Source organism: Paenibacillus contaminans, from assembly GCF_003285015.1.
GTDB lineage: Bacteria > Bacillota > Bacilli > Paenibacillales > NBRC-103111 > Paenibacillus_V > Paenibacillus_V contaminans.
Genome location: NZ_QMFB01000003.1, coordinates 173,015 through 288,357, shown reverse-complemented (window position 1 = coordinate 288,357; position 115,343 = coordinate 173,015). Strand labels below are relative to the sequence as shown.

The window sequence follows — 115,343 nt, the reverse complement described above, 5'->3', positions numbered from 1 at the left end:
AATCCGCGTATCGATACGGTCATCAATCAAGACACGGCGGTCATTACGGGGCGCTTTACGTTCGAAGAAGCGAACAATCTCGCCAACACGATCAACCTGGGCGCGCTGCCGCTTAACCTGACCGAGAAATATACGCAAAGCGTAGGCGCTTCGCTGGGACAATTGTCGCTCGATCAGACGGTTAAAGCGGGGATCATCGCTTCGGTCATTATTTTGGCGTTCATGCTTATTTTCTATAGATTGCCGGGGGTAGTCGCCAGCATTACGATCGTTACGTACGTATGGCTTCTGCTGCTCGCGTTCTACCTGATGAAAGCGACGCTTACCCTGCCGGGTATTGCCGCCTTCGTTCTGGGGGTCGGAATGGCGGTCGACGCGAACATCATCATGTACGAGCGGATTAAAGAGGAAATTCGAAGCGGCAAAAGCTTGCTTTCGTCGCTGCGCGCCGGCTCCAAGCACTCGTTCCGGACGATCATGGATGCCAACATTACGAACATCATCGCGAGCGGCGTTTTGTACACGTTCGGCAACGGGGGTATTCGCGGCTTTGCATTGACGGCGATCATGAGTACGATCATCAGTATCATTACGAACATCTTTTTCTCAAGATTGCTTATCCATTTGCTAATTCGCAGCAATTTGTTTACGAAACCGGCGTATTATGGAGTAAAGGAGGCAGAAATTCGTGAACTCTAAAATTCACTTTGACTTCGTCAAACACCGCAATAAATTTTTTGCCTTCTCCATTCTGGTCACGATCGTAGGCATCATTACGCTGATTGCGGCGGGCATGCATTTCGGGGTTGACTTTAAAGCAGGTACGACAATAGACGCGAGCCTCGGCCAATCTACCGAAAAACAGCAGGTGGAGAAGCTGGTGTCGGACGAAGGCTTCGAAGGATACGTCGTGACGATGGGCGCAAACAACGAACGTACTTCCGTTCGCTTCGATGAAATTCTTGGCGATGCCGATATCAAAAAGATCCAAACCGCTCTGACGGCAAAATACGGCGATAAAGTATCCACCGAGGTCAATACGGTGTCGGCGGATATGGCGACCGAAATGGGCGTCAAGGCCATTTACGCGGTTCTTATCGCAGCCGCAGCGATTTGCATATACGTGACGATCCGTTTCGAATGGCGCTTCGCGATTGCGGCAATCATTGCGATCTTATACGATGCATTTTTCGTCGTGGCGATGTTCGCGATTTTCCGGTTTGAAGTCGATTTGCCGTTTCTGGCTGCGGTACTCACAACGATCGGTTATTCGATCAACGATAAAATCGTTATTTTCGACCGTGTCCGTGAAAACATGCGCTTTGCGAAGCTGCGGACGGATAACGATCTGGCCGATTTAATCAACCACAGTATTTGGCAAACGATGGCACGGAACGTTTATACCGTCCTTACGGTATTGATCGCTGCCGTATGTTTGATGATTTTCGGCAGCGAATCGATCAAACTATTTGCTCTTGCCAAAGTATTCGGTCTTACGAGCGGCGCGTATTCTTCCGTATGTATCGCGACCGCGCTTTGGTTCCTGCTTAGAAGAAACAAACTCGGCGCAACCAAGAAGGTTGCCGCCGCCAAGTAGCGGAACTTCCCGCATCCATTTCCGTGCGCCGCGAAAGGCAAGTTTTCGCGGCGTTTGTTTCATCACCTTTTTGAAATGAGGAGTGGCCTAGTTGTCTGAACAGCGTTTTGTCAAAGCGGAGTTTGCCGCATGGGTCGGCATCGTTGCCAACCTGCTGTTGGCGATAATGAAGGGGGTCGTCGGCTGGCTGGCGAACAGTAAAGCGCTATTGGCCGATGCGGCCAATTCGGCGACCGACGTCGTCGGCTCCGTCGCCGTTTTGTTCGGCTTTCGCGCAGCGAAGCTACCTCCGGATGAAGATCATCCTTACGGGCATGGCAAAGCGGAAACGATCGCTGCGATTGTCGTCTCCGTATTGGTGCTGCTGGTCGGCTTTGAAATCGGCATCAGCTCGATAAAGACGATGATTTCGGGTATCGAGAGCCCTCCGGAATGGTTCGCGCTTGCCGCGATAATAGCGGCGATCGTCGTGAAGGAGCTGTTGTACCGTTACAATTACCGGCTCGGGAAGCAGCTTAACAGCCAAGCGCTAATTGCAAGCGCATGGGACCATCGTACGGACGTTTATTCGTCGCTGGCCGTATTTGCAGGCGTATTCGGCGCCCGCATGGGCAGCGCATTTGAGATGCCGATCCTTTACTATATGGATCCGCTGGCAGGACTTTTCGTCGCCTTCCTCGTGCTTCGTACCGGCTACAAGTTAATAAGGGAATCGATTCATGCGACGATGGATCACGTTCTTCACAAAGAAGATGCGGAAGAGCTCGTGAAGACCGTCCAACGTGTCAAAGGGGTCATTGCAGTCGATAATCTGCGTGCCCGGGAGCACGGCCATTATGTTGTCGTAGATGTGAAAATAAGCGTCAATCCGCGAATATCGGTTATGGAAGGACATGATATCGGGAAAGCGGTTAAGCAGCAGCTAATGAAACGATTTATTCATGTGTCCGACGTTTTCATCCATGTCAATCCTTACGACCCGGGCTATCCGTACAAAGCGAACGTGGATCCCGATCATGACGATTTTCCGTCGCTGTTGCACTAATAAAACAATGTTGTCCTTAGGGCATGTCTGAAAACCCACTCAGGGTCATCTTTCACCGCCTTTTCGCCCCCTGCTTCGTTCCGTTTGCGAAGGCCGACCCCCGGTACGCCTTCCCAAACGCGCCTTGCATGGAACGAAAATTCGGCAAAATCTGGTCCCCTCGGAGTCATCAGACATGCCCTAATCGGATACCGCTTGAAAAGGAATCCTCCTTCGTTAAGAATGTCTCATTTTTAACGAAGGGGGATTTAGGAGGTTTGGTTACCATATGCTTCATGCAAAAGCCAGATGGCAAATCAGCGAGAACGACGAAAGTACGGCAGGGCAATTGGCGGAAGCTCTAAAGCTTGAGCCGCTCATCGCCAAGCTGCTGGTCGTACGCGGAATCGATACCGTAGAACAGGCGAAGCTTTTTCTGCAGGCAAGCGCGGATCATGTACATGATCCTTTTCTTTTGGACGGAATGGAGGCTGCGATAGCCCGAATCCGGGCGGCGATTGCCGCAGGGGAGAAAATTCGCGTTTACGGCGATTACGATGCCGACGGTGTCAGCAGCACATCGCTCATGGTGTGGCTGCTGCGGCAGGCGGGGGCGATTCACGACTCGTACATACCGCATCGCGTTCAAGAAGGGTACGGCTTGAACAAAGCTGCGCTTGCGCTTGCCAAGGAGCAGGGGATTTCCCTGCTTATTACGGTTGACACCGGCATCAGCGCAAGAGAGGAAATCGCATTCGCATCGGAAATCGGTCTCGATGTTATCGTGACGGATCATCATGAGCCGCCTGAGCTTCTGCCGTCATGCATCGCGGTCATCAACCCGAAAAAGCCGGGCTGCCCCTATCCGTTCAAGCAGCTGGCCGGAGTAGGCGTCGCTTTCAAGCTCGCGCATGCGCTGTTGGGCCGTTTTCCCGAGGAATTGCTGGAGATGGCTGCGATCGGCACGATAGCGGATTTGATGCCCCTTGTCGACGAGAACAGGATTATCGTCAAGCTCGGGCTAGCCCGCATGCAGGATTCCGCATACGCCGGCATCCGGGCGCTTCTGGCTACGGCTGGAATCGACCCTGCCCAGGTAAACGCCACCCATGTCGGTTTTTCCATGGCACCGAGAATAAACGCCGGAGGGAGACTGGAGAGTGCGGACGAAGCCGTCCGATTGCTGGTCTCGACCGATGAGCATGAGGCGCAGCTGCTGGCGGACGGTCTTGACGTGCTTAACAAAGAGCGGCAGCGCATCGTCGAGGAAATGGTGAAAGAAGCATTGGAGCTTTTGGAGGAAAGTTCGGCTGATAATCCGAACGTGATCGTGCTTGCGAAAGAAGGTTGGAATGTCGGGGTCATCGGCATCGTCGCTTCGAAGGTGCTGGAAAAATGGTATAGGCCGACGATTATACTCGGCATCGATCCCGAGACCGGCATAGCCAAAGGCTCGGCTCGCTCCATCGCCGGCTTCGATATTTACCGGGCGTTGTCGCAGTGCGCCGACTTGTTCGATCATTTCGGCGGCCATCAAGCAGCCGCAGGCATGTCGCTGAGCGGCGGCAAGATCGCCGAACTGCGGCATAGACTGCAGGCTATCGCAGCGGAGCGGCTGACTGCAGAAGACTATTCGCCGATCATTCAGGCGGATGCCGCATGCACGATAGCGGAAATGCCGCTCGAAACGATACGCCAGTTGAACCGGCTAGCGCCGTTCGGCATGGGCAATCCGACGCCAAAATTCGTCTTCACGGGGCTTTCGGTCGGCGATAAGAAGAAGATGGGCAGGGAGCAGCAGCATTTGAAGCTCCAATTGCATCAGACGATTGAGGAAACCGCCTGTTCCGTTGAAGCGATCAGCTTCGGCCGCGGTGCGTTTGCGGAATTGATTTCTTCTGCAGCCCGGCTCGATGTCGTAGGGGAGCTGTCGATCAATGAATGGAACGGCGTGCGTAAGCCGCAGATCGTCGTGCAGGATATCCGGATTTTGGAGAAGCAGTTGTTCGATTGGCGCGGCGGCGATCTGAAACGAAAGGTTGCCGATCTGAGCAGCGCTTTGCAGGCGCTGCCCAGAAGCGGAAGCAGCCGTAAACTCGGCATCGTTCTGTTCGGCGATTCCGCCATTCCCGCCGGCTTGGCGCCGGATGCGTCGGTTTGGCGAGTATCCCGCGGCGGGACGTTGACTTACGCCTCAGGAAGCGATTCGAACTCCGGTGCTTACGAGGAGATGACGGATCTGATTTTGTTCGACATGCCGAAGCGTATCGAACAGCTGCGCCTCTCGCTTGCAGCTGCCGAGCAAGCGGAAAGGATTTTTGCCGTATTCCGGGATCCCGAGCCTGACGCGGTTTCGACCCTTCCGTCACGCGATATGTTCAAGCAGGTGTATGGCGTCATCCAGCGTCAGGGAGGATTCGAATCGTACGATGCCCAGCTGCTTGCCGCGTTCAGCAAAAGGTCGGGACTGCCGGTGCCGGCGATACGATTTATCGTGGACGTTTTCACGGAGCTTGGTTTTATTGAACGGACGGATAAGGGCATTCGCATGGTCGCGTCTCCCGGCAAAAAAGATTTGTCGGAATCGGCCGTTTATCAGGATAAGATACACCGCGAGCAAATCGATCAGGCGCTTCTGTATTCGTCGTCCCAGGAAATGAGCGATTGGGTGCGGGAGCTTCTCATACCGAATACGAACCCATTGGAGGAAGTTATATGAATTTCAAAGACTATATTCGCGTAGTCCCGGATTTTCCGCAGCCGGGCATCCGTTTTAAGGACATCACGACACTGTTGAAGAACGGGGAAGCCTACCGGGCCGCCATCGACGCGCTTCGCGATATGGTGAAGGAAAAAGAGATCGATCTTATCGCAGGCCCTGAAGCGCGCGGCTTCGTTATCGGCGCTCCGCTTGCTCTTGCTCTGGGCGTCGGGTTCGTGCCGATCCGCAAAAGCGGCAAACTGCCGGGCGATTGCATCGAGGCCTCGTATTCGCTCGAGTACGGCAAAGACAAACTGGCGATGCATCGCGATGCGATCCAGCCTGGCCAAAAGGTGCTGATCGCCGACGATCTGCTCGCGACCGGCGGCACGATCGCGACCTCGATCAACCTGATCAACCAGCTTGGCGGCGAAATCGTCGGCGCTTCGTTCCTGATCGAGTTGTCGTACTTGAACGGCCGGGAGAAGCTGAACGGACTTGATGTCGTATCGCTGGTGACGTACTAGGGGCTTCCCCTAGTACGTCATCCCCTTTACAAATCTCTTTACAATCTTAAAAGGATTTCCGACCCCTCCTAAATCCTCCCCTTCCAAGGGGAGGACCCCAAAGGGCTGCCGCCCTTTGGATACCCGCAAACAAACACGAGTAAATACTCAACGCCAGCTCCTTGATGTTTCTACCCACCGTCTCCCCGCTTTTCGTCCTTCGGACACGCTCCACTTCTGTGATTAAAAATACATGCTCGACCTTGTCGATCAGACCCAGCCCCTGGATTCACAAGTTAACCCTCGAAGATTCATTGTGGACATGCCGTGTTGAATTTGAGAGTCAAAGGACGGTTACTTTGAGCTCAAGGAACCAGGGGCGAGGCCCCTGGTTTGTTTTGGTTGAGTGAAAGTAAGCGTATCCATTATGATGCGGTAGGCAGCATGAAGAGGAAAAGAGGTACAAATGGAGTAGTAACATCGAAGAACCACAATAGTGGGCATGCACGTGTTGAGTTCGGGAGTCCAGAGGGCAGGCCCTATGGGGTCCTCCCCTTAGCGCATCGACTAGGTTGACTCGTATCGAAGCGCTGTGGAAGGGGAGTATTTAGGAGGGGGCGGAAAGCCCTTTAGGGTTTGGGGATGCTTCTAGAAGGGGTAGGAAATCTTTAAAAGCCCCTTTGAAGTGGACAAGGCTAGGGAGTCCTTGGGAAGACCTGTCAGGTCGAATTAACCCGATTCTTGACGTAGCGGCGCTAGAGCGGCATAATGGATTCAATATCGTTAGAACGGAAAGGACCGGGCAATGAGCATCGAGCAATTAATGGAGAAAGCGTCAACTTACATGAAGGAAAGCGACCTTGAGAAAATCAGGGAAGCATACGAGTTTGCCGATAAGGCGCATCTCGGCCAGGTGCGGAAGTCCGGGGAGCCGTATATTTTGCATCCGCTTGCGGTTGCCGACATATTGGTGAACATGCAAATGGACGTGACGTCGATTATGGCGGCTCTGCTTCACGATGTCGTGGAAGATACGACCGTGTCGCTGGAAGTTGTGCTGCAGCATTTCGGCGAAACGTGCGCGATGCTCGTTGACGGCCTGACGAAGCTGGAGAAGATCCGGTTCAAGACCAAGGAAGAACAGCAGAACGAAAATTATCGTAAAATGTTCGTCGCCATGGCGCAGGATATTCGCGTCATTTTGATCAAGCTGGCGGATCGCCTTCACAATATGCGCACGCTCAAATATCAGTCGGAAGAAAGCCAGCGCCGCATCGCCGACGAAACGCTCGAAATATTTTGCCCGATTGCCCATAGGCTCGGGATTTCCGCGATCAAATGGGAGATGGAAGACATCGCCCTCCGCTATTTGAATCCGCAGCAATATTATCGTATCGTAAACCTCATGCAGAAAAAACGCGCCGAGCGCGAGCAGTTTATTCAGGACGTCATTTCGAGCATCAACGAAAAAATGTCGGAAATGGGCATCGACGGGGATATTTCCGGGCGGCCCAAGCATATATACAGCATTTATAAGAAAATGACGGCGCGCAACAAGCAGTTCAACGAGATTTACGACCTGCTGGCGATCCGCGTCATCGTCGACAATATTAAGGATTGCTACGCGACGCTGGGCATTATTCATACGTTATGGAAGCCGATGCCGGGCCGTTTCAAAGACTATATCGCCATGCCGAAGGCAAACATGTACCAGTCGCTTCATACGACGGTGATCGGGCCTAACGGAGAGCCGCTCGAGGTGCAAATCCGGACGTGGGAAATGCACAAAACGTCCGAATACGGGATCGCCGCCCACTGGGCGTATAAGGAAGGCCTGGTCGTTCCGGGTGGGAAATTCGAGAACAAGATGTCGCTCTTCCGCGAAATTTTGGAGCTTCAGCACGAAGCCCGCGACGCCTCCGAATTCGTAGAATCGCTCAAAATGGATTTCTTTACGGACCTCGTTTTCGTCTTTACGCCGAAGGGCGAAGTCATCGAGCTGCCTGCAGGCTCCGTCCCGCTGGATTTTGCATACCGAATCCATACCGAGGTCGGCAACCGGACGATCGGCGCCAAGGTGAACGGGCGTATCGTACCGCTCGACTATAAGCTCAAAACAGGCGATATCGTCGAAATTTTAACGTCCAAGCACTCTTACGGACCGAGCCAGGACTGGATTAAGCTGGCTCAATCGTCGCACGCGCGGACCAAAATCAAGCAGTGGTTCAAAAAGGAACGCCGCGAGGAAAATGTAGCCAAAGGCAAGGACTCGATCGAGCGCGAGCTGAGGCGTCTTGCCATCGAGCCGTCCGCCGTTATGACCGATGAGAATATGCTTGAGGTGGCAGGCAAATTCAATTTCAACGACATTGAAGATATGCTCTCGGCTGTCGGTTTCGGCGGTATAACGGCCGCACAGATTTGCACGCGCTTGACCGACAAGCTGCGTAAAGAGCAGGCGGAGTACCCTCTCGAGCTGACGAGCGAAGTGAAAGATTTGAAGTCCGCTCCCGAGAAGGAAAGAAAAAGCCGTCCTACCCACGGCGTGCAGGTCAAAGGCGTTGAAAATTTGCTCGTTCGGTTCGCACGCTGCTGCAATCCCGTGCCTGGAGACAACATCACCGGATATATTACAAGAGGCCGCGGCGTATCGATCCACAGGCAGGATTGCACGAACATTCCGCTCATGAGCGAGGGCGAAGAAGGGAACCGCGTCATCGAGGTCGAATGGGTCGACTCCGTGGAAGCGAACTACAGCGTCGAGATCGAAATTACCGGGCATGACCGGCGCGGGCTTCTGAACGAGGTGCTGCAGGTCGTATCCGAAAGCAAGACGGTTATTTCCGCCGTTTCCGGCCGTTCGGACAAAAACAAAATGGCGATGATTCATATGACGATTTTGATCCGCAACATCGATCATTTGCAATCGGTCGTCGATAAAATCAAGCGGCTGAAGGACGTGTATTCCGTTCAGCGCATCATGCAAACTTAATTCCGGCGGCGGGGCGGGCGTTCAAGCTCCGCTGCGAGAACGTTCTAGGCAGAAACGAGGTTCGCACAGGTGAAGGTTGTCGTACAACGAAGCAAAAAAGCTCAAGTTGCCGTAAACGGCGAAATTGTGGGGCGTATCGAACGAGGTTTGGTACTGCTGGTCGGCGTCACGCACGAGGATACGGAGCAAGATACCAAATTTCTCGCAGAGAAAATTGCGGGATTGCGGATTTTTGAAGATGAAGAAGGCAAAATGAATCTTTCCGTTCTTGAAACGGGCGGTCAAATTCTTTCCATATCCCAGTTTACGCTGTATGGAGACTGCCGAAAGGGCAGACGTCCGAATTTTATGGCAGCGGCTAAGCCGGACCTTGCGGAACCCTTGTACGAGAAGTTCAACATGCTTCTTCGCGAGCAGGGGCTAGTGGTTGAAACAGGGAAATTCGGCGCGATGATGGACGTTTCGTTTACGAACTGGGGTCCGGTTACCTTGATCGTCGAAAGTAAGGCGTGATTTATATGGCGATGCTGCGGTTAAAGCGGGCGGAATGAGGCAAAACTATTGGCAAAAACCTGTTGTCGAAAGGGAGTTTGCCCGAACGATGCGCCAATCCGTCAAGCAAAAAGTCGTCATCGACTGCGCGAACCGTCTGCAATCAAGCGGATTTCATGAAGCGATCGCTTCCGTGCCGCTAACGGCGGATACGGAATTCGCCGCCTTCAGTCCGCTTCATGCCGATCAGCAGCGCTATGTGCCGCGCAAGACGCCGCGCTAACCGATAAGCGCAGGCAAATGTTTTAAAGAAGATAATCAAACGTATAGCGAGCTTTCCTTAGGGAAAGCTCTTTTTCATTCAGCTCTATTCGTGTATTTTGAAAACAAGGAAGCCGTTTACGCTAGTTTCCTGCGCCGGCAAATGTGACCGAATGGGCGGGTTTTCACCGGTGCCGGAAAGAGGCCGCACGTCGCAGCCATTCCTTTCTGCTTCGCAAATGTGGTAAACTAAGGGATAGCGGCCGGCAGGTTGCTGCAAAACCGGCTTGATCCGATTGCTTTCAAGAGGTAGAAGTTTACAAGACGGAGCAGCCCTATCCGGAGCATAGGGATTATGCGCTGAATCTGGAAGTCGTGAAGGAGAATGGCGAAGCGACCGTTAACGGAGCGTTTTTCGCAGCTCACAGCGGGTGAATATGGCTGGATCGCACCGCCGGACGCTCGAATAGGGCGGAGGGGAATCCGAACGGTACGTCGTCAAGCGAACCGTAGGTTATGCGATGCTCAAGATGCTGCAGGAGGCAAAGGGCATCGAACAGTCCTGGGGACCGATGACCTCGTTAGTCCGACGAAACTTGTGCACTATTTGCTGCGTAAACAAAGCGCAGGGGAAACAAGGATGGCATTGCGAGAGCCATATTTGGTCAACGGCGCCAAAGTTCGGCTCGTGACGGAAATAGCCGAACGCCAGCTGGAGGTCATTCCGGATTTGTTTCATTTGGACAAGGAAGTCGTACGATCACACCGGATAAAATCGAAGTTTTGAAGAAATGAAAGGTCGACAGGTACATCATCAATCTGCAAAGCTCTACCCAGGCAACACCGGACGCGATCGGCCGCCATCATACGGTGACCGAAACGGTCGAGAATTCAAGAAGGAATCTATCCGCAAAAAACAGAAGCTGCTGGACGAAGCGTACAGGAACGCCGTCCTGAAGTAAAGGAGAGTAATGGAAGAATGCTGCGCAACAAATGGGTCATACTTGCATTATCGTTCATCATTCTGCTAGGGGCGGGAGCCCCGGTGCTCTACTATAAAGAGAAGTATGGAGGGGGCCTCGTCAACGAGACGCCGGATCCCCAGGCGCTTAACCCGATTAAGACCGTATCGAAGCCCAAAGACAGCTACGATACGATTGTCGTCGGAACCGATCCGGAAGGCGTCGCTGCGGCCGTTTCCGCGGCCCGTAACGGACTTAAGACGCTGCTGGTCGACGGGCGGGACCGTGAAATATTAGGCGGACTTATGACGCTAGGCTGGTTGAATACAATCGATTTAAATCAGGATACCGAGCAAAGCTATATTCCGGGCACTAAGGTGCCGCTGCTGAATAAGGGTATTTTTCAGGAATTTTACGATATGCTTGAAGGAACGTCCTTCGATGTAACGACGGCCACGAACGCTTTTCATAAGCTGGTAGGCAACGAGCCGAATATCGATGTGCTGCTTCAAACGAAGTCGATGGCGCCGATCGTCAAGAAAGGCACGGATTCCGACCTTGTAGAGGGCATTTCGCTGACTACGGAGGATGGAAAAGCTTACGAAGTGAAGGCTCCTACAGTGATAGACGCCACGCAAGATGCGGATATCGCCGCTGCGGCAGGTGTTCCTTTTACGATCGGGCGCGAGGATTTAGGGGATAAGGAAACGAAAATGGCCGTAACGGTCGTATTCCGCATGAAAAACGTCGATGCCGACGTATGGCAAAAAATCCGCAAGTATTTGGATAATGACGGCCTTCCGGGTACGGGCTCGGACGAACGCTCCGCTTGGGGCTATGTCGACTTCAACAGCAAATACGAGCCGGTAAACAAAGAAAGAGTGCGCGTCCGCGGTCCGAATATCGGGCGCCAGAACGACGATACGGCCTTGCTCAATATGATTCAAATTTTCGGCATTGACGGCGCGGACCCGAAATCCCGCACGGAAGCGTACGAGCTTGCCAAAAGCGAGCTGCCGAACATTATCGATTTCTTCAAAAAGAACTACCCGGAATTCGCGAATGTCGAGGTCGACATTCACGATCTGGCGCCGGAGCTGTATGTTCGCGAAACACGCCATATGCAGGGCATGTACAGGCTGACCATGATCGATGTTCTGGACAACCGCGATCAATGGGACCGGATCGGCTTCGGCTCGTACACGGTCGACATTCAGCGTACAGGTCCGAAGGATAACGGACAAGAAGTGATGAAGCCGATCAAATATGCGATACCTTTCCGCAGCATAGTGCCGCAGCAGGTAGACGGCCTGCTTGTCGTAGGCAGAAGCGCGAGCTACGATACGCTTCCGCACGGCTCGGCGCGCGTCATTCCGACGGGAATGGCCGAAGGCGAGGCTGCAGGCGCAGCTTCGAAGCTTGCGATTGACAACAAGCTTACATTCCGTAAGCTGGCGGAGTCGAAAGAACTTATCGCAAAGCTTCAAGACGCGCTCAACAAGCAAGGAATGGATATTAAGCCGTACACGCTGAAGCAAAATCCGCCATATATGTCGCATAAGACGTATCCGGGGCTGAAAATGGCCATCTACTTCAATCTCGCAGCGGGTCGGGGCGAGAAAGGGATCGATTTCGAGCTCGATAAAGAGGCCAATCCGCAGCGGATCGTCAATCAATTGAATGCGATCAAGAAGATTGTTACGGCTAAAGGCACGAACTATATGAAAGGCAATCCGAACGATGCGCTTGCCGTAGTTAAAGGAGACGCCAAAACGGAGCCGTTAACCTTGACGCAGGCCGCCTATTCGATTACCAAAGCGGTCGGACTCAACGTAGCTGCGGATAAGGCGGTTGCCGAGCTGCAGACCAAAAAGCTGCTTTCGAAGGAAACGATCGCTATGATCGCGGACCAGAAAAAACTGACCTATGGGGAAGTTTATATGCTGCTGAAGGATACGATGGAAAGCTTCGGTTACCGGTTCTAGCCATACGCAAAAGCCATTCTTAAGGAGGGATTCTCTTTAAGGATGGCTTTTGTTTACTCGATAAGAGGATTAGGGATGAAACCTGTTCGATGCCGATAAGCGTCATTTAGAAACTCGCAGTTTAAAGTTTCCGGTTGCGATACGGTTCGTAAGCTTTGTTACGGCAAGAGGAGAAAAGGGGGAATCCAAAACTGGAAGCGATTTTGCTGACTGCTTGAATTCGATGCGTCATACCGGACTTTATGCGTCTTGGTCGTCGCTTTCGCCGGCGTCGTCGGTTTGCTCTGCCTCGGAAGCTTGCTCGTCATCTGCTTCTGCAGCTTCTTCTTCGGCTGCTTCATCCACGGCTTCTTCAGCGGAATCCTCGCTTTCGGATGTTTCTCCGTCTTCCTCGGCGGAATCCTCGCTGCTTTCGTCAGCGGGGCTGTCTTCGTCATCGGAATCGCTATCCGGACGAATGAAAAGTACCTCCTCGCCGGCAGCTGCGTTTTCGCTCGTTTCTTCAAACAGGTCGTCATGAATCATGTCGATCACTCCGTTTCTAGTTTTCAAGGGATTGTCCCTTGTGCTAAAACTATATGCGCGGTATGAAAGATTAGAAGATGCGTTACGTAGGATAAAGCGCTTTATTTTTTGTAATGAAACTGTAATCTGTTTATCATCATTCATTAATGTTACTTGCCTATAATAAAAGTCGACCCCCTTTTAAAATATATAACTTTTAGAGCCTACAAGCTTATTTGTAGGCTTTTTTTCTTTATAAGGTCATCAACGCTTGTAAGATGTTTGTAAGATCCCCTGTGGTAATGTAAGTGATGCGTTCTTCGATGAGCGAATGCATGCACTTATAGGATGATTGGGGAGAAACCGGAATGACAAAAAAAATTTTGGCGGCAGCGATATTCAGCTTGATCTTCCTACTGGTCGGTGTAGCTTCAGCCGGAGCCAAAACCGAAGAAATTACATGGGGAGAAGTGAAGACGGGAACGTATTCGGAATTGACGTACGGCGCGCTCATCATCAATGATCCGATGTCGAAAGGCGGATATTCGTTTAGTGAAGGAGCGTTTACGGAGGACCCGGATACGGCCGATTTTGTCATCAATACGTTCAACGATATCGGGGCAAACGGTATTTCCGAGCTTAAAGAAGAGCTTGATAAAAAAACGACCGCCGTTCCTCTGAAACTGAGCGATCATGCGCCGGTCAAGCAAGGCTCCGTCTACTTCTTATCTTTGCATGACGGTTCTTATGCCAAACTGCGGATCGACCGGATTAATACGAAAATGGCGACATTTTCTTATGTGCTTGAAACGAAAGCAGCACCGGCGCCGACGCCGGCCACAACGCCTAAGCAGACTGCAGCTCCGACACCGAAGCCTTCTCCTACAAGCGGAAGCCGAGGCGGCGGAACGGCCGGAGAATGGAAGCCCCCTGTCCCAATCTCGGATTCCTATAAGATTTATCGGATGGAATACGATCCGGAAGGCGCGCTGCTGACAATCCTACAGGAGGAAGGCGATGTCGCCTGGGATTTGTACCGTTCCGAGAACGGCGGCTCTTGGGTGAAAGTGAACGATTTTAAGCTGACGAAGCCGGAGCATTTGGATACGTTCGTCCAGCCAGGACATACTTACTCGTATTATTGGCATGCTTACAATGCGGCAGGAAAAGTGATAGGAAAATCGGTTCCGTTTATCGTCGAAATCTCGCATTCCGGAACGGATAATAAAATCGTCCTGCAGCTCGATAATAAAAAAGCGTTCGTCAACGGGAAGCCGGTCGAGCTTGACGTGGCTCCTATGCTGCTGGGAGGCAGTACGGTCGTCCCGATCCGCTTCATCTCCGATTCGCTCGGCTCGACGCTCGACTGGGACGGAACGGAATGGAAAATTACGTTGAAGCTAGGCGGACGGAAGATCGAAATGTGGATAGACAACACGACCGCCAAGGTCGACGGAAAAGACGCATCGCTGGCCGTACCGCCGACGATCGTAGGCGAGCGAACGATGGTTCCTCTCCGGTTCATCAATGAAAACTTCGGCTTGCATGTCGATTTTGACGATTCGACCAAGACGATCACGATTACGGGAGGCCAGCCGCCGCAATCGGATAACGGAAATGTTTCGGGGAGCGAATCGTCCGAGCCTGGCGTACAATTTTTCCTGAACAAAATTTTCGAGCTGCGCATTCCGGGTGCGGTCGATTACGAAAAGGGCACGGCTACGCCGGGCTATAATCTCGAGAGCTACCTCTTGCTTAATGAGGACGGGACCTATAAATGGGCTAGCAATTGGGACAAAAAGCTGTATGAAGGGAAATGGGAGCTTACTTACGATGAAAGCTACCCGATTCGGATTCTAGACGGCGAGGAAGGCAAAAGCTGGCTTGTAGGACAGGCGAATGAGCATACATGGGGCGGCGGCGACATCGTTTTATGGGATAAAATCGCATACTCCTATAACGGATTTGAAACCGAATAACCCGTATATGACGGAGGCCGCTTGACTTTAGCGGGCAGTGATATTACAATCAATAATAATTTATACCATTTATGATCCGTTGATGGGACAAAGTAATCCGAATTCGCTTCTCCAGAGAAGGAAGCCTTAGGCTGCAAGCTTCCCGAATGCCGACCGGATGAACAGACCTCCCGGAGGACATACCGCGAACCTGGGGCCCTTGCAAGCGCAAAGGGCGGTCACGAACTAGCGGCAATGCGCAGGCGGGCGTTAACCGCATCGAGTGCGGATACACGGACGGTTTTTTCCTCCATGCATCCGAATGTGGGTGGTACCACGGGTGATTGCTGATACGATCTCTCGTCCCTGTTTTACAGGGGCGGGAGATTTTTTGCGTCTACAGGATGCGTTCAGGGAACGAAATGAAAGGAGCAAAACGCATGAGTTTTCAAAAGCCGAAGGGCACGCAGGACATACTGCCCGGTGTCGTCGAAAGCTGGCAGTACATCGAGGCCAAGGCGCGCGATTTGTGCCGCCGCTACAATTACAAGGAAATTCGCACCCCTATTTTCGAGCATACGGAGCTGTTTCAGCGCGGGGTAGGAGAAACGACGGATATTGTCGAGAAAGAGATGTACACCTTCCTGGACAAAGGAGACCGCAGTATTTCGCTCCGGCCGGAAGGGACGGCGGGGGTCGTGCGCTCTTACGCGGAAAACAAGCTGTACGGGGAACCGGAGGTTGCCAAGCTTTATTATATCGGGCCGATGTTCCGCTACGAGCAGCCGCAAGCCGGCAGATACCGCCAGCTTCACCAGTTCGGCGTCGAAGCGATCGGTTCCGTCGATCCGAGCATCGATGCCGAAGTTATCGCGCTTGGTTATTCGTTCTACACGGAGCTCGGCTTGCGGGATGTGACAGTCGAAATCAACTCGGTCGGCAATCCGGCTTCCCGTGCGGCATACCGCGAGCAGCTGCTTGCGTTCTTGATGCCGATGAAGGAAACGCTTTGCAAGGATTGCCAATCCCGGATCGAGCGCAATCCGCTGCGCGTTCTCGATTGCAAGGTCGACCAGCATCGTTTTGAAGGGGCGCCGACGCTGCTCGAGCACCTCGACGAGGAATGTGTCACGCATTTCGAGAAAGTGATGCAAATTTTAACGGCGATGCACATTCCGTTCGCGATCAATACGAAGCTTGTACGCGGATTGGATTATTACACGCATACTGTGTTCGAATACAAAGCGGCAGGGATCGGCGCGATCGATACGATCGGGGCAGGCGGGCGTTATAACGGTCTCGTCGGGCAAATCGGCGGACAGGATAAGCCGGGCATCGGCCTCGGTCTCGGACTGGAGCGTACCCTTCTCATTCTGCAAGCGCAGAACGTGGAGCTGCCTGTCAAAACGCCGCTTGATTTGTACATGATCGCGCTAGGCGAGCAGGCGGAGCAAGTCGTTGCGCCGCTCCTGTATGAGCTGCGGCGTGAGGGCGTGCTGGCGGAGAAGGATTATCTCGGCCGCAAAATGAAAACGCAAATGAAGGCGGCGGACCGCTTCGAGGCTTCATTCGTGGCTATTTTGGGAGACGACGAATTGGCTCGCGGCGAAATTACGGTCAAGACGATGGCTACCGGCGAGCAAACGACGGTTCCGCTTAATGAACTGCCTGCGTTTATCCGCAGCGCCAAGTCGGCTCAAATTCAATAATTATACTTTTCACTATACGAAGGAGGAGCTTGAAAATGACATTGTTAAAAACGCATCATTGCGGCCAATTGAGCAAGTCGCAAATCGGAGAAACGGTAACGCTGAACGGGTGGGTGCAAAGAAGACGCGACTTCGGCGGCGTATTGTTCGTCGATCTCCGCGACCGCAGCGGCATTGTTCAAATCGTATTCAACCCGGATTTTTCACAGGAAGCGCTGGAGATTGCGGACCGCGCGCGTAACGAATATGTGCTTTCGGTAACGGGGAAAGTGGTCGAGCGTTCAGCGGATACGATCAATCCGAACCTGGAAACGGGCGAGATTGAGGTGCGCGTAACGCAAATCGAAATTTTGAACGCAGCCAAGACGCCTCCGTTCTTTATCGAAGACGGCATCGAAATCGACGAGCAGCTCCGTCTGAAATACCGTTATCTCGACCTGCGCCGTCCGGAAATGCAAAAGACGCTGATGCTTCGCTCCAAGGCGGCCAAAATATTCCGCGATTTCTTGGACGAAAACGAATTTGTAGAGGTTGAGACGCCGATCTTGACCAAAAGCACGCCGGAAGGCGCACGTGATTACCTCGTGCCAAGCCGCGTTCACCCAGGCGAATTTTTCGCGCTTCCGCAATCACCGCAAATTTTCAAGCAGCTGCTTATGGTCGGCGGCATGGAACGCTACTACCAAATCGCCCGCTGCTTCCGCGACGAAGATTTGCGTGCGGACCGTCAGCCGGAATTTACGCAAGTGGACATTGAAACCTCTTTCCTGTCGCAGGATCAGCTTCTTGACTTGATGGAAGAGCTTACTGTTCGTTTGTTCAAGCAGACGGCTAACGTCGATATTCCGCGTCCATTCCAGCGTATTACGTATGCCGACGCTATGGGCAAATACGGCTCCGACAAGCCGGACCTGCGTTTCGGGCTTGAGCTGGTTGAGATTACGGATATCGTAGCGGGCAGCGATGTAAAAGTATTTGCGAACGTAGCGGCGGCCGGTGGGCAAGTTAAAGTGCTCAACGCCAAAGGCTGCGCGAACTGGAGCCGCAAGGAGCTCGACGACCTGCAGCCGTTCGCGGCCCGCTACGGCGGCAAAGGGCTTGCGTGGGTTACGGTGAAGGAAGGCGAATGGCGCGGTCCGATCGTCAAGTTTTTCAAGCCGGAGGAAATTGCGGCTCTGACCGAGCGTCTCAACGTCGTCGAAGGCGACTTGCTGCTGTTCTCCGCCGACAACAAGAAGGTTGTAGCCGACGTGCTTGGCAACCTGCGTCTCAAGGTCGGACGCGAGCTTGGGCTTATCGACGAGTCGCAGTTCAAGTTCGCTTGGGTCGTCGATTTCCCGATGCTCGGCTGGGACGAAGAAGAGAAGCGTTTTGTAGCGGAGCACCATCCGTTTACCCGCCCGAAAGACGAAGACGTGCATTATTTCGACACGGATCCGGGCAAAATACGGGCACAAGCATATGACCTCGTACTGAACGGATATGAGGTAGGCGGCGGCTCGATGCGTATTTACAAACGCGATATGCAGGAGCAAATGTTCAAGGCGCTTGGCTTCTCCAAGGAAGAAGCGAACGAGAAGTTCGGCTTCCTGCTCGAAGCGTTCGAGTACGGCACGCCTCCGCATGGCGGTATCGCTTTCGGCTTCGACCGTCTGGTTATGCTGATCACGAAGCGCAACAACTTGCGCGAAACGATCGCGTTCCCTAAAACGGCAAGCGCGACGTGCTTGCTGACGGACGCTCCTGGAACCGTAGACGACAAACAGCTCGAGCAGCTGTCGATTCGCGTGGCGCTGAAGGAGCCGGCAGCAAAATAAGCCATTCCGTGTTGCGATCGTACGGAGCCGTATAGGAAGGATTGAGCTTGCCGCTTAGGCAAGCTCGATTGCTTGCTCGGTTTATCAGAAAGTATATCGTGGGAGCGGCTCTAAACCTCGGTAAACGCGCTTATCCTTAAAGGACGGCGAAGCCGTTTATCCTTGGCAAGATTTCGATACATAAACGCCTTTATACGTTCATGCAGGAAAGGCGAGGAGGGAGAAATCGCAGTATGCTGCATCAATTTTCGCGCAATGAACTGGCGATCGGCCAGGAAGGTCTTGACGCCTTGAAAAACAGCACGGTGGCGGTATTGGGGATCGGCGGCGTCGGCTCCTTCGCGGCCGAGGCGCTTGCCCGTTCGGGGGTTGGCCGTATCGTCATGATCGACAAGGATGTCGTCGACATAACGAACGTGAACCGCCAAATTCATGCGCTTCTGTCGACCGTCGGCCAGCCGAAGGCCGAGCTGATGCGTGACCGGATCCAACAGATTAATCCGGAATGCGAAGCGATAGCGTTACGGATGTTTTATACGGAAGAAACTTACATGAAGCTGTTCGAATACCCGCTCGATTATGTCGTCGACGCATCGGACACGATCAGCTACAAAATTCATCTGATCAAACAGTGCCGCGGCCGCAAAATTCCGCTGGTCTCCAGCATGGGAGCCGCGAACAAGATGGATCCGACGCGTTTTCAGGTAGCGGATATTTCCAAGACAAGCGTCGATCCGATGGCTCGCGTCATCCGGCAGAAGCTTCGCAAAGAAGGGATTACGAAAGGCGTGAAGGTCGTATTTTCCACGGAGGAGCCGATCAAGCCGCGTAAAGAAGTGACGGATAAGATCGTTCCGGAAAATGCGCCGGAAATCCGCAAAGCGCAGCAGCCGCCTTCAAGCAACGCATTCGTTCCTTCTGTCGCCGGCTTGATTGCCGCGAGTGTCGTTGTACGCGATCTGTTAGCCAAATCGGGCGTTACGATCGAGCATTCCGGCAGGTGAGCCGCTGTGGCGCTAACTGCCGGTCTTTACTGACACAGTGCATAAAAAATGCCGATAACCTCCATCCTAATGGTCAGGCTTTACCACTTCCATTACGGATTAAGGAGGTTTTTCTTATGCCGAGATATGGTCCTACAAGCTTACAGTCGAGCAACAGCATATCCCAGGCGCAGGATGCGGCGGAATCGGCGCACAGCGCGGTAACGAAAGCGCAGTCCCATCCTGCGGAGCAGCTGATCGAAGAGGCGTACAATTCCCTTGATACGGCCGAGAACGCCTTGCAGCAGGCGCTTAAGGTGCCGAATCAGGAGCCTGTAGAGCGGGTGAAGGAGCAGCTTCAGGAGGATCGGGCGAATCTGCAAAATATCGCGTCCGACGAACCGCAGTAACCGCCATATGCTTAATCGTAAAAAAAGCCCGTCTGCCGCGTGAAGCGGAGACTTCGGGCTTTTTTTAAATATCAGCCAGAATTTATATGATTCACAAAATTCCTAAGCCTGATTTATCATCGGTAAACGCGCCTGTCCTTAAGCGTATGCTTACGAAGTCGCTTTCTTCGAAAGCGTTTAGGATGGCGAAGCCGTTTATCCTTGCTTCTCGGAGTCTCTTACCGAATCGGAGGCAGATCAAGCAAGCAGACTGCTTATCCTCCGGCTTTTTCGACGAGATCCGCAAGCAGATGATTTTCGTCGGTTTGGATTTTACGGTCATCCCATCTTGTTTTAAAGTATATGGGCATTCGCAGCATATCGTCGATCCGGCGTCTGCTTAAATGCTTGGCCGGCAGCTTTAGCCGTATATCGCGTTTGTTGACAGGCATAACCGTGGCGAGACAAAAACCCCAATCGACGCCGAGCTCGACGATGAAGTCGTAATGATAAGGGATGACGTGGAAACCGGCGGCTTTGAGCGTCGCTTGAATGGCGCGGAAATATTCCGGCATTTCGGAAGCGGCGGAGCATGCGACGGCGACCGCGCCGCCCGGCTCCAAGCGGGTTTTGAGCAAGCGATAAAACTCGACGCTGAACAAACGCCGCAGCTCGGGGTATCTCCTGCTAGGGTCGGGCAGATCGATCACGATAACATCCCAAGTTTCGGACGTTTGTTCCAGATAAGCGCGTCCGTCTTGAATGCGCGTCCGGACCTTCGGATTATTCAAAGAGCCTTTGTTAAACTTGACGAGCGGCTCCAGCGTTTTTCCCATATGCATGATGGCAGGATCGACGTCGATGGCGACGATTTCGGTTACTTCGGAATATCGGAGCGCTTCCCTGGTCGTAATCCCGCCTCCCGAGCCGATGATGAGAATACGTTCGTGAAGCTCCGCAACGGCAGCCGGAATATGAACGATCGCTTCCGCGAACTTGTCGTCCTCCGCCGTCGTGCTGAACATTTCGCTTCCATCGGCGAAAACGTGATAATCGCCTTCATACTCGATCAGGGCAACCTTTTGCGCGGGCGTTTTGAATTTGGCCAATACTTTATAGGGACCGTTCGGCTCCTCATCTCTCGAAATGTAATCGCGGATCGAGCCCGGACCGAATTGCCGCCAGTACATCCAGACAGCGCCTTCGGCAACGAGAATAAACAGAACGCCTCCGATAAACCATAACCATTGCGTTATATCAATCAATGCACTCCCTCCTTCTAGCATTTACGATATGTTATGCGATAATCTGCTAGAGTTGTTTGTGTTTTTGCCGGAAATGGGCGGCGTACACGGTAACCGCCGTGACAAGCTGCAGTCATTCGCGTTATGATAGGGAGGATACTAGCGAGAATGACGGCCGTTGGATGGCGGCTAACGGAAAGGAAGCTTGTCGAAAAATGGATTTGTTCTCCTATCGGGCATCGGCCGAGCCGGGCACAAAGCTGCTGGCGGACCGTATGCGTCCGATTTCGCTGGACGATTATATCGGACAAGAGCATATTGTCGGTCCGGGCAAGCTGCTGAGGCGAGCGATCGAGGCGGACAAAGTAACCTCGATTCTGCTTTACGGTCCGCCGGGCACCGGGAAAACGACGCTGGCCCACATTATTTCCCATAAAACGCAAGGCGAATTCGTACGCTTGAACGCCGTGGACGCATCCGTGAAGGATGTCCGCGAGGTAATCGAGCAGGCGAAGCAAATCAAGGATTTGTATGGCAAGAAGACGATTTTGTTCCTCGACGAGGTTCACCGCTTCAACAGCTCGCGTCAGGATGCGCTGCTGCCGGCGGTAGAACAGGGGATTATCATCTTCATCGGGGCGACGACCGAAAATCCGTTTCACTATGTGAACGGCGCTTTGCTTTCGCGATCGACGCTGTTTGAGCTTAAGCATTTGACGCACGAGCATTCGCTAATCGCCATGCGCAGAGCGCTTGCGGACCGTGAGCGCGGGCTCGCCTTCCTCCCGTTGCGCGTTGAGGAAGAGGCGATCGCGCATATTGCCGCGATGGCCAACGGCGATATCCGGCGCGCGCTCAACGCGCTCGAGCTGGCGGCGCTGACCAGCGCGCCTGAAGCGGACGGCACAATTCCGCTGACGCTTGAGGCGGCGGAGGAATCGATCCGGCGTCCGACCGTAAAGGCGGACGAGTCGACGCAATACGACGTCCTGTCGGCATTTCATAAGAGCGTACGGGGCTCCAGCGATGCGGCGTTATTCTGGTTCCTGTATGCGGTCGAGAAGCTCGGCATGGACCCGCGCGTCTTCCTGCGAAGGCTGACGGTAGCTTGCAGCGAGGATATCGGTCTCGCCAATCCGCAGGCGATGGTCCAGGCGGTAAGCGCTACACAGGCATTCGAGCGGATCGGTTGGCCGGAGTCGAAATATATCGTTGCGCAGGCGATTCTTTTTGCCGTGGAAAGCCCGAAATCGAACGCGATCCCGCTGGCGCTAGCACGGGTTATGGATGCGGCGGAGCGGCTTAAATCGGCGGAGGTGCCTCTGCATTTGCGGGATACGCACTACAGCGGGGCGGAAAAGCTCGGCCATAAGGGCTACTTGTATCCGCACGACTTCCCGGGGCATTACGTCGATCAGCAATATTTGCCGAACCCGATCAAAAACGACGTCTTTTTTGAAGCGAGCGATCAGGGGACGGAAGATAAAATCAAGCAAAACCAGCTGCGGCGGAGACAGCGGAAAAGCTGACGCTTTTTGCGCCGTGCACTTTTTGGAATGACCGTTGTTCATATGGAACGAAAAAACGTCACAGTCCCATTCAGGGCCGTGACGTTTTTTCAATAAGAGGACTTCCGTTAAGGCGTCTGGCGCTAAGACTCGGGCACGACCGGGAAAAGCGACTCTGCAACGCGTTCAAGCTCTTCACGAGGCACTCCTTTTTGAGAAGAAACGATGACATAGGCTTCGGGCAGCTTCATACGCAGCGATTGTCTTTTGCCGATCGTATACCATTTGCCGTCGCCGTTCAGCAGTTTGACGTCCTGCTCGTTCGAAACGCGTCCGGTCGGCTTCACTTCCTTCTGGTATTCGATAATGTCCATCTTTTTGTAGTGGAGAATCATAACGTTGCTGTCGACCTCGACCCAATCAAGCTTATCGCCGTTTGCTCCGTTCTGCGGGACGTATACGGTTTTCATTTCTACGGCCTTGGAGGCCTCGCGTATTTTATTGTAGTGCTCATCCGTGTAGGCTAGGGCCTTCATGTTCCCTTGGGGCTGAATTTGACCGTTTTGCATGCCCAATGCTTTAAGCTTCCCGCCTTGAGGCTGCTCTTCTCCGCCTGATTTCTTTGTTCCGCAGCCGCTTGCAAGCACTACGGCGATAAGGATGCCGCTTAATGCAGCGGTTACCCGTTTGTCCATCGGACATTCCTCCCAATGCGCTAACGATGTCTGATTACTTTAGCGTCCCCAAACTTGCGGCGAACCAATCCGGAGACGGCTTGAAAACAAGAGGAGAAATTGTTTCCATGGCTGCTGGTGTCCTAATGTCTTGGAAACTGAGGTTTGAACATGGGGCTATTACTGATGACAATAAGTTATGAATATGCAAAAAAGACGCATGTTAAGCAGCGAATCCCGCTTACATGCGCCTTATAGCTTGTTATTCTTTGGATCTCCCGAATCAAATCAGCAAATTGAACAGCCTCGCATCGTTGTTGATTTCGACAAAGCCGTAATCCCGCTTGGACAGACGCTCGATAAGGCCGTGATAATCGTCCTTGTTGCTCAGCTCGATGCCGACTAGTGCCGGGGCGTTGTCGCGGTTGTTTTTCTTCATATATTCAAATCTGGTGATGTCGTCGCCGGGTCCAAGCACTTCCTCGAGAAATTCGCGAAGGGCTCCCGAGCGCTGCGGGAAGTTGACGATAAAATAATGCTTAAGCCCTTCGTAAATCAGGGAACGTTCTTTGATTTCCTGCATTCTTTCGATATCGTTATTGCCGCCGCTAATGATGCAGACGACATTTTTGCCTTTGATTTGCTCCCGGTAAGCATCAAGCGCGGCTACAGGCAGCGCGCCGGCCGGTTCGATAACGATCGCGTTATTGTTGTACAGCTCCAAAATAGTCGTACATTCCTTGCCTTCCGGAACCAGTACGATATCGTCCAACAACTGCCGGCAAATGCTGAACGTCAGCTGGCCTACTTGCTTCACGGCGGCGCCGTCGACGAATTTATCGATCGTATCTAGCGTAACGACACAGCCTTCGTCAAGCGAAGCTTTCATGCTGGCCGCTCCCGCAGGCTCGACGCCGATGATCTTCGTGCCGGGGGAAACGCTTTTGACATAAGAACCGATCCCTGCGACAAGTCCGCCTCCGCCGATCGAAGCAAAAACGAAATCGGGCGTCTCTTGCATCTGGTTTAGCACTTCAAGTCCGACCGTGCCTTGACCCGCGATGGTTCGATAATCGTCGAAAGGATGGATGAACACCATATTTTCTCTTTCGCAGTATGCTTTCGCTTTAGCTGACGAATCGTCGTAAGTATCGCCTGTAAGGATTACCTCGACATAAGGTCCTCCGAAAAATTTAACCTGCGATATTTTTTGCTTGGGCGTCGTAGTCGGCATAAAAATTTTGCCGTGTATCCCAAGATGCTTGCATGAATACGCGAAGCCTTGGGCGTGATTGCCCGCACTCGCGCAGACGACGCCGCGGCTGCGTTCCTCCGGTGTCAGGCTTTGGATGAAGTTATAAGCGCCGCGAAGCTTGAACGAACGGACGATTTGCTGGTCTTCGCGCTTCAAGTAAACGTTGCACTCATACTGGTTGGACAGCAGCTCGTTACGTTGAAGAGGGGTTTGCTCGATGATTTTGCTTAAGGCATGATTCGCTTTAATAATATCCTCTATATAAACCTTAGTGGCAGTCGTCACGATGAAGTCTTCCTTTCTGCTGGGAAAAATGGTTACAAGCTATTGTAGCATAAGATGTCTGCGAGTGTTGCGGCCGTTGCAAAAACTTTTACTTGGTCGGACGCCCTCCCAAGCATTCAAAAACTCCCCGGCTTCAAGCTCCGGGGAGGTGGGACGAAGGCGCGAATCAGCGTTCCGCCATGCATTGCGTACGGTTGATCGTGCCGCCTCCGAGACAGACGTCTCCATCGTAAAATACGACGGATTGACCCGGCGTCACGGCCTTCTGGGGAATGTCGAAGACGATATCGCAAATGCCGCCGTCTCGCGTAATAACCGTTACGGCTTGGTCCTGCTGGCGGTAGCGGAACTTCGCGGTGCAGCGGAACGTCGCGGCAGGAGCGCTGCCGCTGATCCAATTCACATCGGTCGCTTCGAGTCCGACCGAGTAAAGCCGCGGATCGCTTTCGCCTTGAACGACATAAAGGATGTTGTTCGCCAAATCCTTATCCGCCACGAACCATGGCTCGCCCGATCCGGAGCCGCCGATACCGAGCCCTTGCCGCTGTCCCAGTGTGTAATACATCAGCCCGTCGTGACGGCCTTTCACTTCTCCGTCGAACGTCCGGATTTCACCCGATTGGGCGGGCAAATACTGGCTGAGGAATTCCTTGAAATTCCGTTCGCCGATGAAGCAAACGCCGGTACTGTCCTTCTTCTTGGCGGTAGCAAGCCCAGCGGCCAGCGCGAGCTCGCGCACCTTGGGCTTAGGCAGATGCCCGATCGGGAACATGGCCTTCGACAGCTGATATTGATTCAGCGCATTCAAGAAGTAGGTTTGATCTTTATTGCCGTCAACCCCGCGCAGCAGCCGGAAGACGCCGTCTATCTCTTCCACCCGGGCATAATGTCCGGTAGCGATATAATCGGCGCCCAGATCGAGCGCTTTTTGCAAAAACTCGCCGAATTTGATTTCGCGGTTGCACATGACGTCCGGATTCGGCGTTCTGCCCTTGCGGTATTCGTCCAGGAAGTAGGCGAATACTTTATCGTAATATTGCTTCTCGAAATTAACGGTATAACACGGAATGCCGATTTGCGCGCAAACGCGGCGGACGTCTTCCGCGTCCTCTTCAGCAGTGCAGCGGCCGAATTCGTCCGTGTCGTCCCAATTTTTCATAAATACGCCGATAACCTCGTACCCTTGTTCTTTCAGCAACAGGGCGGAAACCGAGGAGTCGACGCCGCCGGACATGCCCAGTACGACACGCGGCATTTTTTTTATATCACTCATTGTATATGACCTCGCTTTATGACCGAAACTGATTTTTATTGTAACACAACGTCGGCGTGAGTCACTAATTTCCGGCCGATCAATTATTTACGCTTTATGCGAGGATGCTATTATGCGATGACTTTCTATGAAAACGGACGTATTTCGGTGATTTTGCCAAATATTTTTGTGAAATTTAACACTTTTTTTTCACGAAGTTGTCATTGTTTTGTTTTCAAGAGATATCATTGTATGTTAACATATATTTAATGCGGGTATGTCATGTTAATAGCAGGCAAGGATAAACGGCTTCGCCGCTTTTTACGGGCATGTGCGTTTATCGGAAAGTCGAACGATCAGCGGGGGATTTACTTGCTGAGACTTAAATGAAGACTATACGACTTGATGAATAAAGCCGTTACGACATACGGCAAGCTCCCGATTCTTTGCCAAATCGTCGGGATGGGGCGGCAATTCGGCCGCTCGGGTAAAATAGCGATAAATGAGGTGCTGTTTTGAAGATTTCCACCAAGGGCCGATATGGACTAACGATAATGATGGAGCTTTCAACGAGATTCGGCGAAGGTCCGACATCTTTGAAGAGTATTGCAGAGAAACACCAGCTTTCCGAACACTATCTGGAGCAGCTTGTTGCGCCGCTTCGCAATGCAGGCCTGGTTAAAAGCATTCGCGGCGCTTACGGTGGCTACATTTTGTCTCGCTCTCCGGAAGAGATTACTTCAGGCGATGTTATTCGCGTGCTGGAAGGGCCGATCAGTCCCGTAGATTTTACGGAAGAAGACGATCCTGCGAAGAGAGACCTGTGGGTTCGCATTCGTGACAGCATTGCGCAAGTATTGGACACGACGTCATTGGCAAACTTGATTTCTTTCCATGACGAAGGCAAAAACGACAACTACATGTTCTACATTTAGATTGGTGAAAGCGATGAATGACATTTATTTGGATCACGCCGCGACGACTCCGCTTCATCCTGCCGTGTTTGAACGTATGCTGCCGCATTTAAGCGGGGTTTCCGGTTTCGGAAATCCGTCAAGCACGCATCGGTTCGGAATGGCTGCGCGTTTGGCGGTAAGCGATGCACGCGATCGGCTCGCCGCTGCGCTGCATTGCGACAGCAGACAGCTTATTTTTACAAGCGGCGGTACGGAAAGCGATAATTTGGCGATATTCGGCTCGATTGCTGCCGCCGCAAGCAAGGGCAAAGGGCAGAAGGGCCACATCATTACGTCGCAAATCGAGCATCATGCCGTCCTTCATACTTGCGAGCAGCTTCAACGCGCAGGTCATGAAGTGACGTATCTTCCAGTAGATACGACCGGTCTTATTCGAATCGAGGATTTGGAGCGAGCGATAAGACCAGATACCGTCTTAATCAGTATCATGTTCGGCAATAACGAGGTCGGTACGCTGCAGCCAATCCGAGCAATCGGAGAGCTGGCCCGGTCCAGAGGTATCCTGTTTCACGTCGACGCCGTGCAGGCTCTCGGACATATCGACCTTCAAGCATCGCAGCTCCCCGTCGATTTCATGAGCTTCTCCGCCCACAAAATTCAAGGCCCCAAAGGAACGGGAGCGCTCTACTGCGCACCGCACGTCCATTTGTCGCCGCAGCTGTTCGGCGGCTCCCAAGAGCGCAAACGCCGTGCCGGTACCGAGAATGTAGCAGGTATCGTCGGATTTGCCGCCGCAGCCGAGCTTGCGGTACAAAATATCGGACAACTGCAACAAAATTGTGCCAAACTTCGTCAAAAGATGGTAGAAACCTTCCAAAAGTTTTTAGGTGACGGCGGTTTTGTCGAGAACGGTCATCCTGATGCTTCGCACAGGCTGCCGCATATCGTCAACGTCAGCTTTCCTGGCGTCGATACGGAAACGCTGCTGATGAACCTTGATCTGGAAGGCATCGCCGCAGCAAGCGGTTCGGCCTGTACATCCGGTTCATTAGAGGTTTCGCACGTTTTGCAGGCGATGCAGCTGCCGGAGGAAGTGCTGAGATCGGCGGTTCGCTTCAGCTTTGGCGCCGGTCAGCCGGAGGACGAAATCGTTCTGGCGGCGGAGAGAGCCGCTACCATCGTTTCGCGTATCCGTAATAGAAAGTAGTTTCCGTTATTCCAAAATCCCCCTCTGAATAATCCAACCACCTTTGGCAAAAAATGTGGACGAGCCGAATGAGGCATCGCTCAACGGGTGGGGTGAAGGGCATTTGCGTAAAGCTTACGATATTCTGGGGCTGCCTGTGATCGGCGTGTCCAATGGCAAAAGGCTCGGCACGGCGAAAGATTTTTGGCTAGATGCCGAGATGCAGGCCCAAGGCGTCGTATTGGAGACGAAAAACTGGTTTACGGCCGCGCGATATATCGATTGGGACGACGTGGTGTCGTTCGGCGAAGACGCGATAACGGTTCATGGGGATTGGGTTCTCCGCAATTGGGAGGAAACGCCTGACAGCATTTGTTTGGTAAACGGCAAGAGAAAGCTGAAGGGCGTTCCGATTATGACCGTTAACGGACAGCAGCTCGGTTTAGTGGAAGATGTTTATTTTTCCGAAAATATGGATAAAACAATAATAGGATATGAATTGTCGGATGGCTTTCTGTCGGATGTGACCGAGGGCCGCAAATGGCTTCCTGCTCCTGACAAAACGACGCTCGGAGAAGATGTCCTTCTCGTACCGGTGCATGCCGGGCAGGATTTGAATGAAATTACAAACGAAATAGGGTGATGCGATGATGCGGTGTCCGAACTGCAATTCCAAAGACATTGGGAAGATTGGCTCCCACCAGTTTTATTGCTGGGGCTGCTTTATTGAGTTGACTGTCAACGGCGATAAAATGTCCGTCTACCAAGTAGAGGAAGACGGTACGCTCAGCTCGTTGGACGATTTGTTCTTCGAAGAGGAAATTCCTCAAGTTCACGCCAACTGAATCGAATGGAACGGATGAACATAATTCCGGCTTTAATCAAACCTTGCGCGGACCCGCGTCAGTTTGCTTGAAGTCGGAATTTTTATTTGTGCCGGCGGTTAACCCGCCCGGTTCACATCCTGCTTTTGCAGCTTAAAGCAGTCTTTGGATTAAATCGGCTGGCTCGTACATATACTTAAGCATATATATTTGCTTGTGAGGGCTGGGTGAACGTATGGAGCCATTTTTCAAAAGCCGGTTGTTTTCCGTTTTCGTATATGTGTTGTTAGGCCTCATCATCTTGTACATGCTTGTGCGGATCAGTCCGATTTTGTCCTGGACGTACGGGTTCTTAAAGGCGGTCCTGGGACCATTCATCATCGCGATGATCATTTCCTACGTGCTCAATCCGATCGTTTCGCTGCTTAATGTTAGGAAGGTGCCGCGTACCATTGCGGTGCTGCTTATATATGCCGTCTTTATAACGTCGCTGACTGTCGTGATGATCAATCTGATCCCGATGTTCATGTCGCAGCTGACAGAGCTGAACGTCCATATGCCGCAGCTGACGATGCGGGCGCAAGGCTTGATGGACAGCCTGAACGATAACCGGTATTTGCCGGAGAGCGTGCGGATGGGCATTTTCGATTCGCTTGAAAAGGTCGAGAACGGAATTTCGCAAGCCATCTCGAATTATATCGACGGGATCGGCAGTACGATTAATGCCGTGTTTATCGCGTTCATTATTCCGTTTCTGGCCTTTTACATTTTGAAGGATTTTCAGCTTATCGAGCGGGCGGTTTTGGCTATCGTCCCGAAGTCCCATCGCAAAAAAACGGTCAAGCTTCTCATCGATATCGATTCGGCGCTGGGCAGTTACATACGCGGTCAATTTCTCGTCTGCATCATCGTCGGCCTTCTGGCATACATCGGTTACTGGCTGATCGATATGCCTTATCCGTTGTTGCTGGCCAGCGTTGTAGCGATTTTCAACATCGTCCCTTATTTAGGTCCTTACTTGGGAGCGGCTCCTGCGCTTATCATGGCGGCAACCATCTCGTGGAAAATGGTGCTGTACGTCGTTATCGTCAATACGATCGTGCAAATACTCGAGGGCAACGTCATTTCCCCTCAGGTCGTCGGAAGAACGCTGCATATGCATCCGTTAACGATCATTTTCGCATTGTTGGTCGGAGGCGAGCTTGCGGGAGTTTTGGGACTCATCTTGGCAGTTCCTGTGTTTGCAGTCGGCAAAGTTATCGTGCAGCATGTCATGCTGTATTACATTCAGCGGAAGACGGTGTAGGAACGGAGTTAGCAAAAAGAATATACAAATACTAAAAGTTATCGACAAAATTCTACAGCATTTGCGCTAAGTGGCTTGTATATTTGGGAGGTATATCTCATTAATGAGGAGGCCTCCCTAATTTTGACTACAGGACAAAGACAAAAGAATTCGTTCTTTAGAAGGATAGCAATCATCCTTCTTGCGATTACCGTCATAGGCGGTTTTCGCTTATCGGCAGTGCAGGCTGCGCAGCCAAATAATCCACCGCCGCCGACCGGCGGCATTGTCGGAGCAGAATCCGGAGCTCCTTCTCCGCCTCAAGGATTGGAATATTCAGTCATACCTTCAGGAACCGTTCTAAGCTGGACTTATAGCGCTGATCCGAATATAAGCGGATATAATATCTATGTAAACTATATTAAAATAGGTACAACAACCGAATCGACTTATCTAATCGAAGATTTGATCGATAAGAAAGGTTATGTTTTTGCGGTAAGCGCTTTTAATGAGATGGGAAAAGAATCTATGCTTGCGAAAATCAATAACAACTATCCGAACAGTCTTCCCGAAGCTATTGCGGCGATTTCTATCACCTCTCAAATGATTAAAATTTTCTTCAATAACCCGGTAGATCCAGTAACCGCCAAGGATATCTCTCATTACATGATCGATAATGCGGTAGCGGTAGTTGACGCAAAGCCGAGCGAAGACGGATTGAGCGTATTTCTAACAACCACCCGGATTACGGTTGGACCAGTTTATCAAGTCTCGATCAAGGGAATTGTGAATCCCGATGGGGATAGAGGACCGGATAAAATAATGCCTTTCGCAGGGACTTTTATCGACGGATCACAAATAAAAGGTTACCGTGTAAGCGGGATCGTCAAATTGAACAACACCCTGAAAGCAGGTACGGTTGTTGAAATTTCCGATGTTAAAGACGGCGAAGTGCTTTTCAGCGGTAAGATTGGAGACCCTGAAGGCAATACGAATATAGGTAGCTATCATGTTTACGACGAGGAATATGATGGTTTTTTACGCTATTATTTCGATGTTCCTGTCGGGACCTATAAAATAACTGCCATTTATGGCGAACGCTCTATTACTGTAGCGAAAATTACAGAGCCGGGTGCAGTCGTTGATCATTATTTTATCATGACAATGCCGGTTTTGGAGTTTATTGCAGATACTACTCCTCCGGCGAAACCTGTCGGTCTGAATGGAACTGTTACAAACGGTGCTGTTCAAATGAGCTGGGACGACAATACGGAGCCAGATCTAAAAGGTTACTATCTGTACGTAGACGGAATTAAACGTGAAAGCTTGCTTACAGAGGCTAACGCCATCATTGAGGAATTGGTCAGCGGTAATACCTACAGCATCGGTGTGAGTGCTGTCGATCAAGATGGAAACGAATCGGAAGTTTCCGAGGTCAAGCAATTCGTTTTGCCGTCGACACCGAGTCCAAGCCCGAGCCCAAGCCCGAGCCCGAGCCCGAGCCCGAGCCCAAGCCCAAGCCCAAGCCCGAGCCCGAGCCCAAGCCCAAGCCCAAGCCCAAGCCCAAACCCAAACCCAGGCCAGACAACAGGGCCATCGACACCTCCCGGCAATAGCTCGCCGCCTCCTTCGAATCCGGGTCCTGTAACACAGGTACCGAATGAAGGCGGAAAGAAAGAAGAGCTGCCGCCAAAAGCGGAAATCGGCGCGAATGGAGTTTCATTCCCGACCGGTGCGTTAACTCCTGTTACGGGTGAGAGCGACGGAGGTAAAGGAACAGCAGCGTTCACGCTGGACAAAAACGTATTTGACGATGCGGTAGCCAAGCTCCTGGAGAAGAAGGAGCAATCGCAAGCGATAACCTTTGACCTAAGTGCCGTGCAAGAAAATTCGGTAACAATCGAGCTTCCTGTTTCGTCATTGGCAAGTGTCCGGGACTCGCTGCCGAATGCAAGCATTTCGTTTAACGGGAACGGCTTCGGTTTGCAAATTCCTGCAGCGTCGCTTGATTATCAAGCTTTAGCCGGACAGCTTAACGCATCCGTAGAAGACGTAAAGCTAAGCGTCTCGGTCGCCAAGACGGATCAAAATACCCAAAGCGGAATTCAAGCTGCAGGCCGAGAACTGGGAGTCAAACCGGTTGCCGCGGGATTCGATTTTACGCTTGTTGCCGAAGCGAACGGGAAGACCATTACGATTGCGAGCTTTGATCATGCATTTGTAGAGCGCACCATTTCGCTTCCGAAAGGAAACGAGCCTCAAAGCATGACGGGCGTTTATTACGATCCTGCGACAGGCAAGCTGTACCCGGTGCCGACCACATTCGAGGTTAAGGGCGACGAAATGCTGGCGACGATCCGTACGAATCATAACAGTATCTATACGATTGTGGAGACTTCACCGGTGTCCTATACCGATACGGCCGAGCACTGGGCTAAAGAAGATATTAGACAGCTGTCGGCTAAGCTGATTTTGAACGGCGAAGATGATTCGGTTTTCAATCCGGACGGTAAGTTAACGAGAGCGCAAGCCGCTGCAATAACGGTTCGTTCGCTTGGCTTGACGGAACACAGCGGCGCGAAAGCCTTTGCCGATGTGGGACCATCCCACTGGGCAGCCGGATGGATCGGTGCCGCCGTTAAAGAAGGGTTGGCTGAGGGCATTGCTGACGACCGTTTCAACCCTGACGAGCAGGTTACACGTGAGCAGTTGTTCGTTATGTTGTACCGCGCGGCTCAAAAGGCGGGAGCGGATTGGGCGGTTTCCAAGCCATCATTGACTGGGTTCTCCGATGCCGGTTCGTTATCGCCATGGGCGGTAGAAGCTGCAAGTGCGCTTATCGAAGCCGGCATCGTCCAAGGAAATGGCGGCAGTCTGAACCCGCAGCGCCACGTATCCCGAGCAGAAGCGGCGGCACTCGTGAGGCGTACGCTGATCGAAATCGGTTTTATGAACGAGTAAAATCAACGAGTAAAATATAAAGGAAACCCCGATTGCGTTCTGATCGAGGTTTCTTTTTTTAAAAATCTTCAGAAAGTATATCTCCGCTGATTGTTCGATTTCCCGGTAGACGCGCCAGTCCTTTAAAGGACGGCGAAGCCGTTTATCCTTGCTGGCGGACATTTCAGTCGCCCTTTCATAAAAGAATAGATTTGACAGGGATTGGCGCGATTGTTTATAATTTTATGGAAGAATCGAAGTTTACAAATCGGTAAAGCGAAGACGAAATCCAAAACCCATAGCCCGTCGGACAGAGAGAAGGCTTAGGAGGCGCTGTGCCCCTGCTGGAAGAGCCTTTGCGATGAAGAATGGTTTAGCTAATTTCGGAGCGCGGAACAACTCCGCCGGCGTCAGACCCGTTATCGTCTTTATGAGGAGATTGCGTCTTGCACGCGATAACCAGGGTGGTACCGCGAATGATTCGTCCCTGTTTTCAGGGGCGTTTTTTGTTTTTTTGGAACAGGAAAAGGGGGCCGCTATGGGGGATACGATGTTACTGATCGGTATCGTTTCTGCATTATTCTGGGTTTTCATCATGCTTGCGATTATGGGGAAATTGAATGAGTTGATCGAACTCGGGAAAACGCAAGCGATGCAGAACGACAGAATCATCGAGTTACTGAAAAAAACGGCCGGCCATAGCGAAACGAGGTCTTCCGACTAGTACGGCGCCAACGATGCGGACCAGAACGGTTCGGCATTCCGAACAAGCGGACAATAAAACAAATAATAAACGGAGGGGTTCAAATGAAAGCAAGTGAAATCAGACGAAAATGGTTGGAATTTTTCGCCGAGAAAGGCCATAAAATCGAGCCGAGCGCTCCGCTCGTCCCGCATAACGATCCGTCGCTGCTGTGGATCAATGCCGGCATGGCGCCGCTTAAAGCCTATTTCGACGGCCGCGTGAAGCCGGAAAATCCGCGGATCGCCAACTCGCAAAAGTGCATTCGCACCAACGACATCGAGAATGTCGGTAAAACGCGCCGCCACCATACGTTTTTCGAAATGCTCGGCAATTTCTCGATCGGCGATTATTTCAAGGAAGAAACGATTACTTGGGCTTGGGAGTTTTTGACCGACCCGAAGTGGATCGGCTTCGATCCGAACCGTCTTTCCGTTACGGTATATCCGGAGGACGAAGAGGCATACAAATACTGGAATGAAAAAATCGGCATTCCCGCTGAGCGCATCTATAAGCTGCAGGACAATTTTTGGGATATCGGCGAAGGACCGTGCGGTCCGTGTACCGAAATTTTCTACGACCGCGGCGACAAATACGGCGATCTGAACGATCCGGAATGCTGGCCGGGCGGCGAGAACGAGCGGTTCCTCGAAGTATGGAATCTTGTTTTCTCGCAATTCAATCACAACAAGGACGGCAGCTACACGCCGCTTCCGAACAAAAATATCGATACGGGCGCAGGTCTCGAACGTTTCGCTTCGATCCTCCAGGATGTCGAATCGAACTTCGATACCGATTTGTTCCAGCCGATCATCCAGCAAACCTGCAAAATAGCAGGCGTCGAATACGGTGCGAATTCGGATAACGATGTGGCTCTTAAAGTTATTGCTGACCATGTCAGAACGGTTGCATTCTCGGTAGGCGACGGCGTGCTGCCGTCGAACGAGGGACGCGGCTACGTCATCCGCCGTTTGCTGCGCCGCGCCGTCCGCTACGGAAAAATGCTCGGCATGGATAAGCCGTTTCTGTATGAGCTGACGCCGATCGTCGGAGAAATTATGGGCGTCTACTATCCGGAAGTCGTAGAGAAGCGCGAATTCATCGAAAAGGTTATTCGTACCGAGGAAGAACGGTTCCACGAAACGTTGTCCGACGGGCTTGCCATCTTGGCGGAGCTTGCCGATAAGGCGGGCAAGGACGGCGTTACCCAAATCAACGGGGCGGATGCGTTCAAGTTGTACGATACGTACGGCTTCCCGTTCGATTTGACGGAAGACTATGCGAGCGAGAAGGGCCTTACCGTCGACCGCGAGGGCTTCGACAAAGCGATGGAGGAGCAGCGCGAGCGCGCGCGTGCAGCCCGTCAGGAATCGGAAAGCATGAAGGTGCAGGGCGGTCCGCTTGCCGAATATACGGATAAAACGGAATTTGTTGGGTATAATGATGGGATAATAAGCGCGAAAATTATTGCGATTGTCTTTGATCAGCAGATGGTCGATATGGTCGGCGCAGGCGAAACCTGCCAAGTTGTGTTAGACCGGACGCCTTTTTATGCCGAAAGCGGCGGCCAAGTCAGCGATCACGGAACTTTGTCGAACGGTTCGGTCCGCGCCAGGGTCGAGGAAGTCGGCAAAGCGCCGCACGGCCAGCATGTGCAAACGGTTGTCGTCGAATCCGGCGTTCTCCGCAAAGGGGATACCGTTGAAGCCGCAATCGACCGTTCCATGCGCGACGATATCGTCAAAAATCATACGGCAACCCATCTGCTTCATAAAGCGCTGAAGGAAGTGCTGGGCGACCACGTCAATCAAGCGGGCTCGCAAGTATCGCCGGATCGTCTTCGCTTCGACTTCTCGCATTTCGGCAGCATCACCGCCGACGAGCTGCAGGATGTCGAGGTGCGCGTCAATAACCAGATCTGGCACAATACGGTGCTGAACATTTCGCAAATGCCGATTGCGGAAGCGAAGGCTCTCGGCGCAATGGCGCTTTTCGGCGAGAAATACGGGGACGTCGTTCGTGTCGTTCGCGTTGGCGACTACAGCATCGAGCTTTGCGGCGGCTGCCATGTACAGAGCACCTCGCAAATCGGCCTGTTCAAAATCGTCAGCGAAAGCGGCATCGGTTCGGGCGTTCGGCGGATCGAAGCGGTAACCGGCCGTCATGCGTACGATTACCTGGACGGCCAGCTGGACCTTCTGAAGCAGGCGGCATCTGCGCTCAAGTCGAATATCGCCGACGTGCCGAAGCGCATCGACGGACTCCTTCAACAAGTAAAAGAACTGGGACGCGAGAACGATTCGTTGAAAGATAAGCTGAGTGCCGTTGAAGCGGGGAATTTGGGCGATCAAGTGAAATCGGTCGGCGGAATGAACCTGCTGGCGGCTAAAGTCGGCGGCGATATGGACGCGCTGCGGACGATCGTCGATCAGATGAAAGTCAAGCTATCCTCGGCCGTTATCGTGCTTGGCTCGGTTACGGACGGAAAAGTCAATCTGGTCGCAGCGGTTACGCAGGATTTGATCGGCAAAGGCGTACATGCCGGCAAAATCGTCAAGGAAGTCGCGGCGATTTGCGGCGGCAGCGGCGGCGGACGGCCGGATATGGCACAGGCGGGCGGTAAAGATCCGGCTAAATTGGACGAAGCGCTCAAGCATGTGGAAAGCCTCGTAGCCGCATTGGTATAGGTGTAACAAGGTTTTTTCGAAAAATAGGTAACAATTTGTGAATTTTTGCTTAAAAAAAAGGAATTGTTTCCTTTCGCACAGAATATATGCATAGATGAAGTGAAGTTGCAATTCGCGTAGAGAAACGTCCGATTCGGGAGGTGCTGGTGATGAGTTCCATGGATAAAACGATGAAATTCGACGTCAAACCGGAAGGGATCGAAACATCACCGAAGGAAGTTATTTTGGCCGTTTATGATGCGCTTCAAGAAAAGGGCTATAACCCGATCAATCAGATTGTCGGCTATTTGCTCTCCGGCGATCCGGCTTACATTCCGCGCCATAACAATGCGCGCAGTCTAATCCGGAAGCGGGAGCGCGACGAATTGATCGAGGAGCTGGTCCGGTCGTATTTGGCACACAACAAGTGAAAGCATGCGTTCAAAAAGCCTTCGCCGGTTTTTTGAAATTGTCGGCACGTATATCCTTCGTTGATTGTTCCATTACCCGGTAAACGCGATCTTCATAAGCTTAAGCTTACGATGTCGCTTTCTCCGAAAGCGTTTAGGACGGCTCAGCCGTTAATCCTTGACAACAAATGCAAAGGACGGCTAACCAATTTACATGCGACTGATGGGACTGGATTACGGAGACAAAACGATTGGCGTCGCGCTGAGCGATGAGCTCGGCTGGACGGCGCAAGGGCTTGAAGTGATCCGCCGCAAAAATGACGCACTGGATCTCGCAAGGATGCAGGCGATCATGGCGGAGTACGGCGTTGCCGAGATCGTGGTCGGCCTTCCGAAAAATATGAACGGAACGGTCGGGCCTCGCGGCGAAATTTGTATCGCTTTTGCAGAGCATTTGAAGCAGACCCTGCAGGTGCCCGTTCATTTATGGGATGAAAGGCTGACCACCGTCTCTGCTCAACGTACGCTGCTTGAGGCGGATGTTAGCCGGAAGAAACGTAAGCTGGTCATCGACAAGATGGCCGCCGCGCTCATATTGCAAAACTATATGGACGCCAAAACGAATAAATGAGGGGGATGTCTTGTGGAAAACGAACAACATTTGAACTTGGAAGAAGAACCGGAAATCATTTATATTCCGGACGAAGAAGGCAACGAGGAAGAGTTCGAGGTTATTGCCAGATTCGAAGTGGAGGACGGCTCCGATCGCAAATATATGGTGCTGTACCCGGTCGAAGCGGAGGAAGAGGATGAGCTTCTCGCATTCCGTTACGAAGAAGACGGCGATGACTTGCAGCTGTATACGATTGACGACGAGGAAGAGTGGAATATCGTCGAAGAAACGTTCAATACGCTGATGGCGGAAATGGACGGCGAAGAAGAGGAAAAAGCATGATTTCGTACACGCTGAAGGATGTCGTGCCGATTCGTTGGCTTCAAGAGACTTATGGGGATACGGTCGAGCTGGAAGGCGAAGGCAACCGTCCTGAGCCTTTTGCGATATTGGCCGAATTTTCATTAGGCGGAACGCATTACGCAGTCCTGCAATCGGAATCGATGCAGCATCTTGAAGAGGTCGCAATTTACCATATCGTCAAAAACGATAGCGGGGAGTACGAGCTCGACACGATCATGGACGATGACGAGTATGAAGCGGTTGCGGAGCTTTTTGACGAAATGACGGTATCGTTCGACGACGGCCGCTGATCGGCGCTCGGCGTACGCAACGAGGTTAACGAGGGAGCGGCGCCTGCGCCGCTCTCTTTTGCGGTTTCCATATACGCGAATGTGCCGGATTATTGGAGGAGAATATACGTGGGGGAAGAAAACTTCAGCAACAAGGCAGAGTTTTTCCAGGATTCGAACGGGTTCCCGAAGCGAAAAAGCAAGCTGAAAACGGCATTGATCGTTATTCTGATTATCTTGACCCTCTTCGCGCTGGCCGGTGCCGGCGGCTATTATTACGTGTGGAGCCAGCTTCAGCCCGTGACCAGGGCCGATCAGCCCATTCGCATTTCGATTCCGCCGGGAACGGGGACGAATGAAATCGCCGCTACGCTTGAAGAAAAAGGGATGATCAAAAACAGCACATTATTCGTTTATTATTTGCGTTACAAGAAGCAGGGCAGCCGTTTTCAAGCGGGGGAATACGATATGAAGCCCGGTTTGACGCTCGATGAAATTATCGGCAAGCTGAATCAGGGCGAAACTGTGAAAGAGGAAGTCATTCGTTTTACGATTCCGGAAGGGTTCACGGTACAGCAGATCGCCGAAAGGCTCGGCGAGCAGGGGATAGTGGACGTTGCCGGCTTCGTAGCAATGACGAATGAACGGCGCGACCTCCCCGACAGCTGGACGTCCGATATTCCGGATAAGCCGGAAATCAAGCATCGGCTGGAAGGATATTTGTTCCCGGAAACGTACGAAATGAAAAAGACGAGTACGCCGGAAGATATTTTGAACAGACTCGTTTCGGAATGGGATCGGAAGCTGGCCGAGCTGCCTGCCGACTGGAAGGCGAAATTGGAGGAACGCGGCCTAACGTTCCACCAGCTTTTGACGATCGCTTCGCTGGTAGAGCGGGAAGTCGTGGTGGAGGAGGAGCGTGCCGTGGTCGCAGGCGTCATCTACAACAGAATTGCCAAAAAAATGCCGCTGCAAATCGATGCGACCGTTCAATACGTCCTGGACAAGCCCAAAGAGCGTCTATTGGAAAAGGATTTGCTCGTCGAGAGCCCGTATAACACTTACAAAATCAATGGATTGCCGCCTGGCCCGATCGCGAGTCCGAGCTTGTCGTCGATCAAAGCGTCTTTGTATCCGGAGAAAACGAATTATTTATTTTATGTCACCAAAAAAGACGGCACGCAAGGCCATTTGTTCGCCGAAACCTTCGAAGAGCACAAGAAAAATATCGAGCGAAGCAAAAAGAATCAATAACCGGCTTCGTTCGGCTTTCGTCTTCATAGCCGGAATCGGCATCTGTACGATGCTTCACATTAAGGGCGTTATTTGTTAAGATCAAGGATGGTTTGTTTTGCGGCATGTGGAAAGGGTGAATGGATTGATGAAGAAACCGGAGCTGCTGACGACAGCGGCAACAATAGATGAAATGGCAAGGCTGATTGAAGCCGGAGCCAATGCTTTCAATATCGGGGAGCAAAAGTTTGGCATGCGGCTGGCCGGCGATTTTACGCCCGACCGGATTGCGGAAGCGGTCAAGCTGGCGCATAACGGCGGCGCGAAGGTGTATGTCGTTGCGAACAATATTATGGATAATACTATTTTGCCTGAGCTTCCCGGTTATTTGTCGCAGATGGAGCAGTGCGGCGCGGACGCGATCGTATTCGGCGATCCGGCGCTGCTGCTGGCTGCCCGCGAGGCAGGAGTGAAGCTGCCGTTTCATTGGAATCCGGAGATGACGGCAACCAACTATGCGACCGCCAACTATTGGGCAGGCAAAGGGGCCACGAGAGTTGTGCTGGCAAGGGAACTAAACCTGGAGCAGGTGCTTGAATTCAAGCGAAAAGCGAATATCGAGGTACAAGTGCAGGTGCATGGCATTACGAATATTTTTCACTCGAAGCGGCAGATGGTCAAAAACTATTTCGATCACCTCGGACGGCCCGTCGATAACGCCGTTATCGGCAAGGAGCGCGGCTTGTTTCTGCTTGAAGCGGAGCGTCAGGATGAGAAATATCCGATCTACGAAGACAAAAACGGAACGCATATTATGAGTCCGGACGACGTGTGCATGCTGGAAAGCTTGCATGAGCTGTTGGAAGCGGACATAGACAGCTTGAAGATCGAAGGCTTGATGAAGGATGTCCGGTATAACGAAACGGTAGTCGCCGCTTACCGCAAGACGATCGATGCGTATTTCGCCGACCCCGAGGGGTATACGTTCGATGAGGAGCTGCTGCAAGAGATCGAGCGAATTCAGCCTGGCGAGCGGCCGCTTTCGTTCGGATTTTTCTATAAGGAACAGGTTTATTAAAAGAAGACGCGGGCAGGCGTTTATCCTGAGAGAACGTCACATTGCGTTGAAATAAAATGGAGGTGGCTAGCGTGACGATACAATCGAATTCCGCTCAAGCGGACGCACAGCAAGAGACGATCGGCTCCGCCGCGGAAGGGAAAGGCACAGCGCTTCGCGAGAACCAATCGCTTGCCCGGAGCTCGGGCAGACAGCTTAAAAGGCCGGAGCTTCTCGCTCCCGCAGGCAATCTTGAAAAGCTGAAGTTTGCCGTTCATTACGGTGCGGATGCCGTATATATCGGCGGACAAAAGTACGGACTGCGGTCCAATGCGGACAATTTTACGCAGGAGGAAATGCGCGAGGGCGTCGAGTTTGCGAATCGTTACGGCGCAAAAGTGTTCGTCGCGACGAATATTTATGCCCATAACGAGGATATCGAAGGACTCGAGGATTATTTGCGCGGACTTCAGGACGCAGGCGTAGCGGCGATTATCGTTGCCGATCCCGTTATTATCGAAACATGCCGCCGCGTAGCGCCGAAGCTGGAAATTCATCTGAGCACGCAGCAGTCTACGATGAACTGGCAAGCCGTTCAGTTCTGGAAGGAAGACGGCGTCGACCGCGTCGTGCTTGCCCGCGAAGCGAATATGGAAGAAATTCACGAAATCAAACGGAATGTCGATATCGAAATCGAAGTTTTCGTGCATGGAGCGATGTGCAGCTCGTATTCGGGGCGATGCGTGTTGTCGAATCATTTTACCGACCGGGACTCCAATCGTGGAGGCTGCTGTCAATCTTGCCGCTGGAAATACGACATGTTTGAAAGCGGGCAGCCGTCCGGCGACGTATTCGTTTCGGAAGAAGAAGCGATGCAGGATGCCGCCGTCGGGCATTTTAAAGAAGGAATGAAGGAAATACCGCTCTTTGCCGAAGGCGAGGACGCCTTTACGATGGGCTCGAAGGACTTATGCATGATCGAATACGTTCCGCAGATGATCGAGTCCGGGGTGGAAAGCTTTAAAGTCGAAGGACGCATGAAAAGCATTCATTACGTAGCCACAGTCATTAACGCGTACCGGCAAGCGATCGATGCCTATTTGGCCGATCCGGACGGCTACGAGCTGAAGCAGGAATGGCTTGACGAAATCGGCAAGGCGGCGAATCGTCCGCTTAACACCGGGTTTTTCTTCGATGAGCCCGGGCATGAGGACCATATTTTCGGACCGGAAGAAAAAGCGGTCAATTACGATTTTGCAGGTCTCGTGACGGCTTACGATGAAGCGTCGGGAATGGCTACCGTTCAGCAGCGCAACTTTTTTAAACCGGGCCAGGAAGTCGAGTTTTTCGGTCCCGGGGGAACAGGCTTCAAGCAGGTTGTCGGTACCATATGGGATGCGGAAGGCAACGAGCTGACTGCCGCGCGTCATCCTTTGCAGCATGTCCGTTTCCTGGTCGATCAGCCGGTCCGTTATTTCGATATGATGAGAAAGAAAACAGGCAAGGGCTGAGCCTAGCGCAAGTAGGTATACATTCCCGTTCGGAAAGGTTCTATAGTCATGGCTTAGCGGTGCATCGGGGTCGTAAAGACTACGGCAAATACCGCAATACGATGAAAATAATAGCAGGTTCAGGAGAAAAGTCCCCGAAAATGATTCGGGGATTTTTATTTTTTTAAAAATCATGTAAAGGAAACGGGGCCTCCTGTCGAAATATACTATATACATATCATTTCGAGGAAGGTGTTTCCATTTTGAAACCGATCAACGAATACTTCAGGAAAGTGAATGCCTCGATTGGGCGTTTGCGGAAACAAGTTCCGGGAAAGACGAACGGAGACGCGCCAGGGACGCAAGGCATCGCCATAAAGAACCCGATAAAGTCGGTAGGAATGAAGCTGTTTTTGATCTTCTTCATTTGTATCGTGGTGCTGGTTGTAGCTGTAGGTTTATTTTCGTATTACCAGTCCAAAAGTATCATTGAGGAAAAAATGGCGGTCTCCACCGAGCAGACGATCAGCGAAGCTGCCGACAAGCTGGAGCTCATGCTTAAAAATTACGAAGCGATTTCGATGCAGTTTCTGACGGACAACACGTTCAAGACGTCGCTGCGGAACTACATGGAGCCGAACGAGAATGCTTACGAGAAATTGACAAGATTCAAGGAATTAAGCGATAAGCTGCAAAGCTATCTGCTCGGAAACAACACCATTTTCAGCATCAGCTTGCTGCCGCTTGAGGAAAAAGGAGAAGTGAAGCCGGTTCTCGCCGGTTCGAATTTCTCGAATTTCGACTTTTTGAAGACCGACTGGTTCAAGCTGGCGTCCGAATCCGACGGACAAGTCATCTGGCTGGACTCGAAGAAAACCGGCTTCAGCGAAGGCGTGCGCGAGCCTGTATTCGGCATGACCAGAATTTTGACCGATCCGCTTACCGGCAAGAAGGCGTTCTTGCTGCTGTTCGAGATCAAGCTCAGCACCATTTCGGACGGACTGTCCAAAATCAAGATCGGCGATACCGGTCAAATCGTAATCGTCGATTCCGAAAATAACTTAATCAGCTCGCCGAATGCGGAAGCGGTGGAAACGAAATTCGACACGCCTCTCAACCAATCCGATTCGGATTCGACAGGTTCCTCCATCGCTGAACTTGACAGCAACAGGAAGCTGGTAGTCTACAAACCGATGAAGGTGTCCGATTGGAGAATCGCCGCCGTCGCGCCTGTAAAAGAGCTTGTTAAAGAGACGAGCCGTATTCAGACGGTGACGTGGGTTATGGCATTAATCGCTATGGCCGTAGCCGGTATCGCCGGATTTTTCGTCGCCCGGATGATCGGCGGGCCGCTGGCCAAGCTCCGCAACCTGATGAAGGAAGGCGAACGGGGGAATTTGACGGTCCGGATGAACTACTCGAGCAGCGATGAAATCGGACAACTGAGCTCAAGCTTCAACGAAATGATGGAGCAAATAACGCGGCTCGTCAAACAGACGAACGATTCCGCGAGCGAGGTTCTGAGAACGGCGGGAGAGCTGCTTAACGCCTCGAAGAAAACGGCGGTATCCGCCAAAGAAATCGCAGTTGCGACCGAGGAAATCGCGAACGGCGCATCCAGCTTGGCGATCGAAGCCGAGAAGGGCAGCAGCTTGACGAACGAAATCGGCGGGCAAATGCGTCAGGTCGTCGAATCGAATATGGAAATGGGCGGCTCTGCAGCCGTCGTACAACAAGAGAGCGAGCGCGGAACGACTTACATGTCCGATCTGATCATCAAGACGAACGCGACAGAGGAAATGACCCGTTCGATGGTCGAGAAAGTCGACCGGTTGAAGGACAGCACGTCGTCCATCCGCAAAATTCTTGAGGTTCTGAACAACATGACGAAACAAACGAATATTTTGTCTCTGAACGCGACGATCGAAGCGGCGCGCGCCGGTGCGGCAGGCAAGGGCTTCATGGTCGTTGCGGACGAAATCCGTAAGCTTGCCGAACAGTCCAAGCAGTCGATCGAAGTGGTCGGACAAATAACCGAAACGATCCAAACGGAAATAGACGAAACTGTATCCGCACTGTCTACCGCTTATCCGGTGTTCCAGGAACAGATCCTATCGGTTAAAGAAGCGGAGCAAATATTCAAGCAAGTTCAAGGTCATATGTCCAGCTTTGTCGTGCAGCTGGAATCCGCTACGCAGTCGATTCAATTGCTGGATCAATCGCAGTTGGTGCTGAACGAGGCGATGACGAACGTCAGCGCGGTATCCGAGGAATCGTCGGCTACTTCGCAGGAAGTCGCATCGCTCAGCAACGAGCAGCTTAATGTCAGCGAAGGGCTCGTCCGCTTGTCGGAAAGCCTGGAGCAGCTGTCGACTTCCTTGCAGCAGTCGCTGGACAAGTTCCGCGTATAATGATGAGATTAAAAACGTCTGTCCTGTTATCGGGCAGACGTTTTTATTGTGGTACAACAAAGCGGACGGCCGAATGCAGTGTCAAAAGATATGCGAAATCAGCATACAAGGGCAGGTTCGAAAGCGTGGCGTTCCGGCTTCCGACCCTGCCCTTGTATATATTTTCATCGGTTCTGTCAGTTCGTAAGCTTTGAAAAGATCTCATTCCATGTCAGGGGACCCTCGTGTTCAATAGGTGGAGTTCCTACGACTTTTCGGTTGATTGGCATAAGAGGCTCTATAAATGTAGAAACGACATTTGGGCTTGAGAAAAGCGGAAACGCCGTTTTTTGCCGTGTCGTAGGGTTGTTCTCAAACCAGCATTCCAGAAGCCGCAATGCGTTAACATTCGATGTGATCATATCGATTTCACCCGCTCGGGTAATGTGGACAAGCTTAGCGGTAGTTACAAAATGTATGAACGAGCTGCTCCAGCATATCCATTAAAGGGGGAGTGGTTAGACCACCGTGACAGAGTGATTCATTATTTATTGTTGCCTGCCTTCGGTTTGTCGCGATTCCGGATTGTGCATAATGGTAGCAACTTGTAAATACATGGAGTGGCCTAGTATGCTGGATAAGCGCCGAATTATGTTTGTACTGTTGACGATTTGTGCGGCGATGGTTGTTCTTGCCGTCAGGCTTATGCTGATTCAGGTCGTTCCGGGCTTCGGACATGCAAGCCCTGCGCTCATTCGCGAATCGGTCGGGCAGCGCGAGCAGCAAGTTGTTTTAAACAGCGGCCGGGGCGATTTTTATGATAGAAGCGGGATGCCGATAACAGGCGAGAGTTATCCGGCTCTTTTGGTGTTTCCAAACAAGGAGCAAATGAAAGCGACATCCGAAACGGAAACGGCCGCAGACATTCTCGGCGTATCCAGGAAGGAATGGATGGACTTTGTGCAACAATTAAAGCAGCCGGGATGGTGGACGATCAATCGCAGAACCGGGAGCGATAGCCGTGAAATATTACGCGATGTCCCCCAGCGTCTGACGGATTCCCAAGCTAAACGGTTAAAAGCTATCCACGTGCCCGGCATCACGGTAACGGACTACCAGGCGCGTTATATTCAGCCCTATTATGCGTCGCAGTTGATCGGCTTTATCGGCGAAAATCCGGAGCGGCTGCAGTCGCAGTTTGCGGACAAGCTGGCGAAGGGGCAATTTACGCTGACAAGCCGGATCGGCGGCTCAGGCCTGGAAAAGACGTTCCAGCCTTACGTACAGGGGATCGGGCCGACGACGCTATCGCTTTTTACCGACGGGCAGCATAACCCGCTCGGCGGTCTTGACGTCCGATTAGTCGATCCGGGGAACGATCATTATCCGACACAGGTCATTACTACCTTAAGCTTGCCTGTTGAAAGAAAGATCGAAGAGCTGCTGGAAAGGCTGAAGGTTCGGAAAGGCGCTGTCGTCGTGCTGGATGCGCATACGGCGGACATCGTCGCCATGTCGAGCAGGCCCGGCTTCGACCCCAATCGAATCAGGCTGGATGAGCGTGGCTGGGAAAACCTTGCGCTGCGGGCTGTCGAGCCCGGCTCGGTATTCAAAACGATCGTGGCTGCCGCCGCGCTTGAAGAACGTGTAGCGAAGCCGGATGAAGTTTTCCGCTGTGAAGGTGAGCTTGGGAAATTCGGCTTTTCGTGCTGGCTGCCTGGAGGACATGGCAGCATTACGTTTGCGGAAGCGTTCGCCGAATCGTGCAACATCACGTTTGCCAAGCTGATGCAGCGGCTATCCTCCGAGACGCTCGCCGTTTATGCAAAAAAGCTGGGCGTTCTGCTGCCGGTCGGCTGGACGGGAGATGCGCCGGGGCAATCCGGGTTTCGCCAGCTTGACGGCGAAGATGCCGGTCAGCTCTTTGCATCCGGGACTCGGGTGGATGATGAAGGCGTGCGCACGCAAACGGCTATCGGACAGCGGGATGTGCGGATGACGCCGCTCGCTGCTGCGAATATGGTCGTAACGCTCTTGAACGGAGGAGTCGTGCGGGAGCCGCGGGCCGTTTCGGAAATCCGCTTTAAGAGCGGGCGGCTGCTGTACGCTTTTCCTGAGCAAACCGTTTCGCCCCGCTCGGGTATATCGCCGAAAACTGCGGCAACGCTTCGAAAGTGGATGGAGGGTGTCGTCGACCATGGAACCGGAACATCGCTGCAAAAAGCGAAATGGAAGCTCGCAGGAAAATCCGGCACGGCGCAAACGGGAAGCGGCGATCTCGTTCATCAATGGTTTGTCGGGTATGGCCCGACAACCGAGCCGCGTTTTGCGGCCGCCGTTTTGATCGCGGATACGGACGCGACGGAAGCGGGCCTTGCCAACGCCGTCTTCCGCGGCGTTATGGACATATTGGCGGCCGAGCCAACACTCTCGGCCTCCGTTGATCCTACCCGCCCCTAAAACGAAAGGCTGTCCCTCTTGGATCCTCATGAGGCGGCTTGTTTTGAGAAAGTCGATTCACCCGCAATCCAAGCCAAACATGGCCTTACTCCCCTCAAACAACTTGTTTTGGATTCCTCTTATTTGTAGAGCCCCTACGGGGCGCGGTAGGAATCCAAAGCCAAAACTCGCCGTCAGACCATGTTTTGCTCTCCTCGCTTGGAACGCGACTTTCTCGAAAAACCGAAAGACTATCCCTATAATCGGGACAGCTTTTAATATGAACGAGAAGTGACGAGCTTTATGTTCAGCTTTAAAGAGGTTAAAAGGCGAGGTTGCTATCCTACGCCGTATTTCACGGCGTCACGGGATATTTGCGGCCGAGCCAACACTCTCGGCCTCAACCCGTCCTGCCCGCCCCTAAAACGAAAGGCTGTCCTGGTAATCGGGACAGCCTTTCGTTTTTGTGCGGGAAAGTGGCGAGCTGCTTGATCAGCTTCAAAGGAGTAGGGGGTATGCGGCGGAAAGACCTGGCGGCCGACTTGAAAGTCGTATCCTTACCTTGCGTTTAATCATGAGGATACGACTTTCACGGAGGTGGAGACGGATACCCCCTGCTCCGTTTGTAACATAAGCCACTTTCCCGCGCAGACAAATTAAGCTGTCCCATCCAAGGGACAGCCTTGCGTTTTAGAGAATTTTATCCCTCCATTCGCGAAATGTCCGTCTGTGAGGAAACGGCCATCCTTCCTATAATCAAATTGTAAGCGAAACCATGAAGCGAAAAATAGGAGGTCACCGCAAATGAATAAGAAGAAAACGATGTTATCCCTCACGATGGCACTCACAATGGCGGCAACGGCAGTCGGCTGCGGAAGCGGAAGCGGTACGAAAAATTCGGCTTCGAATTCTCCTTCGACGTCGCCATCCCCTTCGGCTTCGGTGAAACCGGCGGAATCCGAAAAACCGAAAGATTTTAAAATGACGATTCGTCACATCAATATCCGCGACACGGCGAAAAACGCGCTTGCTTTGCTGCAGGACGTAGTGAAGAAAACGGAATCGCAAGTACCGGGCCTCAAGTTCGAGCTGGACGGCGTCGAAGATGTGGTCAACCGCGACCAAAAGCTGAAGGCCGAAATGGCCGCCGGCAACCCGCCTCCGATCTTCAACCTATTCGGCGGCGACGATACCAAAAACTACTCGAAGGCGGGGCGCCTGCTTGATCTGACCCCGATTCTTGCCGAGCTCGGCTTGAAAGACAAGTTCATGAACCTTAGCGAATTTACTGTTGACGGCAAAATTTACGGGTTGCCTGACGCAGGTTATGTGGAAGGCATTTTCTACAACACGAAGATGTTCGCTGACGCAGGCGTTCAAGTGCCGAAAACATGGGACGATTTCCTGAAGGTTTGCGAAGCGCTGAAAACGAAGGGTATTACTCCGATCGCCATGGGCGGCGGCGCAGGCGACGGTTGGGTCATCAATATGCTGGCCAACACGCTGTTCGTTCGCAACGGCGGACCGGAAATCCAGGAAGGCTTTGCGACAGGCAAATCCAAATGGACGGATACGGCGGTTGTCGACGCGTTCAAAAAGCTTGACGAGCTGAAGCAAAAAGGCTACATCGATAAAAACGTCATCGCGATGAAATATCCGGACGGTCAAGCGAAGTTTTATACGGGTCAAGCGGCTATGCTGTTCGACGGCAGCTGGGCGATCGCGGGAATTACGGGCGAGAAATCGACGATCAAGGACAATGTCAGCTTCTTCAACTTCCCGAATATGGGCGGCAAAGGCGACGACTGGATCAACGGCGGCTTCTCCAACGGGTACGGCTTCTCCAGCAAGCTGAACGAAAACGAGCTTAAGGCGGTTAAAGCATTTATTAAAACCTTCTATACCGAAGACAATCAAAAGCTCGAGCTGAAAAACTCCGGCCGCATCCCAGCCATGAAGCTTGCGGACATCGGCGACACGAAAGGTCTCGTAGCGGACGTCGTAAAAGGCCAAGTCGCAGCGACGAAAGGCGCCTTCCCGGCATTCGACGCGCTTGTTCAAGCGGCGGTCAAGAAAACGCTGGAAGAAACGATGGAAGAGCTGATGGGCGGTAAAATTACCCCTGAGAAGGCGGCCGAAAAAATGCAGAAAGCGCAAGACGAAGCGAACAAAGCGAAATAAGCGAGCGGGTTGAAGGTTCGGGCGCCACACGTATGCGGTGGTGCCCGCTTCCCGATGACAGGCGTACAGGAGGTAACCCACATGAACAAAGTTATGCGAAATCCATACGCCTACGCGATTTTCATACTTCCCGCGATGGCGCTTTATATTACGTTTTACATCGTGCCTTTGATCAGCTCGCTGCGTTACTCGGTGACAAGCTGGAACGGCATCAACGAGCCGATTTTCAACGGACTGGACAACTTCGTCAAGGCGTTCCGGGACGAGAAGTTTTTGACCGCGTTCAAAAACAATATCACCTTCGTCCTGTTTTCCTGCTTCGTGCAGATACCGATTATCGTCACGCTTTCGATCATACTGAGTAATGTCCGGCGCTTTCAGGAATTTTACAAAACGACGGTTTTCATGCCTAGCATATTGTCCACTGCGGTTGTCGGCGTCATCTGGAAGTTCATTTATCATCCGGATGCCGGACTTGTGAATCAAATTTTGCGTCTTATCGGGCTCGAATCGTGGACGCGGGGCTGGCTTGGCGACGAAAACTTTTCGTTCCTGTCCATTCTCGTTACGAATTCTTGGCAATGGTTCGGTTTTTACATTGTGCTCGTGCTTGCGGCGATTTTTTCCATCTCCAAGGAAATGCTGGAGGCCGGCGAAATCGACGGCGCCGTCGGCTGGCGCAGGGCGCGGTATTTGATCGTTCCGCTTATACGCCCGATCATTCTCGTCATTTTGCTGCTGTCGATTACCGGCGCCATGAACGCCATCGACATCGTGCTGATCATGACGGCAGGCGGGCCTTTCGGAAGCTCCGAAGTCATGGGCACATATATGTACAAGCAGGCGTATTCGATGTCGCAGTACGGCTATGCGACGGCGATCTCCATCATCATTTTCGTCCTGACTTGCATCTTGACGCTCATATTCCATTTGATTACCAGACGGTCGCAGGAGGTCGAGCACTAATATGAAAAAACGCATCAAGCTGTTCCCTCACCTGATCCTCTTGCCGTATCTCGCCGTTATCTTGTATCCGCTGCTGTTCGTGCTGAATTCGTCCTTCAAGGACAACACCCAAATCGTGACGCATCCGTGGAGCCTGCCCGAGTCGTTCAGCTTGGAAAATTACACGAAGGCGTTTACGAGCGCGCACATCGGCAAATTTTTCTTCAACAGCTTGTATATTTCCACGACGGCAACGACGGCTTCGATCTTGCTTGCGCTGGGCATAGCTTACGCCGTTACACGGATGAAATTTCCGACGCTCAGCAAAATGACGTACGGTCTGCTGCTGCTTTCGCTGCTTATTTCGCCCGTGTCGCTGTTAATTCCGCTTTATATCATGATCAAAAATTTAGGCTTGTACAACACGCCTTTCGCTTTGATCGTACCGTATACGGCTTTCGGCATCCCGCTTTCGGTATTCGTCATCGCGGCGTTCCTCAAATCGATACCGAAGGAGCTCGAGGAAGCGGGAATCATGGACGGTCTTTCGGTGTTCGGCCTGCTCGGGCGTATCGTGCTTCCGCTAACGATGCCGACGCTCGTAACCGTGTTTATCATCAACTTCATCAGCCATTGGAACGAGTACATTTTGGCCAGCCTTCTGCTGTCGGGAGAAAGCCTGCGTACGCTCCCCGTGGCGGTCGTCGCCTTTATGGATAAGTTCAACTTCAATTACGGCGCCATGAGCGCGGCGGTCATGATCAGCTGCGTGCCGGTCATTATCGTCTACGCCGTTCTTCAGAAAAAAATTATCGAGGGCGTAGCGGCGGGAAGCGTGAAGGGCTAAGACGGCGAGAAGGAGCAGGATGGATGAGCCTTTACAAAAAAATACTCGGTGCGTTCATCATTTTCATCATTCTGCCGCTGCTGACGCTAAGCTGGGGCAGCTTCACGCTTTCGCAAAGGCTGATCGAAACGAAGTTCAGCGAACAGAACGAGCTGACGCTGAAGGCGATCGGCCGAAACCTTCGGTATGTGCTAAAGGAAGCGAACTATTTTTCCGACTATTATTCGATTATGCGCGGCGAAATTCAAGGCATCTATAAGGAAATGTACTGGCGGCAAGAGCCTTCGCAGGAAACGAACGAGCTGAATTCGGCTTTCGAGCGAAACATACGGCAGACGGTGCTGACGTATCAGCCGATCGTCTCCGTGGCGCTTTTTTCCAGTTCCGGCTCCTCGTATTCTGCAAGCAATATGAGCAAAAAGCTCATTTCGTTCGACAAGCTCAAGGAAAACCCGGTATACGACGAGGTGCTGGAGCTGAACGGCACGCCGAAATGGATCGGGCCGAAGGAGCATGCCGAGCTGGGCTTGGACGATTCTTATTATTATCAGGTGCGTGTGGTGAAAGATTTTTATAATTTGGAGGACCGCGGCGTTTTGCTGCTGCAAGTGCAGTTCGGCGAGCTGGAAAATATATTCAACCTGTACAGCACCGGCGAGTCGGTGAATAGACGTTTCCTGCTGATGGGGGAGGACGGCCTCGTTCATTTTGACAATTACGGTCAGGAGCTGCAGGGGAAAAATGTATTCGAAACACTTAAAGGCTCCCGGAAGCCGGGCCGCCCGTTCGAAAGCGAGAAGGTCGAGTTCGGCGGCAAACCGAACATCGTTTCGTTTCAATCACTTGAGCTTGAAGATTTAGGCGCAAAAGGGTGGAGCGTCGTATCGATCACTCCGCTTGACGATATCAGCGGTCAGATGACGACGGTTATGGGCTGGATCGCGTTTTTTCTGACGGTTATACTTGGATTTGCTTTTATTTTCAACTTCGTTTTTGTCAATCGGATCATCCGGTTTATTTTGCGGGTCGTAGGAGCAATGAAAAAAGTCGAGCACGGCGATTTGACGATTCGGGTAATGGCGCAGTCGAAGGACGAAACGTCCGTACTGTCGCGGGGCTTCAACAGCATGGCGGAACGGATCAGCGATCTGTTAAACGAGATCAAGCGCGAACAGGAACGCAAGAATAAAGCGGAGCTGATGCTGCTGCAGGCTCAAATCAAGCCGCATTTTCTGTTTAATACGCTGGAGTCGATCAATATTTTGGCGGTGCAGAACGAGGGGCGCAAGGTCAGTCAGATGGTGCGGAGGCTTGGCAATATTTTGCGCATCAGCATTCATCATAAAGAAGAAATTTCGGTGCGCCAGGAATTGGAGCATCTGACCAGTTATATGGAAATTCAAAGCTATCGTTTCGAGGATTTGTTCGAATACGAGCTGGACGTTCCCGAGGAGCTTTTGCATTACACGGTTCAAAAGCTGACGCTTCAGCCGCTTGTGGAAAATTGCATTCAGCACGGCTTCGAGGGCATAGGCTACAAAGGGATGATCCGCATCCGGATCGTACTTGAGGGCGACAAACTCGCATTTTATGTGGAAGACAACGGCGTAGGCATTCCGCCGGAGCGGCTGCCAGCGTTTCAATATTCGACCGCGGCGAACCAGTCGCTGCTGGACGCGCAAACGGCGTATCCTTTCGGCGAACGGCAAGGCTTAGGCGTAAACAATGTGGCGGATCGGATCCGCATCCATTACGGACCCGGCTACGGTTTGTTCCTATGCAGCATGCCGGGGAAAGGCACGACGATCAAATGCACGATACCGGCAATAGGCGAGGATCGGCACGAATCGGAAAAAGAGGCGGCTGCGACTCGTTGAAAGCTGTAAGCGGGATACAAAGGGCGATAGACAAAAGGGAGTGACGTATATGCTGAAGGCGCTTTTGGTGGACGATGAGATCAACATTTTGCGCAATCTGCAGAAGGTAATTCCTTGGGAGGAGATCGGCTTCGAAATCGTCGGGCTCGCCGGCAACGGCGTGAAGGCGCTGCAATTGGCGGAGGAGCACCGGCCCGATCTCGTCCTTTCGGATATACGCATGCCCGTCATGGACGGGATTACGTTCGTTGAGAAGCTGCGCGAGCTGACCGGCGAATGCGAGTGCGTCATGCTGACCGGTTATCAGGACTTCGAATACGCCCGCTCCGTCATGCGGTTCGGCGTCAAGGAATATATGCTCAAGCCGATCGATTACGAGGAGCTGGAGCAAGTCGTTCGGAGAGCGGCTTCGGCTATCCGGATCAGAAGGCAGGAAGCGAGAAGCGAGGAGCGCAAGTGGGGCAGCGTAGTCGGGCTGGCGTATGAAAAAATATTGTACGATTTTCTGATGGACTATACGTCGGTCGCGGCACACCCGCTGCTTGCGGCCGAAGAACTTCAGCTGGATGAGCTGGAGTACGCCCTCCTCCTTGTCGATCTTGACCGCTACTCGCAGCTTTCGCTCGGCTGGAGCGAGGAGGAACGCAAGCTGTGGAATTTCGCGATACGCAACGTACTTCAGGAAGCGCTTGCCGGCGAGAAAAAGAAATATGCGGTGCTGCAAATGCGCGAAGGCGAATGGTGCCTATTGATCGAGCATCCGAAAGGAGACGCCGCGTTCGACGGCGGTCAAGCGCTGCGATGGGCGGAGCTTGTGCGCGAAGCGGTCGGGCATAACGTAAAGCTCGGCGTCTGCATCGGCATTTGTCCGCGTCCCGTTTCCGCAGATCGGCTGTCGGTGGCCTATAAGAGCGTACAGCGCTCCGTCAGCCTCGCCCCCGGAGAAGGCTTGCTGATTGCGGAAACGGAGGAGGCGGGCGAGCGGCGGGAGTCCGTCGACTTTTTGTGGCAGCTGGTGGAGGCGATCGTATCGGGGTTGAAGCAATGCGATCGCAGGCAAACGGAGGAAGCGCTGCAGTCGCTCAATCGTCATTTGCGAACGATACCGGATACCGCGCTGCTTCGCGTTCAGCAAATCCTGCATTTTCTCGTGCTCCATTTGCTGCGGGAAATGCGCGAGATGGATGTGCTTCCCCAAACACAGGAAGAAGCGATCTGGGGCAAGCTGGGCCGCTGCATGGGAGCGAAGGATTTGCTGGCCGTCATGAACGAGCTGATCAATCAATGCCTGCAGGTAGTGGTCGGAAAAAAGTCGAGCGTCGTCCTCATGATTTCGGCCAAGGACTATATCGACAAGAAGCTGTCCGCCGATCTCGGAATCGACGAGCTTGCCGATTACCTCGGCATCAGCGGCAGTTATTTCAGTTTGCTGTTCAAGCAGCACTTCGGCGTCACATTCGTCGAGTACGTTACGAAGCTCCGGATGGAGACGGCGAAATCGATGCTAGCCGTAAGCGACAGAAGCGTTACGCAAATAGGTGAATCGGTCGGTTATCTCGAGCGAAGATATTTTACGAAAGTATTTCAGAAGTATACGGGTATGACGCCGTCCGAATATCGCGAAAGCAAAAAGCCGGCAGACTCGTAACGAAAATTAGGGGGCCGAAAGTCAAGCTTGCATTCCGGATCCGACGCATTGCAATGAACAAGCACAAGGATAAACGCTTCGCCGTCCTAAACGCTTTCGAAGTAAGCGACTTCGTAAGCATACGCTTAAGGACAGGCTCGTTTACCGGTGAAATATCAGGCTTAAGGAATTGTGTAACATATAAATGATATTTTGAAAAAAGACGCTTCCATCCCCACAATGACTGTGGTTATGCAAGCGTCTTTGCTCATTCTTTGCGACTGATTCGCTTAATGCTTCCATATATTGAAACGACCCATCTGCTGTGCGCAATATCATCTTGGACGGGGAGCCGCATGAGTCACGATCCGAACGTAACGCTTACCGACTGGCCCGCTTTGATCCGAATGTTCGGCTGGAAGGCGATGAGTCCGTCTTGCAGGCTGAACGAGACCGGCACGGAACCGATTGTGATTTCGGTGGCCTGCCGTCCTTGTATGAACGGCAGATTCAGGCTGCGGATTTCAAGCTCTCCGTACAGCACGCGCAGCTCAACCCGGCCGCCGTTCCGTTCGAACGTTCCCCAGCCGCTGTCAAGCGACCAGAAGCATCGGAACGAATCGCCTTCGGCAATTCGGGTTAAAGAAGATCCGTTTGACCGTCATATCGTATTCGAAGCCGCTGTAAGTCAAAAGCAGCGAATAGCTGGCCATCGATCTCGCATAATTGCTCCCGCATTCGAACTCGTTCCATGGACTTCTGCGTTCGCCGTCATACCGGTCGCGTATCGCTTCGACGATTTCCATGCCTTCGGCGACCTTCCCTTTCTGAATCATATGGACCGCGGCCTGATATTCGAAGCCGTTCATCGTTTCCGTCGAATACGTAAGCGGTACGGCTGGCTTGACTGTGCCTTCCGGCCATGTGCAGATCATGAGCCCGGCTTCGTCGTTCAGGCTGTACAAGCGCCAAGGATTGAAAATGTTCCGCATGCTTGTCTTGAAATTATGGCGGTAGATGGAAGCAAGCGACTTCCTCGTTTGCACCGAATCGAATATTTCGCCGAGGCCGCAAAGATTATATTTAGCTATCTTTTCCGTTTGTTTAATGTACTACCATTCTGCCCTTTATCGGCAGTTTGTAGAAGCTCCTTTTATAACGGCATTAAGCCTAAACCTAAACACTACTACATTATCATTAACTTTCTTCCTCAACTGGAATGGACCAATCTATGTTGGTATAAAGCCTATCCACAACTGTGCGTATCAGTCGGAGTTGGTCAGGTATCGTCGAAAGCCCCTGAGCACGGAAGTTGAATAAACCGCCTAACTGTGGACCGCCGAGCAAAGAATAGCCATCTTTCCATCCGGATGCTTCCGAGGTCATGGCCCCGCGCATCGTGGTCGTATATGTTTTACCACCCGGAATTTCCAAAATCCATTCATTATGTCGATCCTCGTTCCGTAGTTTTCCGTCCAGATGCAAGGCACCCTCCACTTCTTTCCCATTCGTATTCGGCGGGAACTCTATGGTGAAATCTCTCAGCATAAGTTCATCGCCATCGAAACGAAAAGGAATCGGCTGAACTTTCAACTTGGCAGGTTCAAATTGAACCGAAGCTCCGTCCCACTCCGAAATGGAGTATCCATCCCACACGAAGGAATAGGGATTGTCTTGCGGTAAATCTTTGAATGTATAGCTCCAGTGCATCAAACCGGGTTTGTCGCCAGGTAGATGAGACTGTGTCATCAAGCTATCCTTATGCGGAGTTTTCCTTGTGTTTACGCTGTGGATCTCTTCCCCTTGCAAATTCTCGAAATGAAATTTCAAGCTTTGTTCTTTCCAAAGTTCTCCAGGGGAACGGCCTAACGCTTCCTCACTAAGCTCCGTGTCCAGCTCCAAACGAACCCCCTGTACCATTCGGGTCAACCGTTTTAAGCGGACCGTCATACCGTCTGGTGCTGTGTAGCTTCCCTCAAGTGGGGTAACGATTGTTTTTTTCTTGGCTTCCTTCATATCGATGGAGAAATTGAAGTCCCATTCCCCCTTAACAACAGATGTGTTCTGTAATTTATTTCCTAGCTGTGTAAGCCGGCCTTCTATCGTAATCGAATCGGATTGAAGGGGGTCAGGGAAGAATGCGACGAGATAGTAAAAGTCGCTCGTCATCCCCATATCGTACAACTCTCCCACGACTTTTCCCTGATCGTCTTTAATTATTATACTGTTTTCATCATTTATGACCAATCGGTCTCGATCATGCTTTCCATCAGGTCCGAATAACTGCAGCGCCACAACCACCCGGGTAGGGTCCGCTACCGCTTCGTCAATTTTGACAGTATATCCTTTATCTTTTACCTGAATGTGCGGATGCTCTACCATACCAAACTCTTGTGCCCGAAGCAGTCCTATGTCGGTTTCGTCCCGAGCAAATAGGGAACGGAGTGTCTCTGCAAGTGTCGGTACGGCATATATTACTGCAGTGCTCAAAAGAATCAGCAGCGAAGCAGTTGCAATCGTTAGCTTCCAGAAGCTTGTGCCCTTCAGTTTGAACAACCGATTTCTACCTTTACCGGACCGATCTTTACAGTCTGTCACGGTTGTAAAGCCACCATTAGACTGCTCTAAACAGGCTACTGCCAATTTGCAGTCATGCACCGTTGTTGCTTTTTTATCGGTATGTTCCGCCTCTTCTAGTTCTAGCATATTCATCAGATTGTCGGTAAAAGAATCAGACAATACTTGCGGAAACAGTTCTCGATTCCATCGTTCTTGTTCTTCGAGCAGCCCCTGGTATATGGAGCGGCAATGAGAGCAGGCCATGATATGCTCGGTAGTTTGATTTTTACGGAGATAAGGATCATCCATAATGTATTTTTCCATCTCAACGAGGCTAAAGCATTGCATCGGTTTTTACCTCCTCTGCGGTCATCAGTTGTTTCAATCTCCGTTTGGCTCTGTACAGGTCATTTTGGATTTTGTTTTGCGGAACTTCCAATACCTCGCTTATCTCTTCATAACTCAAATCATTCGTGTAGCGTAACATTATCGTGATCTGGTAATTGGTAGGGAGTTTTCGAATCTGGTCTAGAAGCTCCGTACGATGCTCGGCTAATAACAAAGCCTCTTCCGGATCGTCGCTGGGTGAAGAATGGAGAGCGGGATCCGCCTGCAGCTCCATGGAAGGTGCCTTTCTACGCAGGTCCCTAAGTAGATTCACAGCGATCGTATATAACCACGATGCCAGACTTTTAGTAAAATCATGCGAGCCCAGTTTGCGGTAAGCTTTGAGAAAGGTCTCTTGGGTCAGATCCTGCGCATCCTGGTGATCCGCTCCCATACCTCGCAGAAGACCATATATTTTATTTTTGTATCGGTTCACCAGATAAGTGTAGTCTTCCTTATGACCTTCCAACACTCTGCTAATCCACTCTTTTTCACGTGCTTTTTCGTCTTGGGTTACACATTCCTCCACAATAAAGCCTCCTTGAATTTCTATACACTATATAGACGAATAGCGATCGTGAAAACTCTCACCCGCTAATCATTTTTTTGTCAAAGGCGCACCGCTGAGTATAGTTTTCTTTCTTTTCCGGGGAGAAGACTTAACTGATTCAGTAAATAAAAACTGGCATTCGTAAAAAAGTTTGTGTCCACTATTTCAATAAACGTAAATTGTAGCTCTTTGGTACTTATTTTTCTTAGCAATGAAGTCATGCAAACAACTATGGATTATAACTTTTCCTCACAGCATCAGTGCATATCAAACTTTCTTAAGAAATAGATTGAATTAATGAAACGATTTAACATATTATGATGTCTTTATTAAATGAGGTAATTTAAGTAAATTTCTCAAATTTTACTGGGGAAAAACTATTAAGGAGTGGGAGAAAAATGACTAAGAGTTTTTCTAAGATTTTGAAAAGTGTTTTGTCTTTGGTCTTGGTACTATGTTTTATAAATGTTAGTGTCCAAGCGGAAAAAAACAATGAGAAACTATCAGATCCATATCAAGTTATCGAAAATTATTTTGTTTCTGTAAAAAACGGGGATATTGATTCGATGGTAGCCAATTCTATTGATTTGAATTATAGCGATGAGATTACTCAAAGGGAGGAATATGCACAGTATCATAAAACAGTTCCTTTGAGACAGTATAAAATTAACTCTAGTAAAACTTTGGATCCTCTTAGTGTTCAGTTTCAAGTTGTACTATCTTATGATGATGTTGGAACGTTACCGGAGATTACTTATACTGTAATTAAGAAAAACGGATCATGGAAAGTCCTTATTGAACCAATTGAAATAAATCTGGACCCAAATTCCCCAGATTACCAAAAGGTTTCTCAGGGTAAACCCAAAAACCAAATAAAATACGCTGACCTAAATAGTAATGTTAAGACCACTGAAACAACTGCACCATTGACCGTAGGACTAGATGATTACAGAATAATTAATCTAATTTATAACGAATCTGTCAACGGTATTGATACTTTTAGTACAAGCCAAGGACAAGTACTATTTCACGGCTGGCAAGAACGGGTAAATCTGTCTTGCACCACATGTTACGTTGGAACTGTCAAGTATGAAGTAATAGTTATAACCGGAAGTTCGACGGTTTCCCTTGGTTCAGGAACTGTATCAGGGGAATATCTCAGCTCAGGCACTTGGTATTCGACATATGCATCTGTTTCAAACGGTAGCAATCGTCGCGTTCGTATTACCAATCAGGGTATGGCTGATATTAATGGAGCAGGCGACGTTTATGAATAATGATTTTTGATCCGCATTTTTTTTGGAGACAAAACTACGCCCTCGGTCAGGGAAAATGCCGAACAAGGTAATACGATAAAGATTTCATTGCGATGATGAGGGAATTGTTATAGCCTTTTTCGCAAAGTTCTACAAACGGGAATATAGGAAAAAGCGGCAGTTTAGGACTTTATTTTACGTCCCATGCTGCCGCTTCGTCTTTATGCTGATCATCAATTTCGTCTCACTCTCCTCGAGTGCTTCCGTCTGCCCAGTACAGGTGGTCCATCATGCGCTTGATCGTCTTCATTTCGGTTTCCCCCTTTCGTCTCATCGATTACTTGAACCTACTGTACCCGTTAGCGTCCTTCAGATTCCACCTCGTGACGGACACCCTTGCCCTTGGCTACGGTAGGCGCTCGCCAGCCACCGTTCGAGACCTTTTCCCCATAGATGACGCAATGCTGGGCGTACAGCATAAGGAACATCGGGCCAACTTGGCCCGATGTTCCTTTATACTTGTTTAGAACTATTTTGTGAACAAGCGCATAAATTCATCAGCAAATTTTTTTACATAGTCTTTGTCTAATGCTGTTGCAAGTGTCATGGGCACCTCGCGGCCTTCGATTTGGCCGATCAAGCTATCTATGATCGCGTTGCCGATCGCTTCTAAGGAATACGATACTGTCGATAATGACGGGCGACATATATTTCAGCGTTTCGATATTATCGAATCCCATTAGTCCGGCATCCTCGGGGACGAGGATTCCTTTTTGCTTCAAATGGAGCCATATTTGGAGAGCATAGATGTCGCTCGTGCAAAAGACGGCGGTTTTTCCGCCGTTCGCTTGCAGAATTGCGCCGATTTCTTCGACGTATCCGTTATGGTGATGACCCGTGAGCGAATATGGCCGGCCTGCTGCAGGGCATCTTGGAAACCGGCAAACCGTTGTTCCACGGCGTATACGTTCGTTTTGCCGCGAAGCACGAGGGGAGGACTCACGTATACGATCTCCTCGTAGCCTTTGGCCGCCAGCAGACCGATTGCGTCACGGACGGCTTTACGGTCGTCGATCCATACGTACGGAACGGTATCGGAAATGCGGTTGCCGAAAGTGACGACGGGAATGTTCAGTTTTTTTATGAACTGCTCGAAGGACGGTCCGGCATTGACGGACAGTAAAATGATACCGTCCACCTTCCGGTCCGCCAGATGAAGCAGACAGTCGCGCTCGATATCTGGATTCTTGCTCGTCAGCGTCAAATTCAAGAAATAACCGGCTTCGCGCGCCCGCGATTCGACGGCATGGATCAGCTGGGGAAACAACTGGTTATTGATATCGAAAATGACCGCGCCGATCGACATCGTTTTGCCTTTGACAAGACTTCGGGCGAGAAAATGAGGCCGGTATCCCAGTTCCCTTGCGGTTTCCAATATTTTCAGTTTGGTCGCCTCGTTCACGCCGGACCGGTTGTTGAGCGCACGGTCCACGGTTCCTCTGGAAACGCCGCATTTCTCTGCTATTTCCTTACTCGTAATACTCATTCGTCTCACCTTTGAACGTAGATTATTTGCCTTCTGCCAGCTATCATACCATTATCAAGAACGAGAAGTAGAAAGATAGATAAAGTCGTTCACGTGAACGCTGTTAAGATTCTCGCTAGTTTTTGTGCGTTGCCGATAGCGTATACTAATTTCAAGCAGAGTCGGAAGAACGACGCCTTCGGCAAGACTTCGACTAGCGGATGGATTATAATGGAATCCTAATCGATGCGATATTACAAAAAGACCGGAGGTCGAACGCTGATGAAAATCGTACATAAGTCATATGCCGCGATGTTGACTGTTCTAGCCGTTCTGCTTGCGGGCTGCGGGAATGCCGGTTCGTCTGTCACGACTCCGGCTGACAAGGTGGAAAATTTCTCAATTACGCTCCGGCATACGCAGGTAAAGGATACGCAGCAGAAACGGCTTGCGATGCTGCAAGACGTCGTGAAGGCGACGGAGTCGGAGGTTCCCGGGCTCAAAATCGAGCTCGACGGCGTTGAGGATACCGTAAACCGCGATACGAAGCTGAAAGCCGAAATGGCGACCGGCAGCCCGCCCAAAATTTTCGATTTATTCGGAGGCACCGACACGAGAAATTATGTGAAAGCGGACCGGCTGCTTGAGCTGACGCCGATTTTGCAGGAGCTGGGGCTGCGCGAGCGGTTTATCAGCCTAGACGAATTTACGGTCGACGGGAAAGTGTACGGACTGCCGATGGCGGGGTATGTGGAAGGCGTTTATTATAACAAAGCGATTTTTCGCAAGCTGAGCTTAAGCGTGCCCGGCACGTGGGAGGAATTTCTCGGCGTTTGCGAGCAGCTCAAGAAGAGCGGCTATACGCCGCTCGCGCTTGCCTCTAAGGAAGGCTGGGCGCCGATGATGACCGCGAATTATATGTGGGTACGGCTGGCGGGGGCGGATTCGGTCGCAGGCTTCGTCGACGGCTCGTTCAAATGGAACGATCCGCAGGTGATCGAAGCGTTTACGAAATACGATTCGCTTTTCCGGCAAGGCTATATGCAGCCGAACAGCCTTTCCTTTAAATATTTCGAGCAGGCGGAGCAGCTGATGTCGGGAAGCGCGGCAATGATGGTCGACGGCAGCTGGGCGAATACGCCCCTGATCGATCCGAGAATTTCCAAAATCGCGGGAGACGTCGGATTTTTCCCCTTTCCCGATATGAACGGCCACGGCGACGGGCTCATCATGGGCGGTTATTCGAACGGCTACGGCTTCTCCAAGGAGCTGAACGAACGCCAATTGTCCGCGGTCAAGCAATTTATCAAGGAAATGTATAATGATAACATGCAAAAACGTCAGCTGCTTGAAGAAGGGATGCTGCCATCCATGAAGCTGACCGACTTGAGCGGCGTGAAGCCGGTCATTCAGGAAATATTGAATGCGGCCAACAAGGCCAAGGGCGTTTTTCCCGCATATGACGCGATCGTGCAGCAGAAAGTGAAGGAAGCGGCGGAGCGCGGCATCCAGGAGCAGATCGGCGGCAAAACCGCGCCGGGGCGCATGCTCGAAACGGTGCAGGGCGTACAGGAAGCGGCGAATCAAACGAAGCCGAAATAGCAAAACTGGTCGAACGGGGAGCGGGTCCGCGTGAGCTTGAACAAAAAAATGTTCGTTGCCTTTATGGCCTTCATTATTGCGCCGCTTTTCGTGCTCGGCTTGGTCAGCTATTATTCCTCCCAGCAGCTGATCGAGAAGAAGTACGGCGAGCAGACGGAGCTGACGCTGAAGGCGATCGGCCGCAATGTAACGTATGTGTTTAAGGAAGCCAATTACTTCTCGGATTTTTGGATGGTCAAATCGGAAATTCAGAGCATTCTGCACGGCTTGAACAGCGGCGATGGCGGCAGTGACGGCTCGGCCGTTCACCTTGTCGAATATGAAAGCGAATTGCGCAGGACGCTGCTGACGTATGCGCCGATTCAGTCCGTTACGCTGTACGGAACGAACGGCTATTCCGTACATGCCGGGCGCGGCGTCACGCAAATGATCCCGTACGAAAAGCTGAACGGAAGCGATTTGTACGCAGACGTTTGGAAACGGAACGGCGTGCCTAAATGGATAGGGCCGGCGGAAGCGAAGGAGCTTGCGGGGGAAGGCCGCGATTTTTTTCAGCTGCGCGTCGTCAAAGACTATTATACGTTCGATACGATCGGCTTGATGGTCGCCCGATACCGGTTTAGCGAGCTGGAGCGCATATTCGACTCTTATTTCGCGCTGGACGATTCGATCCACCGGTATTTGATCGTCAAGGATAACGGCACGATATTGTTCGACAGCCGCCGTTCGATGGAAGGAAGCGATTTGCTGTCGATCGTATCCGGTCAGCTCGCCTTATCGCGAACGATTGACAGTACGAAATCGGAGGTGGACGGGACGGAAACGATCGTTTCGCATGCGCGGCTGGACATGGAGGAGCTCGGCATTCGCGATTGGAAGCTCGTGTTTTTTACGCCGTGGGAGGCGGTTTCGGGGGAGCTTACGGCCATCATGCGCTGGGTGGCGTTCATTACGCTGCTTTGTATCGGCAGCGCTTTGATCTTCAACCTAGTGTTCGTGCGGAATATTATCCAGTTCATTTTACGGATCGTCAGCTCGATGCGGCGGGTCGAAAGAGGCGATTTGACGGCTCGGGTCGAGCATCGCGGGGATGACGAAACGACGGTGCTGGCCCATGGTTTCAACAGCATGACGGAGCGGATCGGAGGACTGCTCGAGGAAGTGAAGGTGCAGCAAAACCGTAAAAACCGGGCCGAGCTTATGCTGATGCAGGCGCAGATCAAGCCGCATTTTTTGTTTAATACGCTTGAATCGATCAATGTGATGGCCGTTCAGAACGAAGGGAAGCAAGTGAGTCAAATGGTGCGCCGGCTGGGCAATTTGCTGCGCATCAGCATGCACCCTAAAGAGGAAATTATGCTGAAGCAGGAGCTTGAGCATTTGAAAAGCTATTTGGACATTCAAATGTTCCGGTTCGAAGACAGCTTTGATTATGAAATCGATATCCCGCAGTCGCTTATGGATTGCCCCGTTTTGAAGCTGACGCTGCAGCCGCTCGTGGAAAACAGCATTCAGCACGGTTTTGAAGGTATCGAATATAGGGGGCATATCCGGATTTACGCCGAGGATGATGAGGACCGTTTCGCTTTGATCGTAGAGGATAACGGACTCGGCATTCCGCCAAGCCGCTTGGCCGGGTTCCGTTATCACGCGGACCGCGAGGTGCCGCTTGAAAGCGGGGCGAACGAACGATCCGGCGAACCGGACATGGCGCAGCCTTTACTTGACGGCGGTGAAAAGGGCGGCGGCGAACGGAGCGGACTCGGCTTAAGCAACGTAGCGGACCGGATCCGAATCCGGTACGGCGTTCGCTACGGACTGTTCCTATGCAGCGAAGAGGGAAAAGGCACGATCGTCAAATGCGTTTTACCCAAAATCGGAGGTGGAACGAATGCTTCTCAAAGCGCTTCTGGCGGATGACGAACCGAACATATTGCGCAATTTGAAAACGGTCATTCCTTGGGAGGCGCTGCAATTTGAAGTCGTCGGCTTGGCGCGGAACGGCATGCAGGCGCTGGAGCTCGTGCGCGAGCATGAACCCGATCTTATTTTGAGCGATATCCGTATGCCGGGAATGGACGGTATCGCCTTCATCGAGGAGCTCCGCTCGTTCGACGGGCACTCCGAGGTACTGATGATTACAGGCTACCAGGAATTCGAGTATGCCCGATCGCTGCTAAAGCTCGGCGTGAGCGATTACATTGTCAAGCCGATCGATTATGAGGAGCTTGCCGAAACGATCGGGAAGCTCGGCGAGCGCATCCGCGCCAAGAAGCGCAGCAAACAGGTGCGGGATAAACGGTGGACAAGCGTGGCGAATCTGGCTTACGAGAAAATTTTGCATGACGTCTTGCAAAATTATGCGTCCGTTCAACCGATTTACGCATTGGCCGAAGAAGAGGCCGATTTGGAGCAATTCCGTTATTCCGTTCTGCTTGTCGATCTGGACGGGTATGCCCAGCTGTCGCTGGGGTGGGACGACAAAGAGCGGAAGCTGTGGAGTTTTGCGGTGCGGAATGTGCTGCAGGAGGCGCTTTCCGCTTGGCCGATCCGGTACATTGTGCTGCAGCTGCGAGAAGGCGAATGGTGTGCGCTCGTGGAACGCGGGAAGGATGCTCCACCGCCGACAACGGAGGAATGTTTGCGCTGGGGCGAGCGGCTGCAGCAGGAGGTTGCGGTCAGCGTCAAGCTGCCGGTCAGCGTCGCCGTGTATCCCGGTCATGTGCAGCTCGGCGAGCTGGCACAAGTTTACAAGAAGCTGCAGCGATCGATGCAGCTCCGCAAAACGCAGCCGAAGGCGCTGCTTGTTTGCCGGGAAACGGAGCACGATACCGATCCCGGCGAATCGATTTGGCTTTTGACGGAGGACCTCGTTATGGGTTTGAAGCAGAGCGACGGGGCAAAAACGGACAAGGCTCTGCTTCGGCTGGACCGTATCATTCAATCCGTGCCGGAGGAGTCATTCGAGCGGGTGAGGCCGATCCTCCACTTCGTAGCCCTTCATCTGATGCGGGAAATGCGGGAAATCCGGTCGATCGCCGGCGAAGCCGAAGAGCGGATTTGGCGCAAGCTGGAGCTGGTACGGAGCATTCCGGATATGTTTGACGTCATCGGCGAAATCGTCCGTCTCGCTCTTGACGCCGCAGCCGGAAGGAAAACGAGCGAAACGCTGATGGTCGCTGCCGAGGATTACATGCTGCGCCGTCTAGGCGACGACTTCGGCACCCAGGACATCGCCGACGCACTCGGTATCAGCCCGAGCTACTTCAGCCTGTTGTTTAAGCAAAAGCACGGCGAAACCTTCCTCGAGCATCTGACCAAGCTGCGTATGGAGCGCGCGAAATCGCTCTTGCTGCACTCGGACAAAAACGTCGCGCAAATCGCTTTAGCCGTCGGCTTTGCGGAACGCCGCTATTTCACGAAGGTTTTCCAGAAGCATACCGGGGAGCTGCCGTCGGAATACCGGGATAGCCGGAAGGGAACGGCCGGCGGGAACGAATGAGCGAGGCTGCCCGATTAAAGCCGCTTTCACTATATACATTACGACAAACGCAAATAAACAGGACTTGGCGAAAGATTAATCGCCAGGTCCTGTTTGTTTGCGGGGCATTTCGCAATAAACAACCGTGCATCGCATGCGTGAAGCCAGGAAACGAGGTTCCCTTTACTCTGTAGTCCGAAATTACCCAAGTGGAGCCAGGAAAAGAGGCTGCCTTTACGCTCTAGTCCGAATTAGCCGGCTTAGGGAATGGTTTCACCGGTGTGCCGTGCCCATCAGCCTCTGCAAGCGGGCAATTTCGGACTATGGGTGAGTAAAGGAAGCAGAACTCGGTTACAATTGGGCAAAATCGGTTTACAGCGCATCCTCGCTACGAGTGAGGCGAGCGCTTGGAAACAGAAGGGGATTTGTAGTTTGTTTCAGGGGCGGCTCCGTATGTTCGCACCTCGCAGTCCCCCTCGCCGTATGGGCGAAACGTCAATCCGGGTAATAAATCAACGTATAATATTTAGTCACCGTCTCCGCCGAGTTGATATACATATGCGGCAGATCGGCCGTGAAGTGGATGCCGCTGCCCGCTTTGACGCGATGGGACTCCTGCTCGAACTTCACGTCCAGCTCGCCTTCGATGACGAGTATGTACTCCTCTACGCCTTCATTGTGCGCTTCCGACGTATGACTGCAGCCGGCATCCATCTCAACGGTGTATATTTCAAAATGTTTTTGCTGATTGTACGGGAAAAAAGGGAATACGCGGTACGCGCCTTCTTCTTCCAGCAGGGGAGTCAGGTCGTCGCGGCGGACGATCAACACCTTGGCGGTATCGTTCTCGATCAGCGAGGTGAACGAAATGCGCAGCCCGTTAACGATTTTCCACAGCACCGAGATCGTCGGGTTCGAGTCGCCTCGTTCGATTTGTCCGAGCATCGCTTTGCTGACCCCGGTCAATTCCGCTACCTGATCGAGCGATAAGGCGCGCGTTTTTCGGATCGCCTGCAAGTTTTTGCCGATTTTCTTATGAATGGGTTCCGTCAATTCCATGAGTGCCTCCGGTTTGTTGATTTCTGTTTACTATATTATATGAGTCGCCGTTCGACATCAACCCGACATCCGTTTGTTATGTTATACGTTTGTGCAATATAGTTGACGAAAGGCTTGGGCGTGCATATGATGAAGGAGAAGAGCGTCATGCTGATTCATCGTGAAAAATCCCTATTGTATATTATAACGCACAAAAGTATAATATATTGTACAACGACACCATAGAGGAAAATCAACATTCGGCAACGTTTTCATAAATTGGCTCCGATTGCAGCATCCTTTCATATGAGGCGCATGCAATTGTACATAAGCGGAAAACGTACGTCCGGATCGGTTCATGCCTAAGGGAGGCTTCAAGATGAAAAACATGATGTGGGGATTAGTGAAAGAGACGCGCGGCCCAGGCGCCGTTTATAAGGAAGTGCCGGTGCCTTCGTTCGGGCCTGATGAGGTGTTTGTGCGCGTGAAGGCGACTTCTTTGTGCGGAACGGACGTCCATATATACAAATGGGACGCATGGGCGGAAAGTACGGTCGTTACGCCGAACGTATTCGGGCATGAATTTGCGGGAGTCGTCGAAGCCGTCGGAGAAAATGTGAAAAACGTCAAGGTAGGCGACCATATTTCCGGCGAAGGTCATATCGTTTGCGGCGTTTGCCGCGCCTGCCGGACCGGCAACGCGCACGTATGCCCGAATACGAAGAGCTTCGGCATTACGGCCCCGGGCTGCTTTGCCGAGTACGCGGTCGTGAAAGCGAGCAACATCATCCATAACAGCAAAGAGATGCCTTTCGAAATCGCCTGCTTGCAGGATCCGCTCGGCAATGCGGTGCAAACGGTGCTTTCCGGAGACATCGTCGGCAAGTCGGTCGCCGTCATCGGCGTCGGACCGATCGGACTTATGGCGATTCAAGTGGCAAAGGCGTGCGGCGCCGGTACGATTTTTGCCGTGGATATTAATCCTTATCGGCTTGAAATGGCCAAAACGATGGGCGCCGACGTTCTAATCAACAGCGCGGAAACGCCGTTGGCGGAAGCGCTTCGAGAGCAAACCGGAGGCGAAGGCGTTGAGGTCGTGCTGGAAATGTCGGGCCACCCCGCGGCGATCAGGGACGGCTTCGAAGCGGCTGCGAATGCAGGACGCGTCTCGCTGCTCGGCATTCCGACGAAGGAAGTATCGCTGGATCTGTCGCGTCACATTATTTTCAAAGGACTGCGGATCGAAGGCATTACCGGACGTAAAATGTACGATACCTGGTACCAGATGAAAGGGCTGCTGGAACGCGGGAGAATCGATTTGAGCCCGATCATTACGCACCGATTGAAGCTGGAGCAGTTCGAAGAGGCGTTCGAGCTGATGACTTCGGGCAAATGCGGCAAAATCGTTTTCGTTCATGAGTAGAAGTTTGCATAGGTGACTAAAGATCGTTTGGAGGCGTATTCGATGGCGAATTTCAACCATTTGGCAGCGGAGCTTGAACAATTGAAAAAGGACGGAAGATACCGGCCGCTCACGGTTTGGCAAAGCGGCTCCGGCTCGTGGATGGAGCTGAACGGGCGCAAGGTGCTGCAAATGTCGTCCAATAACTACCTCGGCTTGACGAGCCACCCGGAGCTCCAGAAGGCCGCGATCGAAGCGATCGAAACGTACGGCGTCGGCAGCGGCTCGGTCCGCACGATCACCGGAACGCTTGCGATTCACGATCAGTTGGAGCAGGAGCTGGCGGCATTTAAGGGAACCGAAGCTACGCTCGTGTTCCAGTCGGGTTTTACGACGAATCAAGGCATACTCGGATCGATGCTTGGTCCTGACGACGTCATCATCAGCGACGAGCTGAATCATGCGAGCATTATCGACGGTATCCGGCTGACGAAGGCGAACCGCAAAATTTTCGCCCATAAAGATATGGATCAGCTTGAGCAGCGGCTGAAGGAAAGCGGCGGCTTCCGTTCGCGCGTCGTCGTGACGGACGGGGTGTTCAGCATGGACGGCGATATCGCGCCGCTTCCGGCGATCGTCGAGCTTGCGGAAAAATACGACGCGATCGTTTACGTCGACGATGCGCATGCGAGCGGCGTGTTAGGTACGAACGGCAAGGGCTCGACGGATCATTTCGGCTTGCACGGACGCGTCCACATTCAAGTGGGCACGCTCTCGAAGGCGATCGGCGCCGTCGGCGGCTACATGGCGGGCCCGCAAGTGCTCAAAGACTTCCTGATTCATAAGGCGCGGCCGTTTCTGTTCAGCACGTCGCAGCCGCCTTCGGTCGCGGCTACATGTCTGGCTGCGGTGCGCGTGCTTAAGAAGCATGGCGGCGGGCTGATGGAGACGCTGTGGGGCAACGCGAACTATTTCCGCGGTACCTTGCAAAAGCTCGGCTTCGATACCGGCGCGAGCGAAACGCCGATCGTGCCGATCATTATCGGCGATCCGGCGCAAACGATGAAGGTATCGGACCGGCTGCTGGAGGAAGGCATTTTCGCGCAAGGGATCGTTTATCCGACCGTGGCGATGGACAAAGGCCGCGTACGATTGATCATTACGGCTACGCACACCCGCGACGACCTCGATTTTGCGATCGAGAAGCTGGCGAAGGTCGGCAAAGAGTTCGGGCTCATCGGATAATAGGCAAAAAAAGCGGCTAAAGCGCCGCGCGTAACTCTCTACGCGCGGCGCTTTAGCCGTATTTGTGTGCAGCTAGGATACGCAGCAAGCCTCCTCTAACCTGGTTCCATTCCCCCAAATGTTCGAGCTCTAATCCTGCCTACAGGCAAACAATTCCACAGCAATACAAAATAATCGCTTGTTGAACGGCGAGCAGATCCTTTTTAAACGCATAGCCGGCAAAATAATCGGAATCGACCGCATCGTCGCTTACCTCTTCATTGCGGGTAAAGGGCGGACACGGATTCAGCAGGGCGTGGCGGTTCGCCATCTTCATTCGTTTGAGCGTGATTTGGTACCGGTCCAAATAATCCGCGCTCCGTTTATCGGGGGGCAAACTGTCCGTCAGGACGATATCGCTGTTTTGCAGCGCCTCTTCCAGCTCTACTAGGAACGTATAGTTGCGGTTATTGCCGCCGATCGCGGACCCGTTCGTACATACGTGACGGAATTGCAGATCCAGCACCTTTGCGGCCTCGATCCATGACCGGGCGATATTGCCGGCAGGGCCGACGAACGTGTACGTCAATTCGCGGTAATTCGTTCTTATTTTACGGATAGCATACAGATCGGATAAAATCTCGCACGGATGATCGGAGGACGTCATCGCATTGATGACCGGAATGGAAGCGTAAGCGGCGAGCTCCTCGATTTTGGAAAAGTCCGGATGCCTGACAATAAGCCCGTCCGCCCAGTTTTCGATATAACCGATCATGTCGCGGGCATTCTCTTTTTTGTCGAGCGCCTCGGGCGGAAAAACGATGCAGTCGCCGCCCAACTGTTTGATCCCTTTCTCGAACGTGATTCGTGTGCGGAGACTCGACTCTGGGAAGAAGAGAAGAAAGGTTTTGCCGCTCAAGGCCCTTACATAGTCATGAATAATCAGCTTGTCGGCCAAAACGAAAATTCGTTCGATTTGATATTCGGATAAACGGGCTAAGCTTAAGAAATGCATGGATAAACCTCCTTGATTATTTGAATAAATATACAATAATTATTATAAAAATTAAACATGAATTTAGCGGAGGCCGGTTATTCGCGGTTTCGAGCGCATGCTTAAAAATTTATCGTTGACAGTTTAAACGTTTAAAGTGTACATTTTCATTGTATTTAAACGTTTAAATGATAAAGGAGTGTGTTTATCGATGTGGAAACAAGCGATTGAGGATGCCATAACCGCAACGAAAGCGAATATTGCAAGGTTTGACGGACAATTTCCCCATGTAAGCGAATCCGACGGTATTTACGAGCTTAATACGAATACGGATTGGACGGACGGCTTTTGGAGCGGTATACTTTGGCTGAGCTATGAATACAGCGGAGACCGGGCTTTTGCCGAGGCGGCAGCCCGTACGGTCGACAGCTTCAAAGAACGCATCGAAGCCATGAGTCATCTCGATCATCATGACATCGGCTTTCTTTACTCTCTTTCGTCGAAGGCGAAGTGGATGATCGAGAAGGACGAGAACGCGAAGCGGCTTACGCTGCAAGCGGCCGACGTTCTTTTGAACCGCTGGCGTCCGGAAGGGGAGTACATTCAAGCATGGGGGCCGAAGGGCCATCCGACAAACGGCGGCCGCATCATCATCGACTGCTTGTTGAATTTGCCGCTCCTGTATTGGGCATACCAGCAAACGGGCGAAGCGCGTTACCGGGACATCGCGCTCCTGCATGCGAAGAAAAGCCAGCGTTATCTGGTTCGCGGCGACGCTTCGTCATACCACACGTTCCATTTTGTGCCTGAAACGGGCGAGCCGATCGGAGGAAGCACGCATCAGGGCTATTCGAACGGCTCTACGTGGACACGCGGCCAAGCATGGGGCATTTATGGATTCGCCCTTTCTTACCGATATACCGGAGAGAAGGAATTTTTGGAAACGGCGCGGCGGCTGGCTCGTTATTTCGTCGAGCATTTGCCGGAAGACGAGGTGGCATACTGGGACTTCGATGTGCCGGTAACGCCGGACACGTACCGCGACAGCTCGGCATCGGCAATCGCCGCTTGCGGCATGCTGGAAATCATTTCGCATCTGGACGCAAACGATCCGGATTACGCTTACCTTCAGGACGCCGTTAACCGGAGCATGGCTTCCCTCGTGAAAAACTATTCGACGATCGGCGAGAAGGACGCGCAAGGCTTTATCAAGCACGGCTCCTATTATGTAAGAGGCAATGTTGCTCCGGACGGTTTTACCATTTGGGGAGATTACTACTACCTGGAAGCGCTGATGCGCTTGGAAAAAGGACATAAGGGGTACTGGTACGAGTGAAGGATAGCAAGGACGAACAAGCAGGACCGAACGGCGTAACAATAAACGGCGAATCGTCTGCCAAAAGGAAGAGCAGGAGCAAATCCGCGGAAGGAGGAACCGCAGCCGCGTCAAAGCGGTCCGGCCGCAGCCAGGCTCGCACGGTGACTGTAGTTGACGTGGCCGAGGAGGCGGGCGTCTCCATCGCCACCGTCTCCAACGTGCTCAATCGACGGGACGTGCCGCTTTCGGACGAAGTTATCCGCAAAGTCGAGGAGGCCGCCGGGCGGCTGGGCTACCGCAAAAACCGGATGGCGGCAAGCCTTAGCAAGCAGCGGACGAACGAACTCGGCATGCTGATTCCGGGCTTCGACAGCTACTTCGGGAAATTGGCCGAAGAGATGGAAAATCTCGCGCATCGCTGCGGGTATCACCTCTCCGTATTCTCCTCCCGCTCGAATGCCGCGAAGGAGAAACGGCATATCGAGGCGCTGCTGGAGCGCCGGGTGGACGGCCTGTTTTGCCACGGCTTGACGATGAGCCACGATTCCATTCGCCGTCTTGTCGGCAGCGAAACGCCGATTATGCTGTTTAATGCGTGGGAATGGCCGACGGATGCCGCACTAGGCATCGTCAATTTGGATTTTTACGCCGCATGCGGTCAAGCCGTTCGTTACTTGCAGGAGAAAGGCTGCCGTACATTCGTATATCTTGGGGCTGCCGGGGCGGAGGCGACCGATCGGCAGCGTCGCAGCGGGTTTTTGGATGCGGCAAAATCGCTTCCCGATTCCGTCAACGTTCATGTCGTCGAAATGTCGCAAAGCAGTTTGGAAGAGGCGATCGAGGAAATCGCCGGCTTCGCGAGGAACGATTCGGCCGGGCCGGTAGGCATTGTCGGGTTTGACGATTCCACCGCATTCCGCATCATGATGAAGCTGGTCGAGAAAGGGTTTGCCGTTCCCGAGCAGTTTAAAGTGATCGGAATCAACGATGAAGGGTATGCAAGGGATTGCTACCCGAGCATGAGTACCTTCGCGATCCCCCACAAGAGCCAAGCTAAGCTAATGATCGAGTGGCTGCTTACGCATTTAGGCGAAGAACGGAAGCTGGAGGAAGCGGGGCTGGAAACGTTTAGGCCGCCTGCCGGCGTCAAGGAGCGGCATATACCGGTCACTCTGGTGGCCCGGATGTCTACGGAAGGCAGGGGATGATGGCGGATTTCGCCTAACGTTGTCTAATGAAGGTTCCATCCCCGAAATGCCGGATCGTTCAAAGTCCGGGACGAACGACCTTTACGATAAGGATAGCTTTTGGTGCGGACATATCCGTCAGTCATGTCGGTCAGTTGTATGGCAAGTTCCTCATATCGCCAGCTCCCGATGCGGAGCTTTGGAGCTGGACCGGAACATAAACATGGCCCTTCCGTCTTCCCGCTGGGAAGCGAAAGGGCCTGCTTTTTTCAAAATATCAAATTTATATGTTTCACAATTACTTAAGCCTAATATTTCATCGGTAAACGCGCCTGTCCTTAAGCGTATGCTTACGAAGTCGCTTTCTTCGAAAGCGTTTAGGACGGCGAAGCCGTTTATCCTTGATTTATCAGAAAGTATATCGTGGAAGTGGCTCTAAATCTCGGTAAACGCCAGCGTCAAAGACGCCGGTAGCCGTTTATCCTTGTTACCTTTCATCCGGAACGACGAATGTTACCTTCGTGCCCCCGTCGGGCCGGCTGAAAATAGAAAGACCTTGGCCGAATAATTGCATCAACCTGCGGTGGGTGTTAGCCAGTCCTACTCCGTTTTTTCTTCTTATCGCCGGATCCAGCAATCCGGAAACGGTAGTCTGATCCATTCCCAGCCCGTCGTCCTCCACTTCAATCCGAACGGCTTTGTTCATACGGGAGATCCTTATATGAACGGTGCCCCCTCCCTCAAGCTTAAGCAATCCATGCTTGACCGCATTCTCAACTATCGGCTGAATGGAGAGGGGCGGAATACGGATCGTTTGAATATCCCGTTCCACATTCCAGACAACGGATAACCGCTCTTCGAAGCGTACCCGCTCAATATGCAAATAGGCTTCTACAAGCTCCAGTTCGTGCGAGAGGTCAACCAGCTGATCCGTATTTTGAAAGACGAAGCTGGTTTGCAAGAAGGTATTAAACGCATCGACAAGCTGCTGCATCTTCTCAACGTTCACTTCGCTCAGCGCCACAATGGAATTCAGCGTATTAAAGAGAAAATGCGGGCTGATCTGCGCCTGCAAATAAGCCGCTTCTATACGCAGACGTTCGCTATAGGATTGCTTCATCGCCGTCAGGGCTCGAATGCGATATTTAAGCTCCACCGCGTCTACCGGTTTGGTGACGTAATCGTTCGCGCCGGATGCGAATCCGGTATAAATATCTTCCGGCTGACTGCGCGCGGTCAACAAAAGAACGGGAAGCTCGGAGATGGAAAATTGCTCGCGCACTTTCTCCGTGAGTTCGTAGCCCGACATGTGCGGCATCATGACATCGACAATGAGCAGGCCCCACTGCCGTTTATCCAGCCATTCCAGAGCTTCTTGACCTGAGGTAACCGCGGTAACGGTATAGGGTTCATTAGCCAGAATGCCAATGAGCACGTTCAGATTTACCGGATCATCGTCTACCGCCAACAGATGAACCTTGGAATCCGTAAGCAGCGGAGGCGTGTGATCGGGCATAGGATGACGTATGGCGGGAGGGTCGGAAAAACGCCAATCCCCCAGATGCTCCATGCTCTCGTTCGCTATCGGGCTTGGGGGCGAAAGCTGCTGCACATTCAAGTTTTGGCTATAGGAATCCGCGATCGGCAGAGAGAAGCTGAAGACAGAGCCCTTGCCAGCTTCGGAGCGGATGGACAGGCTTCCTCCATGCAGTTCGACCAACTGGCGGCAAATGCTCAAACCGAGTCCGATTCCGCGGCCGTCCCTAACTCCTTGAGCCCCTTGCTCATAAGGGAGAAACACTCGTTCCATGGTTTCTTCGTCAATACCGATCCCGGTATCCGTCACATGGATCATGGCAAAGCCGTTCTTCACATCGGCTGAAACGGTAACAGACCCTTCTTCGGTGAATTTCAGCGCGTTATGCACGAGATTATTCAGAATCTGCACCAGTCTTTTCTCATCGGCCATGACTAAAGGCATCGAATCGGGTATATTCATTTTTAACTGAACCGGCTTGCCCTTGATTAAATAGGTAAGCATCCCGATGACCCCGGGAACAATAGATGGAATGGCTACGGGTTCCCGCTGCAAAATGATGCGATGTTCTTGCAGACGAATGACATCCAGCAAATCTCCGAGCAGGTGGGACATTCGCCGGGAGATCGTGATCAATAACTCCAGATTTTTGCGGCTGCTCTCATGGAGCTTGCCTTCTTCTTTGATCGCTAGATTTTGTGCGATGTTCATAATCCCGTGAAGCGGCGTCCGCAGCTCATGAGAGGTATTCGCAAGAAACCGATCCTTGAGCTTATCCGCTTTTTTCAGCTGCTCGTTCAGCTTCCTATTCTCGTTGGCATTCCGGAAATACTTCTTGAACCAGTAAGCCGAGAAGCCCAGAATGGAAATGATAATATTTACGGGGTAATACACAAACTCCGCATGCCGGCCGTTATCCCATAAATTCCACAACAAATTCGAAATAATCGCCGTCCCCGATAATAAGAGAAATAATACGTCTTGATCTTCTTTCTTTTTCAAGAGCAATTGCCACAAGCTAAAGATCAACCAGACGAAGGGAACATACTGAAACAATTGGCCGATCCCCGAGTGTAAAGATACGCTCGCCCATGAAGCGGGTACGATCAATAGATACCCTGTATACAGACAAAGGCATCCGATGAACAGCCGCAGCCACTTGTTGGTCCCGGTGCCGGAGGTGAAGTTTCGGAAGACAAGAAGAATAAGAAGGTTTTGCCAAAAGAAAGCGATCAGTCTGGTCTTCAGCGCCCAGGTATAATTGATCGGAAGCACCGAGAGCAAAAAGTTGTCGTTACGGAACAAAATGATAATCGTTACGGATAAGGTCATCAGACCTACCAGAACCAAGCTGCGCTCTTTGATATTCAGCGAATAAAGAATGACGGCATACAGCACGTGCAGCAGAAGGATAATGGCAGTAACGATTTGCATACCCGAATCAAAGATGACGGAAAGATTAACATGATCCTGCGTTCCAAGGAAAACGAAATCTCCTATTCCGCCTATGTAGGGACTATCAAAGTTCGATACGCGAATCCATACATCGATTTCCGTTGTCCCTTTTGAGAAATAAGTTGCCGTGTATGAAGTTGTTTTAGGCTTGTAAGCTTCAGAATTTGGCGACGGACTCCCGTTGGATGCGATAAGAGTTCCGTTGATCTCGATAGCGGAAGCGGATTGAATTTTTTTGATCCATAGGGTAACCGGTTTCTCGAGCGGATCAACAAGTATTCGCAGACGATACGTCCCTGTCCCATAAGAGGAAGAGCGGGCATCTCCAAACGCTTGGCTCCAGTCACCGGGCACTTGAAGATGAAGAGGAGGACCGGATTCGGATGCGATATCTTTATACGTAACGAACCGGGAAGGGTAGAAATCCCATTCGCCGTCCAGATTTACTAAATTAGAATTCTCAAAATCCAGGTCTCGCAAATCCAATACGCCATTAACCGCAGAAGCGGTTTCGGATACCGGAAACAAGCTGATCCAAGCAAGACGAAGGCCGAAGAGCAGCATAGCAAAAAGCGCGATGATGACTAGCTTGCTAAGAATAGGATAATTTTTCATAACCATACTATAATGAAATTATATTGACCGGTCAATTAACGCTTCGGCTCTCCGGACGGGGGGAAACAGATGCCGGATACAAGAAATGAGTTCGCTTAGATCCCGCGTATACTGCGGGTTTTGTTGATTTGAGGGATCTTCGCGAGCTTACTGAAAAAAGCGGATATGTTTGATTTGCGTTTTGATACGCTCGATTTTTTGCAGCAGCTTTCCTTTAGTTGGAGGACCGAGCCCGATATTCGACAGGCCGGCGATCGTTTCTGCGACGTCCGCGACCGACATGTTCTCGGTATCGAGATGCCGTCTGAAGACGTCGTCGGACAAGCCCGACAAACAGCGGTCGATCTGCCGGGCGGCCCATGAGCCGCTTCCCTCCCCTCTGCTCCGCAGCCGTTTGAGCAGCATCTCCATGGACGCGCATAAGGCAAAATGATTGACCGTCCTCCCGTCGCGCCGAAGACGGCCGACAAGCTCGTCGAAATATTGCGGGTTTACGACGGTCATCGGCACGATGACGGTTCCTTCGTAGCTGCTGCAAATATGCGTCAGCATCACGTAGTTTATCTCGCGCCACATCGGATAATGTTGAAAATCGTCCTCCGTCGACGCTTCTCTCGGAATGTTTTTTCTTATGTAATAGCCGGCATTCTCCGGATCGAATACGTAGGAGCGGGGGATGCGCCGGTTCAATTCATAGGCGGTTTGCGTTTTGCCGGAGCCGAAGGCGCCGTTCACCCATATGATCATCGCTAAACACCTCGCAATATTTTTACGACCGCACAAAATGCCATCCCAATTTCGAAACATTATCCCATTTTGCCCCGATCCTGCCTCTGCTAAGATGAATGTAATCGATGACGAGGCCGCTCGTTCAAAGTTCCCGGGTCCGGGAGGGAGGGAAGCCGTAGTATTGGCTGAAGGCCCGGCTGAACGAATACGCATCGGGATACGAAATGGCAAGCGCGATTTCCGTCAGCGTAAATGTCGTTTCTTTCAGGTATTGCATCGCTTTCTCCATTCGCAGACGCTGCAAATACGTTTTCGGAGAGTAGCCCATTCGTTCGGTAAACATTCTGGTGTAGTGGGAGCGGGTCATTCCGGCATGCCGGGCTACATCCTGGATGCGGATGCCGCCGGTAAAATGGGTATTCATAAATTCGATGCTGCTCTGCAGCAAGGAGGTGCTCGGGGCATTCTCGTATCCCCGCTGACGCGCTTGGAGGAGAAGCTCGTCAAACCATCGGATGAGCAGCAGCACGAAGCTCAGCCGATCGGTATTTTCTTCGGATGCGAAAACGTTCTCCATGGAGTCCCAATACGGCTGCAGACGAGCTTCATCCCATCCCGTTATATACGGATTTTCCTCCGAAAAGCCGATACGGTTGAGCATTTGCAGCGACTGCTTGCCGTTAAACGTGATCCAGTACATCCGGGGAGGCTGTTCGGATTCCGCATAATAGTATTGATGCATAACGCTCGGAATGAGGCAGAACATCGTGTTTTTGCGCAAAAGATGTTCGTTGCCCTTACTATCGATAAAATGCACGGCCCCGCCGTCTACGTAAACGAGCCCGTATCCCAATACGGCCGGCGAAGCCATCCGGTATGCCGGTTTGGCAATCGTCAGCCCTGTGCTGGTGGGCCAGATGCCCCATAATTTTTCCAAATGGGTCGGTCTATGATACCACATCGATCTGGTTTCATTCGGCAATTCGAGCATAGCACACCTCCAACAGTATGTGCGCACGGTTCTTATCGAGCTGCATGAGCGCTATCATTGTAGCACAAAAATATAAAGGGAAGAGGAGATTTTCGATATGGTGCCAAAAACGCTGCCTTATATTTACGAGTTCGACCAAGAAAGCCTTCAGGACATTCGGGATTGCAAAGAACGCCATGGATTTGCGATCGTTAAACAATTATTGACCGGGGAGCATGTAGAGCGGCTCAAAGAAGATGTCCGCAACTATTTGGGCCCCCAGTTTGCGAATGATTCGGTGCTTTCCGTAACGGATATCGCATTTATCGAGAAAAGCCCGGTTATGGCCGAGCTGCTGGCTTACGAACCGTTTATGCGGATTGCGAATTTTATCCACTATGGAGAAGCTTTGACGGTGAATCGAAGCGCGGCCATATACAAGAAGCCGGGAGCGGGCGGCGCCGCTGCGAATTCCGGGGTGCATGCCTGGCATACGGATTGGGATCGTCTTGAGCATCCTTACGGCGCCAATGCGGTACTCAACAACACAGGCGCTACCTCTTTATGGTTTTATTTGACGGGCAGCAATCCGTTTAACGGCGGGCTGGCGATAATACCGGACTCGCATACGGAAGATTGGGAGGCGCCGGAAGGCTTCGAGTTTACGGAAGGGCGCAAGTCATTTTACCGCAAAGGCACGGAGCCGAAGCCATACATCGACATGGATGTGCCCGGCATGATGCCGGTTATTACGGAGCCGGGGGACCTCGTCATTTTTGCCGAACGGACTTATCACGGGGTAAACGTGCATCAAGGGACCGAGCCTAGACTAAGCTGCGGCATGAGCTTTCGTCCAAGCAGCTACGAAACGGGTCCTGTCTGGCCTTTGCCCGATTCGTCCCGAAGATTTATCGAGTCTTGCCCTCCGGAAAGTAAACATTTGGTCGAAGGGTATATCGGCATCGATACGGCTTGGAGATCGGTTCGGTAACGATCGATTCGTATTCGTGAAACGGAGGAGCCAAACATGACCGCACATTTGCCGCATACCGACCGCGGGCTGCGTTTCGGTTGGGCGCAGGCCGATATAACGCCTGAACTGCCTATAGCCGTCGAAGGCCAATTCCATGTCCGCATGTCCGAAGAAGTAATGGATCCGTTGACCGTAACCGCATTGGTTCTGCAATCGGGACGGGAGCATATTGTTTTTGTAAGCTGCGATCTTGTCTATATTTCCGATAAGCTGCGGGATTCCGTCCGGAAGCGACTGAACGATTCCAAGGACGGTCCGGATCCCCGGAAGGTGATTTTAAACGCAACTCACACGCACACGGGCCCCGGGAACATGGAGCGGGAGGAAAGTACGGGCAGCGGGTTAGGCTTGGGAGTAGAGCTGGATGTCATGAGCGTTGACATGTATGTGAGCTTCGCGGTCGAACGGATCGGCGAAGCCGTGCTTCAAGCATGGAACAGCCGGAAAGAAGGCGGCATCGCATACGGTATGGACTATGCCGTGGTAGGCAGAAATCGGCGCTGGGTGAACGACGACGATAAAGCGACGATGTACGGCTTAAATGCCGAGATCAGCGATCGATTCCGCCATTTTGAAGGTTATGAAGATCATAGCGTAAATGTTGTAGCCGTTTATGATTCTGCAGAAGCTTTAACGGGACTCCTTGTAAATGTGCCGTGCCCTTCGCAGGAGACTGAGAGTTTATTTGCGATCAGTGCGGATTGGTGGTGCGAGACGCGGGCGGAGCTTCGCCGCCGGTTCGGCGGGCAACTGTTCATTTTGCCGCAGTGCAGTGCCGCAGGCGAGTTAACGTCTCATCTTATGTATGAGCGTGAAGCAAATGAGCGCATGCTGAAGCTTCGGGGAAAAAGCGCGCGGGAAGAAATAGGCATTCGGATTGCCGATGCGGTGGAAAGAATATTGCCGTTTATCGCTAAGGAAATCGACTGGGCTCTGGTGTTGAGACACGATGCGGAAATCGTATATTTGGAGGCAAACCGTCTGACGGAGGACGATCTCCGTTCCGCTATACGCGATGCGGAGCAATGCCGGGAGGAATATGAGAAGGAAAAACGGAAGCTCGAGGAACGGCCCGAGCTGCGCGAAACCCCTCGTTGGTATGTTCCGGTTACGAGCGCATACCGACGCATGAACTGGCACAAGCATGTCGTTAGACGCTGTGAACAGATGAAGCGGAACCCGGTTATTCCGGCCGAGCTGCATGTTTTGAGGCTGGGCGATATTGCATTCGCGACAAACCCGTTCGAATGTTATTTGGATTACGGCATACAGATCAAGGTTCGAAGCAGAGCCGTTCAAACGTTTCTTGTTCAGCTTGCAGGCGGCGGCACCTATCTTCCAAGTCCGCGTTCCGTAAGGGCCGGCGGGTACGGCTCGGTTCCCGCCAGCAATCCGGTCGGAGCGGAAGGCGGACAGCAGCTAGTCGAGCATACCGTTCGCATGATGCGGTCGTTATGGGAGGAGGCAGGCGAGCAGAGCTCGCAGCTGTAGGAAGCGCGTTTCCGCGAGGGGACTGAATCGATGACAAATAAATACGCTTCCATCCCACATGGAGTGGTTTTGGAAGCGTATTTGTTTCTATTTCAGGACCGGTCTGTCTGTCCCGCTCTAGCCTTCCGGGAAGTCTCTTATTGGGATGTTGAGGGATTATTTGACGTCTCGATAAAGCTTAAGGGTTGCCGGACTCGGTCAAATCTTCCGCAACGGCGCTCCAATCGCGAATATGACAATGGTCGAACAGCATGAGGCCGTCGGATTTGGTGCGGCAGCTGTTCATGATGCGGCGGCGCAGCGCCGGGTCTTGCAGCGCGGCGATCGCTACGCCGGCATAAACGGGCAGCTCGCCGTTCGTCATGAGCTTGGCTAACGCTATATACCGTTCGACGTCGCGGACGGTTTTCTGATACGTGCCGATCATCAGAAAATCCAGGCTGTCCGTATACCCGGCTGCCGCATATTCATCCGTATACAGGAAATCTTCAGGGAAGCCGAGCCGGTCATCATAGTCGGTATTGGGGCTCGCCCAGTTGACGCCGTAACGGTAATGCAGCTCGTACCAGGAACCTACGTATGCGGCCAAGCGAACATTTGTGCTCCGCTGCTCGTTGTGAAGGTCAATCAGCCTGCGTGTTTCCGCGACGAAGGATTCGATCACATGGGCGCGGAATGCCCACCATTCGGCGAAAAGCGGTCCTTCGATTCGTGTTCCTCTCCCGTCATAGGCGAATACATCATGCGGCCACGATGTCAGCCGTTTGCCGCGCGCAGCCAAGTAACGTTCGAAGGCCGCTTTCGTTTCGCCGCCGAAGTCTGAAAATTCGTTATCGTACCGGCAGCGATCGAGCACGATGCCGTCGACATCGTAACCTTCGATGATTTCGCGGATGCCGCGAAGCTCGAAATCGCGTACTTCTTCATTCGCCGGGTTGACGAATTGCACGGTCGCTCTGCCGTTTCGGGCATAAGCGGCATTCCGCTGCAGCAGGAGCCCGCCGCCGTCTTCCGGTCGGTATACGCGTTGCTCCCATGCTTGAAGTCTGCTCTCCGGAAGCGCAAATTGATTGCGGTAAAACGAGCCTTCGGCGAATACGTTAAGCGCTGCGTAAACCCGCAAGCCCGAAGTATGCCCATGCCGCACGAACAACTCGAGAAGATCCTGTTCGGGATTGGCGCCTTGACGGTCGGGCGACGTCATTTCGCTCACATACGGTCTGCCTGTCAGCCCGTTTTTCCGGTAAGCGGCGAAACCCTCCACGCCTTTCACGTCGAATACGATCGACGTAATGCCTGCCGACTTCGCTTTCTCCAGCATAGTTTGGACCGCCTGTCCGCTTTGAAAAGAGAGCATATTATGCCCTTGCTCCACCCATAGAAAAACCTCGCGGCCGCTCGCCTCAGCCGCGGATGCCGAAGCGGCGCTATTCGCCGGTTGCTTGTAAAAGACGAACGACACGGCGGCATCGCGGACAGCGCCGTTCTCCATAAGCGCCGCCTCGACGGAGTTGCCGCCTGCTCGCAGCGGAACGTCGCAGACGAACGAGCCGTCAGACCCGACCGGTACGGCGGAGCCGTTTACGCTCAAGCTGTACGCCCGTTCCTGGCTGCGGCGGACGACCCGTCCCCGCAGCGAGAACGACGGCTCCAAGGCGGTTTCGAGCATCCCGCTGTCCAGCAGCAGCGCCGGCTGTACGCCGCATGCCGCCGCCAGCTCCCGCGCGGCGGCGATATCGCCGTTCAGGCGCAGCTTGACGGCGTCGCCCTGTTTGAAACGCGCGGCGAAACGCGCGGCGAAACGCGCGGCTTCTTCGTCCGTGCAGCCGAAGGCCAGCAGCGCATAGCCGCCTGCGGGGACGGCGATGCTTTCCGCAGGACGGACGGCGGCGAGTACTTGGCTGCAGCGGTCCACGATTACTGCGGCAGCTGCGGCGGCCGCAGCATCGTAAGTGGAGCCCGGATAAGAGGCCGTGAGCAGAACGATGCGGCTGCCGCCGTTTTCAGGCAGCACATCGACCGCATCGATCCGCAGCCGAGTCCCTTCGACGGCGATCGAAATATCGGCGGGCGCGGCTTCGATCTCGCACAGCCATTCTTTGGTCAATACGGCAGAATCCGATTTATGAAAAGCCAATTTGAAATACCTCCGCTTGGACGATTATAGGCAAGCTGATTTCGCTCAACATCCATTGTATCGAAGTCATGCGGATGCGGGCAGGTAACAAGGATGACTTTTTCTTGTCGGATCATTGTCGTTTGCCTTTATTTTTGCGAAATTGAGTAGGAGACTGGCCTGTAAACTTTTTGAACATCTCGTCAAAATAGTTGATCGTGCCGAAGCCGACTTGCTCGGCGATGCGGGTGATCTGCAAATCCGTTTGGACGATCAGTTCCGCCGCTTTATTGATTCGGTACGAGTTCAGAAACTCGGTAAACGTCCGGCCCGCCGTTTTTTTGAACGTCCGGCAAAAATGATGAACGCTCATGTTGGCGAGCTTCGCCGCTTCCTGTACCGAAATTTTGTCCATATAATGATTGTCGACGTGCATCATGACATGCTTGAGCTGCTCGGCATGACGCCTATCCGCTTGGCTGTCGCGGAGGATTCCGTCTTCTGCAGCGTAAGCGCGTGCCAGACGGATGAGGAGGACGTGCAATAAAGAGCGGACAGCCATTTCATAGCCTTGCTTTTGGTGTATGAATTCGCCGATCGTCGTACGGATCGTTTCCGCCAGCGCATGGTAATGAGGGTCGTCCGGACGTATACGGTCAGGAAGAGCAAGCTCTCCCCCAAGCAGCGGTTCGTATGATCGAATGTTCGAGCTAGTTCCCGCTAACGCGGAGCGATCGAACAAGATCGTGTAATAGCTAGGTATTGTTTTCTTTAAATAACCGCCGTGGATTTGACCTTCGGGCATGAAATAAATATCGCCGGGCACGGCATCGTACGATCGTCCACCGATATGAAATTCAGCCTGCCCTTCCGCCATCATAATGATCTCCATATGCCTTTCATGCCAATGCGGGTGAAACAAAACTTTGCCGTCGCATTCCGGCTGAAAAAAATTGAATGGATAATCGTCGCCGAGCATGGGCGGTTTATTATTATTAATCGGTTGGACAGCCAATGCTTTCCCAGCCCCCGTTCGATTGTGGTTTGGAATGGCTTTCACTTCTAGTTGAGCAATATTGTTTAACTATTGAGCAATATCGCCGCTAGACGGTTGAGTTGATTGTACCGTAAGCTGATCGTATTGTGAAATCACTTGCGTTAGCGAAGGAGAGATTGGATGGAACGGAAAAGCTTGGAGCTCGAGCTGCTCCCGGGGGAATATTGGTGGGGCGGTATCGTGCCTGACGGCGTGAAGATGCCTTTTGGCGGCGGGATGGAAGCGGAGCGGGATATGCATGCGAGCTTGCTCGGAAATCAGGGGTCGCCTCTGCTGCTGTCGAGCAGGGGAAGGGCGGTTTGGTCGGAAGATACGTTCGGTTTTCGGATAACGCCGGGCAAGCTGATTATACAAGAGGCTGAAGGCGAGCTTCATGTTGACGAAAGCAAGAGCAATTTGGCGGAAGCGTTCCGTCATGCCGCCAATCGGTATTTCCCGGCGGACGGACGGTGTCCGGAGGCGCTTTTTTTTACGGCTCCGCAGTACAATACATGGATTGAAATGACCTATGAACCGACGCAGGACAAAACGATCGCCTACGCGGAAAGCGTATTGGCGAACGGTATGCCGCCCGGGGTTATTATGATCGACGACAACTGGATGCAGGATTACGGCAATTGGACCTTTCATTCCGAGAGGTTTCCCGATCCGCGGGCGATGACCGACAAACTGCACGAGCTCGGCTTTAAAGTCATGCTCTGGACATGCCCGTTCGTAAGCCCGGACAGCGCAAGCTTCCGGTATTTGGAGAAAAGGGGCTGCCTGCTGCGCGACGAAACGGGTAAGACCGCGATCCGCCAGTGGTGGAACGGCTTTAGTGCCGTGCTGGATTGCACGAATCCGGACGCCGTCGAATGGTATAACGGACAACTGCATACGTTAATGGACCGGTACGGCATCGACGGCTTCAAATTCGATGCCGGCGATCCGGAGTTTTACAGGCTCTCGGATAAGAGCGCCGAGCCGCGGCATCCGAACGGGCATTGCGAGGCATGGGCGAAGGTCGGCCTCGATTATCCGTTCAACGAGTTCCGCGCTTGCTGGAAGAGTGCGGGAAAGCCGCTCGTGCAGCGTTTAAGCGACAAAAGCCACAGTTGGGGAAACGACGGGCTCGCTTCGCTTATTCCGAACGGATTGGCGCAAGGCCTTTTGGGCTACGCTTTTACATGTCCCGACATGATCGGCGGCGGTCAAGTCGGCGATGTGTTAAACGAAGATTTTACGGTCCGAAAGCATGTCGAGCTCGATCAAGAACTGTTCGTCCGTTACGCCCAATGCTCGGCATTGTTTCCGATGATGCAATTTTCCGCGGCGCCTTGGCGTGTGCTCGATAAGGAGCATCTGGAGCTAAACGTGGAAGCGGCCCGTTTGCATGCGGAATACGGGGAAGAAATAATGGCGCTTGCTCGTCATGCAGCCGAAACCGGCGAACCGATCATTCGTCATATGGCTTACGTATTTCCGGAGGGAGGCTATGAACATGTGCGCGATCAGTTTATGCTCGGCTGCCGCACGCTGGTAGCCCCCGTACTGACGAAGGGTGCGGCCAGCCGCAGTATCGCCCTGCCGCCCGGTACATGGCGCGGGGATGACGGCAATATCGTGGAAGGGCCGTGCGTATTCGAAACGGCAACCCCTCTATCGCGGCTGCCCCGCTACGAGCTGATTGATTAGGAATAGGAACGAACCGTTCCGGCTTACCGAGCCGGGGCGGTTTTTTTGCGATTGCTGCTCGTTTCGATGAGGATGTGATGCGGGCAATCGTTTTCCTGGGTCTTTAATTCGTCAATAATCGTTTTCGGGGTTTCTGCGGCTTGCTGCATATGGAAAACGACGGTAATCCTGTGCTACGATTGATTTGCCATATGAATTATCGGACAAAAGCAGCTGCATGGCTGCTGCAGGGTGCCGGGCTGGTCAACTTTGTACCTGTTTCGTACCTGTTTCATACCGGAGGGTTGGTTCAGAGGTGCCCGATTGGACGATCAAATAAATTGGAGGGAACAGGATGAGGGAAAACGGGATGGCGGACGCCGCAAATAAGGAAGCGCTTCACCGTGAAGCGGGGAACGGAAACATATTGCCGCAAAGCGATCTATCGCCGGGGACGTCGATCGATGTACGGCATTTCGGAGCGATAGGGGACGGTACGGCGGACGATACGGGCGCCATACGCAGAGCATTGAACGTTTTGCCGGTCGGCGGTACGCTTTTTTTTCCGGTCGGCACGTATAAGGTCTCGGGCAGTCTTGCCGTCGTGCAGGATTTTATTACGATTACGGGGCAAGGGCCGCTGTCCCGGATCGTGTATACGTACGAGCAAACCGAAGATGACACGCATGAAACGGCTAGCTTGTTCGCGTTCCGCAGCGGGATTAAAGCCGTGACGGTAAAAAATTTGAATCTGCAATATACGGGTACTTTTTTTGGGAATGTGGGCCAGAGCTACAAAGGCAAAATAAGCGCCCTATATTTCAAACAATGCTCCGATATTTTGATTACCCATATGGAAATATCCGGATTTAACGCCAACGCCGTTTTTGTCGAAGGAGAGCGGGAGGCTTACGCGTCGCGCTTCAAAGTGAATCAATGCTATTTGCACCACAATCGGGTCGGCGGCGTTTTGTTCGGGTTTGTCGAGTATATCAGCATTACCGATTGCGATCTCGACTACAACGGATCGGTCCTCGACGGCGGCACGGGATACGGCTGTGCGGGATCGTCGGGAGGCGTGCCGAAGCATATCCAAATCATCGGCAACCGGTGCAGCTACAATTACCGCAAGGGAATCGACCTGCATGCCGGCATCGAAGCCATTATTGAAGGAAATGTTTGTCACGGCAACCGGCTGTACGGGATTTATACCGAAGGGCCGCGGACAGGCAACGTTACGATACGCGGCAATTTGATCACCGGCATGCGTAGAGATAAGATCGGCATACCCGAGCCCTATACATGGATTACGGGCATCGATTTCGGTCCTTACGCGGAGTCGCTGGTGCCGGAGGAGTACCACAACTATTTGATCGAAGGCAACCAGATTACCGATTTCGGCATCGGCGAAGGTAGCGCTTATCCGATTCACGGCTATTTGAACTTCCGCAAAGGAACGATTCAAATCAAAAACAATATCATCCGTGCGGGACGCGTTACACATCTGGTGTCCTTGTCGCCTTTGGCGCCCGGAAGCCGCGATGTCAAGCTGGATATAAGCGGCAATCAGGCGTTCGCGGACGAAGTGACCGATTATGCATTCCATCTGCCGCATTGCAAGGAGGTGAATATGCAAGGGAACCAGATTACGGCGAATCAAACCGAAAAGCGCGACGGCATGATTATGCTAGGTTATGAAAACTTGCAGACGTTTACATATATAGGAAATCACATGGAAGATCCGCAAATCGCTGCGGCGTCCGCGTTATGCGGGGAAGGCCGGCTGCTGGCCAAAACGTTCAAGCTGGGCAATTTTTTAAACGGTGTTCTGGAATAATCCGGTAAGTTTTCCCAAGAGTCAAGTCATGATCGACAGTCGAATCAAAAGTGAACGGCTTGCCTGAAGCGTGAGCGAGCGGACGGCTGAGGGGCCGAAAGGGGAGAGCGCGATGATTCACGTAATTTGGGATGAAACGGAAGGCGAACGCCTCAACCGCGAAGGAAGAGATTACACAGCCGGTTATTTATTCGAAATGCTGGCCTATCTGGGACATTCCTGCCAAAAATGGACGCATCGCGATTGGATAAACCGGCAGCCCGCGGGTTTGACGATTGTCGCAGGAGCGAGCGGCTTGAAGGAATGGCCTGCCGCATGCGAAAACTATGTCCGAAACGGCAGCTCCCTGCTTGCCGTCGGGGGCGTTTACGGGTTGGAAAAAGTGCTAGGCGTTTCGTCGGCGGGCAAGATTCGTGAAGGCTGGGTGCAGTGGTCAAAAGACGGCGATTGCCCGGCGGCCGGGCTGCAGAGCTCTTTTCACTTTTTTGACGCGCAGGCCGTCACAACACGGGAAGAAGGGATCGCAACTTGGGGCAGCTTGTCGGCAAGCCTCGGCGTCATCGCCGCTCCGCAGGAAGCTGCGGGGTACCCGGCCATTACGGAGCGTCGGATCGGCAAAGGGCTGGCCGCGATGATCGGAATCGATTTGATGCATACGTTTTTTATGATCCAGCAAGGGGTACCGGTCGTCCGTGACGGTTTGCCTGCCGGCGACGGCTCGGCGGCCATCAACGAGGGGATTTGGAAAACCGACGACGGGAGCGTGCTTGATTGGCAGCGCGACCGCGATGCGCTTGAGCCCGGGGGCGTCCCGTTCTTTTTGCATCCGATCGTAGATGAGTGGCGGTTCGTGCTGCAGCGCGTCATTCACAAGCTGGCATTATCGGCGGGCGCTCCGCTGGCGCAGGTTTGGTTTTGGCCCGGAGGGGTCGAAGGGATCGGGCATATTTCGCATGATACCGACGGGAACGATCCGGCATATGCGTCCGTCACGCTGCAAAAGCTTTCCGAGGCGGAAGTCAAATCGACCTGGTGCATCATTATGCCGGGATACGATGCGGATATCAATAAGCGGATTGCGGAAGCCGGGCACGAGATTGCGCTGCACTATAATGCGCTCGGGACGGAAATTCCGGAAAGCCACTGGTCCGAAGAGCATTTCCTCTTTCAGCTCAAGGGGCTTAATGAGCAATTCCCCTGCCGCCCGATCGTGTCCAACAAAAATCATTTTTTACGCTGGGAGGGGGACGTCCAGTTTTACCGCTGGTGCGAGCGCGCCGGAATTTCGCTCGAGCAGAGCAAAGGAGGGACGAAGCAGGGGAACAAAGGCTTCCTGGCCGGCACCTGCCACCCTTACGTCCCGATCGAAACGGCATCCGAGGGAAATCGTCCGTTCGAGGTGCTGAGCTTGCCGACGCTTTCCTGGGATCCTCCTACACCTGCCCGCTGTACGTACGAGGAGGCTTTGGCGCTCACGGACCGGGCACGCGACGTATACGGCGTCGCACATTTCTTGTTCCATCCGGGTCTCGCCGGAATTTCCAAAGAGGGAGTCGGCGATGCGCTTGTCGAGCTGGTTCGATACGGGCGTAAGAAAGGGCTGGCGTGGTGGACAGGGGAGGAGCTCGTCGAATGGTTTAGACAACGCAGGCAAGTGCAAGCGGAGCTTTGCCGGCTGCCGGACGGCGGTTATCGTTTGAACGTCTCGGCGGAGCAGGACGTGCAAGGGTTGACGCTGCTGCTTGCTATGGATTCGGGCGGTTCTCCTATAGCGGAAAGTCCGGACGGAGCGGTGTCGATCGTCTCCATGCAGGCTGTCGAACGGTTCGGCCGTTCGTACTGGGAGCTCGTCGCTGACGTAGCGGCCGGTACGAATCCGATTCTCATTCGAAGCGCTGAACGGTAAGGGGAGTGGACGGCGTGCTGACGATATTTCATACGGCAAGCGATTTTGGGCAAAAGGAAACGACGACGGTCGTGCTGCCGATCGGGGCAATCGAGCAGCACGGCAGCCATCTGCCGGTCGGCACGGATACGATCGTGGCGGTCGAGCTGGCGCAAAGGATTGCCGAACGTTTAGACGCATACCTGCTGCCGCCTTTGGCGGTCACTTCTTCGATCGAGCATCGGCTCGGCCGGGGAACCGTCTATTTGAAACCGGCGACGCTTGCCGCCGTTTTAACCGATACGGTCGCTTCCCTCCACGAATCCGGATACAGCAGGGTTTTGCTCGTTAATTTTCATGGCGGCAATTGGATCGTCAAGCCGACCGTCCGCCAGTTGAACCGCGATTATGCGGATATGGAAATCGTGCTGCTGGATCTGGCGACTTTGGCGAATGCGCGGCTCGGCGAGGTGATCGACAATCCTGCTGGCGACGTTCATGCCGGCGAGATGGAAACGTCGATCATGCTTTACCTGGATGAATCGAGAGTAGGCACTGTGCGCCCTACGGATAGAAAAACCGGATTGAGTCAAAGCTTCCTAGATTATTTCGACATGACGGAGCTGACGGGAGACGGATATTGGGGTTATCCGGAGGCGGCGACGAAAGAGAAGGGCGAGAAGCTGATGGAGCTGCTGATCGAGTGCGCTTTCGACTATTTGGCATTACTTGAGGAGCAGAAACGGATCGTACGTTCGAATGGCTAGATGAGCATGCAAAAAGAACCTATCACATTAAAGGACGTGATAGGTTCTTTGCTTCAAATATAAGACTTTATATGTTTCACAAAACAAGTGCTTATATTTCAACGGTAAACGCGCGCGTCCCAAAGGACGGCGAAGCCGTTTATCCTTGGCCGGAGCCGATGTATCCGGCTTAAACGATCTCTTCGACGATAACCTCGCCGAGCAGCCGGTCGATGTCGGCGATTTTTACTTCGCCGGCTTTGAAATTCAGCGCATTGGCCGTGCCGCATGCGGTACCGAGGCGGACAGCGTCCACAGCGGAGCCGCCGCGCGCGAAGCCGACGACGGTGCCGGCGACGAACGAGTCGCCGCTGCCGACCGCGTTGACGCAGTCGATGACCGGCGCTTGCACGCGATAGATGCGGCCTTCATGGCCGAACAGCGATCCTTTGGCGCCCAGCGTGACGATTACGCAGCCGATGCCCTGCGCCATCACTTCCTTGATGCAGCGGATCAGCTCTTCTTCCGTCTGCGCCGGCTTGCCGAGCAGCTTCTCGATTTCATCTTCGTTCGGCTTGATCAGAAAAGGCTTCGCTTTAACGCCTTCAAGAAGGGCGTCGCCGCTCGTATCGAGCGCAACGACAGCACCCGCTTCCTTGGCAATGGCGATCAATTCCGCGTAGGTGCCAGTCGGACATCCCTTCGGAAGGCTGCCCGACATGACGACATAGCGGGAGCTTGACGCAAGGGCGCGGATTTTTTCCCGCATCGCCTGAAGAGCGGCTTCGTCAATGACGGGACCCGCTTCCAGAAGCTCCGTCTGCGTGCCGTTCTCTGCGTCGATTATATTCAGGCACAGGCGCGATTCGCCTTCCGCTTCGACGAAGTCCTGCCCCATGCCTTCCTTCAAAACTTGTTCGGCAATATAGCGGCCGTTATAGCCGGCGATATAGCCCGTTGCCGTTACCGGTTCGCCAAGGGAACGCACGACGCGGGCGACGTTGATGCCCTTGCCGCCTGCCGCGGCGTCCATTCGCTGAACGCGGGACACTTTGTTCAAAGCAAAACCTGGAGCCGCATACGTTTTATCGATCGCGGCGTTAAGGGTTACTGTTGTAATCATGCTTCCGCACCTCGCATTATGGACTGAGTGAGGCGATTAGCGGAAGTCTTTCGCTTTGCCTACGCAGCCGGTCATGATCATCTTTTCTTTGGCCAGCGCTTTGACCGCTTCTTTAGCGGGTACCATATATTTACGCGGATCGTTCTCGTCCGGATTGTTGTTGAATACGGCTTTGATCGCATCGGAGAATGCGATGCGGAGCTCGGTGGCGACGTTCATTTTGCCCATGCCGAGGGAGACGCAGCGTTTGACTTGCTCTTCCGGAATGCCGGAGCCGCCGTGCAGCACGAGCGGAACGTCAACGAGCTTGTAAATTTGTTCGAGACGGTCGAAGGCGATTTTCGGCTCGCCCTTATAAATGCCGTGCGCCGTGCCGATTGCCGGGGCAAGCGTAGGTACGCCCGTAAGCTCGACGAATTTGACGCACTCCTCCGGATCCGCAAGCTTCGCGTCCTCGTCAGCCACGCTGATGTCGTCTTCTACGCCGCCGACTTTGCCAAGCTCCGCTTCGATGTTGACGCCTGCCGCTTTGGCGACTTTGACGACCTCGATCGTTTGACGGACGTTTTCGTCGAACGGATGCATGGACGCGTCGATCATAACCGACGTATAGCCTTCGCGGATACAGCGTACGACTAAGTTGAAATCGGTGCAGTGATCGAGATGCAGGGCGATCGGGATGCCTGCGCGCTTGGCAGCGGTTTGCGCTGCGGCTACGATATAATCGGGACCGAGATGTTTAACCGTACCGACGGTCGTTTGCAAAATAAGCGGAGCTTCGAGCTCTTCGGCGGCCTCGACGACGGCTTGAAGCATTTCCAGCGTGTGAACGTTAAAAGCGCCGATGCAATAACCGTTCGCGCGAGCGGCTTGCAGTAGCGGAGTGGACGAAACGAGATGACCCATGATGGTGCCTCCTTTAGAATATCGAAAGATAAAATGATTGAAACGATCAAAAAAATGATTTAAACTTTCATTAAGTTGATTATAAGGGAGAAAAACAAAAGCTGTCAAACAGCAAATGTCGAATAAAGCAGGAAAAAAATATGGCGATGCCGAAATCTTAATGCTGGATCGACTGTACATTATCCGGTTATTGTCAGGTGGGTGATTAGGTGCAAGAAACGGCTTCTTCCAAGGGAGAGCAGCGCCGTCAGGGAATTATGTTGCGGCTGAAGCAGAACGGACGCATAACGATAACGGAAATTATCGAGTTATTCGATTGCTCGGAAGCGACGGCCAGGCGCGATCTCGACATATTAGAAAAGAACGGAAGCGTTATCCGTACGATCGGCGGCGCGCTTCTCGAAGGATTTCTCGCGGTAAAGGAAGTTTCTTTTACGGAGAAGCAGCAGAAGCTTTGGGTGCAGAAGGAAGCGATCGCGCGCAAAGCGGATGAGCTGATCGAGGAAGGCGACATAATCGGCTTGTCGGGCGGAACGACGACTTTCCTGATCGCTCGCGAGCTGAAAAAGCGGGAAGGCATTACGGTCGTGACGAATGCCGTCAACATTGCGATGGAGCTCGCGGACAACGATGCGCTTCAGGTCGTCGTCATCGGCGGCGTCATGCGGGGCAAAAGCTACGAGTTATGCGGGCCGCTCGCCGAGAAGACGATCGAGCATTTGAACATCGGCAAAATGTTTCTCGGCATCGACGGGCTTACGCTGGAGCAAGGACCGACGACGTACTCCGAGCTGGAAGCGCAGACGGCGCGCACGTTATTGAGCCATAGCCAGCAAACGATCGCCGTCTTCGACCATACAAAGCTGGATCGGGCTTCGCTGTTCTCGATCGCACCGCTGGATGCGCTTTACGGCTGCATTACCGACGACGGAGCGGACCCGGCTTTCCTGCGCAAGCTCGCAGAGCGCGGCGTTCAGGTATACAGCGCCAACGTATAGTTAAGCGTAGGCCATTTTCGTTTGAAGGTAAATCGTTGCACGTGTGACGAAGCCTGTTGTAGGATGTATTCATTTATCCATGATTGGGAGGAACGATGGGATGAGTTATGTAATCGGAATCGACATTGGCGGTACGAATATTGTGTGCGGCTTGCTGGACGAGCAGTATAACTTGCTTGGCAAGGTGAAGCAGCCTACGGAAGCGGCTAAAGGCAGCGATCATGTATTCGCCAAAATCAACGGCATGATCGATCAGCTTTTTGCGGAGACGGGCAAGGATCGGAGCAAGCTGATAGCGGTCGGGGCGGGTACGCCTGGCTTTATCGACTCGGATAGAGGCGTTTGTCTTTTTGCCGGAAACCTCGGCTGGCGCGATCTTGAAGTGGCCAAGCTGCTTGGCGAGTATGTAAAAGTGCCCGTATTTATCGATAACGACGTGCGCATGTACGTTTACGGCGAAACGATCAAAGGCTCCGTTCAAGGCGTCGATCACGTATACGGCATTACGCTTGGTACGGGTCTCGCTTCGGGAATGGTCAACGACGGCAAGCTGTACTACGGCGGAGGTTATATGGCGGGAGAGCTCGGCCATGTCCATATCGATGGCGAATCGACGCCTTGCGGCTGCGGGATGAAGGGGTGCCTGGAGACGATCGCATCGGCGACCGGTATTGCCCGGCAAGCTCGCGAAAGAATAACGCAGGGCGAGGAAAGCGTGATGCAAGCATGGTTCCCGGAAGGCGATCTGAGCGGGCTGACGGCGACTCATGTTTCCAAAGCGTATGACGAGGGCGATCGTTTGGCGATCGACATAATGAACTATACGGGCACTGTGCTCGGCAAAGCGCTTGCCTATGCAATTACATTGTTCAGCCCGAATGCGCTTGTCATCGGCGGCGGCGCCGCGCTGGCGGGCGAGCGGCTGTTCAAGCCGATGCGCGAAGCGATCCAGGCGAATGTGTACAGCGGTTACTGGGATAAGCTTTCAATCCATCAAGGCACGTTGATCGATGACGGCGGACTGATCGGAAGCGCGGCTTTTGCGAGAAGCCGGGTATAGCGATTTTGAGAAGCGAAGCCGGTTTTCCTAATGGGGAAACCGGTTTTTTGCAAATACAAGAATGTATATACTTCACCTGCCAAGTGCTTCTATTTCAACGGGAAACGCGCCTGTCCTTAAAGGAGGGCGAAGCCGTTTATCCTTGGTGGAATACGCACATAATCCTGTCGTTCGAGCTTGCAATTGCTCATACTTTTGATACGGTATAGGGAAAGATAACGAAAACAGCTCTTGCAAGGAATGGATGCGGGATGATGATAAAGAAATGGTCAGTCTATTTGATGGCGGGCGTTGCGTCTTCGCCGAATTTTTTGGAGGAATTCGGCATCTCGTGGGAAAAGCGTTTTTTGGAAAACGGCAATGATGTGCGCATGCACATCTTTTACCCTTACGGCGACTGGAGCCGAAAAATGATCAGCCAGCTTAGCGAGGTGCGCGGCGATTTAATGGCCGGCTTCGTCCGGAGAAAGTCGTCCATTGGCGGAAGGCGCGCCTATGAAGCCATCCGATCCACGTATGAGGGCGGGAATTTGCTGATTGTCGGACATAGCGCAGGCGGGCTGGCCGGCGTTCACGCTGCGCATTTATTGGCTGCGGACGGCCATCCGGATCCGGTAAAGGTTGTGAAGATCGGTTCGCCCAAATGTACGATTCCGCAGGAAGCCCGCGATTCCGTGCTGATCATCGATGCCGTCGACGGAAGTGGCAAAGTATGCGATCCTGTCAGCCGGCTGGGGACATGGGCGGGCTGGGAGAAGGGGCGCTTCGGGCTGCCGCGGCGCAATTCGCGCTTGTTTGCGCCCTCCGCCGTATCGCATGTTTCGATCGTCGGGGGGCATGCGGATTATTTCCGCAGCGGCGATCCGTATATCAACGAGACGGGCTCCTCCAATATGCAAATCATTTCCGATGTGATATGGTCGTGGATTCACCGGACATGAACGGGCAAACTTACGTATAATGCAGCCAAGCGCGCATAGTTAAAATCGATTGTTCAACCAGGATGTCGTCATCGCACTTCGTAATAAACAACAAGCCTCGCTCTTTGCCGTACCGGCATTGAACGGGGCTTGTTGATTTGACGGCCCGAATCGGCGGCTGAATTAGCCGATAATGATTTTGCCTTCCGGGTGACGGTACAGCTCTTTCTTAGGCTTCGGCTGCAGGGCGAAGGCAAGCGTCACGAGGCCGATACGGCCTACGTACATCATGAAGATGATGATCAGCTTGCTGGCGAAGGTAAGCTCGCCGGTAAGGCCCATGCTTAGTCCGACCGTGCCGAACGCCGATGCGGATTCAAACATGATCATCATGAAATCGTTGTTCTGAAATACCGAAAGCAGCATCGTAGTGGAAACGAGCATGAACACCCCGATCAGCGCGAGCGTAATCGCTTTGTACACGTCGCTGCCGGACATCCGGTAGCGGAACAGTACCACGTCTTCTTTGCCGCGTATCATCGTGACCAAAGCGGCGACGAGTATGGCAAATGTCGTAAGCTTGATCCCCCCTCCGGTAGAGCCGGGAGCCGCGCCGATAAACATCATGATGATCATGAGGAATTGCGTCGCCCCCCGCAGCTCCGCGATATCCACCGTATTGACGCCGGCGGAGCGAAGCGTGACGGACTGGAAGACGGAGGCGAGAATTTTCGAATCCCAGCTAAGCGCTCCCAGCGTGCGAGGATTCGTAAATTCGAAAATAAAGATGCCGACCGCCGCAACCAAAGTCAAAATGCCTGTGGCGGAAAGCACGACCTTGCTGTGCAAGGACAGCTTCCGCGTTTTGGGATATTCGAGCAAATCGGAAATGACGATAAAGCCGATGCCCCCCAGCACGATCAGCAGGATGGAAACGATGTTAATGCCGAAATCGTTGACGAACGGCGTTAAGCTGCGGAATCCGCCGAACAGTTCGAAGCCCGCGTTGTTAAAAATGGAAACGGAATGAAAGATGCCGAAATAAACCGCTTTGCCTAAAGGCATTTCCTTGGACCAACGCATGATGAAGTAAAGCGCCGCCGTCCCTTCGATCGTCACGGAATAGATGAATACGCGAACGATAAGGCGGATGATGCCGTCCATATTGATTTGATTGAGCGATTCCTTCAAAATCAGCCTTTCCTGGAGCGATACGCGTTTCTTCAAGGCGATCGCGAACCACGTCGCCATCGTCATGAAGCCGATGCCGCCCATTTGGACCATAATCAAGAGGACGATCTGGCCGAATCGGGTGAGGTGTACGCCGGTGTCCAAGACGGCGAGTCCGGTTACGCATGTAGCCGAAGTAGCCGTAAATAACGCGTCGATAAAGGGGAGACGCTGCCCGTTTGTTGAAGCGATCGGCAAGGAAAGCAGGAAGGTGCCGATTGCGATGATAAGTGCGAAGCCGCCTGCGAGTACGCGGGGCGGGGTTATTTTGGCATATTGCTTCAGGTAAGACAAAATCGGTTCACCTCTTGATCGAGTTCGAAATGGAATCGTTTGTTCGAATAGGCCGGATACGAATCGCGGCTGTGCATTTAGTTTAAGATAACTATAGCGTCTGTATGCAGAGATTGCCAGTGTAACTGTGAGGAAGCTGTTCTACAGGCTCTAGGGCGTTCGGATCGCTCGAGCAAAAGGGCGGCTTCGCATAACGCAAGCTTTCAATCCGCCATTACGGGAACGGCTCCGCTGCCGGAAGCCGCAACGGCTTCTTCGTATGTGCGCGCGCCTTCCAGGGGCGGGGAATATACATGGAAGCTGACGGCTCTTTCGCCGTTCGGATTGCTCATGCGATGGATTTGATTTTTATCCGCCCGAAAGAAGCTCCCATTCGGGACATGTTCCGTGAAGACTGCAATGGTGTCTCCCTCCGGGTTTTTCCCGTACACAGTATTGACGACCGTTCCTTCCAGCACTAAGCGCATCCGACGGATTCGCCATGATCGTGAATATAGGTGGCAGAATGAGCCGGTAGATGGATCACTACGGCTTGAACGGTATCGGATGTCCATAAAATGTTTTTCCCGTAAGGCAAGCCTTCAGGTTCGGTTGCGAAAGTGCGGGCAAAATCGGCTGTAAAACGGCATGCCTGTATCGCCTGCTGAAGCTGTCCGGGAGTAGGGGCGCTCAACTCCGCAAAGTGACGCTGCAGTTCTTTCAAATATTCCATGCGTACCTCCTACAGGATATCAAAAATTCCTATTGATTTAATAAGAATTCCTTATGAATCGTTATGTAGGCATTGTATGGTCATTCGCCGAGAAAAGTGACGGCAGCCCGGCGGCCCGGAAAAAAACTACGGCGGACCCGGAGATGCGGTGTAGCGCGGGATGGCATATCGAAAGAAAAGGTGTGTCGGTAGTAAGGGGAGCGGCAAAGATCGCGACGCACGAAACCGTTTGCCGCAGGCGGCTGCCTGCACTATACGATTGCACAGCAAAAAGATCCCCTTGCGTGCCTACGGCAAATCAAGCCGTTCGAACGCAAGGGGATTTGGCAGCCGCCATCGGCGGCATGCAGCTCTGCAGCTCGCTCCTGCGAAAGGGCGCGAGGCGCTGAAATTACTTGCTGACCGCCGCGCTGCCATAAAGCCTTTCGGCTGCATGGAGCGTAGGGCCGACAAAAGAGTTGATCGGGAAGCTGTGCTTGATCGCATTCGTAATGAACGATTTGGCGATCATAACCGCTTCTTTGACGTCGCGGCCTTTGGCCAGCTCGGCGGTGATGGCGGCGGAATAGGTGCAGCCGGCTCCGTGGGTATTTGTCGTGACCAGCTTTTCCGATTCATAAAGCTCGAATGTGCTTCCGTCGTACAGCAGGTCGACCGCGCGTTCGCCCGGCAGCTTGCCGCCGCCTTTAATGAGCACGTATTTGACGCCGGATTCGTGAATGATCGCTGCGGCTTCCTTCATTTGCTCGACAGTCGTTATCGCGGGACGTTTACTTAGCTGGGAGGCTTCGAACAAATTCGGTGTGACGATCGTCGCTTTCGGCACAAGCACCTCCCGGAGCGCTACCGCGGTTTCCGGATGGAGCACCTCGTCCGTGCCCTTGCAAATCATAACCGGATCGACGACGACGTTGCGCGCTTGATGCCGTACGATGCGATCGGCCGTCCGCTCGATGATGTCCGTCGAGCCGAGCATCCCTGTCTTCAAAGCGTCGGTCCCAATGCTGTCGAACACCGTTTCCAGCTGGGCGTCGAACGCTTCGAGCGAAACGGGAAATACGCTGTGGGACCAGTCCTTGGGAGACATCGCTACAATAGTCGTCAGCACGGTCATGCCGTAGACGCCGCTTTCCTGGAACGTTTTTAAATCGGCTTGTATGCCGGCGCCGCCGCTCGTATCCGAGCCGGCGATCGTTAATGCTTTGCGTATGGTCATCATGGTCTTCCCCTTTGCGGCAATTTGCTTCTGTAACGTCATTTTGACAAATTGCGTGCCAGGTTGCAAGCCATAATCGTTCTTAAAATCTGCCGGCCGATCGGACTATGCGCTGCCTCGTTAATAGGAATGCTTGTCCGGCTTGCCCTCGAACGAGTGCTCGAGATGATCGATCATTTCCTCGACTGCCTCGCTGATCATGTCGGTTGCCGCAATATTTTCCTGATCGGGCGGAGTCGGGATTCCCGCGGTTTCGAAAGCCGTTTGCTCGGTGATGACCTTTTTGCTGCTCATGAATGGCTGTCTCCTTTACGATTCGATTTTTACTTGTTGATTAGATTTCCCATGGGCATCATTGCTATTCTTTCGTTCAAACATGTTCCAGACAGAAACATTAATGGAAACCGTACGTATATAATCGAGGTGAGAAGGGGCGATTCAGAAATACCTTAAGAAATGAACGAGGGGGGACACGGCATGAAAAGGTTGCTTCCGGCAGCCGTTTTGTTGGTTATCATCGGGTCGGCTTTCCTGATCCAGGATTTCAGAAGATCGTATCCGGATATTCCCGAGGCGATCGACCGATACAAGAAGACTGACGGGTTCCAGATGAAGACTTTGATCGGCGGACATACGTTCGGGGAAGAAGCGGTGTATTTTTATGTAAACCGGAAAGACGAGATTGTCGGCGTCGAGCTGGGAAAAGGCGTTTTCGGCTGGATGGTGCGAGGTCTGTCGACTGGGAGCGGGATGAGCTTGAAGGAAGTCGGCGAACGGCATTCATTTACAGGGGGGATCAATACGAATAACCGGATCATTTTCGGTCTTGCTACGCTTGATGAATCGGATCGAATCATTATCAACGGAGAAGATGCGGCTCTAATTCCGCTTGGCGCTCATCTCGAAGAGGAAGAAGCGAAAGGGAAATATGCGTGGGCCATCGTGTTCGATAAGCGGCAGCAGTCGTATAAGAAGGAAATAATCGACAAGGATAACAGGAAAATAGTTGAATCGCCTTAATACTTTCCTATTGACAATATGAAATAATAATGTCAAAATGACAATATTACTTAAGCGGCAAAACGATATTTATCATATGGCGGTGATCGCATGAGTCAATCGGACAATGAACGGAGTTATTCCTCAGCCAAATACAGAACGCCTGACGGCGCGCCGGCGGATATCGTGATTTTCACGATTACGAAGCAGGAGAAACGCTCCGGCAAAAAATCGCTCCCGGTACGCGAGTTGAAGGTGCTGCTGATTCGGAGGAAGGCATGGCCGTTTCAGGGAATGTGGGCGCTGCCCGGAGGATTTTCCAAAGAAACGGAAACAATGGAAGTAACGGCAAGGCGGGAGCTGGAAGAAGAAACGGGCGTGCGTGACGTCCATCTCGAATACTTGGGCGTCTACAGCGCGCCGGGGCGCGACCCCCGGGGCTGGATTATCTCGCATGCGTACTGCGCGCTTGTAAATGAGGCGCTGCTGGCGCACCGCCAAGCGGCGGACGATGCGGAGGAAGTCGGACTGTTCGCGATCGACGATGCGCTGGAGAACATGGAGCTGGCGTTCGACCACCGCGAAATCATGCGGGATGCTTACTCGAAAATTCGCGAGCAAATGCTTGCTTCGACGATTGCAAAGCAATTTTTGCCCGAACGATTTACGCTGGGAGAGCTCCATCAGGTTATCCGTACGGTCGTGCCGGGGTTCGAGGAGCATAATTTCATTCGCAAAATCACCTCGACGCAAAGCCGCAAAGGGATCATGGAAGAGGCGAGGGACGCGAACGGCGAAAAGCAAACTTCGATCGAATATTCGCAGCGTCCCGCTCAGCTATACCGGTTTACGGGCTACGAGCCTCCGCTATCCATTTACGGTTAACCTAAGACGGCGAAAAGCGGGGCTGCCGATGTAAAGCAAGCACGATACCGCATGCTTGGAAACCTTCGTGTGCAAATGCTTAGGGCTTGCGCGCAAATAATAGATCTGTAACATACAAGGAGGTGTTCATGATGAAGGCGCTAATTGTCATCGATTATACCGTCGATTTTGTAAACGGACGGTTGCCGGTAGGCGATCCGGCGATAACGATAGAAGAACGGGTAGCGGCGTTAACCCGGGAGTTTGCGGAAGCCGGACATTACGTCGTTATGGCCGTCGATCTTCACGAGGAGAACGATACGCTGCACCCGGAGACGAAGCTGTTTCCGCCGCATAACATTCGGGGAACCGAAGGCAGGGCGTTGTACGGAAAGCTTGAAGAGACGTACAATGCACTTGCGGACCGCATCCGCTGGATGGACAAAACGCGATACAGCGCATTTTGCGGGACCGACTTGGAGCTTGCACTGCGGGCGAGGGGAATTTCGGAGGTGCATCTAATCGGCGTTTGCACGGACATATGCGTGCTCCACACGGCGGTTGACGCCTATAATAAAGGCTTCGCGATTACGGTGCATGCGGATGCGGTGGCCAGCTTCAACCCGGCGGGACATGAGTGGGCGCTCGGACATTTTGCCGATTCGCTTGGAGCGAGCGTCGTTCGGGCATAACTTACGCATATATGGAGCTTGAGGAAAGAGGCGAATGATGATGCAAACGACTACCGGCATGGCTCTTCATACCGATAAATATCAGATCAATATGATGTACGCGCATTGGGTTAACGGTACGCACAACAAAAAAACGGTTTTCGAGGCGTTTTTCCGCAAGCTGCCGTTCGGCAACGGTTATGCCGTTTCCGCCGGGCTTGAGCGTATCGTGCACTATATCCAAGCACTGAGGTTCGAAGAAGACGATATAGCTTACTTGGGCGAGCAGGAGGAAAATTATGACCCGGGTTTCTTGGAGGAGCTGCGGCGGTTCCGCTTTACAGGCTCCCTCTTTGCGGTCAGGGAAGGGACGCTCGTCTTCCCGAACGAACCGCTTCTCCGCGTGGAAGGACGCGTTTTCGAAACGCAGCTGATCGAAACGGCGCTTCTCAATTTTATGAATTACCAGACGCTTATCGCCACCAAAGCTTCGCGGATTAAGCAGATCGCCGGCGAAGACGGGCTGCTGGAATTCGGCACGCGGCGGGCGCAGGAAGCGGACGCCGCCCTGTGGGGGGCTCGCGCGGCTTATGTCGCAGGCTTCGACGCCACCAGCAATATGCTGGCAGGCAAAATGTTCGGCATTCCGACGAAGGGTACGCACGCCCATGCATGGGTGCAAAGCTTCGCCGAAGAAGAAGAGGCTTTCGAGCGTTTCGCCAAAGCGCTTCCGGGTCAAGTCACACTGCTTGTGGACACGTACGACACGCTGAGCAGCGGGGTGCCGAACGCGATCCGCATCGGCAAGAAGCTGCGCGAGCAAGGGAAGCGGCTGCAGGGTATCCGGCTGGACAGCGGCGACCTGGCTTACTTGTCGCAGCAAGCGCGGATCATGCTTGACGCCGAAGGGATGGAAGATGTCGCGATCGTCGCCTCGAACGATTTGGACGAAAACACGATCCTTAACTTGAAGGCGCAGGGCGCAAAAATCGATACCTGGGGCGTCGGGACCCAGCTTATAACGGCAGCCGACCAGCCGGCGCTCGGCGGCGTATACAAGCTCGTAGCGCGCGAAGCCGACGGTCCGCAAGGGGACGGGGCGCCGCGGATGGAGCCGACGATCAAAATTTCCGGCAACCCCGAAAAAGTGACGACGCCCGGCCGCAAGGACGTTTACCGGATTGTCGACCGCAAGACGGGGAAGGCGATCGCGGACTACATTTGCCTTACGGAAGGCGAGAAGGCGCCGACTGGGGAGAGGCTGAAGCTTTTTCACCCCGTGCATTCGTACTTGCAGAAATATGTCGAAGGGTATGATGCGCTGCCGCTGCTCGAAGCGGTTTTCAAGGACGGCGAGCAGGTGATGGAGCTGCCTGCGCTGGAAGAGATTCGCCTGTTTCATAAACGGCAGCTCGCCTTGTTCTGGCCGCAATATTTGCGGAAGCTGAATCCCGAGCACTACCGCGTGAACCTAAGCGAAACGGCATGGGAGCTGAAAATGAGCATGATTCATGCGCATACGGCAAGCGAAACCGAGTAAGCTGCAAGCATTTAGCGCACAGCAAGGCCCGTTATACAAAAACAAAGCCGCCGATCCCATTGGATCAAGCGGCTTTTATCATCTTAATGGGGCTATTACGCAAAGCGGTAATAAATCAGAACGAAAGCGCCAAGCACAAAAATGAAGTTGAGCGATACGAAAACCATCTGCTCGAGCATCGTTTGATGCATTTTGACAGGCGGTTTATAAAAGCTGACTCCTTCGATAATGAACAAAATGAGGACGATATGGATCATAAAATGGCCGATAAGCTCCGTCATGCCGAACAGCATCGTCGTCGAGACGAAAATGCCGGTTAAGACAAAGGCTAGCAGCCGGTTCAAAATGCCGACAACGAGCAAATAACCGACGACAAACTCGATAAAAGCAGCCATTACGACGAATGGTTCGGGGGCGAAGCCAAACGTCGGCACGCCATGATTGCGGATAATATCGATCGCCATCTCCGGGAACACCCATTTTTCGACCGCAACCCAGCAAAGCGACAATCCGGTGCCGAGATACAAAAAGGGAAATCCCCACTGCTCCGCCTTTGTTTTCTCCAAAAGCAATACGATCGCAATGGCCACATAAAAGCCGTAGTCAAGCATATGAAACCAGCCGGCATCGAGCGTCACGCGGACAAACAAGAAAAGAATCAAGAGTGCGCCCAGCTTCGAGGCGATACGGTGCGGGATAAGCAGAAAAACGATCGCAGCCCAAAGCGCCGCCGTTTCGAGAGCCGTTTTTGCATGAAACTCGGGAACGAAAAGCGAACCGGACAGCACTTGAATGAGCAAGGCCGCAGCTGTCCCGTACTTCAGAATGAGCATGGAATAAACGCGCATTTGATCAAGCCATCGGTCGGTCTTAACGGCAAAGCCCCAACGGTTAAACGCAGGCAGTACTTGGGTCAGTGCGGCCAGAAGGACGGCTATAAACACCGCAAGGCCCATGAAAAGCGGAGAAAGAATGTTCATCATCGATTCTTTCTCGGGCTGCAAATCCGTGAACCACTTGACATGCGCCTCAGCTCCGATCGGGAAAGCTAGAAGGCAGGCCAAACCTGAAAATACGACGATCGTTCCTTTTCTCAAAATATTGCCCCTCTCTTTTTTTCAATGGCAGATATTGTCGCTCGAGTAGTTCTTTTTACAGTTGTACTGTCGGACGGCAGGACCTCGGGATAGTCCGGAAGGTCAGCATTCCCATATTATTCTTGTATTCTATCAGACTGGCCTGATGATCGTCATCCATAATATAAATGCAGCGAGGAGGGATTTTTTATTGCCGGTTTTGGGATGAAGGAACACGCCGTTGGTCATTGGTCGGTTGGTCTCATAGCAGTGTCGAAAATCAAATTAGATGTAAAATTATGTCGTTTAATATAGTTGTTGACATAGAAGAATAGTCGACATAATGTATTATATATAATATTTTTGATGGCGAAGGGAGGTGATTCTTCCCGCATCCGGAAACCAGCTTGCACGCTTCCTACAACTATTATTTTGGGAGAGGTGACAATGTTTGTCGAGGAATAAGAAAGCGCTGTCATTATTGTTGTTATGCGTATTGGTTTTTGGCGTTTTGTCGCAGGCCGTATATGCGAATCCGTCCGGTCAAGAAAACGGGATTCCCATCGTCGAGAACAATAAAGCTTCAGCGATCGTTCTTGTTGCAGCCGACGCCGATGAGCGAACGCTCGAAGCGGCAGACACCTTGGTTGAATACGTGAAAAAATCGACGGGCGTTCAACTGCCTATTAAGAAAGAGTCGGAGCTGAAAGGCGCCGAGCACGGCAAAAGGTTCCTATTCGTAGGGTATGTCGGCACCGGCGGCGATCCTCATGCGCTGAACGACCTTCAGGGAATGAGGGAGGACGGCTTCCTGATCCGCCCGCACGGCAAAACGGTCGCGATCATCGGCCCGACCCCGATCGGAACGGAGTATGGGGTATACGAATTTTTGGAGCGTTATGTCGGCGTTCGCTGGCTGATGCCGGGAGCCGACGGGGAGGATGTCCCGCAGCATAACGATTTGTCCGTACCCCGGACGGCCGTTAAGGAAGAACCCGCCTACTGGTCGAGGATGATGTATCCGCTTCAATACGAGAACGTTGGCGGCAACAATCCGGTTCGCTATGAGTGGGGCGTGTTCAACAGGCTTCGCAATCAGAACGGCGGATGGGAGCATAACGTTTGGCGTTTTTTCCCGCCGGGCCAATATTTAAGCACGCATCCGGAATATTATCCGCGCAAGGACGGCGTGCCGCAAATTCCTGCGCATTATTGGGGATGGCAGCCCTGCTACAGCAATGAAGATACCGTGCAGATCGCTGCAGACTGGGTAATCCAGTGGTTTGGCCAAAATCCGAACGAATCCGCCATTTCCCTTGCCGTAAACGACAGCGGAAATTATTGCGAGCAGTATCCGGATCATCCGGGCTATACGGACGAGAAAAACTCGATCGGCTTGCCGGACATGTCGGATATTTATTTTGGATGGGTGAACAAAGTTGTCGCTAAAGTACTCGAGGTATATCCGGATAAATGGTTTGGCGTTCTCGCTTATCAGGAAGTGTACGATCCGCCTTCATTTCCGCTGCATGAGCGTGTCATTCCGTATTTGACGAAGGATAGGATGTCCTGGAGTGATGCCGCAGTTCGCGCGAAAGATCAAGCTATCGTCGATGCGTGGAATCAAAAGGCTGCGCATGTCGGGTTCTATGATTACATATACGGAACTCCGTACACGCTTCCGCGGACCTATAATCACCTGATGGGCGACGTTCTCAAGTACGGCAAAGAGAATGGAGCCGTCGCTTTCTTCGGAGAGTTGAATCCGAACATAGGCGAAGGGCCGAAGCCGTGGCTGCTGGCCAAGCTGATGTGGGATCCGAATCAGGATGTAGACAGCTTGCTTAACGAATGGTATGACCGGGCGGTCGGTCCCGAAGCGGCGCCATATTTGAAAGCTTACTTCGATCATTGGGATGATTTCTGGGAAAATCGCATTCAGCAGACGGACTGGTTCCAAAGCCGTAAAAATATCGTTTATTTTATGTACAACTCCGCCTCTTACTTGTCAATCGTCACGGACGAGGAAATCGCGCAAAACCGGACATGGCTGGAGACGGCCGTCGCCAAGGCGCAAACGGAGCCGCAGAAGAAGCGGGCGGAGCTGCTCCTTCGGGCGTTCGAGTATTACGAAGCATCGGCGCTCAGCTACCCGAGAGCGGTTCCGCCGCTTGCCGACGAGGCGTCCGCGCTTGAATTGCTTGCGCAATCGGCCGATTATGAGACGAGCATGCAATACGCCCAGAAGCGTTTGACGCTGCTGGACGAATTCCGCAGCGATCCGCTGCTTGTTCATCCTTGGGACGCGAGAACGGAAAAAATGGTCTGGTCCGGCTTGAACGCGAACGCATTCTGGCGGCTTGTCGATTACATGAAAGCTAACGAAGCCGCCGGAGGTGCCGTCAAGCAACAAGCGGCGATACTCGCAGGAAGCGGAGGACCTGAAGCCGCTTTTGCAAACCTGCTGCTTCAAGCGGTGGATGAAGGCCCGGTCAACCTGAATGCGTCCTTCGAAGAGCTTGGCGATCCGGCGAACGGTAAAGTGACCGCTAAGCACTGGGATGCGAATATTTTAAATTTCGGCAAGTTTGAACGTAAAGAAGAAATGCCGGCTACAGGAAACTCGAGCGTTTATGTGCACGACTTCTATTACGGCGACATCAACCAGACGGTCGATGCGAAGCCGGGCCTCGCGATAACGCGGCTTAAATATTATGTCACGCCGGACACGCAAACGGTCGGCGACATTTGGCTGGAATTAAACCTGCTGGACGAGAACGGTGAGAAGCTTGCGACGATCAGGAGTGATCAGCAGCCGTTCATGAATTCGCTTGGCAGATGGGAAACGATTCAGATCATGGATAAGATTCCTGCAAGAGTCAATGACGTAGCCGTCAAAAAGATTCAGATGGCCGCGATCGTCAACGGTTTTTTTGAAGGCGGCACGATGTATTTGGACGACTTTGAGCTGTACCAGTCGGCCAATCCGAACGACATCCCGCTGCTGGCGTCGGCGCAGGCCGGTCAAGGCACGATCGACGTAACGTTTAACCGGGCGCCTGCGCAGATTCCGGCCGTATCGGATTTTTCGATCCAGCAGCAGAGCGGGGGAGAGCCGGTTACGATTTCGCCGACTTCCGTCATATGGGATGATGCGACGAAAAGGGCTTATCTGACAGTTCCGGTTTTGCCGCGGCAGCCTTGGGAGCAAGCCGTTCAATATGAAGTAAGCTATCAAGGAGTCGATTCGATTCGTTCGAATGCCGTAACCGTTCCGCGATTGGACGGGTATACGCCGGTTTTGACAAACTCGTCTTTCGAGTTGTGGACGGGAGCGAATCCGGACGGATGGTGGTTCTGGGGCGAAGGCTTCAAGCGATCCGATACGGTGAAAAGGAGCGGTCAGAGCAGCTTGACCGTTGACGGGCTCTATCCGGCGCAAAATGCGGCTGGCGGCGGAGGGCCGGTTCAAGATATGCCGATTCAGCCGGGGCATTATGTGGGCGTGTTCCATTATTTGACGCAAGCCCAGACGGCAGGCACGCTGACGATGAATTTATCGATTCGTGATCAGAACGGAGCCCATCTCGCGTCGGCATTGTCACCGACCGTGCAGGCCTCGACCTCGAACGGCAAATGGACGACGGTGTCCTTCGAGTTTGACGTACTGCCGACCTACAACGGCAAGCAGACGGCCAAAACCCAGGTGCTCCTGCACATGAAAGATTTCAACCGGGGCGAAACGATTTATTTCGACGACATCGAGCTGATCCGCGCCGATGACGCGCCCCAAGCTCCATGATTTGACGCATCCTTTAGCATGAAGTATTGCCAAGGGGCTGTCCTTAGGTCGAGTAGACCGGGGGCGGCCTCTTTTTTTGTACAGCTTGTTTCGACCTACTGTACAGGGGGGGGCCAGCCGACGTATAACCGTGCAGCGCGCGGCGTGGAAAATAAGGAAAGTGCCGAGTGCAGAAGGAATCCGCAGGGATGAAAGCGAAAACGTTCTGGAGCCGTTCATCATGCGCGTGACGCAAAATTCGGAGGATCATATGGAACCTTCTTATCAACCAAACCGTTTTCGCCGAAAGGCCGTTCAAGTAGAAGAGGCGCAGCGGAAAATAATAGAGCTTGTTCGACTAGGCGAATCGGAAGTCGTCCGTCTGGAGGATGCTTTTGGCAGAAGGCTGGCTTGTGATGTACACGCAGCTAACGATATGCCGCATTTTCGCCGCTCGGGAATGGACGGGTTTGCCGTTCAAGCGGAGGCGACAGCGGGGGCAAGCCCGGAAAGTCCGGTTACATTGGAAGTGATCGAAAATATTCCGTGCGGATCGCGGCCGGCAAAAGCTGTGAACGGAAAAACGGCGTCCCGAATTATGACAGGAGCAATGGTTCCGGACGGAGCGGATGCGGTGATTATGCTCGAAATGACGGAAACGTTCGAACGGGACGGGAAAACGTTCATTTCGATCAAAAAGGAAATACTGGCTGGCCAAAATGTAGCTCCCATCGGCGTCGAGGTGACGACAGGCGAGCTCATCCTTGAAAAGGGGGCGAAAATAAACGCCGGCGAAGCTGCGCTTTTAGCCGCTTTCGGGATCGGCGAGCTCAGCGTTTTCAAACGGCCGCGGGTCGCTATTTTCTCGACAGGCTCGGAGCTGCTGGATATTCATTCGCCTTTGGAGCCGGGCAAAATCCGGAACAGCAATACGTATATGCTGGCTATGCTTGTAAGAGATGCAGGGGGGATTCCTCAGCTTCACGAATCGATTCCGGATGATGCGGAATTGGCAATGCGGCGAATTTCAGCAGCTATGGCTGCTTCCGACTTTGTCATCACGACAGGCGGGGTTTCGGTTGGCGATTACGATATTATGGCTGATATTTTCGACGCTTGGGACGGTACGATGCTGTTTAACAAGGTGACGATGCGGCCGGGAAGTCCGACAACTGCGGGGATGTGGAAGGAAAAGTTCCTTTTTGCGCTGTCCGGGAATCCGGGGGCTTGCTTCGTGGGCTTCGAGCTGTTCGTACGTCCCGTACTCTGGGGCATGCAAGGGAAAATGGAGGTTACCCCTCCGAAAGCGACCGCATTCTTAGGCGAGGACTTTCAGAAGGTCAACGCGTACCATAGATTCGTAAGGGGCAAAAGCTACGTCGAAAATGGCAGGCTGCTTGTTAAGCAGACCGGCCCCGACAGGTCCAGTCTCATGCTTTCAATCAAGGATTCCGATTGCTTGATTGTCATACCCCCGGGAGGAAGCGGTACGTCAGCCGGCGAGCTGGTAGACATTATTAAGCTGGGATGGGCGGAGTGACGGGACAAAAAAGACAAAAAAGACAAAAAAGACAAAAAAGACTCTCGGCGCTTGTCGGCACTGAGAGTCTTTACTGCTTTCTGGCCAGGAGGTAAAGCTCTTCTTCTGCTCTGATAAGCCTTTCACGTTGGAAATCCAGACGATCGTTAGTGGTTCGAATCCCTTCGAGCAGCTTCTCATCAGCGGCTATGTTCTCGGCATGGTAAGACTGCAGCAGGGCGATGATCTCAGCGACGTCCTGTTTTGTCGCCACCGTACGTTGAATCTCCGAAAGCTCGGTTAAGATCCTATTCAATAACTGCTCGATGACTACTCCCTCCAAACATGATAGATAATGCCATTCTATCAAAATTCGATCATGTTGACGAGGCAACAGAATCTGAACGTAATCAAGCATTGAGTTTTCCATCGGAGAGTACTCGGTGTTTTTTTGTTAGTAGAACAGGCACGGATAGGCCGTTGCCCACATACAATGTAACAGTCTTGTTTCTAATTTTCGGTGGGAACAGAACGTCTGGAGGTGGTTCATCAATGCCTGGATTTTTTGCCGCTATCGCATTGTTCATTAAACAAATATCCTTGCTCGTTTCCTATGTCAAAAATAATGCATTCCCGCAGCCGCTTGCCGAGGAAGAAGAAATGAAGCACCTGAAACGGATGGCCGAGGGCGATCAGGTTTCCCGAAACTTGCTCATCGAACACAATCTGAGACTGGTTGCCCATATCGTCAAGAAGTTTGACAATACCGGGGAAGATTTGGAGGATCTTATTTCGATCGGCACAATCGGCTTGATCAAAGCGATCGAGTCATTCTCGCCGGATAAGGGGACGAAGCTGGCTACGTTTGCTGCACGCTGCATAGAGAACGAAATCCTTATGCATCTCCGCTCCCTCAAAAAATCGCGCAAAGACGTGTCGCTGCACGATCCGATCGGAACCGATAAGGAAGGCAACGAAATTACTCTTATCGATATCCTCGGAACGGAAGCGGACGATGTGGCGGAGAAGGTGCAGCTGAAGATCGAGAAAAGCAAAATATACGCCCATCTGGACATACTCGACGACCGGGAGCAGGAAGTTATACGAGGGCGATTTGGTCTAGATCATGGGGGAGAGGAACGAACGCAGCGTGAGATCGCGAAGGAGCTCGGCATAAGCCGCTCGTACGTGTCGCGCATTGAGAAGCGGGCGCTCATGAAGCTGTATCACGAGTTCTACAAGGTGAAAAAATAAAATTAAAGGAATTGGTGACATACCATGGCAGCGTATTACACCAAATGCAGAAAGTGACTGGATCAACTAAACCGATCCGGTATTCGAGACGTTTTTAGAAATGTGTTTATGGATATAGTCACCAATAAATCCAGAAGCACCGGCAGCCCCCCGAAGCATAGTTTTTTTTGGGGGGCTTTGTGACGTCCAGCATGGGCGTCATCTTTAGAGTGAAGTCCCGAATGAGGGGCTGGTGCGCCTACCGTTAGCCAAGGGCAAGGGGGTCCGACGTGAGGCGGAATCTGAAGGAAGTCGGAGTCATTTGGGGAACGTTTATGGTATTTCAGTTCGAATGCAGGCATGTTGCTGGTATCCATCATTACCTTGTCTTCATTTTGGCACCGGGCTTCAGAAATTTCACCGATTGTCATCTGAGATGTACTATTGGAGAAGTTGGAATCCGAATGAACGATACCTTGGGGGATGAACAGAATGACGCCTTTCTGGGGGGGCTTCTAGGAGGAAATCTTTGTTTCGAAGATATGATACAATGGGGAGAGCGGGAATTTACGGAGACGACCCTTGTTCCTGACTCATTCCCTTTTTCTATTAAAAATAACCATGAAACGATGATAACTATGAAAATCGCATTCGATCACCAAATAATTGAATTTGACGTTCAATACGGAAGAAGGCAAAAGCTGTCGATTCATATGGATTCAGCGGGTTTCATAACCGTCAAAGCTCCTAACGATACAAGTGAGGATATCATTAAAAGCGCTGTGACCCGGCACGGGGCCGTAATTTTAGAGAAATTGCATGCCATCGCCAAAGCTCGAGAAACCCCTAAGACAAGAGAGTATCACGACAACGGAAAATTCCTGCATCTAGGGAGATATTATCATTTACATGAGCTCATCGAGACGAACGGGTTAACGGAAGAGCAGCTGAAAATCAATCTAAAAAAGTTCTATTTCTCAAGCTGCAAGAAGGTGATCGGAGAACGCATAAAAATCTATCAAACCGAGCTCAAAGTAAAACCCAAAACCGTGGAAATCGACGAGTCCGTCAACAGGTGGGGGAGCTGCAACTCGAATAAAAAAATAACGTTTAATTATCGCTTAGCGATGGCGCCCGTTGAGGTCATTGATTATGTCATCATCCATGAACTCTGTCATCTTCTGCATATGAATCATGATCGATCATTTTGGCGGCGGGTAGGCAGCATAATGCCGGACTATAAGGAAAAGGAAGCGTATTTGGCACGGCAGGGACATGCAATGACGTTATAAAACAACGGCTTCAAGTATGGCCGACAGGAATTTGATACGATGATTTTAGCTTAATAGTGTTGAAAGGGAGAGTTGTATTCATGCCGCCAATTTTAAAAAGTGTGCTCAAAATCGTCGTTGTGCTAGCGGTTATTGTGATTTCGTTTACTTATAACCGGATGTTAGGGGTAGCCATGATGGTGTTGATAGTAGGCTACTTTGTTTATACCAATCGTTCTGCCCTGTATGCGCAAAGGGGGAATCTGGCCTATATGAGAGGGGATCGCGATAAAGCCCTACATTTGATGGAAAAAGCCTATCGGACGAAATCCATTCAGCCGAATCATCAGATAGGTTATGGCTATTTGTTGTTGAAAATAGGGGACCTTAGTAAGGCCGAGAACATGTTCGACGAGGTCCTTCACAAATCGAAAGCCAGAGATATGATCATGCAGGCAAAGATTAATTTAGCGACTGTGTACTGGTTACAGAACAAACGTGATGAGGCATACTCCAGCCTAGAGAAAGTAGCGCAGGAGGTTAAGAGCACGTTGGTTTATGGGAATTTTGGTTATTTCCAAATTTTGCACGGCGAATTGGAAGAAGCTCTTGCGTACAACCTCGAAGCCTATGCATTTAATGACAACGATCTGACCATCATGGATAATTTGGCGCAAAACTATTATTTGCTCGGTCGGCTGGACGAGGCGGATGAGATGTACACGAAGCTGATGGCAAAAGCGCCGAAGCATGCGGAGTCCTATTATTATTATGCGCGAACGCTTCAAAAACTCGGCCGAAAGCAAGAGGCGAGGGAGCAGATTGAAAAGGCGCTGGAGAAAGAACTTGCGCTCATTACGCCTTTGACCAGAGAAGATATAGAGTTACTGGCTAGCGAGTTAGGTCAAGTAGAGGATGGACATGCACCCTGCGAGCGCTAGTCAATTGATGAGGCTGTTCCAAAAGTCGCGAGAGTGACTAAGGGCAGCCCTTTTCGTTAAAGCAGTATTTCGACCCAAGTAAGCAATATCGTTTCGTTAGCCTTCTCGATCAAATTCCGGCTTTCCCGAAGGACCTGCAAATCGACGCGACCCACGGTTACTCGAATTTTTGCTGAGCGACGAAGTGCTCGATCTGGTTGAACCGATCATCGGCCCGAATATCGGTCTCTGGTCCAGCCACTTCATTTGTAAAGACGCCTACAAAGGACGGGCTACTCCTTGGCACGAGGATTCCGCATATTGGAACGGACGGCTCGATAAATTCGATAACATTGTTACGGTTTGGCTTGCCTTAGACCGCAGTAACAAGGAGAACGGCTGCATGAGGGTAATTCCGGGAACGCATGCGAACGGATTTTCGGATTAGATATCGCGACTATGCTTCGGAAGTCGATAGATAGCGTGAATCCGCAGATCCTCCGGAAACGAATTTCCATAACCGATCGACTGGCAGGTGAATGCTTCATCAGCGGCGATGCCGACTTATTGGAGCGCGCCTTCAACAATTTGCTCGATAACGCCGTCAGGCATACGCCGGAGGGCGGCGAAATCTCGGTTCATTGTTACCGCGTCAACGGTCGCATCCACTTTGCGATTCGCGACACGGGGCAGGGCTTCTCCCCTGAAGAGCTACAGCGAGTGTTCGAGCCGTTATACCGCGGGGAAGACTCCAGAAACCGTTCTACCGGGGGAACAGGGCTCGGTTTGACCATTTCGCAGCGGATCATAAGGAAACATGGCGGCGAACTTGCCGTAAGCAACCATCTGGAGGGAGGAGCGCTTTTGACAGGCTGGCTGCCTGCGTGAAGGGATCTTCATGGATATTATTGGATAGATAGGGGCTAATAAAGCGAAGAAATTCGTATTGCATGACTGTTAATTAGCAGGATTAACTAAAAATATACCGAATACTTCCTGTTATGGAAACCTAGTAATAGGTCCGTATAAAAGGAGGATTCCCTTTACTCGATGAAAAAGAGACTTGTATCAAAAATACTTGCATCGGTTTTGCTGGCCCAAATTTCTTTCGGGTCATTTTCGGCTGCTGCGGAACAGCACCAATCGGTAACCAATGATTTAACCGGCCACTGGTCGGAATCAACGTTTACGAATTGGGCCGAAAAAGGGTATGTGAAGGGATACGAAGACGGAAGCTATCGTCCGGAGGCGCCGATTACCCGAGTGGAGTTTGCCGCACTTGTGAACCGTACGTTCGGCTTTCGAACGGCTGCCGATCCAGCCTATCGGGATGTTGCGAAAGAGGATTGGTTCCACGAACCGTTGGCCAGGGCCGCGGCGGCCGGTTATTTAAGCGGCTACGAGGATGGGACGGCGAAACCGAATCAATCGATCAGCCGTCAGGAAGCGGCTGTTATCCTATCAAGATTATTGCCAACGCGAGGAAACATTGCTGAGCCGGACTACTTGGATCGCGATCTGCTGCCGTCATGGGCCGTAGCTGGGGTCGCAAATGTCGGCGCGCTCGGCATCATGAACGGATACCCGGATCAAACCTTTCAGGGCGAGCGTCCCGTTACAAGAGCGGAGTCCATAGTTGCGCTGAACAAGGCGCTTGAGGCTTGGGGCTACACTTACAATAAGAGCGGGACATACGGCTACGACAATCCCAATCAGACACTCGATCATAACGTCACGATCGATGCGGCTTCCGTTACTCTGGAGAACATGACGATACTAGGCGATCTGACCATTTCCAAAAAGGTGGGGGACGGGGACGTTACCTTGAATAATGTAACTGTTAAAGGTGACGTGCATGTATTTGGCGGAGGAGAGCGAAGCGTTCATCTGCAAAATGCCGTATTGGGAAATATCATTGTGGACAGACCTGACGGGCAGGTGCGGATTGTGTCCGAGGGCGGGACGAAAGTCTCCACCATTAGGCTGCTATCCGCTGCAATTCTCGAACAATCCGGCGATACCGGTGCAGGAAACGGCTTCGGAGCGGTATATTTGCCGGAAGGAATGCCTGCCGGCTCCAATGTTTCGCTTATAGGAAGCTTTCGCGAGGTTCGGATCGGAGCTCCCGGCATTCAGTTAGATATAACGAACGGCAGTGCCGGCATATTGAGCGTAGAAGCTGGAGCCGGGCAAACGACTGTTTTGACCGGCCAAAGCACAGGTATTGCGGAGCTGCAGCTCGACGAAGCCGTAAATGTAAAAGGCCAAGGCCGTATTGAAAAAGCCGTCATGAACGAAGGCGCCAAAGGCTCCACATTTGAGACGAAGCCTGGGAAGAGCGAAGGCACGGGAGCGACACTGCCGCAGCAGACGGGAGCGGTTCCCGGAGGAGCGGTTATTCCGCCGGGCGGAGGAACGAATAACGGAGGAAATACGGGAGGAAACAACAGCGGCGGCAATAACGGAGGTAACAACGGAGGCAATAATAACGGCGGAAACGGCACGACAAATCATGCGCCGACAGGTTCGCTGTCGGATGCCTTTTTCATTAAAGGCAACGGCTATGAGACAACTTGGACATTAAAGCTAACGAATCATTTCCGCGATCCGGATGGGGATCCGATCTCGTTCGGCAGCGTCCGGTCTTCGAATCCGAATGTGGTGAGCGCATCGCTGAACAGAGATGAACTGATCCTGCGCGGGAACGGAGAAGTCGGCAGCTCAGAAATCTCGATATCGTACTCCGATGGGCGCGGCGGAACGGGGACGGAAGCATTTACGGTCACTTTTATTGAAAAAATATCTATCGAATCAGCTCTTAGTCTGGATGACCATCGAGTTTTGGTCATATTTGACGCGGTCCCGCCCGCAGGAGCTTTCAGCAGGATGGCTGTTCAAGTCAATCAATATAGTCCGACGATTGAAATGAATGTTGATCAGGGCCATCTGCTTAATGAGGATGAC

The 115,343-nt window shown here is 52.5% G+C and carries 92 protein-coding genes and 1 pseudogene (2 of these 93 running past the window's edge); 67 read left to right on the top strand and 26 right to left on the bottom strand.

Translation table 11 applies throughout. The features are described 5' to 3' along the window. The 10 genes from secD to DQG23_RS07755 form a co-directional block, all read left to right on the top strand. A protein-coding gene (gene secD, locus DQG23_RS07795; RefSeq protein WP_113030254.1) for a protein translocase subunit SecD crosses the window boundary here: on the top strand, positions 1-699 show its 3' portion. It extends 531 nt beyond the left edge of the window; only the last 699 of its 1,230 coding nucleotides appear in the window; its start codon lies off the left edge, out of view; its stop codon occupies positions 697-699. Next, the gene (gene secF / locus DQG23_RS07790; protein ID WP_113030253.1) at positions 689-1,597 is read left to right on the top strand and encodes a protein translocase subunit SecF; all 909 of its coding nucleotides are present in this window, start codon (positions 689-691) and stop codon (positions 1,595-1,597) included. Before secD ends, secF begins: the two co-directional genes overlap by 11 nt. 91 nt (positions 1,598-1,688) lie before the next feature. Beyond that, positions 1,689-2,642 carry a cation diffusion facilitator family transporter gene (locus DQG23_RS07785; protein WP_113030252.1) on the top strand — a complete coding sequence of 318 codons (954 nt, stop codon included), beginning with the start codon at positions 1,689-1,691 and terminating at the stop codon, positions 2,640-2,642. A 268-nt stretch (positions 2,643-2,910) separates the two neighbouring features. Then, a complete protein-coding gene (gene recJ, locus DQG23_RS07780; RefSeq protein ID WP_113030251.1) occupies positions 2,911-5,340 on the top strand; it encodes a single-stranded-DNA-specific exonuclease RecJ in 2,430 nt (809 codons plus the stop codon). Continuing rightward, entirely contained in the window at positions 5,337-5,849 is a 513-nt protein-coding gene (locus DQG23_RS07775) for an adenine phosphoribosyltransferase (protein WP_113030250.1), read from the top strand. The genes recJ and DQG23_RS07775 overlap by 4 nt, the downstream gene beginning before the upstream one ends. Before the next feature lie 784 nt (positions 5,850-6,633). After that, the gene (locus DQG23_RS07770; RefSeq protein ID WP_113030249.1) at positions 6,634-8,820 is read left to right on the top strand and encodes a RelA/SpoT family protein; all 2,187 of its coding nucleotides are present in this window, start codon (positions 6,634-6,636) and stop codon (positions 8,818-8,820) included. A gap of 69 nt (positions 8,821-8,889) precedes the next feature. Next, positions 8,890-9,333: a D-aminoacyl-tRNA deacylase gene (gene dtd, locus DQG23_RS07765; RefSeq protein ID WP_113030248.1), complete on the top strand. Its 444-nt coding sequence runs from the start codon at positions 8,890-8,892 to the stop codon at positions 9,331-9,333. 34 nt (positions 9,334-9,367) lie between these two features. Further along, on the top strand, positions 9,368-9,595 hold the full coding sequence (locus tag DQG23_RS07760; RefSeq protein ID WP_113030247.1) for a hypothetical protein: 228 nt from the start codon (positions 9,368-9,370) through the stop codon (positions 9,593-9,595). Between the two features lie 618 nt (positions 9,596-10,213). Then, positions 10,214-10,360, top strand: coding sequence for a hypothetical protein (locus DQG23_RS42060; protein WP_158560348.1), 147 nt, complete (start codon positions 10,214-10,216; stop codon positions 10,358-10,360). Between the two features lie 192 nt (positions 10,361-10,552). Further along, complete coding sequence (locus tag DQG23_RS07755; protein WP_113030246.1) at positions 10,553-12,520, top strand: FAD-dependent oxidoreductase; 1,968 nt, start codon at positions 10,553-10,555, stop codon at positions 12,518-12,520. A gap of 240 nt (positions 12,521-12,760) precedes the next feature. On the opposite strand, the gene DQG23_RS07750 is transcribed toward DQG23_RS07755, so the two are convergent. Beyond that, positions 12,761-13,189, bottom strand: a complete 429-nt coding sequence (locus DQG23_RS07750; protein ID WP_146762263.1) for a hypothetical protein — start codon at positions 13,187-13,189, stop codon at positions 12,761-12,763. A 203-nt stretch (positions 13,190-13,392) separates the two neighbouring features. On the opposite strand from DQG23_RS07750, the gene DQG23_RS07745 reads away from it, so the two are divergent. The 5 genes from DQG23_RS07745 to DQG23_RS07725 all read left to right on the top strand — a co-directional run bounded on the left by DQG23_RS07745 (position 13,393) and on the right by DQG23_RS07725 (position 19,901). Continuing rightward, positions 13,393-15,003, top strand: coding sequence for a copper amine oxidase N-terminal domain-containing protein (locus tag DQG23_RS07745; RefSeq protein ID WP_113030244.1), 1,611 nt, complete (start codon positions 13,393-13,395; stop codon positions 15,001-15,003). 419 nt (positions 15,004-15,422) lie between these two features. Beyond that, entirely contained in the window at positions 15,423-16,691 is a 1,269-nt protein-coding gene (gene hisS, locus DQG23_RS07740) for a histidine--tRNA ligase (RefSeq protein WP_113030243.1), read from the top strand. 35 nt (positions 16,692-16,726) lie between these two features. Beyond that, positions 16,727-18,508: an aspartate--tRNA ligase gene (gene aspS / locus DQG23_RS07735; protein ID WP_113030242.1), complete on the top strand. Its 1,782-nt coding sequence runs from the start codon at positions 16,727-16,729 to the stop codon at positions 18,506-18,508. Positions 18,509-18,741: 233 nt separating this feature from the next. Continuing rightward, positions 18,742-19,512, top strand: a complete 771-nt coding sequence (locus DQG23_RS07730; protein ID WP_113030241.1) for a tRNA threonylcarbamoyladenosine dehydratase — start codon at positions 18,742-18,744, stop codon at positions 19,510-19,512. 116 nt (positions 19,513-19,628) lie between these two features. After that, positions 19,629-19,901, top strand: coding sequence for a hypothetical protein (locus DQG23_RS07725; protein WP_113030240.1), 273 nt, complete (start codon positions 19,629-19,631; stop codon positions 19,899-19,901). Between the two features lie 254 nt (positions 19,902-20,155). Here the strand turns inward: DQG23_RS07725 and DQG23_RS07720 are convergent, their stop codons facing one another. Next, positions 20,156-21,145 (bottom strand): spermidine synthase, encoded by a 990-nt coding sequence (locus tag DQG23_RS07720; protein ID WP_238177795.1) that lies wholly within the window; start codon positions 21,143-21,145, stop codon positions 20,156-20,158. 194 nt (positions 21,146-21,339) lie between these two features. Here DQG23_RS07720 and DQG23_RS07715 point away from each other — a divergent pair, with 194 nt between their 5' ends. After that, positions 21,340-22,653: a replication-associated recombination protein A gene (locus DQG23_RS07715; RefSeq protein WP_113030238.1), complete on the top strand. Its 1,314-nt coding sequence runs from the start codon at positions 21,340-21,342 to the stop codon at positions 22,651-22,653. A 122-nt stretch (positions 22,654-22,775) separates the two neighbouring features. On the opposite strand, the gene DQG23_RS07710 is transcribed toward DQG23_RS07715, so the two are convergent. The 3 genes from DQG23_RS07710 to mnmA all read right to left on the bottom strand — a co-directional run bounded on the left by DQG23_RS07710 (position 22,776) and on the right by mnmA (position 26,119). Next, entirely contained in the window at positions 22,776-23,327 is a 552-nt protein-coding gene (locus DQG23_RS07710) for a hypothetical protein (RefSeq protein WP_113030237.1), read from the bottom strand. Between the two features lie 262 nt (positions 23,328-23,589). Beyond that, complete coding sequence (ilvA, locus tag DQG23_RS07705; RefSeq protein WP_420330218.1) at positions 23,590-24,849, bottom strand: threonine ammonia-lyase IlvA; 1,260 nt, start codon at positions 24,847-24,849, stop codon at positions 23,590-23,592. Between the two features lie 163 nt (positions 24,850-25,012). Further along, positions 25,013-26,119: a tRNA 2-thiouridine(34) synthase MnmA gene (mnmA, locus tag DQG23_RS07700; RefSeq protein ID WP_192894560.1), complete on the bottom strand. Its 1,107-nt coding sequence runs from the start codon at positions 26,117-26,119 to the stop codon at positions 25,013-25,015. 494 nt (positions 26,120-26,613) lie between these two features. Here mnmA and cymR point away from each other — a divergent pair, with 494 nt between their 5' ends. From cymR to DQG23_RS07585, 22 genes are all read left to right on the top strand, one after another. Then, positions 26,614-27,033 (top strand): cysteine metabolism transcriptional regulator CymR, encoded by a 420-nt coding sequence (cymR, locus tag DQG23_RS07695; protein ID WP_113030235.1) that lies wholly within the window; start codon positions 26,614-26,616, stop codon positions 27,031-27,033. 13 nt (positions 27,034-27,046) lie between these two features. Continuing rightward, complete coding sequence (locus DQG23_RS07690) at positions 27,047-28,222, top strand: cysteine desulfurase family protein (protein WP_113030472.1); 1,176 nt, start codon at positions 27,047-27,049, stop codon at positions 28,220-28,222. Between the two features lie 103 nt (positions 28,223-28,325). After that, positions 28,326-28,844 (top strand): PRC-barrel domain-containing protein, encoded by a 519-nt coding sequence (locus tag DQG23_RS07685; protein WP_113030234.1) that lies wholly within the window; start codon positions 28,326-28,328, stop codon positions 28,842-28,844. Between the two features lie 4 nt (positions 28,845-28,848). Continuing rightward, positions 28,849-29,046, top strand: a complete 198-nt coding sequence (locus DQG23_RS07680) for a hypothetical protein (RefSeq protein ID WP_113030233.1) — start codon at positions 28,849-28,851, stop codon at positions 29,044-29,046. 214 nt (positions 29,047-29,260) lie between these two features. Further along, positions 29,261-30,331 carry an AI-2E family transporter gene (locus DQG23_RS07675; protein WP_113030232.1) on the top strand — a complete coding sequence of 357 codons (1,071 nt, stop codon included), beginning with the start codon at positions 29,261-29,263 and terminating at the stop codon, positions 30,329-30,331. Positions 30,332-30,838: 507 nt separating this feature from the next. Further along, positions 30,839-33,271, top strand: coding sequence for an S-layer homology domain-containing protein (locus DQG23_RS42535; protein WP_192894559.1), 2,433 nt, complete (start codon positions 30,839-30,841; stop codon positions 33,269-33,271). Positions 33,272-33,611: 340 nt separating this feature from the next. Then, positions 33,612-33,974 (top strand): hypothetical protein, encoded by a 363-nt coding sequence (locus DQG23_RS07660; protein WP_113030229.1) that lies wholly within the window; start codon positions 33,612-33,614, stop codon positions 33,972-33,974. 83 nt (positions 33,975-34,057) lie between these two features. Beyond that, the gene (gene alaS / locus DQG23_RS07655; RefSeq protein WP_113030228.1) at positions 34,058-36,679 is read left to right on the top strand and encodes an alanine--tRNA ligase; all 2,622 of its coding nucleotides are present in this window, start codon (positions 34,058-34,060) and stop codon (positions 36,677-36,679) included. 149 nt (positions 36,680-36,828) lie between these two features. Continuing rightward, entirely contained in the window at positions 36,829-37,089 is a 261-nt protein-coding gene (locus DQG23_RS07650; protein WP_113030227.1) for an IreB family regulatory phosphoprotein, read from the top strand. A gap of 193 nt (positions 37,090-37,282) precedes the next feature. Continuing rightward, the gene (gene ruvX, locus DQG23_RS07645) at positions 37,283-37,699 is read left to right on the top strand and encodes a Holliday junction resolvase RuvX (protein WP_113030226.1); all 417 of its coding nucleotides are present in this window, start codon (positions 37,283-37,285) and stop codon (positions 37,697-37,699) included. Between the two features lie 12 nt (positions 37,700-37,711). Then, complete coding sequence (locus DQG23_RS07640; protein WP_113030225.1) at positions 37,712-38,023, top strand: DUF1292 domain-containing protein; 312 nt, start codon at positions 37,712-37,714, stop codon at positions 38,021-38,023. Further along, entirely contained in the window at positions 38,020-38,334 is a 315-nt protein-coding gene (locus DQG23_RS07635; RefSeq protein ID WP_113030224.1) for a DUF1292 domain-containing protein, read from the top strand. Before DQG23_RS07640 ends, DQG23_RS07635 begins: the two co-directional genes overlap by 4 nt. A 108-nt stretch (positions 38,335-38,442) precedes the next feature. Then, positions 38,443-39,567 carry an endolytic transglycosylase MltG gene (mltG, locus tag DQG23_RS07630; protein ID WP_337589391.1) on the top strand — a complete coding sequence of 375 codons (1,125 nt, stop codon included), beginning with the start codon at positions 38,443-38,445 and terminating at the stop codon, positions 39,565-39,567. Between the two features lie 127 nt (positions 39,568-39,694). Further along, positions 39,695-40,624 (top strand): peptidase U32 family protein, encoded by a 930-nt coding sequence (locus DQG23_RS07625; RefSeq protein WP_337589390.1) that lies wholly within the window; start codon positions 39,695-39,697, stop codon positions 40,622-40,624. Positions 40,625-40,695: 71 nt separating this feature from the next. Then, positions 40,696-42,114 carry a peptidase U32 family protein gene (locus DQG23_RS07620; protein ID WP_238177794.1) on the top strand — a complete coding sequence of 473 codons (1,419 nt, stop codon included), beginning with the start codon at positions 40,696-40,698 and terminating at the stop codon, positions 42,112-42,114. A 242-nt stretch (positions 42,115-42,356) separates the two neighbouring features. Beyond that, positions 42,357-44,504, top strand: coding sequence for a methyl-accepting chemotaxis protein (locus DQG23_RS07615; protein WP_238177793.1), 2,148 nt, complete (start codon positions 42,357-42,359; stop codon positions 44,502-44,504). Positions 44,505-45,113: 609 nt separating this feature from the next. Continuing rightward, entirely contained in the window at positions 45,114-46,943 is a 1,830-nt protein-coding gene (locus DQG23_RS07610; protein WP_238177792.1) for a peptidoglycan D,D-transpeptidase FtsI family protein, read from the top strand. A 783-nt stretch (positions 46,944-47,726) separates the two neighbouring features. After that, a complete protein-coding gene (locus DQG23_RS07605; protein WP_113030221.1) occupies positions 47,727-49,103 on the top strand; it encodes an extracellular solute-binding protein in 1,377 nt (458 codons plus the stop codon). 81 nt (positions 49,104-49,184) lie between these two features. Beyond that, positions 49,185-50,069 carry a carbohydrate ABC transporter permease gene (locus tag DQG23_RS07600; protein ID WP_113030220.1) on the top strand — a complete coding sequence of 295 codons (885 nt, stop codon included), beginning with the start codon at positions 49,185-49,187 and terminating at the stop codon, positions 50,067-50,069. Position 50,070: 1 nt separating this feature from the next. Beyond that, complete coding sequence (locus DQG23_RS07595; RefSeq protein ID WP_113030219.1) at positions 50,071-50,895, top strand: carbohydrate ABC transporter permease; 825 nt, start codon at positions 50,071-50,073, stop codon at positions 50,893-50,895. Positions 50,896-50,918: 23 nt separating this feature from the next. Continuing rightward, positions 50,919-52,772 (top strand): sensor histidine kinase, encoded by a 1,854-nt coding sequence (locus DQG23_RS07590; protein ID WP_113030218.1) that lies wholly within the window; start codon positions 50,919-50,921, stop codon positions 52,770-52,772. A gap of 49 nt (positions 52,773-52,821) precedes the next feature. Continuing rightward, a complete protein-coding gene (locus DQG23_RS07585) occupies positions 52,822-54,420 on the top strand; it encodes a response regulator transcription factor (RefSeq protein WP_113030217.1) in 1,599 nt (532 codons plus the stop codon). Positions 54,421-54,760: 340 nt separating this feature from the next. On the opposite strand, the gene DQG23_RS42735 is transcribed toward DQG23_RS07585, so the two are convergent. The 4 genes from DQG23_RS42735 to DQG23_RS07570 form a co-directional block, all read right to left on the bottom strand. Then, complete coding sequence (locus DQG23_RS42735) at positions 54,761-54,943, bottom strand: hypothetical protein (protein WP_202865885.1); 183 nt, start codon at positions 54,941-54,943, stop codon at positions 54,761-54,763. 49 nt (positions 54,944-54,992) lie between these two features. Beyond that, positions 54,993-55,445: a GH116 family glycosyl hydrolase gene (locus DQG23_RS42730; RefSeq protein ID WP_202865884.1), complete on the bottom strand. Its 453-nt coding sequence runs from the start codon at positions 55,443-55,445 to the stop codon at positions 54,993-54,995. A gap of 151 nt (positions 55,446-55,596) precedes the next feature. Then, complete coding sequence (locus DQG23_RS07575) at positions 55,597-57,306, bottom strand: DUF4179 domain-containing protein (RefSeq protein ID WP_238177791.1); 1,710 nt, start codon at positions 57,304-57,306, stop codon at positions 55,597-55,599. Next, entirely contained in the window at positions 57,293-57,874 is a 582-nt protein-coding gene (locus DQG23_RS07570; protein WP_158560347.1) for an RNA polymerase sigma factor, read from the bottom strand. Before DQG23_RS07570 ends, DQG23_RS07575 begins: the two co-directional genes overlap by 14 nt. A 419-nt stretch (positions 57,875-58,293) precedes the next feature. On the opposite strand from DQG23_RS07570, the gene DQG23_RS07565 reads away from it, so the two are divergent. Beyond that, positions 58,294-59,172 (top strand): hypothetical protein, encoded by an 879-nt coding sequence (locus DQG23_RS07565; protein ID WP_113030215.1) that lies wholly within the window; start codon positions 58,294-58,296, stop codon positions 59,170-59,172. A 757-nt stretch (positions 59,173-59,929) separates the two neighbouring features. Here the strand turns inward: DQG23_RS07565 and DQG23_RS07555 are convergent. Beyond that, complete coding sequence (locus DQG23_RS07555) at positions 59,930-60,697, bottom strand: LacI family DNA-binding transcriptional regulator (RefSeq protein WP_113030213.1); 768 nt, start codon at positions 60,695-60,697, stop codon at positions 59,930-59,932. 261 nt (positions 60,698-60,958) lie between these two features. On the opposite strand from DQG23_RS07555, the gene DQG23_RS07550 reads away from it, so the two are divergent. Genes DQG23_RS07550 through DQG23_RS07540 form a run of 3 tightly spaced genes read left to right on the top strand, consistent with a single transcriptional unit; the run spans position 60,959 to position 65,780 of the window. Continuing rightward, on the top strand, positions 60,959-62,278 hold the full coding sequence (locus tag DQG23_RS07550; RefSeq protein ID WP_158560346.1) for an ABC transporter substrate-binding protein: 1,320 nt from the start codon (positions 60,959-60,961) through the stop codon (positions 62,276-62,278). 30 nt (positions 62,279-62,308) lie between these two features. Then, complete coding sequence (locus DQG23_RS07545) at positions 62,309-64,198, top strand: cache domain-containing sensor histidine kinase (RefSeq protein ID WP_113030211.1); 1,890 nt, start codon at positions 62,309-62,311, stop codon at positions 64,196-64,198. Next, positions 64,170-65,780, top strand: coding sequence for a response regulator (locus DQG23_RS07540; RefSeq protein ID WP_113030210.1), 1,611 nt, complete (start codon positions 64,170-64,172; stop codon positions 65,778-65,780). Before DQG23_RS07545 ends, DQG23_RS07540 begins: the two co-directional genes overlap by 29 nt. Before the next feature lie 474 nt (positions 65,781-66,254). Here DQG23_RS07540 and DQG23_RS07535 read toward each other — a convergent pair whose 3' ends face one another. Continuing rightward, entirely contained in the window at positions 66,255-66,818 is a 564-nt protein-coding gene (locus tag DQG23_RS07535) for a helix-turn-helix domain-containing protein (protein WP_113030209.1), read from the bottom strand. A gap of 358 nt (positions 66,819-67,176) precedes the next feature. Between DQG23_RS07535 and tdh the strand changes: the two genes are divergently transcribed. Together tdh and DQG23_RS07525 are read left to right on the top strand one after the other, a co-directional pair. After that, positions 67,177-68,220 carry an L-threonine 3-dehydrogenase gene (gene tdh, locus DQG23_RS07530; protein ID WP_113030208.1) on the top strand — a complete coding sequence of 348 codons (1,044 nt, stop codon included), beginning with the start codon at positions 67,177-67,179 and terminating at the stop codon, positions 68,218-68,220. A gap of 42 nt (positions 68,221-68,262) precedes the next feature. Beyond that, the gene (locus tag DQG23_RS07525; protein WP_113030207.1) at positions 68,263-69,444 is read left to right on the top strand and encodes a glycine C-acetyltransferase; all 1,182 of its coding nucleotides are present in this window, start codon (positions 68,263-68,265) and stop codon (positions 69,442-69,444) included. Positions 69,445-69,583: 139 nt separating this feature from the next. Here DQG23_RS07525 and DQG23_RS07520 read toward each other — a convergent pair whose 3' ends face one another. Beyond that, positions 69,584-70,438: an ornithine carbamoyltransferase gene (locus tag DQG23_RS07520; RefSeq protein ID WP_113030206.1), complete on the bottom strand. Its 855-nt coding sequence runs from the start codon at positions 70,436-70,438 to the stop codon at positions 69,584-69,586. A 190-nt stretch (positions 70,439-70,628) separates the two neighbouring features. Here DQG23_RS07520 and DQG23_RS07515 point away from each other — a divergent pair, with 190 nt between their 5' ends. Together DQG23_RS07515 and DQG23_RS07510 are read left to right on the top strand one after the other, a co-directional pair. Continuing rightward, the gene (locus DQG23_RS07515) at positions 70,629-71,753 is read left to right on the top strand and encodes a glycoside hydrolase family 88 protein (RefSeq protein ID WP_113030205.1); all 1,125 of its coding nucleotides are present in this window, start codon (positions 70,629-70,631) and stop codon (positions 71,751-71,753) included. Further along, entirely contained in the window at positions 71,750-72,943 is a 1,194-nt protein-coding gene (locus DQG23_RS07510; protein WP_113030204.1) for a LacI family DNA-binding transcriptional regulator, read from the top strand. Before DQG23_RS07515 ends, DQG23_RS07510 begins: the two co-directional genes overlap by 4 nt. A gap of 466 nt (positions 72,944-73,409) precedes the next feature. Here DQG23_RS07510 and DQG23_RS07500 read toward each other — a convergent pair whose 3' ends face one another. The 3 genes from DQG23_RS07500 to DQG23_RS07490 all read right to left on the bottom strand — a co-directional run bounded on the left by DQG23_RS07500 (position 73,410) and on the right by DQG23_RS07490 (position 78,249). Continuing rightward, positions 73,410-76,529: an ATP-binding protein gene (locus DQG23_RS07500; RefSeq protein WP_238177790.1), complete on the bottom strand. Its 3,120-nt coding sequence runs from the start codon at positions 76,527-76,529 to the stop codon at positions 73,410-73,412. Between the two features lie 147 nt (positions 76,530-76,676). Next, on the bottom strand, positions 76,677-77,276 hold the full coding sequence (locus DQG23_RS07495) for an AAA family ATPase (protein WP_113030201.1): 600 nt from the start codon (positions 77,274-77,276) through the stop codon (positions 76,677-76,679). Between the two features lie 124 nt (positions 77,277-77,400). Then, positions 77,401-78,249: an AraC family transcriptional regulator gene (locus tag DQG23_RS07490; protein ID WP_113030200.1), complete on the bottom strand. Its 849-nt coding sequence runs from the start codon at positions 78,247-78,249 to the stop codon at positions 77,401-77,403. 97 nt (positions 78,250-78,346) lie between these two features. On the opposite strand from DQG23_RS07490, the gene DQG23_RS07485 reads away from it, so the two are divergent. Then, positions 78,347-79,219, top strand: a complete 873-nt coding sequence (locus DQG23_RS07485; RefSeq protein WP_113030199.1) for a phytanoyl-CoA dioxygenase family protein — start codon at positions 78,347-78,349, stop codon at positions 79,217-79,219. 36 nt (positions 79,220-79,255) lie between these two features. After that, a complete protein-coding gene (locus DQG23_RS07480; protein WP_113030198.1) occupies positions 79,256-80,752 on the top strand; it encodes a hypothetical protein in 1,497 nt (498 codons plus the stop codon). Positions 80,753-80,930: 178 nt separating this feature from the next. Here the strand turns inward: DQG23_RS07480 and DQG23_RS07475 are convergent, their stop codons facing one another. Both DQG23_RS07475 and DQG23_RS07470 read right to left on the bottom strand, forming a co-directional pair. Continuing rightward, on the bottom strand, positions 80,931-82,889 hold the full coding sequence (locus tag DQG23_RS07475; RefSeq protein WP_113030197.1) for a glycoside hydrolase family protein: 1,959 nt from the start codon (positions 82,887-82,889) through the stop codon (positions 80,931-80,933). 112 nt (positions 82,890-83,001) lie between these two features. Beyond that, the gene (locus tag DQG23_RS07470; RefSeq protein ID WP_113030196.1) at positions 83,002-83,883 is read right to left on the bottom strand and encodes a helix-turn-helix domain-containing protein; all 882 of its coding nucleotides are present in this window, start codon (positions 83,881-83,883) and stop codon (positions 83,002-83,004) included. A gap of 162 nt (positions 83,884-84,045) precedes the next feature. Here DQG23_RS07470 and DQG23_RS07465 point away from each other — a divergent pair, with 162 nt between their 5' ends. The 4 genes from DQG23_RS07465 (at position 84,046) to DQG23_RS07450 (ending at position 90,067) form a co-directional block, all read left to right on the top strand. Continuing rightward, positions 84,046-85,599 (top strand): glycoside hydrolase family 31 protein, encoded by a 1,554-nt coding sequence (locus DQG23_RS07465; protein WP_113030195.1) that lies wholly within the window; start codon positions 84,046-84,048, stop codon positions 85,597-85,599. Positions 85,600-85,933: 334 nt separating this feature from the next. Further along, on the top strand, positions 85,934-87,415 hold the full coding sequence (locus DQG23_RS07460; RefSeq protein ID WP_113030194.1) for a right-handed parallel beta-helix repeat-containing protein: 1,482 nt from the start codon (positions 85,934-85,936) through the stop codon (positions 87,413-87,415). A gap of 112 nt (positions 87,416-87,527) precedes the next feature. Next, positions 87,528-89,321 (top strand): polysaccharide deacetylase family protein, encoded by a 1,794-nt coding sequence (locus DQG23_RS07455; RefSeq protein WP_113030193.1) that lies wholly within the window; start codon positions 87,528-87,530, stop codon positions 89,319-89,321. A gap of 14 nt (positions 89,322-89,335) precedes the next feature. Beyond that, on the top strand, positions 89,336-90,067 hold the full coding sequence (locus DQG23_RS07450; RefSeq protein ID WP_158560345.1) for a creatininase family protein: 732 nt from the start codon (positions 89,336-89,338) through the stop codon (positions 90,065-90,067). A 169-nt stretch (positions 90,068-90,236) separates the two neighbouring features. Here the strand turns inward: DQG23_RS07450 and pfkB are convergent, their stop codons facing one another. Continuing rightward, positions 90,237-91,169: a 1-phosphofructokinase gene (gene pfkB, locus DQG23_RS07445; RefSeq protein ID WP_113030191.1), complete on the bottom strand. Its 933-nt coding sequence runs from the start codon at positions 91,167-91,169 to the stop codon at positions 90,237-90,239. A gap of 36 nt (positions 91,170-91,205) precedes the next feature. After that, the gene (locus DQG23_RS07440) at positions 91,206-92,075 is read right to left on the bottom strand and encodes a class II fructose-bisphosphate aldolase (protein ID WP_113030190.1); all 870 of its coding nucleotides are present in this window, start codon (positions 92,073-92,075) and stop codon (positions 91,206-91,208) included. A gap of 257 nt (positions 92,076-92,332) precedes the next feature. Here DQG23_RS07440 and DQG23_RS07435 point away from each other — a divergent pair, with 257 nt between their 5' ends. The 3 genes from DQG23_RS07435 (at position 92,333) to DQG23_RS07425 (ending at position 95,074) form a co-directional block, all read left to right on the top strand. After that, a complete protein-coding gene (locus DQG23_RS07435) occupies positions 92,333-93,073 on the top strand; it encodes a DeoR/GlpR family DNA-binding transcription regulator (RefSeq protein ID WP_192894566.1) in 741 nt (246 codons plus the stop codon). Between the two features lie 100 nt (positions 93,074-93,173). Further along, positions 93,174-94,133, top strand: a complete 960-nt coding sequence (locus DQG23_RS07430; RefSeq protein ID WP_113030188.1) for an ROK family protein — start codon at positions 93,174-93,176, stop codon at positions 94,131-94,133. A 254-nt stretch (positions 94,134-94,387) separates the two neighbouring features. Continuing rightward, a complete protein-coding gene (locus DQG23_RS07425) occupies positions 94,388-95,074 on the top strand; it encodes an alpha/beta hydrolase family protein (protein ID WP_158560344.1) in 687 nt (228 codons plus the stop codon). Between the two features lie 162 nt (positions 95,075-95,236). Here the strand turns inward: DQG23_RS07425 and DQG23_RS07420 are convergent, their stop codons facing one another. The 5 genes from DQG23_RS07420 to DQG23_RS42530 all read right to left on the bottom strand — a co-directional run bounded on the left by DQG23_RS07420 (position 95,237) and on the right by DQG23_RS42530 (position 98,799). Then, positions 95,237-96,577: a TrkH family potassium uptake protein gene (locus DQG23_RS07420; RefSeq protein ID WP_113030186.1), complete on the bottom strand. Its 1,341-nt coding sequence runs from the start codon at positions 96,575-96,577 to the stop codon at positions 95,237-95,239. 203 nt (positions 96,578-96,780) lie between these two features. Beyond that, a complete protein-coding gene (locus tag DQG23_RS07415; protein ID WP_158560343.1) occupies positions 96,781-97,044 on the bottom strand; it encodes a cupin domain-containing protein in 264 nt (87 codons plus the stop codon). Next, the gene (locus tag DQG23_RS42055) at positions 97,035-97,289 is read right to left on the bottom strand and encodes a cupin domain-containing protein (protein ID WP_158560342.1); all 255 of its coding nucleotides are present in this window, start codon (positions 97,287-97,289) and stop codon (positions 97,035-97,037) included. Before DQG23_RS42055 ends, DQG23_RS07415 begins: the two co-directional genes overlap by 10 nt. Before the next feature lie 391 nt (positions 97,290-97,680). After that, positions 97,681-98,505: a pyridoxine/pyridoxal/pyridoxamine kinase gene (gene pdxK / locus DQG23_RS07405; RefSeq protein ID WP_113030183.1), complete on the bottom strand. Its 825-nt coding sequence runs from the start codon at positions 98,503-98,505 to the stop codon at positions 97,681-97,683. Positions 98,506-98,625: 120 nt separating this feature from the next. Continuing rightward, positions 98,626-98,799, bottom strand: coding sequence for a hypothetical protein (locus DQG23_RS42530; RefSeq protein ID WP_192894558.1), 174 nt, complete (start codon positions 98,797-98,799; stop codon positions 98,626-98,628). 183 nt (positions 98,800-98,982) lie between these two features. Between DQG23_RS42530 and DQG23_RS07400 the strand changes: the two genes are divergently transcribed. From DQG23_RS07400 to DQG23_RS07385, 4 genes are all read left to right on the top strand, one after another. Further along, positions 98,983-99,525 (top strand): hypothetical protein, encoded by a 543-nt coding sequence (locus tag DQG23_RS07400; protein ID WP_113030182.1) that lies wholly within the window; start codon positions 98,983-98,985, stop codon positions 99,523-99,525. A gap of 90 nt (positions 99,526-99,615) precedes the next feature. Beyond that, positions 99,616-100,389 (top strand): NUDIX domain-containing protein, encoded by a 774-nt coding sequence (locus tag DQG23_RS07395; RefSeq protein ID WP_113030181.1) that lies wholly within the window; start codon positions 99,616-99,618, stop codon positions 100,387-100,389. Positions 100,390-100,520: 131 nt separating this feature from the next. Further along, positions 100,521-101,060: a cysteine hydrolase family protein gene (locus tag DQG23_RS07390; RefSeq protein WP_113030180.1), complete on the top strand. Its 540-nt coding sequence runs from the start codon at positions 100,521-100,523 to the stop codon at positions 101,058-101,060. A 34-nt stretch (positions 101,061-101,094) separates the two neighbouring features. Next, on the top strand, positions 101,095-102,579 hold the full coding sequence (locus DQG23_RS07385) for a nicotinate phosphoribosyltransferase (RefSeq protein WP_420330214.1): 1,485 nt from the start codon (positions 101,095-101,097) through the stop codon (positions 102,577-102,579). 95 nt (positions 102,580-102,674) lie between these two features. Here the strand turns inward: DQG23_RS07385 and DQG23_RS07380 are convergent, their stop codons facing one another. Further along, positions 102,675-103,676 (bottom strand): DoxX family membrane protein, encoded by a 1,002-nt coding sequence (locus tag DQG23_RS07380; RefSeq protein WP_238177789.1) that lies wholly within the window; start codon positions 103,674-103,676, stop codon positions 102,675-102,677. 430 nt (positions 103,677-104,106) lie between these two features. Here DQG23_RS07380 and DQG23_RS07375 point away from each other — a divergent pair, with 430 nt between their 5' ends. Beyond that, positions 104,107-107,457: a DUF4838 domain-containing protein gene (locus tag DQG23_RS07375; protein ID WP_113030179.1), complete on the top strand. Its 3,351-nt coding sequence runs from the start codon at positions 104,107-104,109 to the stop codon at positions 107,455-107,457. A gap of 76 nt (positions 107,458-107,533) precedes the next feature. Next, positions 107,534-108,976 (top strand): molybdopterin molybdotransferase MoeA, encoded by a 1,443-nt coding sequence (locus DQG23_RS07370; protein ID WP_337589389.1) that lies wholly within the window; start codon positions 107,534-107,536, stop codon positions 108,974-108,976. 70 nt (positions 108,977-109,046) lie between these two features. On the opposite strand, the gene DQG23_RS07365 is transcribed toward DQG23_RS07370, so the two are convergent. After that, the gene (locus DQG23_RS07365; RefSeq protein ID WP_146762261.1) at positions 109,047-109,385 is read right to left on the bottom strand and encodes a hypothetical protein; all 339 of its coding nucleotides are present in this window, start codon (positions 109,383-109,385) and stop codon (positions 109,047-109,049) included. Positions 109,386-109,507: 122 nt separating this feature from the next. Between DQG23_RS07365 and sigK the strand changes: the two genes are divergently transcribed. The 6 genes and pseudogenes from sigK to DQG23_RS07335 all read left to right on the top strand — a co-directional run. Further along, positions 109,508-110,209: an RNA polymerase sporulation sigma factor SigK gene (sigK, locus tag DQG23_RS07360; protein ID WP_113030177.1), complete on the top strand. Its 702-nt coding sequence runs from the start codon at positions 109,508-109,510 to the stop codon at positions 110,207-110,209. Between the two features lie 617 nt (positions 110,210-110,826). Further along, on the top strand, positions 110,827-111,480 hold the full coding sequence (locus DQG23_RS07355; RefSeq protein WP_113030464.1) for a M48 family metallopeptidase: 654 nt from the start codon (positions 110,827-110,829) through the stop codon (positions 111,478-111,480). Between the two features lie 80 nt (positions 111,481-111,560). Beyond that, on the top strand, positions 111,561-112,400 hold the full coding sequence (locus DQG23_RS07350; protein ID WP_113030176.1) for a tetratricopeptide repeat protein: 840 nt from the start codon (positions 111,561-111,563) through the stop codon (positions 112,398-112,400). Positions 112,401-112,557: 157 nt separating this feature from the next. Beyond that, positions 112,558-112,827 (top strand): annotated as a pseudogene (locus tag DQG23_RS07345) (phytanoyl-CoA dioxygenase family protein); the annotation flags it as partial. A gap of 35 nt (positions 112,828-112,862) precedes the next feature. Further along, positions 112,863-113,267, top strand: coding sequence for a sensor histidine kinase (locus tag DQG23_RS07340; RefSeq protein ID WP_337589388.1), 405 nt, complete (start codon positions 112,863-112,865; stop codon positions 113,265-113,267). Positions 113,268-113,429: 162 nt separating this feature from the next. Beyond that, positions 113,430-115,343, top strand: the start of a protein-coding gene (locus DQG23_RS07335) for an S-layer homology domain-containing protein (protein ID WP_113030174.1). 2,136 nt of this gene lie beyond the right edge of the window; only the first 1,914 of its 4,050 coding nucleotides appear in the window; it begins with the start codon at positions 113,430-113,432; the stop codon falls past the right edge of the window.

Bases quoted from the DNA above. Each gene is read 5' to 3' on its own strand.
- DQG23_RS07775 (WP_113030250.1), top strand. From the start codon at position 5,337: ATGAATTTCAAAGACTATATTCGCGTAGTCCCGGATTTTCCGCAGCCG.
- DQG23_RS07710 (WP_113030237.1), bottom strand. From the start codon at position 23,327: ATGGACAAACGGGTAACCGCTGCATTAAGCGGCATCCTTATCGCCGTA.
- DQG23_RS07540 (WP_113030210.1), top strand. From the start codon at position 64,170: ATGCTTCTCAAAGCGCTTCTGGCGGATGACGAACCGAACATATTGCGC.
- DQG23_RS07605 (WP_113030221.1), top strand. From the start codon at position 47,727: ATGAATAAGAAGAAAACGATGTTATCCCTCACGATGGCACTCACAATG.
- DQG23_RS07490 (WP_113030200.1), bottom strand. From the start codon at position 78,249: ATGCTCGAATTGCCGAATGAAACCAGATCGATGTGGTATCATAGACCG.
- DQG23_RS42530 (WP_192894558.1), bottom strand. From the start codon at position 98,799: ATGAGCAGCAAAAAGGTCATCACCGAGCAAACGGCTTTCGAAACCGCG.
- DQG23_RS07365 (WP_146762261.1), bottom strand. From the start codon at position 109,385: ATGGAAAACTCAATGCTTGATTACGTTCAGATTCTGTTGCCTCGTCAA.
- DQG23_RS07535 (WP_113030209.1), bottom strand. From the start codon at position 66,818: ATGGAATTGACGGAACCCATTCATAAGAAAATCGGCAAAAACTTGCAG.
- DQG23_RS07455 (WP_113030193.1), top strand. From the start codon at position 87,528: ATGATTCACGTAATTTGGGATGAAACGGAAGGCGAACGCCTCAACCGC.
- DQG23_RS07355 (WP_113030464.1), top strand. From the start codon at position 110,827: ATGAAAATCGCATTCGATCACCAAATAATTGAATTTGACGTTCAATAC.
- DQG23_RS07585 (WP_113030217.1), top strand. From the start codon at position 52,822: ATGCTGAAGGCGCTTTTGGTGGACGATGAGATCAACATTTTGCGCAAT.
- DQG23_RS07745 (WP_113030244.1), top strand. From the start codon at position 13,393: ATGACAAAAAAAATTTTGGCGGCAGCGATATTCAGCTTGATCTTCCTA.
- pfkB (WP_113030191.1), bottom strand. From the start codon at position 91,169: ATGATTACAACAGTAACCCTTAACGCCGCGATCGATAAAACGTATGCG.
- sigK (WP_113030177.1), top strand. From the start codon at position 109,508: ATGCCTGGATTTTTTGCCGCTATCGCATTGTTCATTAAACAAATATCC.
- DQG23_RS42060 (WP_158560348.1), top strand. From the start codon at position 10,214: ATGGCATTGCGAGAGCCATATTTGGTCAACGGCGCCAAAGTTCGGCTC.
- DQG23_RS07385 (WP_420330214.1), top strand. From the start codon at position 101,095: ATGATGATGCAAACGACTACCGGCATGGCTCTTCATACCGATAAATAT.
- DQG23_RS07425 (WP_158560344.1), top strand. From the start codon at position 94,388: ATGATAAAGAAATGGTCAGTCTATTTGATGGCGGGCGTTGCGTCTTCG.
- DQG23_RS07440 (WP_113030190.1), bottom strand. From the start codon at position 92,075: ATGGGTCATCTCGTTTCGTCCACTCCGCTACTGCAAGCCGCTCGCGCG.
- DQG23_RS07520 (WP_113030206.1), bottom strand. From the start codon at position 70,438: ATGCATTTCTTAAGCTTAGCCCGTTTATCCGAATATCAAATCGAACGA.
- pdxK (WP_113030183.1), bottom strand. From the start codon at position 98,505: ATGACCATACGCAAAGCATTAACGATCGCCGGCTCGGATACGAGCGGC.
- DQG23_RS07595 (WP_113030219.1), top strand. From the start codon at position 50,071: ATGAAAAAACGCATCAAGCTGTTCCCTCACCTGATCCTCTTGCCGTAT.
- DQG23_RS07610 (WP_238177792.1), top strand. From the start codon at position 45,114: ATGCTGGATAAGCGCCGAATTATGTTTGTACTGTTGACGATTTGTGCG.
- DQG23_RS07625 (WP_337589390.1), top strand. From the start codon at position 39,695: ATGAAGAAACCGGAGCTGCTGACGACAGCGGCAACAATAGATGAAATG.
- DQG23_RS07680 (WP_113030233.1), top strand. From the start codon at position 28,849: ATGATGCGGTGTCCGAACTGCAATTCCAAAGACATTGGGAAGATTGGC.
- mnmA (WP_192894560.1), bottom strand. From the start codon at position 26,119: ATGAGTGATATAAAAAAAATGCCGCGTGTCGTACTGGGCATGTCCGGC.
- DQG23_RS07760 (WP_113030247.1), top strand. From the start codon at position 9,368: ATGAGGCAAAACTATTGGCAAAAACCTGTTGTCGAAAGGGAGTTTGCC.
- DQG23_RS07395 (WP_113030181.1), top strand. From the start codon at position 99,616: ATGAGTCAATCGGACAATGAACGGAGTTATTCCTCAGCCAAATACAGA.
- DQG23_RS07690 (WP_113030472.1), top strand. From the start codon at position 27,047: ATGAATGACATTTATTTGGATCACGCCGCGACGACTCCGCTTCATCCT.
- DQG23_RS07635 (WP_113030224.1), top strand. From the start codon at position 38,020: ATGATTTCGTACACGCTGAAGGATGTCGTGCCGATTCGTTGGCTTCAA.
- DQG23_RS07435 (WP_192894566.1), top strand. From the start codon at position 92,333: ATGTTGCGGCTGAAGCAGAACGGACGCATAACGATAACGGAAATTATC.
- DQG23_RS07755 (WP_113030246.1), top strand. From the start codon at position 10,553: ATGCTGCGCAACAAATGGGTCATACTTGCATTATCGTTCATCATTCTG.
- DQG23_RS07415 (WP_158560343.1), bottom strand. From the start codon at position 97,044: ATGCGCTTAGTGCTGGAAGGAACGGTCGTCAATACTGTGTACGGGAAA.
- recJ (WP_113030251.1), top strand. From the start codon at position 2,911: ATGCTTCATGCAAAAGCCAGATGGCAAATCAGCGAGAACGACGAAAGT.
- DQG23_RS07770 (WP_113030249.1), top strand. From the start codon at position 6,634: ATGAGCATCGAGCAATTAATGGAGAAAGCGTCAACTTACATGAAGGAA.
- DQG23_RS07465 (WP_113030195.1), top strand. From the start codon at position 84,046: ATGGAACGGAAAAGCTTGGAGCTCGAGCTGCTCCCGGGGGAATATTGG.
- DQG23_RS07715 (WP_113030238.1), top strand. From the start codon at position 21,340: ATGGATTTGTTCTCCTATCGGGCATCGGCCGAGCCGGGCACAAAGCTG.
- tdh (WP_113030208.1), top strand. From the start codon at position 67,177: ATGAAAAACATGATGTGGGGATTAGTGAAAGAGACGCGCGGCCCAGGC.
- DQG23_RS07555 (WP_113030213.1), bottom strand. From the start codon at position 60,697: ATGAGTATTACGAGTAAGGAAATAGCAGAGAAATGCGGCGTTTCCAGA.
- DQG23_RS07515 (WP_113030205.1), top strand. From the start codon at position 70,629: ATGTGGAAACAAGCGATTGAGGATGCCATAACCGCAACGAAAGCGAAT.
- DQG23_RS07565 (WP_113030215.1), top strand. From the start codon at position 58,294: ATGACTAAGAGTTTTTCTAAGATTTTGAAAAGTGTTTTGTCTTTGGTC.
- DQG23_RS07495 (WP_113030201.1), bottom strand. From the start codon at position 77,276: ATGATCATATGGGTGAACGGCGCCTTCGGCTCCGGCAAAACGCAAACC.
- DQG23_RS07480 (WP_113030198.1), top strand. From the start codon at position 79,256: ATGACCGCACATTTGCCGCATACCGACCGCGGGCTGCGTTTCGGTTGG.
- DQG23_RS07525 (WP_113030207.1), top strand. From the start codon at position 68,263: ATGGCGAATTTCAACCATTTGGCAGCGGAGCTTGAACAATTGAAAAAG.
- DQG23_RS07485 (WP_113030199.1), top strand. From the start codon at position 78,347: ATGGTGCCAAAAACGCTGCCTTATATTTACGAGTTCGACCAAGAAAGC.
- DQG23_RS07590 (WP_113030218.1), top strand. From the start codon at position 50,919: ATGAGCCTTTACAAAAAAATACTCGGTGCGTTCATCATTTTCATCATT.
- DQG23_RS07675 (WP_113030232.1), top strand. From the start codon at position 29,261: ATGGAGCCATTTTTCAAAAGCCGGTTGTTTTCCGTTTTCGTATATGTG.
- DQG23_RS07390 (WP_113030180.1), top strand. From the start codon at position 100,521: ATGAAGGCGCTAATTGTCATCGATTATACCGTCGATTTTGTAAACGGA.
- DQG23_RS07730 (WP_113030241.1), top strand. From the start codon at position 18,742: ATGCTGCATCAATTTTCGCGCAATGAACTGGCGATCGGCCAGGAAGGT.
- DQG23_RS42055 (WP_158560342.1), bottom strand. From the start codon at position 97,289: ATGGAATATTTGAAAGAACTGCAGCGTCACTTTGCGGAGTTGAGCGCC.
- DQG23_RS07750 (WP_146762263.1), bottom strand. From the start codon at position 13,189: ATGAATGATGATAAACAGATTACAGTTTCATTACAAAAAATAAAGCGC.
- DQG23_RS07400 (WP_113030182.1), top strand. From the start codon at position 98,983: ATGAAAAGGTTGCTTCCGGCAGCCGTTTTGTTGGTTATCATCGGGTCG.
- DQG23_RS42535 (WP_192894559.1), top strand. From the start codon at position 30,839: ATGCTTGCGAAAATCAATAACAACTATCCGAACAGTCTTCCCGAAGCT.
- DQG23_RS07660 (WP_113030229.1), top strand. From the start codon at position 33,612: ATGAAGAATGGTTTAGCTAATTTCGGAGCGCGGAACAACTCCGCCGGC.
- DQG23_RS07725 (WP_113030240.1), top strand. From the start codon at position 19,629: ATGCCGAGATATGGTCCTACAAGCTTACAGTCGAGCAACAGCATATCC.
- alaS (WP_113030228.1), top strand. From the start codon at position 34,058: ATGAAAGCAAGTGAAATCAGACGAAAATGGTTGGAATTTTTCGCCGAG.
- DQG23_RS07600 (WP_113030220.1), top strand. From the start codon at position 49,185: ATGAACAAAGTTATGCGAAATCCATACGCCTACGCGATTTTCATACTT.
- ruvX (WP_113030226.1), top strand. From the start codon at position 37,283: ATGCGACTGATGGGACTGGATTACGGAGACAAAACGATTGGCGTCGCG.
- aspS (WP_113030242.1), top strand. From the start codon at position 16,727: ATGACATTGTTAAAAACGCATCATTGCGGCCAATTGAGCAAGTCGCAA.
- DQG23_RS07550 (WP_158560346.1), top strand. From the start codon at position 60,959: ATGAAAATCGTACATAAGTCATATGCCGCGATGTTGACTGTTCTAGCC.
- DQG23_RS07350 (WP_113030176.1), top strand. From the start codon at position 111,561: ATGCCGCCAATTTTAAAAAGTGTGCTCAAAATCGTCGTTGTGCTAGCG.
- DQG23_RS07650 (WP_113030227.1), top strand. From the start codon at position 36,829: ATGAGTTCCATGGATAAAACGATGAAATTCGACGTCAAACCGGAAGGG.
- DQG23_RS07500 (WP_238177790.1), bottom strand. From the start codon at position 76,529: ATGAAAAATTATCCTATTCTTAGCAAGCTAGTCATCATCGCGCTTTTT.
- DQG23_RS07575 (WP_238177791.1), bottom strand. From the start codon at position 57,306: ATGCAATGCTTTAGCCTCGTTGAGATGGAAAAATACATTATGGATGAT.
- DQG23_RS07430 (WP_113030188.1), top strand. From the start codon at position 93,174: ATGAGTTATGTAATCGGAATCGACATTGGCGGTACGAATATTGTGTGC.
- hisS (WP_113030243.1), top strand. From the start codon at position 15,423: ATGAGTTTTCAAAAGCCGAAGGGCACGCAGGACATACTGCCCGGTGTC.
- DQG23_RS07460 (WP_113030194.1), top strand. From the start codon at position 85,934: ATGAGGGAAAACGGGATGGCGGACGCCGCAAATAAGGAAGCGCTTCAC.